At 51.4% G+C, this 115,343-nt stretch carries 104 protein-coding genes, 6 tRNA genes and 1 riboswitch (1 of these 111 running past the window's edge); of the genes, 19 read left to right on the top strand and 91 right to left on the bottom strand.

Going from position 1 to position 115,343, the window contains the following annotated elements; translation table 11 throughout:
- Positions 1–1,108 carry the 5' portion of a hypothetical protein gene (locus ABID13_RS16055; protein WP_048929726.1) on the bottom strand. Its footprint begins 182 nt before the window's first position, so the window shows 1,108 of its 1,290 coding nt (coding positions 1–1,108); it begins with the start codon at positions 1,106–1,108; its stop codon lies off the left edge, out of view.
- A 263-nt stretch (positions 1,109–1,371) separates the two neighbouring features.
- Here ABID13_RS16055 and ABID13_RS16050 point away from each other — a divergent pair, with 263 nt between their 5' ends.
- Positions 1,372–2,055, top strand: a complete 684-nt coding sequence (locus tag ABID13_RS16050; RefSeq protein ID WP_007861055.1) for a GntR family transcriptional regulator — start codon at positions 1,372–1,374, stop codon at positions 2,053–2,055.
- Positions 2,056–2,250: 195 nt separating this feature from the next.
- Here the strand turns inward: ABID13_RS16050 and ABID13_RS16045 are convergent, their stop codons facing one another.
- The 3 genes from ABID13_RS16045 to ABID13_RS16035 all read right to left on the bottom strand — a co-directional run bounded on the left by ABID13_RS16045 (position 2,251) and on the right by ABID13_RS16035 (position 3,673).
- The gene (locus tag ABID13_RS16045) at positions 2,251–2,448 is read right to left on the bottom strand and encodes a hypothetical protein (protein ID WP_007861057.1); all 198 of its coding nucleotides are present in this window, start codon (positions 2,446–2,448) and stop codon (positions 2,251–2,253) included.
- Entirely contained in the window at positions 2,445–2,840 is a 396-nt protein-coding gene (locus ABID13_RS16040) for a hypothetical protein (protein WP_007861060.1), read from the bottom strand. The genes ABID13_RS16045 and ABID13_RS16040 overlap by 4 nt, the downstream gene beginning before the upstream one ends.
- 191 nt (positions 2,841–3,031) lie before the next feature.
- Complete coding sequence (locus ABID13_RS16035) at positions 3,032–3,673, bottom strand: endonuclease III domain-containing protein (protein ID WP_007861062.1); 642 nt, start codon at positions 3,671–3,673, stop codon at positions 3,032–3,034.
- A 168-nt stretch (positions 3,674–3,841) separates the two neighbouring features.
- Here ABID13_RS16035 and ABID13_RS16030 point away from each other — a divergent pair, with 168 nt between their 5' ends.
- Positions 3,842–4,846 (top strand): linear amide C-N hydrolase, encoded by a 1,005-nt coding sequence (locus ABID13_RS16030; protein WP_007861063.1) that lies wholly within the window; start codon positions 3,842–3,844, stop codon positions 4,844–4,846.
- Positions 4,847–4,874: 28 nt separating this feature from the next.
- On the opposite strand, the gene ABID13_RS16025 is transcribed toward ABID13_RS16030, so the two are convergent.
- Positions 4,875–5,321, bottom strand: coding sequence for a MarR family winged helix-turn-helix transcriptional regulator (locus ABID13_RS16025; protein ID WP_007861064.1), 447 nt, complete (start codon positions 5,319–5,321; stop codon positions 4,875–4,877).
- A gap of 246 nt (positions 5,322–5,567) precedes the next feature.
- Between ABID13_RS16025 and ABID13_RS16020 the strand changes: the two genes are divergently transcribed.
- Entirely contained in the window at positions 5,568–7,310 is a 1,743-nt protein-coding gene (locus tag ABID13_RS16020; protein ID WP_045092797.1) for an FUSC family protein, read from the top strand.
- A gap of 66 nt (positions 7,311–7,376) precedes the next feature.
- Here the strand turns inward: ABID13_RS16020 and ABID13_RS16015 are convergent, their stop codons facing one another.
- Positions 7,377–8,279: an AraC family transcriptional regulator gene (locus ABID13_RS16015; protein WP_048929724.1), complete on the bottom strand. Its 903-nt coding sequence runs from the start codon at positions 8,277–8,279 to the stop codon at positions 7,377–7,379.
- Between the two features lie 180 nt (positions 8,280–8,459).
- On the opposite strand from ABID13_RS16015, the gene ABID13_RS16010 reads away from it, so the two are divergent.
- Entirely contained in the window at positions 8,460–9,632 is a 1,173-nt protein-coding gene (locus ABID13_RS16010) for a YgeY family selenium metabolism-linked hydrolase (RefSeq protein WP_007861068.1), read from the top strand.
- A gap of 115 nt (positions 9,633–9,747) precedes the next feature.
- Here ABID13_RS16010 and ABID13_RS16005 read toward each other — a convergent pair whose 3' ends face one another.
- The 20 genes from ABID13_RS16005 to ABID13_RS15910 all read right to left on the bottom strand — a co-directional run bounded on the left by ABID13_RS16005 (position 9,748) and on the right by ABID13_RS15910 (position 33,146).
- Positions 9,748–11,829 carry a methyl-accepting chemotaxis protein gene (locus ABID13_RS16005; protein WP_048929723.1) on the bottom strand — a complete coding sequence of 694 codons (2,082 nt, stop codon included), beginning with the start codon at positions 11,827–11,829 and terminating at the stop codon, positions 9,748–9,750.
- Positions 11,830–11,985: 156 nt separating this feature from the next.
- Entirely contained in the window at positions 11,986–12,981 is a 996-nt protein-coding gene (add, locus tag ABID13_RS16000; RefSeq protein WP_048929722.1) for an adenosine deaminase, read from the bottom strand.
- 451 nt (positions 12,982–13,432) lie between these two features.
- Complete coding sequence (locus tag ABID13_RS15995) at positions 13,433–14,545, bottom strand: ABC transporter substrate-binding protein (RefSeq protein WP_007861073.1); 1,113 nt, start codon at positions 14,543–14,545, stop codon at positions 13,433–13,435.
- Positions 14,546–14,760: 215 nt separating this feature from the next.
- Complete coding sequence (locus ABID13_RS15990) at positions 14,761–15,825, bottom strand: ABC transporter permease (RefSeq protein ID WP_007861074.1); 1,065 nt, start codon at positions 15,823–15,825, stop codon at positions 14,761–14,763.
- Between the two features lie 2 nt (positions 15,826–15,827).
- Positions 15,828–17,372, bottom strand: a complete 1,545-nt coding sequence (locus ABID13_RS15985; protein ID WP_007861075.1) for a sugar ABC transporter ATP-binding protein — start codon at positions 17,370–17,372, stop codon at positions 15,828–15,830.
- A gap of 272 nt (positions 17,373–17,644) precedes the next feature.
- Positions 17,645–18,547, bottom strand: a complete 903-nt coding sequence (locus ABID13_RS15980; protein WP_048929721.1) for a response regulator transcription factor — start codon at positions 18,545–18,547, stop codon at positions 17,645–17,647.
- A gap of 9 nt (positions 18,548–18,556) precedes the next feature.
- Entirely contained in the window at positions 18,557–20,047 is a 1,491-nt protein-coding gene (locus tag ABID13_RS15975) for a sensor histidine kinase (RefSeq protein ID WP_007861077.1), read from the bottom strand.
- A gap of 116 nt (positions 20,048–20,163) precedes the next feature.
- Complete coding sequence (locus ABID13_RS15970; protein ID WP_045092791.1) at positions 20,164–20,898, bottom strand: ABC transporter permease; 735 nt, start codon at positions 20,896–20,898, stop codon at positions 20,164–20,166.
- On the bottom strand, positions 20,889–21,734 hold the full coding sequence (locus ABID13_RS15965) for an ABC transporter ATP-binding protein (protein WP_048929720.1): 846 nt from the start codon (positions 21,732–21,734) through the stop codon (positions 20,889–20,891). Before ABID13_RS15965 ends, ABID13_RS15970 begins: the two co-directional genes overlap by 10 nt.
- Before the next feature lie 4 nt (positions 21,735–21,738).
- Positions 21,739–22,446 (bottom strand): precorrin-2 C(20)-methyltransferase, encoded by a 708-nt coding sequence (gene cobI, locus ABID13_RS15960; RefSeq protein ID WP_048929719.1) that lies wholly within the window; start codon positions 22,444–22,446, stop codon positions 21,739–21,741.
- Between the two features lie 93 nt (positions 22,447–22,539).
- Entirely contained in the window at positions 22,540–22,866 is a 327-nt protein-coding gene (locus tag ABID13_RS15955) for a hypothetical protein (protein ID WP_048929718.1), read from the bottom strand.
- A gap of 104 nt (positions 22,867–22,970) precedes the next feature.
- Positions 22,971–23,531, bottom strand: coding sequence for a DUF3795 domain-containing protein (locus ABID13_RS15950; protein WP_007861082.1), 561 nt, complete (start codon positions 23,529–23,531; stop codon positions 22,971–22,973).
- On the bottom strand, positions 23,518–24,129 hold the full coding sequence (locus tag ABID13_RS15945; protein WP_156200061.1) for an NUDIX hydrolase: 612 nt from the start codon (positions 24,127–24,129) through the stop codon (positions 23,518–23,520). The genes ABID13_RS15950 and ABID13_RS15945 overlap by 14 nt, the downstream gene beginning before the upstream one ends.
- Positions 24,130–24,210: 81 nt before the next feature.
- Positions 24,211–25,716, bottom strand: coding sequence for a ribosomal protection-like ABC-F family protein (gene abc-f, locus ABID13_RS15940; protein WP_048929716.1), 1,506 nt, complete (start codon positions 25,714–25,716; stop codon positions 24,211–24,213).
- A gap of 604 nt (positions 25,717–26,320) precedes the next feature.
- On the bottom strand, positions 26,321–28,027 hold the full coding sequence (locus ABID13_RS15935) for an ABC transporter substrate-binding protein (protein ID WP_048929715.1): 1,707 nt from the start codon (positions 28,025–28,027) through the stop codon (positions 26,321–26,323).
- A gap of 125 nt (positions 28,028–28,152) precedes the next feature.
- Complete coding sequence (locus ABID13_RS15930; protein WP_048929714.1) at positions 28,153–29,274, bottom strand: aminopeptidase; 1,122 nt, start codon at positions 29,272–29,274, stop codon at positions 28,153–28,155.
- A 24-nt stretch (positions 29,275–29,298) separates the two neighbouring features.
- Positions 29,299–30,309, bottom strand: coding sequence for an ABC transporter ATP-binding protein (locus ABID13_RS15925; protein WP_045092785.1), 1,011 nt, complete (start codon positions 30,307–30,309; stop codon positions 29,299–29,301).
- A complete protein-coding gene (locus ABID13_RS15920) occupies positions 30,290–31,285 on the bottom strand; it encodes an ABC transporter ATP-binding protein (protein WP_007861091.1) in 996 nt (331 codons plus the stop codon). The genes ABID13_RS15925 and ABID13_RS15920 overlap by 20 nt, the downstream gene beginning before the upstream one ends.
- Complete coding sequence (gene opp4C, locus ABID13_RS15915) at positions 31,285–32,169, bottom strand: oligopeptide ABC transporter permease (RefSeq protein WP_227161842.1); 885 nt, start codon at positions 32,167–32,169, stop codon at positions 31,285–31,287. Before opp4C ends, ABID13_RS15920 begins: the two co-directional genes overlap by 1 nt.
- A gap of 2 nt (positions 32,170–32,171) precedes the next feature.
- Positions 32,172–33,146, bottom strand: a complete 975-nt coding sequence (locus ABID13_RS15910; protein WP_007861095.1) for an ABC transporter permease — start codon at positions 33,144–33,146, stop codon at positions 32,172–32,174.
- A gap of 367 nt (positions 33,147–33,513) precedes the next feature.
- Positions 33,514–33,618: riboswitch (TPP riboswitch) on the top strand.
- Between the two features lie 236 nt (positions 33,619–33,854).
- Between ABID13_RS15910 and thiS the strand changes: the two genes are divergently transcribed.
- The 5 genes from thiS (at position 33,855) to ABID13_RS15885 (ending at position 37,451) form a co-directional block, all read left to right on the top strand.
- A complete protein-coding gene (gene thiS, locus ABID13_RS15905) occupies positions 33,855–34,052 on the top strand; it encodes a sulfur carrier protein ThiS (RefSeq protein WP_007861096.1) in 198 nt (65 codons plus the stop codon).
- Between the two features lie 2 nt (positions 34,053–34,054).
- Positions 34,055–34,696, top strand: coding sequence for a sulfur carrier protein ThiS adenylyltransferase ThiF (gene thiF, locus ABID13_RS15900; protein ID WP_007861098.1), 642 nt, complete (start codon positions 34,055–34,057; stop codon positions 34,694–34,696).
- Positions 34,697–34,784: 88 nt separating this feature from the next.
- A complete protein-coding gene (locus tag ABID13_RS15895) occupies positions 34,785–35,591 on the top strand; it encodes a thiazole synthase (RefSeq protein ID WP_048929896.1) in 807 nt (268 codons plus the stop codon).
- Between the two features lie 32 nt (positions 35,592–35,623).
- On the top strand, positions 35,624–36,853 hold the full coding sequence (gene thiH / locus ABID13_RS15890) for a 2-iminoacetate synthase ThiH (RefSeq protein WP_048929713.1): 1,230 nt from the start codon (positions 35,624–35,626) through the stop codon (positions 36,851–36,853).
- Positions 36,846–37,451: a thiamine phosphate synthase gene (locus tag ABID13_RS15885; RefSeq protein ID WP_040415218.1), complete on the top strand. Its 606-nt coding sequence runs from the start codon at positions 36,846–36,848 to the stop codon at positions 37,449–37,451. The genes thiH and ABID13_RS15885 overlap by 8 nt, the downstream gene beginning before the upstream one ends.
- 10 nt (positions 37,452–37,461) lie before the next feature.
- Here ABID13_RS15885 and recJ read toward each other — a convergent pair whose 3' ends face one another.
- The 3 genes from recJ to ABID13_RS15870 form a co-directional block, all read right to left on the bottom strand.
- Positions 37,462–39,201, bottom strand: a complete 1,740-nt coding sequence (gene recJ, locus ABID13_RS15880) for a single-stranded-DNA-specific exonuclease RecJ (RefSeq protein ID WP_048929895.1) — start codon at positions 39,199–39,201, stop codon at positions 37,462–37,464.
- Between the two features lie 38 nt (positions 39,202–39,239).
- On the bottom strand, positions 39,240–40,595 hold the full coding sequence (gene brnQ / locus ABID13_RS15875) for a branched-chain amino acid transport system II carrier protein (RefSeq protein WP_048929712.1): 1,356 nt from the start codon (positions 40,593–40,595) through the stop codon (positions 39,240–39,242).
- A gap of 144 nt (positions 40,596–40,739) precedes the next feature.
- Positions 40,740–41,636: a LysR family transcriptional regulator gene (locus tag ABID13_RS15870; protein ID WP_040415815.1), complete on the bottom strand. Its 897-nt coding sequence runs from the start codon at positions 41,634–41,636 to the stop codon at positions 40,740–40,742.
- 190 nt (positions 41,637–41,826) lie between these two features.
- Between ABID13_RS15870 and ABID13_RS15865 the strand changes: the two genes are divergently transcribed.
- Positions 41,827–43,170 carry an enolase C-terminal domain-like protein gene (locus ABID13_RS15865; RefSeq protein ID WP_048929711.1) on the top strand — a complete coding sequence of 448 codons (1,344 nt, stop codon included), beginning with the start codon at positions 41,827–41,829 and terminating at the stop codon, positions 43,168–43,170.
- Positions 43,171–43,202: 32 nt separating this feature from the next.
- Positions 43,203–44,504 (top strand): SLC13 family permease, encoded by a 1,302-nt coding sequence (locus ABID13_RS15860; protein WP_007861117.1) that lies wholly within the window; start codon positions 43,203–43,205, stop codon positions 44,502–44,504.
- A 35-nt stretch (positions 44,505–44,539) separates the two neighbouring features.
- Here the strand turns inward: ABID13_RS15860 and ABID13_RS15855 are convergent, their stop codons facing one another.
- From ABID13_RS15855 to ABID13_RS15835, 5 genes are all read right to left on the bottom strand, one after another.
- The gene (locus ABID13_RS15855; RefSeq protein WP_048929710.1) at positions 44,540–45,514 is read right to left on the bottom strand and encodes an ABC transporter ATP-binding protein; all 975 of its coding nucleotides are present in this window, start codon (positions 45,512–45,514) and stop codon (positions 44,540–44,542) included.
- Complete coding sequence (locus ABID13_RS15850; RefSeq protein WP_007861127.1) at positions 45,504–46,529, bottom strand: ABC transporter ATP-binding protein; 1,026 nt, start codon at positions 46,527–46,529, stop codon at positions 45,504–45,506. Before ABID13_RS15850 ends, ABID13_RS15855 begins: the two co-directional genes overlap by 11 nt.
- Positions 46,530–46,539: 10 nt before the next feature.
- Positions 46,540–47,442 carry an ABC transporter permease gene (locus tag ABID13_RS15845; RefSeq protein ID WP_007861129.1) on the bottom strand — a complete coding sequence of 301 codons (903 nt, stop codon included), beginning with the start codon at positions 47,440–47,442 and terminating at the stop codon, positions 46,540–46,542.
- On the bottom strand, positions 47,442–48,365 hold the full coding sequence (locus ABID13_RS15840) for an ABC transporter permease (RefSeq protein ID WP_007861131.1): 924 nt from the start codon (positions 48,363–48,365) through the stop codon (positions 47,442–47,444). Before ABID13_RS15840 ends, ABID13_RS15845 begins: the two co-directional genes overlap by 1 nt.
- Positions 48,366–48,556: 191 nt before the next feature.
- Positions 48,557–50,248, bottom strand: coding sequence for an ABC transporter substrate-binding protein (locus ABID13_RS15835; RefSeq protein ID WP_048929894.1), 1,692 nt, complete (start codon positions 50,246–50,248; stop codon positions 48,557–48,559).
- 222 nt (positions 50,249–50,470) lie between these two features.
- Between ABID13_RS15835 and ABID13_RS15830 the strand changes: the two genes are divergently transcribed.
- A tRNA-Arg gene (locus ABID13_RS15830) sits at positions 50,471–50,544 on the top strand.
- Between the two features lie 90 nt (positions 50,545–50,634).
- On the opposite strand, the gene ABID13_RS15825 is transcribed toward ABID13_RS15830, so the two are convergent.
- The 32 genes from ABID13_RS15825 to ABID13_RS15670 form a co-directional block, all read right to left on the bottom strand.
- Positions 50,635–50,778, bottom strand: coding sequence for a hypothetical protein (locus tag ABID13_RS15825; protein ID WP_156200059.1), 144 nt, complete (start codon positions 50,776–50,778; stop codon positions 50,635–50,637).
- A gap of 96 nt (positions 50,779–50,874) precedes the next feature.
- Entirely contained in the window at positions 50,875–51,186 is a 312-nt protein-coding gene (locus ABID13_RS15820) for a hypothetical protein (RefSeq protein WP_007861254.1), read from the bottom strand.
- A gap of 151 nt (positions 51,187–51,337) precedes the next feature.
- Positions 51,338–52,624, bottom strand: a complete 1,287-nt coding sequence (locus ABID13_RS15815; RefSeq protein ID WP_007861260.1) for a dicarboxylate/amino acid:cation symporter — start codon at positions 52,622–52,624, stop codon at positions 51,338–51,340.
- The gene (rfbD, locus tag ABID13_RS15810; RefSeq protein WP_007861262.1) at positions 52,621–53,514 is read right to left on the bottom strand and encodes a dTDP-4-dehydrorhamnose reductase; all 894 of its coding nucleotides are present in this window, start codon (positions 53,512–53,514) and stop codon (positions 52,621–52,623) included. Before rfbD ends, ABID13_RS15815 begins: the two co-directional genes overlap by 4 nt.
- Before the next feature lie 112 nt (positions 53,515–53,626).
- Positions 53,627–54,223, bottom strand: coding sequence for a GTP pyrophosphokinase (locus tag ABID13_RS15805; protein WP_007861263.1), 597 nt, complete (start codon positions 54,221–54,223; stop codon positions 53,627–53,629).
- Positions 54,224–54,439: 216 nt separating this feature from the next.
- A tRNA-Gln gene (locus ABID13_RS15800) sits at positions 54,440–54,511 on the bottom strand.
- A gap of 48 nt (positions 54,512–54,559) precedes the next feature.
- Positions 54,560–54,635 (bottom strand) — tRNA-His (locus ABID13_RS15795).
- A 34-nt stretch (positions 54,636–54,669) separates the two neighbouring features.
- Positions 54,670–54,743, bottom strand: a tRNA-Arg gene (locus tag ABID13_RS15790).
- A gap of 190 nt (positions 54,744–54,933) precedes the next feature.
- The gene (locus tag ABID13_RS15785; RefSeq protein ID WP_048929709.1) at positions 54,934–55,344 is read right to left on the bottom strand and encodes a PTS sugar transporter subunit IIA; all 411 of its coding nucleotides are present in this window, start codon (positions 55,342–55,344) and stop codon (positions 54,934–54,936) included.
- A 65-nt stretch (positions 55,345–55,409) separates the two neighbouring features.
- A complete protein-coding gene (locus tag ABID13_RS15780; protein ID WP_048929708.1) occupies positions 55,410–56,279 on the bottom strand; it encodes a PTS system mannose/fructose/sorbose family transporter subunit IID in 870 nt (289 codons plus the stop codon).
- Positions 56,276–57,061, bottom strand: a complete 786-nt coding sequence (locus ABID13_RS15775; protein ID WP_007861270.1) for a PTS mannose/fructose/sorbose/N-acetylgalactosamine transporter subunit IIC — start codon at positions 57,059–57,061, stop codon at positions 56,276–56,278. The genes ABID13_RS15780 and ABID13_RS15775 overlap by 4 nt, the downstream gene beginning before the upstream one ends.
- Before the next feature lie 18 nt (positions 57,062–57,079).
- Positions 57,080–57,568, bottom strand: a complete 489-nt coding sequence (locus ABID13_RS15770; RefSeq protein WP_045092779.1) for a PTS sugar transporter subunit IIB — start codon at positions 57,566–57,568, stop codon at positions 57,080–57,082.
- A gap of 14 nt (positions 57,569–57,582) precedes the next feature.
- Positions 57,583–58,515 (bottom strand): N-acetylmuramic acid 6-phosphate etherase, encoded by a 933-nt coding sequence (gene murQ, locus ABID13_RS15765; RefSeq protein WP_007861272.1) that lies wholly within the window; start codon positions 58,513–58,515, stop codon positions 57,583–57,585.
- Positions 58,509–59,189 (bottom strand): PIG-L deacetylase family protein, encoded by a 681-nt coding sequence (locus ABID13_RS15760; RefSeq protein ID WP_007861274.1) that lies wholly within the window; start codon positions 59,187–59,189, stop codon positions 58,509–58,511. The genes murQ and ABID13_RS15760 overlap by 7 nt, the downstream gene beginning before the upstream one ends.
- Before the next feature lie 15 nt (positions 59,190–59,204).
- Positions 59,205–60,143, bottom strand: coding sequence for a GNAT family N-acetyltransferase (locus tag ABID13_RS15755; protein WP_048929707.1), 939 nt, complete (start codon positions 60,141–60,143; stop codon positions 59,205–59,207).
- 61 nt (positions 60,144–60,204) lie between these two features.
- Entirely contained in the window at positions 60,205–61,053 is an 849-nt protein-coding gene (locus tag ABID13_RS15750; protein WP_117450772.1) for a MurR/RpiR family transcriptional regulator, read from the bottom strand.
- Positions 61,054–61,289: 236 nt separating this feature from the next.
- Positions 61,290–61,360, bottom strand: a tRNA-Gly gene (locus tag ABID13_RS15745).
- 26 nt (positions 61,361–61,386) lie between these two features.
- A tRNA-Pro gene (locus ABID13_RS15740) sits at positions 61,387–61,461 on the bottom strand.
- A gap of 111 nt (positions 61,462–61,572) precedes the next feature.
- Positions 61,573–62,073, bottom strand: coding sequence for a metallophosphoesterase family protein (locus ABID13_RS15735; RefSeq protein WP_007861280.1), 501 nt, complete (start codon positions 62,071–62,073; stop codon positions 61,573–61,575).
- Positions 62,051–62,692, bottom strand: coding sequence for an RdgB/HAM1 family non-canonical purine NTP pyrophosphatase (gene rdgB / locus ABID13_RS15730; RefSeq protein ID WP_007861282.1), 642 nt, complete (start codon positions 62,690–62,692; stop codon positions 62,051–62,053). Before rdgB ends, ABID13_RS15735 begins: the two co-directional genes overlap by 23 nt.
- Positions 62,693–62,721: 29 nt before the next feature.
- Positions 62,722–64,242 carry a lectin like domain-containing protein gene (locus tag ABID13_RS15725; RefSeq protein WP_007861284.1) on the bottom strand — a complete coding sequence of 507 codons (1,521 nt, stop codon included), beginning with the start codon at positions 64,240–64,242 and terminating at the stop codon, positions 62,722–62,724.
- Positions 64,239–65,402, bottom strand: coding sequence for a THUMP domain-containing class I SAM-dependent RNA methyltransferase (locus tag ABID13_RS15720; RefSeq protein ID WP_048929706.1), 1,164 nt, complete (start codon positions 65,400–65,402; stop codon positions 64,239–64,241). The genes ABID13_RS15725 and ABID13_RS15720 overlap by 4 nt, the downstream gene beginning before the upstream one ends.
- 20 nt (positions 65,403–65,422) lie before the next feature.
- Complete coding sequence (gene yfcE / locus ABID13_RS15715; RefSeq protein WP_048929705.1) at positions 65,423–65,980, bottom strand: phosphodiesterase; 558 nt, start codon at positions 65,978–65,980, stop codon at positions 65,423–65,425.
- A 47-nt stretch (positions 65,981–66,027) separates the two neighbouring features.
- Positions 66,028–66,360, bottom strand: coding sequence for a rhodanese-like domain-containing protein (locus ABID13_RS15710; protein ID WP_007861289.1), 333 nt, complete (start codon positions 66,358–66,360; stop codon positions 66,028–66,030).
- A 306-nt stretch (positions 66,361–66,666) separates the two neighbouring features.
- Complete coding sequence (locus ABID13_RS15705; RefSeq protein ID WP_007861291.1) at positions 66,667–69,849, bottom strand: alpha-mannosidase; 3,183 nt, start codon at positions 69,847–69,849, stop codon at positions 66,667–66,669.
- A gap of 26 nt (positions 69,850–69,875) precedes the next feature.
- Positions 69,876–70,697, bottom strand: a complete 822-nt coding sequence (locus ABID13_RS15700) for a carbohydrate ABC transporter permease (RefSeq protein WP_007861292.1) — start codon at positions 70,695–70,697, stop codon at positions 69,876–69,878.
- 13 nt (positions 70,698–70,710) lie between these two features.
- A complete protein-coding gene (locus ABID13_RS15695; RefSeq protein ID WP_048929704.1) occupies positions 70,711–71,595 on the bottom strand; it encodes a carbohydrate ABC transporter permease in 885 nt (294 codons plus the stop codon).
- 173 nt (positions 71,596–71,768) lie between these two features.
- Positions 71,769–73,172 (bottom strand): extracellular solute-binding protein, encoded by a 1,404-nt coding sequence (locus tag ABID13_RS15690; RefSeq protein ID WP_048929703.1) that lies wholly within the window; start codon positions 73,170–73,172, stop codon positions 71,769–71,771.
- Positions 73,173–73,285: 113 nt separating this feature from the next.
- Entirely contained in the window at positions 73,286–74,533 is a 1,248-nt protein-coding gene (locus tag ABID13_RS15685; RefSeq protein ID WP_048929702.1) for an ABC transporter substrate-binding protein, read from the bottom strand.
- Positions 74,530–76,047 (bottom strand): response regulator transcription factor, encoded by a 1,518-nt coding sequence (locus ABID13_RS15680; protein ID WP_007861296.1) that lies wholly within the window; start codon positions 76,045–76,047, stop codon positions 74,530–74,532. Before ABID13_RS15680 ends, ABID13_RS15685 begins: the two co-directional genes overlap by 4 nt.
- 14 nt (positions 76,048–76,061) lie before the next feature.
- Positions 76,062–77,897, bottom strand: coding sequence for a sensor histidine kinase (locus ABID13_RS15675; RefSeq protein ID WP_048929701.1), 1,836 nt, complete (start codon positions 77,895–77,897; stop codon positions 76,062–76,064).
- A 1,081-nt stretch (positions 77,898–78,978) separates the two neighbouring features.
- Positions 78,979–79,224 (bottom strand): hypothetical protein, encoded by a 246-nt coding sequence (locus ABID13_RS15670; RefSeq protein ID WP_007861299.1) that lies wholly within the window; start codon positions 79,222–79,224, stop codon positions 78,979–78,981.
- A gap of 778 nt (positions 79,225–80,002) precedes the next feature.
- On the opposite strand from ABID13_RS15670, the gene ABID13_RS15665 reads away from it, so the two are divergent.
- Entirely contained in the window at positions 80,003–80,206 is a 204-nt protein-coding gene (locus tag ABID13_RS15665) for a cold-shock protein (RefSeq protein ID WP_007861303.1), read from the top strand.
- A gap of 180 nt (positions 80,207–80,386) precedes the next feature.
- On the opposite strand, the gene ABID13_RS15660 is transcribed toward ABID13_RS15665, so the two are convergent.
- From ABID13_RS15660 to ABID13_RS15645, 4 genes are all read right to left on the bottom strand, one after another.
- Positions 80,387–81,109, bottom strand: coding sequence for an NlpC/P60 family protein (locus tag ABID13_RS15660; protein ID WP_007861305.1), 723 nt, complete (start codon positions 81,107–81,109; stop codon positions 80,387–80,389).
- Positions 81,110–81,335: 226 nt separating this feature from the next.
- A complete protein-coding gene (locus ABID13_RS15655; protein WP_007861307.1) occupies positions 81,336–82,055 on the bottom strand; it encodes a C40 family peptidase in 720 nt (239 codons plus the stop codon).
- A gap of 166 nt (positions 82,056–82,221) precedes the next feature.
- Positions 82,222–82,728 (bottom strand): HAAS signaling domain-containing protein, encoded by a 507-nt coding sequence (locus ABID13_RS15650; RefSeq protein WP_007861308.1) that lies wholly within the window; start codon positions 82,726–82,728, stop codon positions 82,222–82,224.
- Positions 82,728–84,665, bottom strand: a complete 1,938-nt coding sequence (locus ABID13_RS15645) for a fructose-bisphosphatase class III (RefSeq protein WP_007861309.1) — start codon at positions 84,663–84,665, stop codon at positions 82,728–82,730. The genes ABID13_RS15650 and ABID13_RS15645 overlap by 1 nt, the downstream gene beginning before the upstream one ends.
- Before the next feature lie 143 nt (positions 84,666–84,808).
- Between ABID13_RS15645 and ABID13_RS15640 the strand changes: the two genes are divergently transcribed.
- Positions 84,809–85,612, top strand: a complete 804-nt coding sequence (locus ABID13_RS15640; RefSeq protein ID WP_048929700.1) for an MBL fold metallo-hydrolase — start codon at positions 84,809–84,811, stop codon at positions 85,610–85,612.
- A 54-nt stretch (positions 85,613–85,666) separates the two neighbouring features.
- The gene (locus ABID13_RS15635; RefSeq protein ID WP_048929699.1) at positions 85,667–86,509 is read left to right on the top strand and encodes a LysM peptidoglycan-binding domain-containing protein; all 843 of its coding nucleotides are present in this window, start codon (positions 85,667–85,669) and stop codon (positions 86,507–86,509) included.
- Between the two features lie 76 nt (positions 86,510–86,585).
- Here the strand turns inward: ABID13_RS15635 and ABID13_RS15630 are convergent, their stop codons facing one another.
- The 6 genes from ABID13_RS15630 to ABID13_RS15605 form a co-directional block, all read right to left on the bottom strand.
- The gene (locus ABID13_RS15630) at positions 86,586–87,770 is read right to left on the bottom strand and encodes an iron-containing alcohol dehydrogenase (RefSeq protein ID WP_048929698.1); all 1,185 of its coding nucleotides are present in this window, start codon (positions 87,768–87,770) and stop codon (positions 86,586–86,588) included.
- Positions 87,771–87,874: 104 nt separating this feature from the next.
- Positions 87,875–88,759: a carbohydrate ABC transporter permease gene (locus tag ABID13_RS15625; protein WP_045092769.1), complete on the bottom strand. Its 885-nt coding sequence runs from the start codon at positions 88,757–88,759 to the stop codon at positions 87,875–87,877.
- A 13-nt stretch (positions 88,760–88,772) separates the two neighbouring features.
- Positions 88,773–89,723: a carbohydrate ABC transporter permease gene (locus ABID13_RS15620; protein ID WP_048929697.1), complete on the bottom strand. Its 951-nt coding sequence runs from the start codon at positions 89,721–89,723 to the stop codon at positions 88,773–88,775.
- A gap of 140 nt (positions 89,724–89,863) precedes the next feature.
- Positions 89,864–91,198, bottom strand: coding sequence for an ABC transporter substrate-binding protein (locus ABID13_RS15615; protein ID WP_007861319.1), 1,335 nt, complete (start codon positions 91,196–91,198; stop codon positions 89,864–89,866).
- Between the two features lie 112 nt (positions 91,199–91,310).
- Positions 91,311–92,168: a MurR/RpiR family transcriptional regulator gene (locus ABID13_RS15610; RefSeq protein ID WP_007861328.1), complete on the bottom strand. Its 858-nt coding sequence runs from the start codon at positions 92,166–92,168 to the stop codon at positions 91,311–91,313.
- A gap of 75 nt (positions 92,169–92,243) precedes the next feature.
- Positions 92,244–92,927, bottom strand: a complete 684-nt coding sequence (locus ABID13_RS15605) for an N-acetylmannosamine-6-phosphate 2-epimerase (RefSeq protein ID WP_007861330.1) — start codon at positions 92,925–92,927, stop codon at positions 92,244–92,246.
- Positions 92,928–93,135: 208 nt separating this feature from the next.
- Here ABID13_RS15605 and ABID13_RS15600 point away from each other — a divergent pair, with 208 nt between their 5' ends.
- Positions 93,136–94,053, top strand: coding sequence for a dihydrodipicolinate synthase family protein (locus ABID13_RS15600; protein ID WP_048929696.1), 918 nt, complete (start codon positions 93,136–93,138; stop codon positions 94,051–94,053).
- Positions 94,054–94,070: 17 nt separating this feature from the next.
- Positions 94,071–94,724 carry a GDSL-type esterase/lipase family protein gene (locus ABID13_RS15595; RefSeq protein WP_048929695.1) on the top strand — a complete coding sequence of 218 codons (654 nt, stop codon included), beginning with the start codon at positions 94,071–94,073 and terminating at the stop codon, positions 94,722–94,724.
- A gap of 146 nt (positions 94,725–94,870) precedes the next feature.
- On the opposite strand, the gene ABID13_RS15590 is transcribed toward ABID13_RS15595, so the two are convergent.
- From ABID13_RS15590 to ABID13_RS15550, 9 genes are all read right to left on the bottom strand, one after another.
- A complete protein-coding gene (locus tag ABID13_RS15590) occupies positions 94,871–96,061 on the bottom strand; it encodes a BMP family ABC transporter substrate-binding protein (RefSeq protein WP_007861335.1) in 1,191 nt (396 codons plus the stop codon).
- Positions 96,061–96,648, bottom strand: coding sequence for an AAA family ATPase (locus tag ABID13_RS15585; protein ID WP_048929694.1), 588 nt, complete (start codon positions 96,646–96,648; stop codon positions 96,061–96,063). Before ABID13_RS15585 ends, ABID13_RS15590 begins: the two co-directional genes overlap by 1 nt.
- A gap of 70 nt (positions 96,649–96,718) precedes the next feature.
- Complete coding sequence (locus ABID13_RS15580; protein ID WP_007861337.1) at positions 96,719–97,675, bottom strand: ABC transporter permease; 957 nt, start codon at positions 97,673–97,675, stop codon at positions 96,719–96,721.
- On the bottom strand, positions 97,672–98,775 hold the full coding sequence (locus tag ABID13_RS15575; protein ID WP_007861338.1) for an ABC transporter permease: 1,104 nt from the start codon (positions 98,773–98,775) through the stop codon (positions 97,672–97,674). Before ABID13_RS15575 ends, ABID13_RS15580 begins: the two co-directional genes overlap by 4 nt.
- Before the next feature lie 3 nt (positions 98,776–98,778).
- A complete protein-coding gene (locus ABID13_RS15570) occupies positions 98,779–100,302 on the bottom strand; it encodes an ABC transporter ATP-binding protein (protein ID WP_048929693.1) in 1,524 nt (507 codons plus the stop codon).
- Complete coding sequence (locus ABID13_RS15565) at positions 100,302–100,784, bottom strand: nucleoside 2-deoxyribosyltransferase (protein WP_007861340.1); 483 nt, start codon at positions 100,782–100,784, stop codon at positions 100,302–100,304. Before ABID13_RS15565 ends, ABID13_RS15570 begins: the two co-directional genes overlap by 1 nt.
- A gap of 68 nt (positions 100,785–100,852) precedes the next feature.
- A complete protein-coding gene (locus tag ABID13_RS15560; RefSeq protein WP_048929692.1) occupies positions 100,853–101,827 on the bottom strand; it encodes a nucleoside hydrolase in 975 nt (324 codons plus the stop codon).
- A 20-nt stretch (positions 101,828–101,847) separates the two neighbouring features.
- Complete coding sequence (locus ABID13_RS15555) at positions 101,848–103,353, bottom strand: YjjI family glycine radical enzyme (protein WP_007861342.1); 1,506 nt, start codon at positions 103,351–103,353, stop codon at positions 101,848–101,850.
- An 11-nt stretch (positions 103,354–103,364) separates the two neighbouring features.
- Positions 103,365–104,396 (bottom strand): LacI family DNA-binding transcriptional regulator, encoded by a 1,032-nt coding sequence (locus ABID13_RS15550; RefSeq protein WP_045092762.1) that lies wholly within the window; start codon positions 104,394–104,396, stop codon positions 103,365–103,367.
- Between the two features lie 501 nt (positions 104,397–104,897).
- On the opposite strand from ABID13_RS15550, the gene ABID13_RS15545 reads away from it, so the two are divergent.
- Positions 104,898–106,124 (top strand): M23 family metallopeptidase, encoded by a 1,227-nt coding sequence (locus ABID13_RS15545; protein WP_045092761.1) that lies wholly within the window; start codon positions 104,898–104,900, stop codon positions 106,122–106,124.
- An 18-nt stretch (positions 106,125–106,142) separates the two neighbouring features.
- On the opposite strand, the gene ABID13_RS15540 is transcribed toward ABID13_RS15545, so the two are convergent.
- From ABID13_RS15540 to ABID13_RS15520, 5 genes are read right to left on the bottom strand one after another with little or no spacing between them, the layout of a single operon-like run.
- Positions 106,143–107,570, bottom strand: coding sequence for a four-carbon acid sugar kinase family protein (locus ABID13_RS15540; RefSeq protein ID WP_048929691.1), 1,428 nt, complete (start codon positions 107,568–107,570; stop codon positions 106,143–106,145).
- An 11-nt stretch (positions 107,571–107,581) separates the two neighbouring features.
- Positions 107,582–109,081 carry a tripartite tricarboxylate transporter permease gene (locus ABID13_RS15535; protein WP_007861346.1) on the bottom strand — a complete coding sequence of 500 codons (1,500 nt, stop codon included), beginning with the start codon at positions 109,079–109,081 and terminating at the stop codon, positions 107,582–107,584.
- 11 nt (positions 109,082–109,092) lie between these two features.
- The gene (locus ABID13_RS15530; protein WP_007861347.1) at positions 109,093–109,569 is read right to left on the bottom strand and encodes a tripartite tricarboxylate transporter TctB family protein; all 477 of its coding nucleotides are present in this window, start codon (positions 109,567–109,569) and stop codon (positions 109,093–109,095) included.
- A gap of 18 nt (positions 109,570–109,587) precedes the next feature.
- Entirely contained in the window at positions 109,588–110,739 is a 1,152-nt protein-coding gene (locus ABID13_RS15525; protein ID WP_048929690.1) for a tripartite tricarboxylate transporter substrate binding protein, read from the bottom strand.
- A gap of 42 nt (positions 110,740–110,781) precedes the next feature.
- A complete protein-coding gene (locus ABID13_RS15520) occupies positions 110,782–111,576 on the bottom strand; it encodes an HpcH/HpaI aldolase family protein (protein ID WP_048929689.1) in 795 nt (264 codons plus the stop codon).
- Positions 111,577–111,893: 317 nt separating this feature from the next.
- Between ABID13_RS15520 and ABID13_RS15515 the strand changes: the two genes are divergently transcribed.
- A complete protein-coding gene (locus ABID13_RS15515) occupies positions 111,894–113,852 on the top strand; it encodes a sigma 54-interacting transcriptional regulator (RefSeq protein WP_048929688.1) in 1,959 nt (652 codons plus the stop codon).
- Positions 113,853–113,969: 117 nt separating this feature from the next.
- Here the strand turns inward: ABID13_RS15515 and ABID13_RS15510 are convergent, their stop codons facing one another.
- Positions 113,970–115,208: a DUF1015 domain-containing protein gene (locus ABID13_RS15510; protein WP_007861357.1), complete on the bottom strand. Its 1,239-nt coding sequence runs from the start codon at positions 115,206–115,208 to the stop codon at positions 113,970–113,972.
- Positions 115,209–115,343 lie beyond the last annotated feature (135 nt).

Genomic DNA, 115,343 nt, shown 5'->3' with positions numbered 1-115,343 from the left:
CTGCAATGGAACCTAAGCCAAGAGCAAATGCCATCGGCGTGCTCATCCCAAGCTTCTTTCCAAGAGGGATAGCGAAAACTGCAATGCCAATGGTTGAAAGCACGATCAAAATTGCAAAATCCTTGATCAGCTGAACCACTGTATCCGGCGTACAGCTGCTGAGCTGTGAGAATACAAACATCATGATGATCGTGTAAACAAAACCCATACTACGGGAACGAACCAAAACATTCTTCTCTGTAAAGCCAAAGGCTGTTGCAAATACTCCAAGGATCAGCGCCCATACGAACTTGGAAATATATCCACCGCTTAACTTATCCAGATAACCGGACATCACGGTAAGGATTACCATTGTAAACAGATATGTAAAGTCGCTCTTATACTTGCCGGGCAGCTGAGGGAAAAGAACATGTTTGTTTTCCTCTGCAGCCGCCGTCTTCTGTACTGCTGCTGTCTGCCAGGTTCCTTTTCTATACTGGTTCAGTACAGAATATCCTTCCTTCTTCAGACAGATGCTGGTCAGAGGATATCCCACAAAACCCTGCAGTACGTATACCGCCATTGCAAGGATTGCAAGATGCTCTGTAGGCGCAACGGACTGCATCATCATAGCTGCCACAAAACCGCCTGTCAGAGGAGGAGCTGCAACCGCCGCTGTCTCCTTGCCCAGGACCAGGGTTCCCACGGTCAGGATAACCACCAGAATGCCCAGCATACCCGCCAGAGTGACAACAATCGTTTTCCACTGATCGATCAGTTCCTGGATATCCAGCATGGTTCCCAGGTGCACAACCATCATCATAACCAGAAATGTGGGTAAATTTGCGGCAACTCCCCCCTGCTGAAGGATGTCTGCCGGCAGGAAGGTCCAGAATCCGATTACAAATAACACTGCCGTAATAAACATGGATGGTACAAATGCTTTCGTAGCGGTAGAAATGACCTCTCCAATAATGACCAGAATCAGCATGGTCAAAAATGCGGTCTGTACATCCCACTGCGCCTCTCCGATGGCAATCTTATAAATGCCAAAATACAGATAGGCAACAGCCATGAGAGCAAGCAATCCATAACCGATCCACTTTTTGGAATTCTTTTGTTCGCTCATACTCAAGCCCTTCTTTCTTTTGTTTTTCTCCCTCTTGGAGCTTCTGTAATCATATCACAGATTTTTTCCATTCACAATATATATTGTGATTTTTGTCATTATATACAATATATTTTAATAATATTTGTAGCTTTTCAACAATTTTTATTAAAATCTTCCCCTGCTTTTTATTTTTGTGATATGATTCAAAAACATAAGGTGTTTTTTGGATTTTTATGATATGATTTAATGTAAGAAATTACGTTGAAAGGACTGTGCTGTATATGGAACAAAAAGAGACGAAAACAATTATGAACCAGGTATACAATGCAATATTTTCCGATATTATCCACAATGAATTTGATTTTGATGAATACCTTACCGAAAAAGCCCTGATGGAAAAATACAATGTCAGCCGGGCGCCTGTAAGAGAGGCCCTGATGCAGCTGCGCAGCGACCATTTTATCGTCTGCATTCCCCGTCACGGATACCGCATACGCAGGCCGGACCAGCAGGAGCTGCGCGATATTGTAAACTTCCGCGCTGTGTTGGAATGCAGTTTCCTGGAACAGTATTATTACTCCATTACCCCCGAACATATCCAGTCACTGCGGGAAATCTGCCGGCAATACGCCGACAAACAGGACAAGAACTTTATTAACTACTGGAAATTAAACCGTGACTTTCATGCAAAGCTTTTTTCCTGTTATGGGAATGATTTCGCCCTCCATACATTGCTGGAATCCATGGACCGTCAAGTTATTTACTTTGTGGAGATCATGAAAAACTATTATCTGGCGGCAGACCTTCACTTTGCCATGCTGGACTACATTGAAAAAGGCGATATTAAAACAGCCATGACCCTTCTCCGGGCGGATATTGAGAAAATACCTACCAACGATGCCCTTCAGCGCGTTAAGCAAAATCACCCTATCAATGCTGAGGTCCCTACCTACAGCCTGTGCTAGATACCACATGCCTAAAGGAGTCCGCAATGGCTTTGATGTCCGGGATATTATTCCTGCTTACAAAAAGGCTGCACTATTTGACCAATTACGAAAGATAGCGGGATAGGGGCGAATCCATATCCGTCATTCTTTCTTTATCATCAAATAGTGCAGCCTAAACTGCTTTTAAATTAAAACCCACAGCACACCGGCATTCTATCCAATGTCCTCCAACAGTTCCTCCATCATGTCCGGGTCTGCCAGTTTCATATCCTCCTTAAACACCCCGGGATAAGGAAATGCCATATCACCATACAGCTTGCCAAAGGCAACGTAAACCTTTTTGCCCTTTAAAGCAAAAACAGTGCCCGCACCGTAACGTCTGTGTTCCACCCTCTGATTGATGATTTTCATTTGACCTGCCCCTCCACTGATATCATTCCCCCATGTTCCGCCATTGCCTTTTCCCGCGGCATTTTTTCCCGTACTGCCTTTTCCCGCGCCGCCTTCCTGCGTCTTTTAAGAAGCTCCGACTGTTCCCTTTTCCGCTGTGCCTCATATACTTTATATCGGAACAGCCGCATGGCTTCCTCTTCCTTCTTCTTCGCTCCGGCAGCCGCAAGGGCAGACAGCGCCTCCTCCTGAAGGCCCTGGGATTCAAAACTCAGAAACCGTTCAAAGGCATCCGGATATAAAAACAGCTTTGTCCCGGCTTCCCCTGAAAAAGAAACCCATATATGGTTCTGATCCACCTCCGCCACTTTACCCAATCCGTATTTGATGTGCCTCACAGTCTCATTCAGCATTTTCTCACCTTCCTGAAAACAATATCAACCTTTTGCTTCCTTCCTATTTTACCATTTTTTGTTTTGAAAATGCAAATGTAAACTTTTATTTACTGTAAAGTTTGTGAATTTTTCTCAATGGAAAGAGGGCCGTTCCTGGACATTTTTTCTGCAGGAGCCAAGTGGTTCAGGGGTCGGCCAAGTCTTATATCTCACTCCGTCACCCCGGCTTTTGCACATATATCTTCCAGACAACACTTCTCACAATGGGGCTTGGTCCGCGCCGTGCACACATCCCTTCCATGATAAACCAGCCTGTGGCAGAAATCGCTCCCCTCCTGGGCAGGTATCAGCTTCCACAGCGCCATCTCCACCTTTTTCGGATCCTTGATGCCGTCTACCAGGCCCATGCGGTTTACAAGACGGATGCAGTGGGTATCCGTTACAATGGCCGGCTTGCCGAATACATCCCCCATGATCAGGTTCGCGCTCTTGCGTCCCACCCCCGGAAGCTTCAGCAGCGCGTCAAAATCGTCCGGCACATTACCGCCATATTCCTCATGCAGGATCTTCATACAGGCACTGATATCCCTGGCCTTGCTGTGTCCCAGACCGCAGGGCTTAACAATACGCTCAATATCCGCCGCATCCGCTGCTGCCAGTGAGGCAACATCGGGATATTGGGAGTACAGGTCCTGTACCACCACGTTCACCCGGGCATCCGTACACTGGGCGGCCAGGCGCACGCTGACCAGCAGCTTCCATGCCTGATTGTAATCCAGGGTACACCCCGCATCCGGGTATTCCTTTTTTAAACGGTCCACGATCTCCAGGGCCAATTCTTCTTTTGTCATTCCATGCTCCTCCTTTGTACTGTAGTGTACTTCCGGAGACTCCGGGAGTACACTGTATGCTGCTATTCTATCGCAATTATATTTTGCGGGCAAGGACGAATGTTTTTCCCTGCGCCGGAATATACATAGCCTGATATGAATATCTTTGTAAATTCAGGAGGTTTTTGGATGTGTACAGCAATTACAATGCAGACCATGCAGGGGGATATTTATTTTGGGCGTACCATGGATTTTTCATTTCCCCTGGATCCGGAACTTTATATTTCGCCCAGAGGCTATGAGTGGAACAATATGCTCAAAACCCATAAGATCACCAACCGCTACCGCTTTATAGGCATTGGACAGGATATCTCACCCCTTGTTTTTGTGGACGGGGTCAACGAGATGGGGTTCGCCGCAGCTGTCCTGTATTTTCCCGGTTTTGCCAGCTATGATCCGGCCCCGGACCGGACTCAGGGGCCGGGAGTGATCTCGGTTGCCTCCCTTGAACTTGTTAATTTTCTTCTGGGAATCTGCAAAAACGTCAATCAGGCAGTCACCGTGCTGGACTCGATCCGCATTGTGGGGGAGGAGGACAGCATCACCAACACCGTGGCTCCTCTTCACTGGATCCTTACGGATCAGACCGGGGCCTGCCTGGTTGTGGAGAAGACGGTAGACGGCCTGTACCTGCTGGATAACCCCATTGGCGTACTTACCAACAGCCCGGGCTTTCAATGGCATATGACCAATCTGCGCAATTACATGAACGTATCGCCTTACCAGGAAAAGGAAGCTGTCTGGGACTCAGTGAGCCTTACCCCCTTTGGCCAGGGAGCCGGTACACTGGGACTGCCGGGAGATTTTGCGCCGCCCTCCCGCTTTGTGCGGGCCGCTTATCTGAAAAGCCATGTATCCGTTCCCTCCGGCCGGGAGGCGGCTGTCATAACAGGCTTTCACATCCTGAACAATGTCTCCATTCCCAAGGGGGCTGTGATGACTGACCTGGAAATTCCCAGTTATACCCAGTACACCGCGTTCATGAGCCTCTCAGATCAGGAATATTTTTTCAACACATACAATAACAGCCAGATCGAATCCGCAAAGCTGGTCCCCGATCACGACAGCGGCTCAGAGATCGTATCATTGGGAAAACTGAACCGGCCGGTTACCTTTGAATGCCGCAACTGCTGAGACACAAGCAGCTGTACCGTACGTTCTTTTATTTTAATTTAGGCAGGATATCCCCCAGGATCTCCATGGCATGATTCAGATCGGAAAGTTCTTCCTGTGTCAGCTTTTCCTCCATCATCCCGATAAATGCCGTGTTTTTCAGATAATACTCATCCAGGTAGGAAACCGCTTTGGGGGTCAGGCGTATCCACGTGACCCTGCGGTCCTCCTGGTTATGCACCCGCTCCACAAACTGGTTTTCACTCAGCCTGTCGACCAGTTTTGTGGCCTGCTGCTTCGGTACCTTCAACTGGCGGGCCAGTTCGGTCATGGTGGCTGTCCCGCGCATCTTCACTGTTTCCAAACAATAATACGTCTCCAGGCTCATCTCCCCGTTCAGGGTATCCTTAAACGGACGCACCAGTTTAGAATGCCAGACCGGCATTGCGATTAACAGATTTTGAACAAACTTCTCAGAAATTTTTCCTGCTCCCATTCCATCCTCCCCATTTGGGAAATCCCTTTTAAATACCCCATTCGGGAAATCCCTTCTGAATATTGACATTCTTTTACGGACATGATATTCTTATTAATTAGTAATCAAAGTATGACAATCATATTTAAATGACTTTTCTTTCCGATTATATAAATATATGAGTTCAAAGTCAATCCCTCCCCAAAACTCACCGCAGTGAACGGGGCATCCAAACACAGGACAACCAAAAAGGAGATACAGCCATTTATGAGCAGCCAATTAAAACTGCCCGGAATGATCCGGGAAAAATTCCGTTCCAGCACTCTCAATTTTATCTTTATCCTGGCTTATGTGCATCTGTTTTCATACATATTCGGCCCTGAGAACACCATTGTGGGCGTTATATTTACCATTATGATGTCCGCCTCCATGGTACGCGACCTGACCGCCACACCGCTGCGGCATCTGGTTACCCAGGCCCTGGTACTGGTCTGGATGGCCCTGGCCGCTTACTGGGTCAATGCCCTTCCCGCTCCCCTGTCCGTTTTTGTCCATTTTATCACACTGCTGGGTATTTTGTATGCATATACTTATGAATATTCCAGCCATATGTATTTTCCTTATATATTATCCTACCTGTTCCTTATCTTTATCTCTCCGGTCAGCGCAGACCAGCTTCCGGGCAGGATTGCCGGCATGTTGACCGGCGCCCTGTCCATTATCCTGTACCAATTGTTTATGGGAAGGAATCGCGTTCAGGAGACTGCCAGGGATGTGCTCAGTGAAATGATAGACAGCATCAGACTTTCCATTGCCTGCCGTCTGGCAGGAACTCCCAACCGGCCGGATCCCGCCGCCATGAGGAGCAAGCTGTGCCAGTTAAGCCGGATCGTGTACCAGCGCAGAAAAAAGGTGCTGTGTGTGTCCGATGCCAGCTTTTATATGATAGACGCAGGCCGCGGCCTGGAACACCTTCTGATCCTGGTCCATGAACTTCCCTCACAATTGTCCCTTAAGGACAGGGAGATGCTCCAGAATCTTTCGGACCGCCTTCAGACATTTTGCGCCTTTCTTCACCAGGATATCACCCTGATACCGGAACCGGACGCCAAGGATTTCTTTGGCCTTCTGGATGACAAGAGGGCGGGCCTGTTTTTTCACAGCCTGGAATACATCCGCGACAGGCTCCTCCATATGACGGATCCCCAGAACAGACAGCACTACCGCCCCACGGCCCTGTCCTTAAAGATGCAGCTGAGGACCGCTCTGGATCTCAGCCCTGTGCGTGCGGTATACGCCCTTCGCACAGCCCTGATCCTGGCCTGCGCCACCTTTCTGGTTCGGGTTCTGTCCCTTCCCCACGGCAAATGGCTCTTATTTACCCTGGCATCCGTATCCCTGCCATACGCTGATGATGTGCCTGTGAAGATCAAAAAACGTGTGCTGGCAACCATAACCGGAGGTTTGGTCTCCGTGGTCATCTACGCTCTGATTCCCTCCCCCCTGGGACGTACCGCTGCCATGATGCTGTCAGGTTACATTTCCTTTTATTTTTCAGATTACGCCCAGACGTTTGCCTGCTCCACCGTGGGCGCCCTGGGAGGCGCAGTGTTTATGGATGCCTTTGGATTTCAGGCAGTGGGCAGCATCTTCCTCATACGCCTTGGCTATATATTGGCCGGGGCCGCTGCCGGATATATCCTCAACTGCCTGATCACTCCCTACCGCCGTGACAAGGCCACCAGGCAGCTTTTTCAAAAATACAGGGCCGTCACCCAGCTTTTGACCCGCGTCTGCCGTTCCCCGGAAGTAGACACCCAGCTGTATTATAACCTGGTCATCCAGGCCCATCTCCAGGAAGATAAACTGGTGCAGAATGCCCATCTGGAAAAATGGTCCGGCTTTTCCGATATTCTTGCCGGCTGCAGGGAGCAGGTTCGCAGTGCCCACCGGTCCCGGATCACGGAACGTGAAAATGCCCCGGTATTTGAACCCGGGCATCTGTCATAGGACCCCTGGGATCCGCACCGCAATTGATAAAACAGAATTCTCACAGCCGGTCATCTCCCTACCGTCTCACCGCCTGCCGCTCCTGTATTCCCCGGGAGTGGCATTTCTCTTTCTGCGGAACTGTTCAATATAATAACTGGCAGTATGGAAACCGCAGCTGGAGGCAACCATACTCACCGGCCAGTCGGTTGCCAGCAGCAGTTCCGTGCTTTTCAGGATCCGGTAATCCATGAGATAAGTGAAAATGGAGCATCCCATATACCTTTTAAAAAATCGGCAGCATTCATTCCTGCTGACATTGACCTGTCCGGCAATCTGTTCCAAAGTGATCTTTTCTGAAAAATGCTCATGTATGTAGGAGAGAATCTGCTTGATACGCTCATTGTCACGCCCTGTCATCACCGGGTCCGCGTCCGTGCCGGCCGTCTCCCTTATTCTCAGGTACAGCTCCTTCCACAGGGAAAGCAGCGCTATGGTTATGTCCATCTCATACCCCTCCCCTTTCTTTCTGTACAGGTCGTAAACCGTTTTCATGGATGCCACGGCCTCCCTCTCCCACCCGTCCTTTCCCCAAAGGTACAGACAGGGCCTGTTCTTATTCTCCAGCACGGGATTTACATAGCGCCTGGCTATGACGCTGCCCCCAAAGCCTCTTAGCAGCGCGGGATCCACATCCATGCACACATAAACTCCGCCCTTTCCGTCTGCCGGCGTTGCCATGTGCAGGATATTGGAGGAAATAAAGATCCCCTGATCCTTTTCCAGAACCACCTTCTGATGGTTTATGTGAAAGCACACCCTTTCGCTGACCACATAACAAAACTGGATCTCCTCATGCCAATGCCATGGGACATAACCCAGAACATTTTTCTCCAGATCCGTTTCATAGACCGCAATGGGAAATTCGCTGGTGCCATGATGAGTGATCTCCCTCTGGTCACTGTTGATGGGAATGCTGTAGACCTGCATGGCATTTCACCTCCCTGTTTCAAATACTGTCTATCAGTTAAACTTCATTATATGACTCGGTCCATTACTCCGTCAATATAGTTATATTTTATCCATATATTATGACACAAAAAGCAATAAAATCTTAATATAATGAAATCATCAAGGACTTCTGACTTAAACCGTGTAAAGGAGGAAACTATGGAAACTAATCTGAACGTACCGGAAAATATGGAACAGGATCTGGTGGGATTGATCGCAGAATCCATACGGACCAGAAGCTATTCGGATGAGGAGGGGAATCTGGCACATCTGATCAGGAAACACATGGAAGGCCTGGGCTATGACCTGGCAGAGATCGATTCTGTTGGAAACGTAGTGGGGCGGATTGGAAACGGAAAAACCATCATACACTTTGACGGCCATATGGACACGGTCCAGGTCAATGACGCCGACCAGTGGCAGGTGCCGCCTTTCTCAGGAGAAATCGTGGACAACGCCATCTGGGGAAGAGGATCGGTGGATATGAAATCCGCTCTGTGCGCCGCCCTGTACGGCGCTGCCCTTGCAAAGAAAATGGGATATCTGGAAGACAAAACCGTCTACGTCACGGGAACTGTGTGCGAAGAATACTGTGACGGCGAGAACCTGAAACATTTTTACAGGGAATATGACCTGAAACCTGATTACTGCATTATCTGCGAACCCTGTGACAATGTGATCACCTTAGGCCATAAGGGCAAAGCCCAGATCCGCATCATCACCCATGGCATATCCGCCCACGGGTCAGCTCCGGAAAAAGGAAAGAACGCAGTCTATGAAATGGCGGAGATCATCAGCCGCGTGGACCGGCTGAACCAGGAGCTGTCCCGCAGGGAAGGCCCTCACGGGACCATTGTGCTCTCCGACATATCCTGTGTCAGTGCATCCCTGAACGCTGTCCCCAGCCAGTGCAGCATTTACCTGGACCGAAGGCTTGCCTGGGGAGAGACACTGGACCAGGTGAGAAAAGAAATGGACGGGCTGATAAAGGGCAAGGACGCCCACTGGGAAGTGGGGACCCTGCACCACACCTCCTGGAACGGAGGCCAGCTGGACTATGAACCCATGCACGATCCATGGAAAATAGACAAGGACAGCCATCTGGCCCTGGCCCTGCGCAGGGCATATACCTGCATTTACGGCAGGGACCCGGATTCCTATGACTTCTGGGATTTTGGCACCAATGCCATCACCCCCGTTGCAATGGGCATTCCCACCATTGGATTCGGCCCGGGAGAATATAAGCTGGCACATATGAGGGATGAACACTGCGATTTACAAAAGATCAAGGACGCGTTCCGCATCTACACACAGTTGATCCGGGAACTTTGATCCGTCTCTTTACGTTCCTTATATATCAAAGACGGCCGTCCCTGCCAATGCACAGGAACGGCCGCCTCTCTTTTTATGATTCTTGGCATCCTCTATCATATGATAACCTGGCAGATCAGTCGGCAAGCTCACTTTCATCTGATGTATTTCCCCTGAGCTGAAACCTTTCAATCAATTCCCTTAAAAGCATTGCCTGTGCGGAAAGTTCCTCACTGGCCGCCGCGCTTTCCTCTGCCGTAGCTGAATTGACCTGGACCACATTTGATATCTGCTCAATGCCCTGGGATAACTGGGTCACGGATTCAGCCTGTCTGCTGGTGGAAACAGATATTCCCTCCACTGCGCCCACCACTATCCTGACTCCCTCCTCCACATTCTGCATGGATCTGGCAGTATGGTCTGCGATCCTGGTTCCGTTTTCCACGGCTCTCATGGAGCCGTTGATCAGATCCGCCGTATTCCTGGACGCCTCGGCGCTTTTGGTGGCCAGATTTCTCACTTCCCCTGCCACCACAGCAAATCCCTTGCCTGCCTCCCCCACACGCGCTGCTTCCACAGCCGCATTAAGCGCCAGGATATTGGTCTGGAACGCAATGTCCTCAATGGTCTTTATGATCTTGGATATCTCACGGGAACCGGAACGGATCTCCTGCATGGCTGCAAGCATGTCCTGCATCCTGCGGTTGCTCTCCGCCGCTTCCCTGCCCACAGCCTCTGCTCTCTGGCTGGCATCCGCGGCGCTGTCCGCATTGGCAGTGATCTGCCTGGATATCTCCCCTATGCTGACCGCCAGCTCCTCCACTGTGCCCGCCTGCTCCGCCGCCCCCTGGGCCAGGGCCTGGGCGCCTGCCGCCACCTGCTCGGAACCATTGCTTACCTGCTCCGCAGAAATGCCGATCTGCCCCAGTGTTTCGTTCAGGGACTGCACAATCCGTTCCAGGGCTTCCTTTATAAACCTGAAGTCGCCGATGTATGTTCCTTTTACCCTAAGGTCCAGGTTTCCGCCGGATATCTCCTCCAGTATATGAGAAATATCCCCGATCATATCCTTTAATGACCGGGTGGATGAACGGATGCTGTCTGCCAGACGCCCGATCTCGTCCTTTCCCCATACTTGGATATCCCCCTGCAGATCACCCCGGGAAAAGTCCTGCATCCTGCCGCTTATATCGGCAAGAGGCCTTGTTATCCTGCGGATCATGCTGATGATCAGCACGACCAGGGCCGCCAGTATAAGGATAGATAAAAAGGCCATAACAGCGATCAGCTGGTTGCGGGTTGCATTGATCTCAGACACGGGAAGGGTTGCCAGCGCCAGCCAGTTTGTGGTCCTGCTGTTTCTGAACATGGCCGTGTATCTGATTTTTCCATAGCTGAAATCCGTTACGCCGTTGTAATTGGCCTGGACTTTATTCTTATAGTCGTCTGATATATCCAGCTCCGTTACATTCCGTCCCATTGCAGTGGGATCCTCGCTGTATATGTAGTCGGAACGATTAGAGATCAGTTCCAGATACCCCCGTTCCCCTACCTTTATCCCGGACAGCAGTTCGGACAGATTGCTCACATACACGTCAACCCCCATGAATCCGGCCGCTTCCTGTCCATTGTCAAAAAACACAGGAGCCACCACGGAAACGATCTGTTCTCCCGTGGCCGGATCCCTGTATGGATCTGATATAAAAGGCTCTCTGCCGGACAGAACAGGCTCATACCATACGGTATCCTTAAGCCCTGCCTCCACCACCTCACCGCCGGAAAGCAGATACCGGTCCGTCCTGGCATCGGCTGCCCAGGCCTCCGCCACCATCTCATCCCCCATCTTTTCCAGGACCATGGACAGGAGTTCCTGTATCTTTTCCCTGTCCTCGTACCCCTCTATATCCTGAGGCACGGATACCGCCTGAAAATATGCCTGAAGGTCATCATTGTTCTCAAACATGCTGACAACCGCCAGCTTGCTGCTGAAAAAATCGTCCACAATGGACACCGCATAGTCGGTCTGGACATCCAAAAGCTTGTCATTCAGAGATGAAATGCTTCGGACGGACAGAATACACGAGACAACGATCAGGAGGACCAAAAATGGAATCAACACCACCGTGACCCGCAGGCTGATCCTGAATCCAAGGGACTCCTCCCACCGCCTTACCGCCCTTTCTTTTACTGTCGCCGGCTGCTTTAAATCATTCCCCATATCATTAACCCCACTATCCTGTCAACTGTTAAGAACTCATAAACACATTATATCATTATTCCAATAAAAGGCAATGATAATGGGAAAGTCAGCCTATCACCACACCCGGTATTCCTCCAGGCTTTCATCCAGGCATTCATCCAAGTTATCCCTTTCCTACTTCCATATACCGGACTGTTCCCTCATCCGTCTCAAAATCCCCTCTCTCACTTCAGCCCCGGCAAATCCTGCTTCCACAGCCATCTCGTTCATCCGGATCAGATCCTTCTGGGTCAGCCCCATCCGGCCGGTGATCAGGGCTGCTTCCCGCTCCAGATCCGTATCCGACACCATCATATCATCCGTGTTATAGGTCACCCTGATCCCCCTGGCGTAAAACTCCTTCAGGGGATGGGCCTCAATACTCTCCGCCGCCTTTGTCTGAAGGTTGCTGACAATACACATCTCCAGGGTGATATTCTCCCGTTTCAGCAGGTCCATACACGCCTCAGAGCGGATGGCCGCGCAGCCGTGACCGATGCGCCGGGCCCCGTAGGACACTGCCAGCGCTACATTTTCGTAATCCCCACATTCTCCCGCATGGATGGTAAACGGTACGTCCGCCTGATAGATCCGTCTGAACATCCCTTCAAAATGCTTCATGGGCACCAGCCCTTCAGGCCCTGCGATATCGGCGCCCACAACACCCTTTCCCAAATACGCTCTGGAAAGCTCCAGTGTCTCCTCATTGTCCCCATCGCTGCCGTTTACCATGGCGCAGAGCAGGACCCCTGCGTACATACCGCTCTCCCGGCTGCCTGCCTGTACCCCTCTGACAACGGCCTCCACCGCCTGCTCCTGGGTCAGCCCCTTCTGTCTGTGGAGCTGCGGGGCAAACCTGATCTCCGCATACACCAGCCCCTGGGCGGCCAGGCGCTTTACCAGGTCGCAGGAGGCCAGTTCCAGGGCATCCTCCGTCTGAAGAAGGATGCCCGGCAGATCAAAGCAGCTTAAATACTCAGCCAGGCTGGCGCAGTCATCTCCCACACACAACAGCTTCTTTAAATCCTTTCCCTCCAGGTCATATCCGATCCTCTCTGCCAGGGTCCTCACCACATCCATGGACAGGGAGCCGTCCAAGTGGAGATGTAAATCTGTTTCCATTCGTCTCATTTTGTGTACCTCTCTCATGCTTCTGTTCTATCACATTTTTCTCTGCTATACCAATGATCCATACAGCATATTTAAGAATCGTTCTGATTCTAATCATAGCATAGCGAAAAGTGGGGGGCAACAAAAAAATTACTCATTCCTGGCTTCGATGAATGTCTCCCTGTTGCTTCGCCCCCTCCCCCCATACCCGGCCAGACTGACGCCCGGCATCCAACAGGGCATCCGGTTGTTCCAGATTATGAAAGATATAGTTCTATACTGTCCCCAGTTCATTGATCCGTCCCGCCAGTGGCGCCAGGAAAACAAACCGGCTCCGGCCTCCTAGAGCCAAGGGGCGGCAGAGGACAGCCCTCCCCAGGATCAAGAAAAAAGACAGCCGCCTCTACGATCACTCAATCGCAAAGGCGGCTGCCTCCATTTAGTTTCAAACTTCCAATTGTCATGGGATCATTTATGGATGGATGATCCCCTGGACCTCATCAGAGTCCACATTCTTGCTGTCCACCAGTACAACACCGGTATCAATGGTCTTATCCTCCACAGTCTGGCCGTTTGCCAGCTCCACTGCTGTCTTTACTCCGTCATACCCCATAAAATACTGTCTCTGGACAACAGAAGCAACATCATATTCATTGCTGCGGATCATGGTTTCGATCTCTGCGGAGAAGTCAAATCCTACCATGGTGATATCCGTGCGCTTGGATTCTGTCAGCCCTGTTACAAAACCAACCGTGGAACCGTTGTTTGGACCAAATACCCCCTTCAGATCAGGGTAGGTGGTGATAAAGTCCTGGCAGAAACCAACCGCCTTGCTGATATCGCCTTCATTTACCTTGATGTCGTCATTGAGAACCACCCATTTTTCAGGGGCATTGGCTTCCCAGTACTCGTTAAAGCCCTTTACCCTGTCGTTGATGGTCTGGGAGCCGGTGGAGCCTACCTGGATGGCGATCTGTGCTGTCTCATCCTCGGAAAGGCCCTTTGCCTTTAATCTTCGGATCATTTCCTCCGCTGCAGTTTTCCCAGCCTCCACATTGTTGGTCAGAAGGGCTGCACTGTAGTTATCGCTCTTTGTAACCGTGTCCACCAGCACAACCGGAGTGCCTGAATTGTATGCCTCTGTGATAGGCGCATCCAGGGAAACACTGTCCAGAGGCGCTATGACGATCCCTGCCGCCTGGGCGGATACCGCGTTCTGGAGAAGGGTCAGCTGGCCTTCAATATCAGACTCCAAAGCGGTTCCCACAACCACCACCTTGCATCCCAGGTCCTTGCCGGCCTGCTCTGCACCGGCCTGGAGGATACTCCAGTACTGGTTTCCCAACACCTTAACGATCACATAAATAGTCTTTTCACTGTTATCCGTTATCGGGGTTTCACTGCTTCCCGCCTCTGACTGTGCCCCCTGCGCCCCTGACTGAGCTCCCTGCGCCTTTGTGTTTTCCTTATCCGCAGGGGCTGCCGTGGTATCTGCCTGGGTGTTGGAGGCCGTACTGCTCCCGCACCCTGCCAGTGTTGATGCTGCCAATGCTCCTGCCATTAAAACCGCTGCTAATTTTCTCATTATGATCCTCCTGCTATTCTTGTGCACTCTCGGAGTCTCCCCGGCACCCATCTTTGCGGCTGATTTCCCGCCAGCCGCATACAAATTTATTCAATATACACACCGCGTACACCTCATAATTTTATGCGCAACTGACAAAAAATCATCTCGCAAATCTGAGTACCAAAAGATCCGAATAGTACACTCTTATTTTTGTTTTGTCTATCTCTACGGTTTTATTTGCTCAAACCGAAAAAGCGCTTGATGGAATTCAGGTTCCCGCCTTTATTTGCTGTCTGTGACGCAACAGCAATAAGGAGTATGAAGCCTACGATCACCTGCTGCCAGAAGGAATTGACTCCATTCAGGTTCAGGCCGTTTCGGATCACGCCCATCATCAGAGCTCCGATCACCGTGTTCAGGATCGTGCCCTCGCCTCCCAGGATGGAGATCCCTCCCAGAACCGATGCCGCGATCGCCTCCATCTCATATCCGTTTCCGGCAGTGGGCTGGGCGCTGGAGAGACGTGAGGCAACCAGAATACCGCAGATGGCTGCTGACAATCCGGAGATGCAATATGCAAACATACGCGTCTTTACCGCATTAATGCCTGACAGTTTTGCCGCCTCCAGGTTGGAGCCGCAGGCATAGATCTGACGCCCGATGCGCATCTTTGCCAGGACGATCCCCAGTATGACGGCATATACCAGGGTTATGATCACGCTGTAGGGAAGGCCGTCCCCTCCGATCCTTCCGCCTCCCAGCACATAGAACTGCTTTTGGACCGCCTCAGACGGAATATTGGTGGTGTAAAGAGGAGCGCCGTTCACCAGTACATTGGCCATGCCCCTGTACACCCACTGGGTTGCAAGGGTTGCCACAAACGGCACCACACCCAGGATCTCAATAAAAAATCCGTTCATGATCCCGGTACAAACTCCCATGGCCAGACAGAGGACGATACATACCCCCAGCGGCAGCCCCTGGGTCAGCAGGCTTACCATGATGATGCCGGACAATGCCATGGATGCACCGGCGGACAGATCATTTCCCCCGCAGACCAGACAGAAGGTTAGTCCGCACCCGATAATGGTGTATGTAACGATCTGCTGCAGCAGATTTTGAAGATTGGCCGGGGCCAGGAACTTATCCACCTGGAGCACGGAGAATAATAGGAACAGCCCTGCAAGAATGCCAAAGGAATAGATCGCCCTTCTGGTGGCAGCATTTAATTTGCCAAAGGACCCGCTGCCTTTTTTGCCCTTTGCCTCATTTTCCTGTTTTACTTTTAAATCCGCCATACTTACGCTCCCTTTCCCTCTGCCCCTGCTGATAATGTGGGGGCTGGTTTTCCTTCTAATTTGTTATATCCGGCTGCCAGGTACAGGATCTGTTCCTGGGTGGCCGTCTTTGCATCCAGCTCGCCGTTGATCTCTCCCTGATGGATGACCAGTATCCTGTCACTCATCCCAAGGATCTCAGGCAATTCCGATGAAATCATGATGATCGCCACTCCCTGGTCGCTGAGCCTGTTAAAAAGCTCGTATACCTCGTATTTTGCTCCCACATCGATTCCCCTTGTGGGTTCATCCACGATCAGGACCTTTACATCATTGCACAGCCATTTGGCAAGCACCACCTTTTGCTGGTTACCTCCTGAAAGGTTTTGGCACAGCTGATGGATACTGGGCGTCTTGGTGCGCAGCAGATCCACATATTTTTCCGCGTTCACGGTTCCCGCCTTGTCATCTATAAACCCAAAATGGGTGATGCTGGGAAGATGAGCCATATTGGTGTTATATTTTACATCCAGGCCAAGAGCCAGCCCGTCCCTCTTTCTGTCCTCTGTCGCATAACCGATCCCATGTTTTATGGCCTGGATCACGGAATTGATCTTCACCGGCTTTCCTTCCAGGCTCAGTTCCATATGGTCTGCCCTGTCAGCTCCGAAAATACACCGCATCAGTTCGGTACGCCCTGCTCCCACCAGACCGGAAATGCCCAGTATCTCCCCTTTTCTCACATAGAAATAACCGGCGTTTACCTTGTTCCCCCTGCGCACATTCCTGGCCTCCAGCGCCACCTCCCCCAGGGTCCGCACGTATTTGGGGTATTTGTCCTCCAGGGAGCGTCCCACGATCATGTTCACCAGCTCATCCATGGTGATATCAGCCAGGTTCCTGGTCCCTATGTACTGGCCATCGCGGATAATGGTGACCCGCTCACAGATCTGATTCAGCTCAGCCATCCGGTGGGAGATGTAGACCATGCCCACTCCCTTTTCCTTCAGCCTGCGTATAATCCCAAACAGCTGCTCAATTTCCCTCTCTGTCAGTGTGGCCGTGGGCTCATCCAGCACCAGTATCTTCGAGTGGAAACTGATGGCCTTTGCGATCTCCACCATCTGCTGTTTTGCAATGCTCAGACTACCCACATGGGCGTAGGTATTCAGATCAATACCCAGGTCATCCAGTATTTTTTGGGCTTCCTCATGCATTCTCTTATCATCGATAAAAAGTCCCTTTTTGTGGGCTCTTCCAATAAAAATGTTGTCCGCCACGCTCAGATGCCCGCACATGTTCAGCTCCTGCATGATAATGCTGACTCCCAGCTCATGGGCCTTTGCCACGGAGTCGATCACCACCTTCTGGCCCTCAATGTAGATGTCCCCCTCATCTGCCCGGTACACCCCTGAGAGTATCTTCATCAGCGTTGACTTTCCGGCGCCGTTCTCACCTACAAGCCCAAGGACCTCCCCCTTATTTACAGTGAGGGATACCCGGTCCAGAGCCTTGACCCCGGGGAAGCTTTTGCTGATCCCCTCCATGCGAAACAGCTCCTGTTCCATATCCCGTTCTCCTTTCATCTTTCCTTCTGCTTTTCTTCCGCCTGAGGCTCCCGCCTCTTTTGGCAGTGTGTCATAACAGTCATTCTTTCCTGCACAGTGTTGTGTTTCATAACTCAATTATAGCCCCGCTTGTTTTCCATTTATATCGTATCTTTTTATCATCCGTAGTAATTTTTTAGCTTTTTATTATGTATTATATATAAAAAAAACAACTAATAAATAAATTTATTAGTTGTTTTTAACACCATCTTAACGCATATTCATTTTTCTTATCAGAGTTTCTGAAGCAGCTCCATCCTGTAATCCGAAGGGTTCATACCGGCCAGCCGCCTGAATACCTTGGTGAAATAGTTGTTGTCCGGATACCCCACGCGGATGCCCACATCCTTCACATTCACATTGGGCTGGCAGAGCAGCTTTTTGGCTTCATTGATCCGGTACTCCGCCAGATAGGATGTGAAGTTCTGGCCAAACTGCTGTTTGAACATCTTGCAGAAATAGGGATCGGAATAATTCACTGCCTTTGCCGCATCATGCATGGATATCTCATACATATAATGGGTTCGTATATACTCCTCCACCATGGAAACCATCAGGGACAGGCGGGTACACGACTCATCATTTTCCTTTTCCTGATCCGGTTCGTCCACCAGACGCAGAGTGAAGGGCAGGATCTCACCAGACGCAGTTTCACCAGCCCCAGTCCCACCGGCCCCATCCTTTCCGGCCGCTGCTTCTGCTCCGGTTCCACCGGCTCTATCCCCATCGGCTCCATCTTTCCCGGCCCTCCATGTCCGGTACCGGTCCGCAAGGTGCAGGGCTTCCCCTGTCACGTGAATGATCTCCCTGCTGGAATATGGCTTTAAAAGGTATTCCATGGCCCCCACGGAAATGGCACTCCTGGCATACTCAAAGCGGTCATAGGCGGTAAGGAAAATGATGCAGCATTCCGGGTGCTCCCTGCGTATGATCTTTGCTGCCTGGATCCCGTTCATCCCCGGCATACCGATGTCCAGGATGATCACCTGGATCTCTTCCCGCCTGGCTAACTCCACTGCCTCATGACCGTTCTGGGCCTCATAGATGGTACACTGTTCCCCAAACTTTTTCTGGAGCATTTTCTTAAGAACCATACGCTCGATCAGCTCATCCTCTGCAATCATTAAACCGGCCATTCCCCAATCCTATTCCTTCCTTTTTCCAAATTCCATCTGGACCACGGTGCCGCAGCCCTCCCTGCTGTCAAGCAGGATCCTGCCCTTATCATAATAAGCGGTGATCCTGCGGTAAATATTGCCCAGTCCGATTCCCAGCCGCTTTCCCCTCAATGTAGATGCCTCCTGCAGTTCCCTCAAGTGCTTTCCGGGAATCCCCGCTCCCGTGTCCGCCACCGAGATCCACAGCAGTTCTCCTTTTTCCCGGATCCGTATATAGATGGCGCCGCCCTCCTCCTGATCCGCTATGCCGTGGATCACTGCGTTCTCCACCAGGGGCTGGAGCAGGAACACGGGCACCTCCCTTTCACAAAGATCCCGGCTGCAGTCCACGCTCCAGCGTATCCTGCTTCCAAAGCGCATACGCTGTATGTACATGTAATCCTCCACCACCTTAAGTTCCTGTCCCAATGGCGTAAAGGCATTGGTGGTTCTCAGGCTGTACCGCAAAAGATTGCTCATGGCCACCAGCATTTCTTCGGTAACAGGCGCATCCTCCGCCTGGGACATGCGGGTGATCATGTTCAGTGTGTTAAAAAGAAAATGGGGATTGAGCTGGCTCTTGATCAGCTGGAGCTGAGCCAGTGAAAAACGCTGTTCCAGCTGTGTACGTTCAAGCTCCTGACAATGCAGCTGTTCCTCCATCTTTCTTTTTTCCTCTGCCGCGGCAAAATAACGCTCCGTGGAATGCTTCATCTTGTTAAATGCACTGACCAGCTGTCCGATCTCATCCCTTCCGGCCCAGACCACATCAGCGCCTGAAAAATCATTGCGCTCTATTTTCCCGGATGAGGACGCCAGGTGTACCAATACCTTTACAATGCTTCCCGTAATAAAGCGCAGCATGGCCACTAATGCGATGAATGCCGTAATGCTGATCAGCACCAGCACAAGAGGCATCCGTCTAAGGGACGGCACCTGGGCCTCATAGTAGCTGTTTCCTTCTGTGAGGACTGCCCTTGTAAGCCTCGATGCGTAAGTGTTCAGATACCCCTGCATGCTGTACACCTTGTATAGCTCCCTGATATACCCATCCTCATCCGCTTCCATGGCAATGACTTTTTTCTTCTGCTTCTCATATTCGCCATAGCTGTTGCGGATGCTCCATGTGATGGCGTACCTGTCCCTTCCCACCTGGTTATAGTCAAAGGGCAGTTGTTCCAAATACGCCAACGCACGCACGCCGGAATCCTTATAAGCCTGTTCGCTCTCCAGATTTCTCTCCCCGATCAGCCTGGCAAAACAGGCGGCTTCCTCCTCCAGGGCATCCTGGAACTTATAGCAGGACAGATTGTCATCCATGATCTCCTGTCCATGATCCACAAAATAATACACTACTATCAGGTTAATATAAATGGAAGCCGCCATCATCACAGCCACGCTTGCAATGATTACAGACAGCTTCCTTCTCAGGGTCATATGATACCAGATATCCACGACCCGGCTTATGGTCTTCCCCACCCTGTCCGCTCCTTTTCACCTGAATCAGCCCTGATCCATCAACAGGCTCTCAGGTTACTATAAGAAAAAGGCGGAACTGTGTCAATAAGCCTTCCTAAATCTGAACGGAATCTTAACTACTCCGCCTCCCTGTAACAGATCCACACACAGCATCCTGTGAGCACGGCCGCAAACAGTGCGGAGACTGCCATGGACGTCCAGTTAACGCTGCCTCCAAAGGAAAGCCCCCGTATCAGCCGGGTGGTATGGGTCAGGGGCATGACATTTACAAGCCGCTTCAGGGCCTGGGGAATCCCCTCCAGAGAAAAGAAGGTTCCGCACAGAAAGGACATGGGGGTAATTACAACATTTGTAAAGTTATTCATATCATAGTGGCTCCGGATCACCATGGCTGCCAGGAATCCCAACGCTGAAAAGATCCAGGCGTTCAGGACCACCGCTGCCAGGAGCCAGCCATTATATACAAGACCCGCCCTGGATACCAGGCCAAGCAGCAGGATAAACACCCCTGAGTACATTCCCCTCAAGGCCCCTGCCAGAATATGCCCAATAGCAAGGAGATACATCCGCGTGGGGGAATAGAAGTAACACTCAAAGCTTTTTTCATGGAGACGCATGACGCTGATGCGCGTGGAAACAGAGGTGTAGCTGTTGCGCATGGTGGTCATGGCCAGAAGCCCGGGGATCAAATAATGGAGGTAGGGCTGTCCGTCCACATTCACCATGCCCCCCAGCCCCATTCCAAAGGTGACAAAATACAGCAGCGGGGAGACCATCTGTGAAAATGTCACCCGCCAGAACCTCCGCTTTAAGAACAGCCACTCTCTCCAGAGGATCGTTGTTATTTCCATCCCTCCACCTCCTTGCTGGTGTAATGGAAAAACACATCCTCCAGCGTGGAGGGAAGCACGCTGCAGGGAACATCCAGCTTTCCGGCCCGGGCCTTTGCCCCTGACAGGTCGGTAAAAAACTCGGCCTCCATCCGTTCCCCGGTGTCATATTCCACCTTGAACCTGCCGATCTGCGCGATCAGCGCCTCCGGCGTATCCTCCCTAAAGATCCTGCCCCCGTCAATGAGCATCACCTTATCACACAGGTGCTGTGCCTCCTCTATATAATGGGTGGTGAGCACAATGGTCTTTCCCTCCTTGTGCTGCACATGGAGAAAATCCCAGATATCCCGGCGGGCCTTGGGATCGATTCCCACCGTGGGCTCATCTAAGAACAGATACCGGGGATCGTGGATCAGGGCTTTTGCGATCATCAGCTTGCGCTTCATCCCTCCGGACAGTCCCTGAACTACCCGTCCCCTGACACTGTCCAGTCCCAGGAACGCCAGAAGCCGGTCCGCGGCAGCCGCAATCTCATTCCTTCTCATGCGGTAAAGGCGCCCCGCAAACTCCATGTTCTCCTCCACGGTCAGCTCCTTGTCCAGATTTACATGCTGGCTGGTGACGCCGATCACCTGTTTCACCCCTATGGCATTCCTGTCCATAAGCCTGCTGTCAAACTCCACCGTGCCCGTATCCGGCGCCAGAAGTCCGGTCATCATGCGCATCAGCGTTGTCTTCCCCGCTCCGTTAGGTCCCAAAAGCCCCAGAAATGTTCCGTCCGGCACCTGGAAGGAGATTCCATCCACTGCCTTCACATCCCCAAACCCCTTATGCAGATCATTGCATACGATCATTGACTCACCTTCCCTGACGCTTGATAATGACCGTGGACAGGTATGGGATCTCATACTGCTCCAGTTCTGCAAAATCCGTCACCAGACGCTCCTCACCCGTACCAGATTTGGTCACCAGTACAAAGTGGTCTTCCAGATGATTCTCCCGGATCGCCTGAAGCAGCGCCTGCTGGTTGGCGGAAGGCTTCATCAGCACCACATTGTCATGTTCTCTCAGGATCCTTCCAAGATCTTCGCTGCTGTTTTCCCGTACCGGAGCCACCACCAGATCCTCATCCCAGGCCACCAAAGGCATCTTCATGGAATCAGCCACCGCACAAAAAGAGGTGATGCCCGGCACCACCTCCACATCCACACCGGCCTGTTCTATATAGGGCAGTGTATACATGAATGTGCTGTAAACAGCCGGATCTCCCAGGGTGATAAAAGCCCCAATCCTGTTCCCGCTGAGACATTCGGCGATCTGCGCGGCATTCTCCTTCCACATTTCCTGCAGCCGGTCCCCATGGTAATGCATGGGATACACAAGATTAACGATCTCCGCCCCGGCGTCTTTCAGCAGTCCTTTAATGATATCGTAGGCAAAACTGCCCGCGCCTTTTTTCTTTTCCGGGCAGAAGATCACATCCGCCTCACCCAGGATCCGATGGGCCTTTAATGTCAGCAGCTCAGGATCTCCCGGCCCCACGCCGATTCCGTATAATTTTCCCATTCTTAAGTCCCCTTTCCGTTTTTCATACCATGACATGGTATCATATCCGCCATGAAAGCGCAATTGGTTCCGGCCGGATCAATGGGATACCTGTCATCCGGTCTCTTCCACCATCCTCCATCCCAGGTAACGGGAAAGACTGCCCAGAAATGCATCCCGTTCAGGGGAGGCTTCATGGGATGTGACAATATCAATATGATTTGATCTCCTGCTGTCATAATCATTGCTGCTCCAGCCATCCCAATCCTTTACACGCATGATCTGCAGGGCGCAGAAAAAGTTCCGCCCATGGTACGCCCCTGCAGATAACCTGGAAAAGAGCCCGGAATTTTCTATGTAAGCCTCAACATCATCAGTGGGCCATGTATTGGAGTAACAATCTGTGCGTATTGAAAAGTAGCGGTAACATGCAGACTCCATATTGCACCCTCTTTCACAAACTGATCAGATAAAACAGAACCTGTTTACAACCTAATTATATGATAATGGGCACACAATAATAGAGGGTATTTTATTAAGAATCTTTACTTTTTCTTTCCGGGCTTTCTTCTCAGCTTCAGTTCCAGGCCCCGCTCTGCGGCCCGCTCCTGGAACAGTTTCACCGCGTACACCGCCTTTTCCCTGACGGTCTCATCTTCCGCCGCCTCATGGCTTTCAAGATGGCCCATGATCTCCCGCAGATCCTGCAGTTTTAGGAGGTTGACCGCCACACAGAAAAATGATTTGCGCCTGCCGTCATTGTAACCGGCCAAAAGTTGTTTTAATATTTGTTCCTTTTCCTCCTGCTCCTCCCCATAGGCATCCCGGCCGATCTGAAGCACCTTTTCCAGATCCCTCCTTTTATTACGGTGGGTTATAAAGGAATCGTACTCCTCCGCCTGCTCATACCTGGCGCAGGGAAATTCTCCGCACTGGGAGCAGAACGTGACTCCCCCATGTGACAGGCTGCATCTTGCAATGGCGCAGGACTGGTTCCCCTCCCCGCCTCCGCAGCCCGGACAATACTGATCCATATACAGGGTGCACAGCCTGCAATTCAGTCCACAGAGGGACAGCCATGGATAATCCCGGTCAAATCCCTTCATCAGCAGCCTCCTTGATCCCCGCCGCTCCCTGAAGACCTCCGTATGCAGCCATCTTTGCATTTAATTTGCTGTAGATCCGCTCCCGCATCCACGGCTCCGAGGAGGCGCTGACCGCCTCCTCCGCGGGGAACCAGGCAACGCCGCTGTTCTCATCCTCCTTTGTGTGCAGAATTCCATGGTCATCCGCCTCCAGAAGATAGGTGACGTTCAGGTGCAGATGGGAGGCAACATATGCCCCCCGCTTTACATGTCCGTCCACGGTCAGCACCTCTATGGAATAGATGGAATCCGTCACAGGCCGTATATCCGAAAGCCCGCTTTCCTCCACGGCCTCCCGGACAGCCACCCGCAGCAGATCCCGGTCCCCGTCCGCATGGCCTCCCAGCCAGGACCAGGAATCATAGATATTGTGATATGCCATCAGCACCCGGGTACGGTCCTGATTCACCACCCAGGCCGATGCGGTCATATGGGCCAGGCTGTTCTTTCGTGTAAATATATCCTCATCCTGTCTCAGACATTTGAGGATCAGCTTTTGGTCCATTTCCTCCTGCTCGTTAAAGGGATGATATGCTTCCATTTGTTCCAATAGGTCCATTTCCTCAACCTTCTTTCCACTCTTTTTGTATTTTCTGCCTTCCGGCATTGGTCTGGAATTATTGTAACACAAATCCTGTGATCAGGCCATGTCATTCAGACTGATCCCCTTTGTTGCCACCTTTTCCCTGAACGCCTGGTCATGCTCCACAAATATCATGGTCAGTCCATGGCTCATAATCAGCTCCTCTATCTGCATTCTGGAAAATACATCAATAAAATTCAGCGGCTCATCCCAGATATAAAGATGCGCCTGTTCGCAAAGGCTTTTTGCCAGCAGGACCTTCTTTTTCTGCCCTTCACTGTAAAACTGCATTTCCTTTGAAAAATGGTCCCTGGAAAAATCCAGCTTTCTCAGGATTGCCCGGAACAAGGTGGCGTCCAGTCCGTATTGCTCCGTGAACCTGCTGACACTCCCTGAAAGCCAGGAGGTATCCTGTGACACGTAGGATATGACAAGGCCTGACGCCGTGTGGATTCTCCCTGATAATACAAGGGGGTCTCCATCCCCTCCCACAATGGCTTTGATCACCGTGGATTTACCGGAGCCGTTTCTTCCGTCCAGGACAGCACGGTCTCCCTCCCTGATCTCCATGGTCAGATGTTCCAGGACCGGACCTTTTTCCAAGGCGTACCCAAGGGATACATCCTCCATGGACACAAGGACCTGTTTATGGTGGCGGAGTGGAATGATCTTCAGGCTTTCTGCTGTTTCCACATCCTTCAGCAGCTTTTCCTTGTCCTCCGCTGCTTTCTCCATCCGGCTCTCCGTTGATTTGGAGCGTTTCATCATCTTTGCCGCCTTATGTCCCACATACCCCCGGTCCGGTTTCAGCCCGCCGGTCTTGGTCCCTTTTTTTGTTTTCTCCACTGCGTCAGACCAGCGCTCCGTCTGCCTGGCCGACACCCTCAGCCTCCCGATCTCCTTTTTCAGCTTTTCGTTCTCCTGAGCTTCCCATTCATCCCTTTGTCTCTTGTTATCCCACCACGTGGTAAAATTCCCCTGCACCACTTCAATGGTACTCTTATTCAGGGAAAGCACATGGTCAACACACTCATCCATAAACCTGCGGTCGTGGGATACCAGGATAAACCCCGATTTTTTGTTCAGGTACCGGCTCACAGCCTGCCTCGCCTCTGCATCCAGATGATTGGTAGGCTCATCGATCAAAAGGAAGCTGTGCTCTTTGGTAAATAATACCGCCAGCATGATCCTGGTGCGCTCTCCATTGCTCAGGGTGTCATATGGCCGGTAAAGCAGCTCCGGTTCCATTTCCATCAGGTTTATTTCCCTTAGCAGTTTCCACAGTTCATAACCGGGATCCATCTCCTCCACTATGTCAATGGTCATCCTGGACTTATCCTTAACCTGAAAGGGAAAATATTCAAAATGGACCGGAGCCGAAATGCTTCCTCTGTACTCATATTTTCCCATGAGCAGGTTGAGAAAGGTGGTCTTTCCCCTTCCGTTCCTGCCCACAAATCCCAATTTCCAATCCGTGTCTATGGCAAAGGAAACATCGCTAAACAATTCCTCGTAGTTTCCCTCATAATAAAATGTCAAATGATTTACCTGTATCTGCGCCATTCTTTTCATCCCTCCATTTCGATTTTCTCCAAGCAAAAAGGATGCAAGAATATTCCTGCATCCCTTACATAAGCTCCGAAGTCCGTCCCGGGTCCCATGATCTCAACCCGGATCCTGAAAAAACATGACAGCGGACCGCACATTCCCACCGGCAACACTTCTCCCGGCAGCACTGTGCGCCTGTATTATAAAGATAAAAGGATATATATTCCTGCATCGCATGGAAAAGCACCTTTGGGGCACGGCAGCCAGCGCCCCGTCCCCTGTAAAAGGAAGAAACATCTGCTGCACCATCTCCATGCTGTCTATGAAATTCATTATCTGCAAGAATACATTCTCATCCTTTCATCTCCCATCTTCTTATAATTGATCACAATTGTAACTATAACAGCACACCGAGCCGATGTCAACACCAAAAATACCTGGGATATTGCCGCCCGAGTTATTGGCGGCTAAGTTTTGCCCCTTTATCCATACCACCGCAGGACCGCTCCGGAAACGAAAAACAGCAAAAAGGAGCGGATGCTCCTGTAGATGATCTACGGTAGATGATCTGCGGTAGATGGTCTACGTTTGCAGCAGCCCCTTTTTATCAGGTGGTCAATTAGTTTTCAAAATACCAGGTCTCAACATTGTAGAACCACTCATCAGGAGCTACCACATAGTTGACCAGTTTTGGATTGTAGGCATAACCCTGGTTATAGAAGTACAGGACGAACTGAGGAGTCATCTCATTATCGTACTCACACCATGCCCCGTAATTGGCAGCAGCCTCTTCCATATTCTTGGAGGCAGCAGCCGCATTCAGCAGTTCAACCTCTTTGGGATCTTTATCCCAGCGGGACATCCAGGAGTTGGAACCGCCGTAACCCATGTTGGCACGGTAGGTAGCTCCCATGATCGCCATATCAAACTCAGCGGTAGAATCCTTAAGAGTTGCCAGAACCGTGTTGAAGTCCTGACCCACCAAGTCTACCTGGATCCCGGCAGCCTTTGCAAAATTCTGGATAACCTGAACCAGCTCATCGTTGCTTCCGGTGCTGTACTGCAGGGTCAGAGCCAGGTTCTTGCCGTCCTTGTCAACAATGCCGTCACCATTGGTATCCTCATATCCGGCTTCCTTCAGCAGTTCCTGAGCCTTCTCAATGCTGTAATCATAGGTGTTCAGCGTGTCGGGATACACAGACAGGGATGGCTTCATCAAAGCGTTAGACAGGGACCCGTGACCGGCAACCAGTCCATCCACCATGGCCTGACGGTTCATAGCGTAAATGATGGCCTGACGGATCCTTACATCGCTGAGAATAGGATCAGTGGTGTCAAACACCAGGTAGGTGGCGTTGGTGTCAAGCTGCTCTGCAATAGGGATGTTGTTGTCCAGGAAGGTCTGGATACCATCAGGACGCCATGTTCTGACCTCGGTGACGTCAATGTCCCCGTTTACCAGCTCAGCCTGGCAGGTGTCTTTGTTGGAAACCTTAAAAATAAAGTTCTTGATCAGGGGCTCGCCCTTAAAGTAGTCAGGGTTGGCAACCAGCTTGACATACTGGTCGGGAACAAACTCCACAAATTTATAGGGGCCGGTACCCACAGGGTTCTGGAGCAGCTCGGTGGCATCGCCCCACTTTCCCACAGGGGTGCCTTCCCAAATGTGCTTTGCCAGTACAGGCTTGTCAATAAATTTCACCAGAGCATCCAGGTAAGGCGCCTTGAAGGTGAAGCTGACCGTGTAGTCATCAATGACCTTGATGCCTTCCACATGGTCGGCAGTGCCGTCATGGTAAGCGTCAGCGCCCAGCAGAGCGGCGGAAAACTCATCATAGCCCTTGCCAAAATCGGGATGGCAGGTGGTCTCATAGGTGAACGCCACATCCTCAGCAGTAAAAGCCTCACCATCATGCCACTTGATGTCTTTCTTCAGGTTGAAGGTGTACACAGTGGCGTCCTCGTTGATCTCATAGGACTCGCACAGGCTCTCAACATAATTGTCGTCAACATCTTTGGTCAGAAGACGGTCATAGACCAGGAAAACAACTTCGCGGTCATAGTTGGAGTACTGGAGGGTGGGGTGGAAAACGCCGGATGCCCCGGCCTTGGAGCCCCAAACCAGAGTATCCTTGGCAGAAACAGTTTCATCCGTAACCTCGGCAACCTTGCCGGTGTCGGTACCGACAACTGCAGCTGCGCTGCTGGAGGGGCTGGTGGCGGCTGGTGTGTCGCCGGCAGGCTTTTTGCTGCCGCAGGCAGCCATGCTCAGAACCATGGTAAGAGCCAGTCCAGTAGAAAGAACTTTTGTGATCTTCTTTTTCATAATCTTCCCTACTTTCAAAAATTTTTCTGAAGCCTTTGCGGATTAAGGAATCCGCCTATCGCTACTCTCCCGGGCTTTTCCCAAAGAGATGCTTCCAAAGGTTATTGCCGCATCAGCGGCATTTATCAATCCTGGGCAAAATAAACGTCCGGGTTCAGTACGCGCAGATCCTCAGGCAGGTAGATGCCGTCCTTGCGCACCAGCTCGCCATCGATCCACACCTCACCGCCGCCGTGTTCAGGCCGGTGGCTCTGGATCAGATCCCAGTGAATGCTGGACCGGTTGCCGTTGTCACGGCCCGGGAAATTGTAGCAGGCGCCCAGGGCCATATGCATGGATCCGCCCATCTTCTCGTCAAAAAGAGTCTCGTGTACAACACGCTGCACATAGGGGCTGGTCCCCATAGAAAACTCGCCTATGTAGCGGCAGCCCTCATCCAGGGAGATCTCCTTTAAGAAACGCTCTGTGTCATTGGCGGAAGCCTCCACCACCTTGCCGTCCTTAAAGGTCAGGCGCACATCGGTAAAGAGAAAGCCATTGTGCATGGAGGGAACATTGAAGCTGATGGTGCCGTTAACAGAACAGCGGTCAGGGGTTGAAGCAATCTCCCCATCGGGCAGATTGTGCTCGCCGGCAGCGATAAGAGCGGTAAAGCCCTTCAGGGACACGGTCAGATCCGTACCCGGTGCCACAATGCGTACCTGGTCCGCGGCCCTCATACGCAGGGCCATGGGCAGGGAAGCCTTCTCCAGCTTGTCATAATCCATGGTCATAAGATCAAAATAATAGTCGGAGAATTCGCTGAGGCTCATGCCCGCATTCTGGGCCATCCCATGGTTGGGATAAGTCAGGGACACCCAGCGCAGCTTGCTTTTGGCACGGCTGATCAAGCTTTTACAATACTTCGTGTACATGGTCTGCTTTTCCTGAGAGATCAGGCAAAACTCGCAACTGTTATAGGGAGCGGAGATGGTAACATGGCAGTCCATCTCATCCATAAGAACCACGCTGGGCTTAGCCATCAGCTCCAGCTGTTCTGCGGTGGCCCCCCTTAGGATGGCACGGCGGATGGTGGTCTGCTCCAAACTGACAAAGGGCACGGCGCCACAGGCATATGCCTCCTCCACCAGAGCTTCTGCCAGCTTGTCTCCATCGTCCACGGCTGAGATCATCACCTTCTCACCTGGCTGGATCTTTAAACTGTGGCACATAACGGTAGAAGCGATCTTTTTAAATCTGGGATCCATAATCTTTCTACTTCCTTTCCTGCTTTACTTATGATTGATCTCCTGCCAATGATGGCAGGCCACAAAATGGGTTCCGCCCGTGCAAGCCAGCTGAGGCTCGGTGCTCTTGCACTTGTCAGTGGCGTACGGACAGCGGGTGTGAAACTTACAGCCTGATGGCATATTGGTAGCACTGGGGATCTCGCCTATCAGCTTGATCCGCTCAGGGTTATCATCAGCGGTGGGATCCTCGGGAGGGATAGCGGAAAACAGGGCCTTGGTATAGGGATGGAGGGGCTCTGTCATTGTCTCCTCCGTGGTGCCGGTCTCAAAAAGGGTGCCCAGGTACAGAACCCCGACCTTATCACAGAAATACTCCACGGTCTTCAGATCGTGGGAAATATACAGATAAGTCAGGCCCAGTTTCTCTTTCAGCTCGCTCATCAGGTTCAGAACCTGGGACTGGATGGAGACATCCAATGCGGACAACGGCTCGTCAGCCACCACAAAACGGGGCTTCACAGCCAGAGCCCGCGCAATACCGATGCGCTGCTTCTGTCCGCCGGAGAACTGGCTGGGATAACGGTTGGCCATGGAGCGGTCCAAGCCGCACAACTCCAGATAATAGGCGGCCAGGTCGCTTGCCTCCTTGCCGGTGGCGATCTTGTGTTTCTTGATTCCTTCTTCCACGATCTGGCCCACGGTCATGCGGGGATCCAGACTGGCATTGGGATCCTGGAAGATGATCTGCATCTCCTTCCGGTACTCCATCATCTCTTTGCGGTTCAGGGCAATGCCCTTCTCCTCATCAAAGATGGGTTTGCCGTCAAAATATACTTTTCCGCTGGTGGGGCACAGCAGGTTCAGGACACAACGGCCCGTGGTGGATTTGCCCGAACCGGACTCACCCACCAGGCCAAAGCACTCGCCCTCATTGATCTGGAACGACACATTGTCAACAGCTTTGACCACGCGGCCGCTCTTCTTGCTAAAAGGGTTCTTTCCCAGAGGGAAATATTTTTTCAGATTTTCAACTTCAATCAGTGGCTTCGACATGGTTAGTCACCTCCCAGCAGCGTACTTTATGGCCAGGCTCTACCTCCACCAAAGGAGGGATCTCGCAGGCGCACTGGCCGCCTGCCTTGAGGCAGCGAGGGGCAAAGGGACATCCCGCCGGCATATTCTCGGCGCTGGGCACCATTCCGGGGATGCTGTAAAGCTTACCCTTGTTTTTCAGGCTGCGTCCCATACGGGAACTCATCAGGCCGAAGGTATAAGGATGCAGAGGATTGCGGAACAAGGTCTTGGTATCACATTCCTCCATCACATAACCGGCATACAAGACAGCAATGTTGTCGCTGATCTCACCAATCACCCCCAGGTCATGGGATATAAAGATGATGGTGGTGTTCAGCTTCTTCTGCAATTCTTTGAACAGATCGATAATCTGCGCCTGGGTCGTTACATCCAGGGCCGTAGTTGGCTCATCGGCAATGACCAGCTCGGGATCGCAGGCCAGGGCCATAGCGATCATCACACGCTGGCGCATGCCGCCGGAGAGCTTAAACGGGTAATAGTCATATACACTGGCAGGATCAGGGATCGATACCAGGTTCAAAAGTTCCAGGCACTTGGCCTTGTTGGCCTGTCCGGTCATGTTCAGGTGCTGTTCCAGCACTTCGCTGAGCTGCTGGCCCACGGTGAACACAGGGTTAAGGCTGGTCATAGGCTCCTGGAACACCATGGAGATACGCTTTCCGCGGATCTTCTGGAATTCCTTGTCAGGCAGTCCGTTCAGCTCCTGTCCATCAAAGAGGACATTGCCGGTGACTTCGCAGTTATTTTTGGGCAAAAGGCCCATGGAGGAAAGCATGGTGACGCTCTTGCCGCAGCCTGACTCACCCACCAGCCCCAGCACCTTGCCGCGCTCGATATTCAGGTTGATCCCCTTGACAACAGGATAGCTTTTGCCCGCGGGGCCAAACTTGATCCAAAGATCTTTTAATTGAAAGAATATATCATGTTCCGCCATTAGTCAGCACCCCTTCCTTTTTTCTTAGGATCCAGGATCTCGGACAGGCCGTCACCCAGGAAGTTGATAGCCAGAACGGTGCTCAGGACCAGGATACCTGCGGGAATCCACATCCACCAGCAGTCCTGAAGGATCTGCATGTTCTGGGCAGTGGACAGGATCGTGCCCCAACTGGACTGTGGCATAGCGATACCCAGACCCAGGAAACTTAAGGACGCCTCCATCAGGATGGCGTTAGCCACGCTCAGGGTGGTATAGACGATAATAGGACCGCTGGCATTGGGCAGGATGTGACGGAAGATGATCTCCATCTGGTTTAAGCCCAGGGAGCGGGCTGCATCCACATACTCAACATTTTTCAGGCTCAGCACCTGACTGCGCACGATACGGCACACACCGGGCCAGCCCAGAATACCAATGATAAAAATCGTGTTATGGAAGCTGGGACCGGTGATGGCAGCGATGCACAGGGCAATGACAAAAAAGGGGAAGCACATAATAATATCCACGATACGCATAATGACACTTTCCACAATCCCGCCGTACAGACCTGCAATACAGCCCAGCAGCACACCGATACACAGCTTAAAAAGCGTTGCGATCAAGCCCACGCTGATGGATACACGGCCTCCTTCAGCCAGACGGGTGAACATATCCCTGCCTAATTCATCCGTGCCCAGCAAATGCGTATCGCTGGGGCCGGTAAGCATATTCAGCAGGTCAATGGAATCAGATTCATATCCTGTGAACATGGGGCCAAAGATAGAAAACAAGATCAGGATCACCAGCACGATCAGACTGACCAAACACAGCTTGTTGGATAAAATTTTCTTCAGACTTTCTTGGAAAGGAGTCTGGATCTTTTCTTTTTTTATTTCCATCATCCTCATCCTTTCTCCTCGTGCAGAACCCGGGGATCAATGAGAGCATAAGAGATATCGGCGATCAGGTTGGCAATCAGCGTAAAACTGGCCAAAATCAGCACGATGCCCATGATCAGCGGGTAATCGCGGTGGTTAACAGCTTCAAAGTTCAAACGGCCAACGCCGGGCCACAGAAACACCGTCTCTGTCAAAAGAGAACCGGACAGCAGACTGGGAATCTGCTGGCTGAGGATCGTGATGATCTGGCTCAGGGCGTTTTTCAGACCGTGCTTATAGATGACCTTGCGCTCAGGCAGGCCCTTGGCACGGGCAGTTCGTATGTAGTCCATGGACTGGATATCCACCATACTGGCACGGGTATAGCGCATCATGGTAGCCGCATTCATCAGACCCAGGACAATGGTAGGCAATATCATATGCTTGGCCACATCCAGGACATAGGCCGGGCCTGTGACAGGATTGGCCGATACCGTAACCATTCCGGAAATCGGCAGCAGCTTTAAGTTGACGCCGAAGATCTTGATCAGCACCATGCCGAAGAAGAAGCTGGGAATGGAAATGGCTGCAAAAGCCAGGATGGACGAGGTATTATCCACGATTCCCTTTTTATGCCTTGCCGAATAAATACCAACAGTAATACCCAACAGGGTACTCAGTGCAATGGCTGCACATGCCAGCAGCGCGGTGTTTCCCAGTCTGTCCAGGATGATGCCGATGACGGGGGTCTTGTACCAGATAGAATAACCAAAGTCACCTGTCACCACACGGCCCAGCCACTTTACATATTGTACGGGCCAGGGGTCATTGGCACCCAGCTCCTCCAATTTTGCTGCGATCTGTTCAGGTGGGATATCCGGCGAGTACATGCCGGAATAAGGGTCGCCGGGGATGCTCATGACCAGGAAGAAAACAATCACCGACACACCGAACAGAATGACCACTGAAGTCAGCAGTCTTTTCCCAATATACTTTCCCATTCGTGTTCCTCCATACTTTCCTCTTTTTGTCTTGTAAGGGTCCGGTACAGGCTTCCTGCAGCACGCAGCCACCCCTGCGCCCTCCCAAAAGGCGCATGTCTTGGTGATTTTGCTTTTATATGTATGTATTAACCCGCATATACCATGCAATATGTAAGACCATACCGAATTACAATGACAATGTAAATTAACTTATTATACAAAATTCGTCAAAATTTGTCAATATGATTTATCTACATATCTACTTATCCAATTTTAACAAACAATGGATTCATACAGATGTATCCAAATGAGGTATCCAATTCCCCTCCCCCTGTTTTTAAAAACAGTATTGACAAACCCGCTCCCGTGTCCTATACTGGATTTTGTAAAAAACGGGGAGCTTATGAATAGGCTGAGAGGAAGTTTTAAACTTCGACCCATGAACCTGATTTGGATAATGCCAACGTAGGGACCGATCATGAAACTTCTTAGCGGGAATACTTTGGTATTCCCGTATTTTGTTGTTCTCTCCACCATACGGGACCAGATCCGGTCCGCAATCCACAATTAAATACAGGCAGACAGAGTGAATCTATGTTCATGAAGGGGTGCACCACCGCGGGTGTATTGCTTTGTGAACATTTTTTTATTCTGCAATGTACGCCGGAAGCTTTCCTGCCGCCAGGAGCTTCCCAGCGCCCACTGCCGGAAAAGGAGGTGTAACAAATGCCCATGATCAATGGCAGGCAAACGCAGCTGTCACAGCCGGTCACAGTAGAGGAGTATCTGCTGGAACAGGGATACCGTCTGGACAGGATTGCAGTGGAATTTGGAGGTTCCATATTGCCCAAAGGAAGCTATGGCACTACCCGGCTTGGGGATGATGATGTACTGGAGATCGTAAGTTTTGTAGGAGGAGGCTGAATATGGACACTGTCTTAAACAAAGAGCAGCTTCACCGTGCCCTGACCGAACGGCACACGGCCCAGGTCCAGGAAAAACTGGACCATGCCCGGGTGGCTGTGGCAGGGCTGGGAGGCCTGGGCTCTAATGTGGCGTTTGCACTGGCCAGGATCGGCGTGGGCCACCTGCATCTCATTGATTTTGATGTTGTGGACATAACCAACCTGAACCGCCAGCAATATACGGCGCGCCACCTGGGCATGTACAAAACCCTTGCGCTGGCCCATGAATTAAAGGAGATCAATCCTTTCCTGGATATATATACCCATTGTGTCAGGGTCACTGAATCCAACATCCAGTCCCTGTTTGAACATGAGACCATCATATGCGAAGCCTTTGACCGCCCTGAGGCAAAAGCCATGCTGGCCAATGGGATCCTGGAACAGTTTCCGGACAAGTTCCTGGTATCCGCGTCCGGAATGGCGGGTTTCGGGAGCGGCAACAGTATCTGTACCAAAAGAGCCGGGAGGCATTTTTATGTGTGCGGAGACGGCACCTCCCTTCCCGGGCCGGGAAACGGCCTTATGGCGCCCAGGGTCATGCTCTGCGCCGCCCACCAGGCCAATATGATCACACGGCTGATCCTTGGAGAGGAGACCGTCTGAGAGACAGCCGCTGCACAGTTTAAAAGCAAAGGAGAATTGAAACATGGAACAAAAAGAAAGAGAGCAGACAAAGATGGAACAAACAAAAATGGAACAACAAAACACGGAGCAGACAGCCCTAAGCTCCTGCAGCGACCCTCTTATCATCGGAGGCCACACCTTTACCTCACGTTTTATTCTGGGATCGGGAAAGTATTCCCTGGATCTGATCCAGGCAGCCGTAAAACAGGCAGAAGCCCAGATCATCACCCTTGCCCTGCGGCGGGCAAATGAAGGCGGCATCGCCAATATCCTGGACTACATACCCAGCCACGTCACCCTCCTTCCCAACACCTCCGGCGCCAGGAACGCACAGGAGGCCGTCCGGATCGCCCGTCTCTCCAGGGAGGCCGGGTGCGGGGATTTTGTAAAAATAGAGGTGATACGCGATGCAAAATATCTGCTGCCCGACAACACAGAAACCATCAAAGCCACGGAAATCCTTGCCAAGGAAGGCTTTGTGGTCATGCCCTACATGTACCCGGACCTGAACACGGCCAGGGATCTGGCCAGTGCAGGAGCCGCCTGCATCATGCCTTTGGCCGCTCCCATCGGAACCAACCGGGGACTGTGCACCAGGGAATTCATTCAGATCCTTATCAATGAAATAGATCTTCCCATTATTGTTGACGCGGGGATCGGACGCCCCTCACAGGCCTGTGAGGCCATGGAAATGGGCGCCGCCGCCATCATGGCCAACACAGCCATCGCAACAGCAGGCAGCGTACCGGCAATGGCCGGGGCATTTAAGCTGGCCATTGAAGCCGGAAGGCAGGCATACCTGGCAGGTCTTGGAAGGACACTGGACAAGGAAGCCAGTGCCTCCTCCCCCCTGACCGGATTTCTCCACGACTAACCACAAACCCTATGATAAAAAGAGGTGACACCATGTCTCAAAATGAAAAGAACAATGAACCCATGAATGAAAGTATCCTGAACCCCCAGATCAGCCAGGACCTGAAAAAGGAACGCACTGACCACATGGCCTATCTTCCCGATATGGAGGTACTGGATTCACAAATCGGCAGGCAGGTCCTGTCCCTTATGAACGCCTATGATCCGTCAGCGTACACGGCCGCGGATGTCAAAGCAGCCCTGGCCCATGAAACACGCACCCTGGAGGACTTCGCCGCCCTGCTCTCCCCTTCCGCACAGCCTCTGCTGGAAGACATTGCAAAGGCTGCCCAGGTAGAAACCAGAAAACATTTCGGCAACTCCATCTACATGTTTACCCCTATCTATATTGCGAATTATTGTGAAAACTACTGTATTTACTGCGGCTTCAACTGCAAGAACAAGATAAGGCGTGCACAGCTTGAACCGGAACAGATCGAGGAGGAAATGAAATCCATTGCCCGCACAGGGCTGAAGGAGATCCTGATCCTTACCGGTGAAAGCCGGGCAAAGTCCACTGTCTCTTATATTGGAGAAGCCTGTAAGATCGCCCGCAGGTATTTTAAGGTGATCGGCCTGGAGATCTATCCCCTGAACTCTGATGAGTACGCTTACCTGCACAGCTGCGGAGTGGATTACGTAACCATATTCCAGGAGACCTATAACCCGGACAAATATGAGACCCTGCACCTGTCCGGCCACAAGCGCTGTTTTCCGTACCGCCTCAATGCCCAGGAACGCGCACTGAAGGGCGGAATGAGGGGCGTGGGTCTGGGAGCCCTTTTAGGACTGTCGGACTTCCGCAAGGACGCATTTGCAACCGGATGCCACGCCTGGCTGCTTCAAAAGAAATATCCCCACGGGGAGATCGCGTTTTCCTGCCCGCGCCTCAGACCCATTATCAACAATGACAAGATCAATCCCATGGATGTCCATGAGACACAGCTTCTTCAGGTGGTCACAGCTTACCGTCTCCTTATGCCTTGGGCCAGCATCACCGTGTCCACCAGGGAATGCGCCAGGGTCAGGGATCATCTGGCATCCATTGCGGCCACCAAGGTATCTGCCGGGGTAAGCACCGGGATCGGAGGACATTCAGAGGAAATAGAAGAGGAAGGAGACAGCCAGTTTGAGATTTCCGACAACCGCAGCGTGGATCAGGTGTTCCGCGACCTGCTGAGCAGGAATCTCCAGCCGGTGATGAGTGATTATATCTATGTGTAATATACAAGAACAAACAATACCAAAGGAAATAAGGGACCGCATCATGGCCGTATCCAACCGCAGTCTCTGCACCCGGCCATTTATGGACCAGGTCCGCCGGATATGCTGTTTTCATCCGGCAGCCCTGGTCCTGAGGGAAAAGGACATGGATGAGGCAGACTATGAATCCATGGCACGGGAGGTCTTAAAACTGTGTGCATCCTATCAGGTTCCCTGCATCCTCCACACCTTTACAGAGGCCGCCCACATTCTGGGTGCTGATGGAATCCATCTGCCGCTGTGGAAATTAAGGGAGGCGGCCGAAAAAAAACAGCTGGACGGATTCACCACCATCGGTGTATCGGTCCATGCCGCCAATGAGGCCCTGGAGGCCCAGTCCCTGGGAGCCACCTATCTGACAGCCGGCCACATCTATGCCACTGACTGTAAAAAGGGACTGCCCCCGCGGGGAACTGCTTTTTTAAGGGAGATATGCCAAACCGTTTCCATACCGGTCTATGCCATAGGAGGCATCCGCCTGGAGGCGGCCCAGATCCGGGAAGTCATGTCATGTGGGGCCGTTGGCGGATGTATCATGTCGGGGATGATGGCGCTTTAAAGCGCTGTCATCAATGGAACTTCCAGTCCTTTACCACGATCTGCAGGTTCCTGTTCCCATTGTATTCATTAATGCCTGGATAATAGATCACATCCATGAGGCGGCTGTTTCCCTTCTCCTCCATGAACAGGTCCCCATCTGTAAATACCACGCCGTCCATGGATACTCCCCGCTCATTGACCAGACTCAGCCGTACCACATTCCGGTTTCGCCCCATCACATGGGCACTGCGGATCACCATGCTTTTCTGGGCAAACTGCGGCTTCTCATTCCCCTGCCCATATGGCTCCAAAAGTTCCAGTTCCCTGACAAACGGCTCCGTTATGTATTCAAAGGGCATTGCAACATCGATCCACACCCTGGGGATAAAGTCCTCCTCCGTCAAACGCTCCCTGGCATTCTCATTCAGGCGTCTCCGGAACTCGTCCACGTCCTTTTCCTCCAGGGAAAACCCCGCTGCCATGGGATGGCCCCCAAACTTCAGCAGCAGGTCCTTCACCTCCACCAGGGCATGGAACATGTGGTAGGCCTCTATGGAACGCCCGGAGCCTTTGGCGCAGCCCTCTGCCCGGGTCAGCACAAAGGAGGGCTTGTTATATCTCTCCCTGAGCCTTCCCGCCACGATCCCGGCCAGTGATTCATGGCAGTCGGGCAGGAACACTACCAGGACCTTATCATCCCCATACCGTTCCTCCACCATGGCTGCGGCCTGGTCAATCCCGGCCTGGGTCATATCCTTTCTCTGGTCATTGAGTTCCTTTAACTCCATGGCCATGCGGTCGGCTTCCTCCTCATCCTCGCAGAGCAGCAGGGACAATGCGATCTTAGCTGTCTGAAGGCGTCCGCTGGCATTCAGGCAGGGGCCGATCACAAACCCGATATGATAGGCAGTAATGGAGCCCGGTACCAGATTATTCTTTTCGATCAGTTTCTTCAGCCCCAGATTGGAGGTATGGCCCAGACAGCGCAGGCCTTCCTTTACAATGATACGGTTTTCCCCCTGGAGCTTCATCACATCCCCCACCGTGGCAATGGCCGCGATCTCCAGCATGTCAAGCCACTCCTGCGCCAAAACTCCCGACTCCTCAAAGAGCACCTGCACCAGTTTAAACGCCACCATTCCGCCGCAGATACCGGTGAACGGGTACGCGCATCCCCTGAGCTTGGGATTCACGATCGCATCGGCCGGAGGAAGCACTTCCCTCCCCCCCTCAGGCAGGTCTTCCTCATTTTCCTCCACCAGTATATCGTGGTGGTCCGTGACAATGACCGTCATCCCCAGTTTTTTTGCCCTGGCGATCTGGCTGACGGCAGCGATCCCATTGTCACATGTAAGTATGGTATCAATGCCGTCTGATGCAGCTGCCTCGATGATCATCTCATTGATTCCATATCCGTCCTTAATACGGTCAGGTATCTCATAATCCACCCTGGCCCCGATCCGCTTTAAAGCCCGGTAAAGCAGATAGGTGGAGCACACTCCGTCAATATCATAATCACCCACAATACGGATGGTCTTTCCCTCCGCCGCCTTCCGCCTCAGTATGCCCACCGCCTTTTCCATGTCCGGAAGAAGACGCGGGTCATGGAGATCTTCGATTGAGCCATGGAGGTAATGCCGGATGGACTCCATGTCCTCAATCCCCCGGTTGCGTATGATCCTTGCTGTCACGGGACTTATCCCAAAGTTCTCTGCTATCTTATTAAAATCCGCCTTTTTGGCGTGCAGCATCCATTTTGTCTGTGTCATCTCTCTTATATCCTTTTTCTTTATAGCATTGCCTTCCGTCACCAGCCGCTTTCCATTGCGGAGGACACGGCCACACCGGCCGCCATTCCGGCCAGGGCAGGTACGATCCAGCCCAGTCCGGCCCCATAACCAGGCAGGAAGGTGGTTGCCTGGCTCAGGAACGGTATGACCACCTTGCTCTGCTCCAGCGCATAAACCACACTGACGATCCCTGTGAACAATATACTGCATGGAAACATGGCCGGCCATCTTTTTGTCAGAGGATCCATAAATGCCAGCACAATGAGCACAATGGCCACGGGATAAATGGCGCTGAGCACAGGAACCGAAACCGCCAGGATCCGGTTCAGACCCGCGCTGGAGATCACCAGGCTGATGACCGCAAACACAGCCACCCACATTTTGTATCCGATCAGTGGAATGATGGTGGTAAAATACTGGCTGCAGCAGCTGAGCAGTCCCACACAGGTGTTAAAGCAGGCAATGAGGAAGATCATTCCCAATATCATCATCCCCGCTTGTCCAAACAGGCTTCCCGCAACATAGGTAAGGATCCTGGCTCCATTTTCCGTATCAGCCGTAACAGTGCCTGCCGGCGCCCCGATATGGGCCAGGGCTCCGTAGATGAGGGCCAGCAGTATTCCTGCGATCACCCCCGCCTTGATGGTCTCCCGCACAATGGCGCCCTCCTGCTCCACCCCCTTTGCCCGGATATTCAGGGCAATGACAATTCCGAAATTAAGGGCGGCAATGGTATCCATGGTCTGATATCCCTCCAGAAATCCCTTAATCACAGGTCCTGATGAAAAAGACTGGGACGGCGTCCCGTAAGGTCCCATGGGCCATACCAGGCACCCGGTAAATATGACGCCGATCAGGACCAAAAGCGCCGGGCACAAAACCTTTCCCAGCCGGTCTGTCAGCTTCTCGGGCCTGAAAGCCACTATCATGGCCACAATAAAAAACAGGGCCGAATAGGCAAACTGTGAAAGTGTCTGGAGGGTAAACCCGGTTTGGCCCACCACGCCTTGCATATTCAGATTCATGCCGGTGAGGGCAGGGAGCACCGTCATCTCAAAGGAGGTGCTGGCAGTCCTTGGTATGGCCAGGCATGGTCCGATGGAAAGATATATCAGCAGCGTAAACAGAAAGGCAAACCAGGGATGCACCCTTCCTGCCAGATTGGTCAGTCCACCGGACAGCGCAACTGCCGCCACCCCCATCACAGGGAGGCCCACCGCGCTGATCAGGAATCCTCCCATGGCCTGCCATGTAAGGCTGCCTGCCTGAGCGCCCAGAAAAGGCGGGAAGATCAAATTTCCCGCGCCAAAAAACATGGAAAATAATGTAAATCCAACAAGCAGCAGATTGTGCTTTGATAGTTTCTGTCTCATATGTATATATCCCCGCTCAGTACAAAATAAGAGATAAGAGTTTATCCCCCGATTTCTCTTATCTCTTTCTTTGATAATGATATCACAAAAGTCCCCATGTTTCAACATTAACCGGGGAATGCGCCTTCCCGGCGCCTCTGGTTCCTACTCTTTGAAATAGTCATATATATACTGAAACAATACCCTTTCCGGCCGGTTCTGTATCAGATTTTTTCTGAGCACCAGCACATTGTACCGGTAAAGTTTGGGATCCAATGAATAGTAAGCTACATTTTCCCGGTCGCTGACGCAGGAGCTGGCAATAAAAGTAACCCCTATACCCTTTGCCACCATGGCCCGTGTGGCAATGATGCTGTTGGTCTCACACATGGTGCTGGGCTGAAAGTCACAGGCTGTAAAGATCCGGTCCGCCAGCACCCGCAGGGTAGAACCCTTCTTGGAAAGCATGAAATTGTCTTTACCGAACTCTCTCACCAGTTCCTCCTGGGTCATGGCACTGTCCTGATTGCGCTTCCTGTACTCATGGGATGCCGGTATGGCGAAAAGCACTTCCTCCTCCCGCAATACGGAAACCTGCTCCCTGGAAAAGGCATCCGTACCATTAAGGGCCATAATGGCGCAGTCGATCCCCTCATCCAGCAGCATCCTTGTAAGGGCGGGCACATTGGATTCCGAGATCTCAATGGTCACCTGGGGAAACTCCTTTTTGTACGCGGGTATGATCTCCGTCAGCATCCTCAGGCCAAACTGGGACGTGACCCCAATGGTGATATGGCTTTTATTGTTCAGGCTGCGTATGTCCTGATAAAGGTCCTTCTGGATCCGTATCACCTTCCTGGCAGCCTCCACATACAGTTCCCCTGCCGGGGTCAGCAAAAGCTCCCCTTTTGCCCGTATGAACAGAGGATCCCCGATCTCCTGCTCCAGCCTGGACAAATACTGGCTCAAGGAGGACTGGGACACATACAGTTCCTCCGCAGCCTTTGTCATGTTTTTTCTTCTTGCAATGGTTAAAATATAGTTTAAATATTTTGTATCCAATATAATCCCCCCGTGTGCATATGGGCAGACCCGCTGCGGACCTGTCTTTGCAGGCCTGTTTTTATTCACATTCACCATTAGTAAAAGTGATTGCCCCGATTATTTTTACATATTGGCCTGATTTTCCTAACTGTATTATAATAAAAACAGTCAAAAAAGCAAGGCATTTGTATATAGGAGGAAATAAAACATGTCAGCAAACACACCTATTGTCACTGAGATGCAGGTAATTCCTGTAGCAGGTTACGACAGCATGGAAATGACACTCAGCGGAGCCCATGCTCCCTATTTTACACGGAATCTGGTCATTATAAAGGACAGCTCCGGCCATACAGGCATTGGAGAGATCCACGGAGGGGATTATACATATGAATGCCTTACCAGCTGTATTCCCCTGGTCGTGGGACAGGAAGTAGGCAAATACCGTTCCATTCTGGGATGTATCCACAGAGGCGGCAAACAGGCTGCGGGTGATGACGGGGAAGGCATTCAGACCCTGGACATCAGCAAACTGAAGTTTGTGGTAAAGGCAGAATGGGCCATTGAATGCGCCCTCTTGGATCTTCTCGGACAGCACCTGGGCATTCCTGTGTGCGAACTTCTGGCAGAGGGAAAGCAGCGGGATCAGGTGGAAGTACTTGGTTATCTGTTCTATGTATCGGATAAGAACAAAACCGACCTTCCCTACCTGGATGAATCCCAGAGCCGTGATCCATGGTTCAGGATGAGACGCCAGGAAATGATCAGCCATGAACAGATCGTGGAACAGGCCTGCTGCCTTCAGGACAAATACGGCTACCGCAACTTCAAGCTCAAGGGCGGCGTTTTCTCAGGGGATTACGAAATGGACACGGTAAGGGCTCTCAAAAAGCAGTTTCCCCAGGGCCGCATCAACATAGACCCCAACGGCGCATGGAGTCTGGAGGAAGCCATCCGCCTGTGCCGGGGCATGGGCAGCATCCTGTCCTATATTGAGGATCCCTGCGGCCCCGAGGCAGGATTCTCCAGCCGTGAGATCATGGCGGAATTCAAAAATGCCACCGGACTTTTGGTTGCCACCAACATGATTGCCACAAACTGGAGGCAGTTCTACCATGCCGCTGCCTTAAAAGCAGTGGACATTGTTCTGGCGGACCCGCATTTCTGGGGTCTGGAGGGAAGCCTGCGCATGGCCGCGCTCCTCAATGACTGGGGACTTACCTGGGGCAGCCATTCCAATAACCACTTTGACATAACCCTTACCACCTTCGCCCATGTGGCCGCAGCTGCCCCGGGCAGTCCCACGGCCCTGGATACCCACTGGATCTGGCAGGACGGCCAGAACCTGTTAAAGGATACCCCGGTCATAAAGAACGGTTACCTGGAAGTTCCGGACCGTCCCGGACTTGGTGTCACACTGGACATGGATCAGGTAATGGAGGCCAACAAGCTTTACAACCGTATGCCCAGCCATGACAGGGATGACGCCATGGCCATGCAGTACCTGATCCCGGGATGGATCTATGATTCCAAAAAGCCATGTCTTGTGAGATAGGAAACGCTATAAATAAAGGGAGGGAATAAAACGTGAGTTATACAGCCATCGTGGGCTTTGGGATGATGATACTCATCACCACACTGCTCCTGAAAAAGAAAGTAAGCACCCTGTTTGCATTTACCATCATTCCCATAATCGGGGCCCTGCTGGTGGGTGCCAGCATTACGGAAGTATGTGATTATATTAATGTGGGACTTGGGAAGACCAGGGATCTGATGTTCATCATATTCTTCTCACTGCCCTATTTCTCAGTCATGTCGGAAGCAGGACTTTTTGATATCATGGTGGAGTTCCTGCTAAAGCACACAAAACTGAGTGTCACGGTGATCTGCATCATCACCGTGCTGGTATCTCTGATCACGGAAATAGACGGAAGCGTCACCTCCACCTATCTGGTGACCATACCCATGATGCTTCCTCTGTACAAAAAGTTAAAAATCGATCCAAAAGTACTGCTGCTTTTATGTTCCGCAACCATGTGCGCCCTGTTCGTAACGCCCTGGAACGGCCGTACCCTGAGGGCAGCCACTCTGCTGGAGGGCATTGAAAATCCCCAGAACTACATTTTCTCAAAGATGCTGCCCATGATGCTCATCTATATTGTACTGTGTGTCTGCCTTGCTGTCATCCTGGCCAGAATCCAGATGAAAAAAGGAGCCGGCCAGATGGATGAACAGGTGGACACGGCTGTAACCATGGAGTCCTCAGAGCTTAAACGCCCCAGGCTGTTCTGGTTCAACTTGATCTGGACCATACTGCTGATCATCGGTCTGAGCGCGGTTCCCTGCCCTGACTATTTTGTATTTGCCATCGGACTGATCGTGGCTCTGTGCGTCAACTACCCTGACCTGAAACTTCAGGGCAGCCTGTTAAAGAAATATTCCCAGGAAATGTACTCCACTGCATGCGCCGTGTTCCTGTCCGGCGTGGTGGTAGGCGTCCTTTCCGAGAGCGGTATGATGGATGCCATGGTGGATTTCCTGATCCGCATCATCCCGGGTGCCATGGGTCCATGGGTCTACCTGATCATCGCCCTGTTCAGCACTCCGCTCATGCTTATCTTTACCAATGATATCTGGCAATACGCCCTGGTGCCCATTGTAGCCGGCGTCAGCAGCAAATTCGGCATTCCCGGCGAGGTGGTCATCCTGACCCTTCTCATGAACATGGGCGCCATGGTTTCCCCTGTGGCCCAGCCCCAGATATACCTGGCCTGTGATCTGGCCGATGGCACGGAACTGGCCGATTACGTTAAATTCTCATTCGTGCCCCTGTGGATTCTCTCCGTGCTGTGGGTTGTCATAGGGTACTGCATCGGGATCTTCCGTTAGAGGATCCAGCTCTGTAAAGGATCCACCCCTCGGTCTCATGTTAACGGAAAATGACAAAACACCTGTCTCTCCCCAACCATAGTCCCCTCCGGAACCTTCTGGCTGCATACCTCCTTTGCATAAGGACACCTGGTATGGAACCGGCAGCCCGAGGGGGGATTGACCGGACTTGGGATCTCCCCTGTAAGCAGCTCCTGCTCATCGCTCCTAAGCCTGGGATCGGCCTTGGGTATGGCGTTGAGAAGAAAACGCGTGTAGGGATGCAGTGGGTGGTTGTACAATTCATGTGTATCCCCCACCTCACAGACCATTCCCAGAAACATCACACACACTCTGTCGGAGATAAATTTTACCACCCCAAGGTCATGTGAGATGAACAGATACGTCAGCTGGTACTGTTCCTGCAGATCCTTTAGCAGGTTCAATACCTGTGACTGGATGGACACATCCAAAGCAGACACAGGCTCGTCACAGATGATCAGCCTTGGGTGAAGGGCGATCGCCCTGGCGATCCCGATCCTCTGCCTCTGTCCGCCTGAAAACTGGTGGGGGTAACGGTTGATGAATTCCCTGGGAATCCCCACCTCATCCATCAGCGCCTGGACCTGGCTCTCTACCTCTGCCCTGTTTTTTGCCAGACCGTAAGTGGTCAGGGGCTCGGAAATGATCTCTTTTACATTCATTCTTGGATTCAGGGATGCATAGGGATCCTGGAAAATGATCTGCATCTGCCGCCTGATCCCGGCAAATTCCTTATCCTTCATCCCCATAATATCCATTCCGTCAAATTCTATGGTGCCTGACGTGGCATCCAAAAGCCTGATCAGGGTCCGGCCCAGGGTGCTCTTGCCGCATCCGGACTCCCCCACCAGGGCCAGTGTCTCTCCCTCATAGATCTTCAGGTTCACGCCGGAAACTGCGTGAACCACATTCTTTCCCTTTTTTCCGCCCTCCAGGGCAAATTCCTTTACAAGATCCCTGGCTTCCAGGAGTATTTTCTTATCTGCCATGTTCCGCCTCCCGACTGCCCTCCGCGCTTCTGTCATCATACAGGAAGCACCTCACCTTGTGGCTCATTCCGTTCTCATCCGTCCCCGTATCATACAGCTGCGGTTTTTCCTCCAGGCATCGTGCCGCCGCCTTTGTACATCTGTTGCAGAAATTACATCCCCGGGGCAGGTGCAGCATGTTGGGCACCACGCCTTCTATGGTATACAGGCGCTCCTCATTGCTGTCCAGCTTGGGAATAGACCTCAGCAGACCCTGGGTATAGGGATGCTTTGTGTTGGCAAACAGATCAAAGACCTCCGCCTGCTCCATCACTTTTCCCGCATACATTACATACACATAATCACAGACTTCCGCAACCACTCCCATATTATGGGTAATCAGGATAATGGAGGTTCCCTGCTCATCCCTCAGGCGCTTCATCAGCCGCAGGATCTGGGCCTCAATGGTCACATCCAGGGCAGTGGTCGGCTCATCAGCGATCATGACCTTGGGCTTGCAGACCATGGCCATGCCTATCATCACACGCTGGCGGAGGCCGCCGGAAAGCTGGTGCGGATAAGAATTGTACCGCTTCTCCGGCTCCGGGATCCCCACCTCCCTGAAGATCTCGATCACCTGCCTTTTTGCTTCCTCCCTGGACACCTTCTGGTGCAGGAGAATGGCTTCCTGTACCTGTCTTCCCACCTGGTACACGGGGTTTAAGGAGGTCATGGGTTCCTGGAAAATCATGGATATCTCATTTCCCCTTACACCTGCCCTTTCCTTTGGCCCGAGATGGGTGATATCCCTTCCGTCCAGGAGGATCCTGCCCCCCACCACCTTGCCGGGATGGCGCAAAAGCCCCATCACAGACATGGCTGTCATACTTTTTCCGCAGCCCGACTCTCCCACCAGACCAATGATCTTCCCGGCCGGCACCTCAATGGTCACATCATCCACCGCCGGTACGGTTCCCTTGGCAGTAAAGAAATAGGACTGCAGGTTCTCTATGGTCAATACATGTTCTTCCTTCATCCGCGGCCTCCTACTGTTCTTTCAAATACGGGTCAAGCACATCCCGAAGTCCATCCCCCAGGAAGTTAAACGCCATCACCACGATCATGATTGCCACGCTGGGCGCAATGGAAAGCCATGGTTCTGAAAACAGGTATTTCTTTCCCCTTACCACCGCAAGGCCCCAGCTGGCGGACGGCGGCTGAAGTCCCGCTCCCAGAAAGCTTAGGGAGGACTCTGTCAGGATAGCCGCCGGAATGTTCAGTGTAAACAGAACGATCAGGGAAGGCAGGCAGTTGGGAAGGATGTGCCGGAACATGATTTTCCATTTTTTTACTCCTATGGAGCGGGCCGCCTCCACATACTCCGCCTCCTTTAACGAAAGGGTCTGGGATCTGACGATCCGGGCCGTCCCTGCCCAGTTCACCAGGATCAGGGCCATAAAAATACTCACCAGTCCTCCGCCGATGGTATAGGTGATGACCATTGCAAGAAGCAGGGAAGGGAAAGCCAGCATCACATCCGCCAGGCGCATGATGGCAAAATCTGTCTTGCCACCGTAAAATCCTGCCAAAAGGCCCAGGATCGTCCCAATGGCCATAGAGATCACAGTGGGGACCAACCCTACCATCAGAGATACCCTTGCCCCATAGATGATCCGGCTGAACACATCCCTCCCCAGCTCATCCGTGCCCAGGATATGGGCTGCGCTGGGCGCCTGGAGCCTGTCGGTCAGGGTCTGCGCATATGGGTCGTACGGAGCTGCCAAAGGCGCAAATATGGCCGCCAGGGCAATGACCGCAATCACCACCGCTGCCAGGGCCGCCAGTTTATTTTGGCGCACCATGGTCCTTATCTGGTCCAGCAGTGTTTCCGACTCCCCAATCTGTGATTCCATATCTATGGAATTGATCGTTATTTTCTCCTCGCTCATCATGCACCCTCCCTGATTCTCGGATCCAGCACCGAATACAGCATATCCGCCACCAGGTTTCCTGCAATTACAAGAATTGTGGTAAAAATAACCGTGCCCTGCAAAAGCGGCATGTCCCTTGTCTCAATGGCATTGACTGCCAGACGTCCGATTCCCGGGATTCCGAACACGCTCTCGGTAAGCACTGCACCGGAAAGCATACTGGATACCTGGAGAGCCATCATGGTGACCACCGGCAGCATGGCGTTCTTAAGGGCGTGATGCACAATGACGCCCCACTCCCTCAGCCCCTTTGCCCTGGCCGTCCGTATGTAATCTCCCTGCATGGCCTCCACCAGGTTGGACCGGGTCATTCTTGCAATGCTTCCGGCTGAATTCCATCCCAGCACAATGGCGGGCAGCACCATACAGATAAGCGAATCATACCCGGACACGGGAAACAGCTTAAGCTTAAAGGCAAACACGTACTGAAGCACCAGGGCTGTCATAAATACAGGCATGGAAACACCCATCAGCGCACAGCCCATAAACAGACGGTCCAGAAGTTTATTCTGTTTGACCGCCGCCACGATACCGGCTGTGATCCCGATCACCCAGGCAACCACGGCCGCGCACACGGACAGCTTCACCGTATTAGGAAACGCTTCCAGGATGATCTTGGTCACATTGCGGTTCAGCCTATAGGAGGTTCCGAAATCCCCCTTAAGGGCATTGCCCACATACCGGAAAAACTGTATGTACAGGGGCTGGTCCAGACCCATCTCCCTGCTGACCTTATCGATAACAGCCTGGTTTACATGTTCCCCCAGCATGGTAGTCACAGGGTTGCCCGGAATGATCCTGAGCATAACGAATATGATCAGGACAACACCTATGAGGACCGGAATGGATATGACGATACGTTTTAAACATTTCTTCAGCACAGGATTACCCCCTTTTCGTAATGGGAGTACTCTCAGAAACCACCTTGCCATAAGGGACTGTGAAAATGCGCTGGAACAAAGAGGTTTCTGAGGGCACTCCGCATATCTGCCAAAGGTGCCGCAGTTCATGCGGCACCCCGGGCAGTCCCGGCTCCCACCGGAGCCGGGGCGTACTTACACTTATTCTTATTTTATTCAGTGATGGACAACGGATAAAAATCATTGTCGCTGAGACCATTCCAGGCAACCCTGAAATTCTGGACTCTCTTAGATACTGCAAAGACATGAAGTCTGGAGAACATGGGCACCCATGCCGCATCTTCGGAAATGATCTTCTCCTCCAGTGCATTGTATTCCTTCATACGCTCATCGTTATCCAGAATGGTCCTGGCCTTTGCCACACGGTCCATCACAGCAGTATCCGGATAATTCAGGGAACGGGCCGTGGTCTTTTCCCCATTGCCGAAAAAGGTGTAGATAAAGTTGTCGGGATCATTGTAATCCGCAGTCCATGTGGACATGAAGGAACCCAGCTCCCCTGACTTTCTGGTCTCCAGCCATGTGGATTCATCATAGTTCTTGATCTCAGCATTGATCCCCACCTGGGCCAGCTGCTCCTTGATGATCTCCAGGGCCATGGTCACGGTATCGGATGCAGACATGTCGGCTGCAATCTCCATGGTAAACCCATCCGGATATCCTGCCTCTGCCAAAAGGGCCTTTGCCCCCTCTGGATCATATTTGATCTCCGGCATGTTGGCGTTAAATCCAATGAGGCCGTGGGGGAAGATGCCGTTTTCCAGCTGGCCCCTGCCGCCCCACAGGGTATCCAGGATCACCTGACGGTCAATGGCCATCTGAACGGCTTTTCTTACCTGCAGGTTGTTAAATGGCTCCAGCTTCTGATTCATGGTGAAATAGGTGGTTCCCAGACGCGGGCCTGATACCAGCTGGTCCGGATAAGACTGCTGGAAGCGGTCGATCTGCTCTGTCACATAATCCATGTCCAGAAGATCCAGCTGGCCGCTCTCAAACATCATGGTCTGCGTCTCCGTATCAGGCACGATCTTGATCACAACGCCGGGAAGCTGGCTTGCACCCTGGAAATAGTCATCGTTCCTCACCAGTACAAGCTGGTCATTGTAGGTCCAGCTAGCAAACTTAAATGGACCGGTCCCCACTGTAAGGGCCGGGTCAAGGCCGAACTGGTCCCCCGCCTCCTCGGTGGCTTTCTCATTATAAATGGAAACAGCCGGGGTTGAGATACATGCCAGGAAACCGGAATAGGGCTCCTCCAATATCAGCTTGAAGGTATAATCGTCCACAAGCTCAAATCCCTCCAATTCAGTGGCTGTGCCCTCAAAAAGCGCGCCCGCCCCCTTGATCTGGTCCAGGAACTCAGAGTTGGTCCCTCCCTGCACTGTAAGCATACGCTCAAATGTATATTTGACATCGCTGGCCTTCAGTTCCTCTCCGTTGTGGAACTTGACGCCCTTTCTCAGATAAAAGGTATATTCCATGCCGTCATCGCTGATATCCCACTTCTCCGCCAGACATGGCTGGATGGAGGAAGTGCCGTCATCCGCCACCTTGATCTCACAAAGGCTGTCATAAATATTAATGGGGATCTGATAATCCTTGGATGTCTTCTGCATATCTGCTGTCTGGATATCCGCATTTAATGCCACATTAAGAAAACCTGTGGTATCAATGCTGGTATCCCCCACGCTGCCGGATGTCCCCTGGCCGTCTGCAGCGCTGCTCTCAGCCGGCGCGCCGGACTCCGCCTTGGATGCTTCCCCTCCCTTGCCGCTTCCGCAGCCGGACAGCGCCAGGCTGGCTGCCATCATCAGTGAAAGAACCAGGCTCAATTTTCTTTTCATAGATTCTCCTCCTTTTTGTTCGGCCTCATACACAAAAAGACGCAGTACACCTGTTTTCTGCGCCAATGCATCCTCATCCGAAAAATTAACTTTATGAAAGTAATGATACCATAGGCAAAATCTGTTTTCAATACTTTTAATTTTTTTCAAAAAACCATTGACATTTCTGTCCAACTCATATATACTAGTTTTTGCGCTGTTGAGGAAACAAAACAGCAGCATGCGTCAGTAGCTCAGCTGGATAGAGCATACGGCTACGGACCGTAGTGTCGGGAGTTCGAATCTTCTCTGGCGCATGAATAAAACCCCGCAGGTATGATATCTGCGGGGTTTTTGTATATATAAATTATATGTACAAATTATATGAATAAATTTAGGATAAAACCTCAGCTGTCCTCTGTCACCTTCAGCTTACTCTTAAGACTTGCCGCCATCTTAAGGTCAGGGAATCTGGACTGATAGATGGTGATGGCCTCATCTGCTTTTTTCTCATCCAGCATTTCCCTGCTCACAGTTTCATGGCTGTCCAAAAGATCCGCACTGCTTTTATATGGTCCTTACCCAGCATGAAGGAGAGGATCCACCCACACCCGGAAACCGTACGTTCAGCACTGTCGTCTTTGTCCTCATGAATTTTCATCCATAACAGCCCTTACCACTGACAGCATCTCAGGCGTTGCCTTTAGAATGCGCTGTTTCTTGGATATCCTGGCCGCCGCATCCTCAAAGCACATCCCATCCCTGCCCGTCATGGCATCCCGCAGCAGGATATAATAGAGCATCAGTCCTTTGCCGTCCAGGCCGGGCAGCCTGGATGTCAGTTCTTTTTCCACCCGGTCCTTCTGCTCATTCCCTCCAGGGAAAATGCGGTACAGGTACTCCTGTTCCTCCCGCTCCCTCTCTTCCCTGCTTTTAAACTCCATCCCAAATACGTTCATGACATCCTCCTGCCTTTTCTCCGTGTACTCTCGGAATCTCCTGGTACCAGTATAAAATCCGCAGCAGGGAACGTCAAGAAATTTCTCCCCGGTCCGTTCCTTTCTCCCCGGTCCGCTCCCTTTCTCCCCAGACCGCTCCTGACTCCCGGATTCACTCCTCCATTCCCGCCCCGGCCTCCGGGTCATTGAACACCTCCCGGTCAACCGCCCCGTCCTGGCTGGCCACAATGGTAGTGCACACCGCGTCCCCCGTAATATTCACCGCAGTCCGGCTCATATCCAGGATTCGGTCAATGCCCATGATCAGCGCAATAGCCTCCACAGGAAGCCCCACAGAGGCAAATACCATAGACAGGGTGATCAGTCCCACCCCGGGCACTCCGGCCGTGCCTATGGACGCCAGGGTGGCTGTGAGGATGACTGTAAGGTAATCAGCCATGGCCAGGTGAATGCCGAACGCCTGTGAGGCAAACACCACGGCCACGCCCTGCATAATGGCCGTGCCGTCCATATTAATGGTGGCTCCCAGAGGAATGGTAAAGGAGGATACCCGTTTGGCAACTCCCATTTTTCTGTGAAGCGTGTCAATGGACATGGGTATGGTGGCATTGGAGGTGGCTGTGGAAAAGGCAAATCCCATTACAGGCAGGAACTTTTTTAAGAATTTACCCGGACTAAGGCCTGTAAATACCCTTAGGATCACCATATAGACCACCAGGCACTGAATAGCCAGGGCGATCATGACTCCGGCCATATATTTGAGCAATGGCACAAAGGCATCAAAGCCAATGCCGGAAAAGGTCCTGGCCGTAAGGCAGAACACGCCGTAAGGGGCCAGCTTCATGACCATTACGGTCATCTGCATCATCACATCATTAAACTGGCTGAAAAAATTCCCCACAGTCTCCCCGCTCTCCCCCAGGCCTGCCAGGATCACACCAACGAACAGAGCAAACAGGATGATGGACAGCATGTCACCGCTTGCCAGGGCATGGAGGGGATTGGTGGGGATGATAGCAAGAAGGGTATCCGCCAGATTGGCGCGCTCCCCAATGGCCACGTCCGCTGTCTCAATGGAGGTCATGTCAAGCCCTTTGCCGGGATCGATCACATTGGCGGTCAGAATGGCCGCAGTGATGGCCAGGGCTGTTGTCACAAGATAGAATCCCAGTGTCTTTACCCCGATTCTCCCCAGCTTTTTTGTATCCCCCATGGCCATACTGCCGCACACCAGGGAGCAGAATACCAGTGGGACCACCAGCATCTGCATCAGGCGCAGGAAACCGTTTCCCACCACATAAAAAATACCGTCTATAACCACGCTGTCCCGGACCGGTCCGGCGGGGACCACATAATGAAGCAGAATCCCCGTGACAGCGCCCAGTATCAGCCCGATAAAAATAGCTGTTGTAAGACCTATTTTCCTCTTTTCTTTCATTTGACCAGCCGTCCCTCCCGCCTCTTTTTCCGGCGCTCCATAAACGCCTCCAGCATAACCTGCCATTCCGGCAGCTGCTCAATGCCCGATATGCGGAGCATCATGTTATCCAGAGCACTGTATGACGGCCTCATGGCGCTGAGCCTGTCCTCAGGCGAGTTTACCTCCACCACACGGGCACCGGTCCGAATACCGGTCTGGGTATCAAGTTCCAAAAGGCTTACCGCAGCCTTGGCAAACTCATAGCGGCTGCAGATCCCCCTGCCAGTCACATGGTAAAGGCCGTCTTCCCCGTGATACATCAGTTCCACGGCCTTTTCAGCCAGTTCCTTTGCCCCTGTGGGAGACGCGAACTGGTCCCCTGCCGCCTGTATGGTCTTGCCCCTCTGAGCCATATCCAGTATGGTCTCCAGATAGGGGCTTCCTTCCCCAAAGATCCATGAACTTCTGATAATGATATGGCGGCTGCAGAATTCCCTTACAAAATTTTCTCCCGCCAGCTTGGATTTTCCATACACGGTCAGAGGCGCCGGAGTGTCAAACTCCGTATAGGGGATCCGGCTGTTACCGTCAAACACATCATCTGTGGAAAACTGCACCAGCCTGGCCTTCCCCATCCTGGCCGCTATGCTCAGGTTCCTGGCTCCCAGGGCATTGACCTTAAAGGCCTCCTCTTTGTTCTGCCCGCATTGGCCCAGGTCCGTCATTCCCGCGCAGTTTACAATAAAATGGGGCCTGTTAATATTGGCATATTCCATCACATCCCTGGAAACCGTGATGTCCAGGTCATCCATATCTGTTAAAAGCAGTTCCACCGGCTGGGACTTTAAGATCTTCGTCATCTTTCTGCCCACCCGCCCGTTGGCCCCGCATATCCATATTTTCTGCATAACTGTTACCTCCATATCCTTTATCATGGAAATCCTTACCCATTATTATGTACAAAAGCGGGAAAAAAACGGCATCCGGGGAAAAATCCCTGAATGCCGGTTATAAAGCACTTTATTTTCTTTCATTATGGATTTCAAATTCGCTCTCTATCTCTTTAAGGATTCGGGCATAACGGCAGAATTCCTGCTCCAGCCACTCCTTGTTTTCCGGTTTCTTTTTATAGCACACCCGGTGCTCCATGCTGGCCCAGAAATCCATGGCCATGGTCCGAAACTGCACCTCCACCGGAAAATACTCCATGGTGTCCAGACAGTATACTGGAATGCCCAGGACCAGATGGTAACTCCGATAACCATTAGGCTTTGGAACCCGTATATAATCCTTTTCCTTGATCAGGACCAGATCGGTCTGTCGTTTGAGGATATGCACCATGTTATAAATGTCATTTACAAAATAGCAGATAACGCGGATTCCCGCAATATCCTGGAGTTCATTCCTGGCATTGTTCATACTGTCCGTAAACCCCAAACGCCTGAGTTTTTCCTCAATGCTCCGCTTTTCCTTGATCCGGCTCTGGATGTTGTGTATGGGGCCGGAAACGGACCGTTCCTTATACAGGGTGTGGTTTAACACCTCCATGCGGGTGTTCAGAACGCGCCTGGCATCCTCATAAGGCTTGATAAAATCGTAATACTGCTCATTTGTCATCCTGCGGACCCTACCTCCCTGTTTCTCTCAAGATTTCCACATTTAACCAGCATACCTGGAATTTGTGAGTATTCTGTGATGGCTTTCTGTATAATCCATAAAATTTATATTCCTTTCTTCTCGGCGGAACAAATTTTTAGAAACAAAAAAGCAGACATACCTTTACCGGTACATCTGCTGGTCAGGGCAGAACAGCTGCCCTGTCAATTATGTTAACTGGGCCGGCGGGATTCGAACCCTCGAGTGCAGGAGTCAAAGTCCTGTGCCTTACCGCTTGGCGACGGCCCAAAAATCTCAGATAAAATATCCAGATAAAAAAAAATTCCCATAAGGGAAAGGTGAGTAGAGGGATTCGAACCCTCGGCCTCCAGAGCCACAATCTGGCGCGATAACCAACTTCGCCATACCCACCATACATAATTATTCAATTCAGAGCTTGCGCTCAATGAGCCTGAAGGGATTCGAACCCCCGACCCACGGCTTAGAAGGCCGTTGCTCTATCCAACTGAGCTACAGACTCACACTCGCTGACAACTTACCATGATGTCACACTTTGTCCGTCTACCGTTGTCAACGAGAGATAGTTTACCATAGGTTTCTGAAGATTGCAAGCACTTTTTTATATTTTTTTTGAAGACCCTTTTTGAACCTCTTTAAAGAGAACTGCTAAAGCATCTTCCGGCATTTCTTATAAGGCGCATGGAGTCCCTCTACACGGCTCCTTCCATCATAGCCGACACATCCACGATTCCCTCTCTGCCCGCCTGGATCACCTGGCCCGGAAGCTGCTCAAAGGGAACATTTTCCCGCATGAACATGGCCTGGACAATGGATGCCATGTTTGCTCCCGCCACCACCTTGAGATTTTTTCCAACCGGTTCCGCCAGCAGCTGCACCGCCACATTAAAGGGCGATCCGCCCAGGATATCGGTCATAAGAAGCACATCATCCGATTCCAGGTCACGAATCGCCTGCACCATATGGGACTTCAGTTCCTCTATGCCCTCCCCTTTTACAAAATTAACCACCTGTACCTGTTCCGGTACACCGGCCACCAGCTCGATGGCGCTCATCACTCCCTGCGCATACTGCCCGTGGCCTGTCACTACAAGTCCTGTCACTTAAGCTCCTCCTGGTTTCTATTGTTTACTCCCCTTTTTAAGACAGCTGCCCTGAGGGCGGCCGGCTATGCGTAGAACCCGCTCATATACCCAATACCGGTCAGTATGGCTGCCAGGACCAGTATCAGCCCCATCAGCTTAAGGGGCGACCACTTTTTCTTGGCGTACAGCCAGTATACGCCCAGGGTCAGCCCCAAAGGCACCAGCCTTGGGAAAATGTTGTTGATTGTGGCGTCTGCGTTAAATATCACCTGTCCTGCCAGCACCTCCCCGGTAGCCGCGTCAAATACATCCTTTACAATCTGGAACGGGATGGAGCAGCTGACAAAGGACGCGGTCAGGGCGCCTACTACCAAAAGTCCCATGAAATTCATGGAGTTGGTGAGAATATCCATTTTACCGGTTGCCATAAATCCGGACATGCCCTCCAGACCTGACTTGTACCCAAAGTAAAACAATTTCCTGGACAGGATGCAGGTCAGGACCGGATAAGCCAGCAGATAGATGACAGCCCCCACCAATGCCATGGAACTGTCAAGCCCCTGTGAAATGGACATGCATATGGTCAGGAGAATGGGGATAATGGTGGCCACCCAAAGTGAATCGCCAATGGCGGATGTGGGGCCTATCAGAGCCACCTTTACGGTGTTGATCACATCCGGCGTGCACTGTCCATTGGCATTGGCTTCCTCCATGCCGCATACAATGCCGTTGCAGATGGATCCCACCTGTGCCTCTGTGTTAAAGAGGGTCACGTGGCGTTTCAAAGCCTGGGCCTTTTCCTCCTTGGTGTCATACAGTTCCTCCACAACAGGAGCCATGGACTGGCCAAAGGCCATGCCCAGCATACTCTCCGCCTGCTGGGAGCAGCCGTTCCAGAAAAACCAGTTCCAGAATGATTGATCCAATGTTTTTTTGCTTAACTGCCTGCTCATGCCCTTGCCTCCTTTTGCTCAATCTGAAACACATAGTAGATCACTGCCAGCAGGGTTGCGATCACAGCCACCGCCATGGTGTTTAAGTTAAAATAAGTTACAAGTACAAAGCCCAGCAGGAAAATGCATATCTGCCACTGCTTTTTTAACAGGAACGAGATGATGATCCCCATTCCAAGAGCCGCCATCATGCCGCCAAAGGTGCTGAGCAGGGTTGTGAGCCAGCCCGGTATCATGGACGCAAAATCCGCCTGCGCCGATGCGGCTGTCATGGTGGTCAGAAGGATCACTGCCGGAATAAAACGGCAGGCCAGACCGATCAGCTGCCCGCATACGACATTGGGAATATACATCTTTCCGGTCTCACCAGCCTCTGCGTACTTGTTGGCAAGGCGGTTTAAAGGCAGGTTCAGGGCATAGGACAGGTTCCATACCATCTGTCCCACCAGTCCGCCGATTCCCGCAAACACCACGGCCAGGCCGATGACCTGTGTGCTTTCCATGCCGGTTCCAAATACCAGGGCGCCGGCCGTACCAATGTAGGTGGCATAGGACAAGTCCCAGGCCACGGCGCCGCCGGGAGTCACATTGCCCATGTACATGATCTGCAGGGCAATGCCCACGATCATGGCTGTCTGCAGATCCCCCATGATCACGCCCACCACAAAGGAAGCCACCAGGGGTCTTCCCAGGGTGTACCACCCTATGGTATTTCCCACAATGGAGCCAATGGAACCCAGATACACAAACAGTGAAATCGCTATAATCTGTATGACACTCATTTCTTCCCCTCCTATACGCTAAATTGTTTTCTTAAACGCTTCCCACGTGGTCCTGGCTGAAGTTGGCAGCTGATGGAAAAATACATCCAGTCCGCCAGCAGCAAATCCATCCAGGATCTCCACATCCCGGTCACTGAGATAAAAGATTCCCGTGGCTCCGTCCAGTTTGTGCCTGGAGTCCTCCTTTTTAGCCAGGTTTCCCAGCATAACCGCCTTGGCTCCTGCGATCTCCTCCTTCAGCGCGGTCAGGACTTCAGGCTGTTTTACGATCATCAGCCGGTTGCCGCTTCCCGGTTTTTTCAATATCTCCCTGGCTTCTTCTGTTGTAACAATATGCGTTTTGTACGTGCCCGGAACCCCCATGGTCATAATGGTCTTAAGCATGGGATTCTTGGCGCTCACATCATCCACCGCCACGATCTCCTTGATCTGCAGAGTGGGGCACCACGCCACGATGGTCTGTCCATGTATCAGCCTGTCGTCAATCCTTACATACAAATCTGCCATTGCAGTTCCTCCTTTCAGTCACGGCCGTGTGTACCATCCAAACATTTCCTCACAAATCCCTTATGAATCTCCAGGCGTTCCTTTGCCTCTTTTGCCGTTATCCCTGTCAGAATCATGACGATCGCTGCCTTGATCCCTCCATCCGCCAGTTCAAGGGCTGCCTGTGCTGTCTCCTCCGTGCAGCCGCAGGCCATGGACACGATCCGTTTGGCCCGCTCCACCAGTTTCAGGTTGGTGGCCCGCATATCCACCATAAGATTTCCATATACTTTCCCGATCCCCACCATGGCCGCGGTAGAGATCATGTTCAGGATCATTTTCTCAGCCGTACCCGCCTTCAGCCTGGTAGACCCTGTGAGGATCTCAGGACCGGCGTCCACCTCAATGGCGATATCCGAATAATCCGTAAGTTCTGCCGGCCGGTTGCAGGAAAGCCCCACGCAGCATGCGCCTGCTTCCCTTGCACATTCCAATGCGCCGATACAGTATGGGGTGCGCCCGGAAGCAGAAAGGGCCACCACCACATCCCGCTCATCCACCTTTAAATGCTCCAGGTCTTTTCTGCCCTCCTCTTTGGAATCCTCCACCCCCTCCTGGGCGTGGACAAAGGCTTTCTCACCTCCTGCCATGATCCCCACCACCTCGTCCGTGGTGGAAAATGTGGGCAGGCACTCCACCGCGTCCAGGATCCCCAGCCTTCCGCTGGTTCCGGCTCCGGCGTAGATCAGCCTCCCCCCCTTGTTCAGCGCACAGATGACCGCTTCCACGGTTTCCTGGATCTGCGGCAGCGCCTGTTTTACCGCCTCAATGACATTTTTATCCTCTTCATTCATCACGGTCAGGAGTTCCCCCACACTCATCAGGTCCAGGTCCAGTGTCCTGGGGTTCCTGCTCTCTGTCTTTAAACCGGATAATACTTCCTTATCTTTTCCCTTCAACCCTACCATAAGCGTTCCTCTATCTGGCTTGCATACATATAGCCCACTGTATTGCAGTCATTTCCTGATTCAATTCCCCTTACCTTGAGATTGGTGGTATAATAAGGAATATATGGGAAATCATTGATCTCCCCCTTAAATACCTGGTACTCCTTAAGGGCCCTGAACCACTGGTCCGTCTCCTCCTCACTGAGGCTGTAATATGCCTGGGGGATAAAGCCCTGGAGATCCTCAAAGGTCTCCCCGTACACAAGACGGATGGGGTTTCCTTTTTTCCTTAAATGCTTCACTGCCAATGTCACTGCGTCATGGGTATTGATATGTCTTGGATGCATGGAACCGCGCCAGTGCGTGATGACCAGTTCCACTTTCTCCTCCTCAAAATATTCTTCCAAGCGTCCGGCAAAGTCTTCCAGGGAGGGCATGCTGCTGGACACATATCCCAGCCAGATGGTATCCCCGCCCAGAGCCTTGGCCGCCCTCTGGTTTTGGTCCAGAAGCGACTTCAGATACGCCTGCTTTTCCTCTTCTGCCGCATTGGGATCCTCCAGCCTGCCCTGTGTCACATGAATCAGGGTGCAGCGGCTGCCCTGCTTTGCATATTTTATGACCAAAGGCCCTCCCAGCAGTTCAGCATCCAATGAATGGGCTCCAATACTCACCACGCGTTTTGCAATTTCCATATCCTGTTCCCTCCCCTATAGATTTTTCCGGTAATCTTTAAATGTCCTGAACACATGAACTCCATGGCGTTCATAGAACCTGCGCCCCGGTTCATCCGTGGATACAAAATACAGGTGATAGATCCCCCGCTTTTCCATCTCCAGCTGAGCCAGGTCAAAAAGGATGCTGCCAAGCCCCTGATTCCTCACACGCTCCGCTGTCCCAATGGGACCAAAGCGCATGGGATTCTCATCGATCATCCTGGTACAGAATCCGCATATTTGATCCTGCTGGTCCAGGACCAGCAGGATACAGTCCTCTGCCCGGTCATGCTGCATGGTCAGCAGGCAGTTGCGTTTCCATCCCCCGCCAAATTCATCCCGGGCAAAATTCAGCAGGTCCACCGCGTACTGGTAAGTGAACATCTTAAAACAAAAACCTGCCTCATTTGCCTTTTTTAACCGTTTCTTTGTCTCATCCGACAGGCGGTAGCCGTGCAGGTCTTTGCACATGGAGTAGCTGGTCTTTCCCTGTACATAGCCATGCTTTTCAAAAAATGAAGCGCCCCCAGGGTAATTCTCAGTATCCACACCCGGGAAAAAGTAACTGGGACTATAGGCTACCAGGGTGATGTTCTTTGCTCCCCTTGCCTTTAGATCCCCCTCAGCCCTCACAAGGAGTTCAGTGCCAATCCCTTTTCCCTGGTATTCCCCTGCCACAAACATCACATTGATCCATCCCCGCTCCGGCTCTGTGCCGCGTTCCAGATAAGGAAATTTACGTTTGGTGGCCAGCAGGAATCCCACTGTCTTTTCATCCTCCCTGGCCACATAGCACAGATCCGAATCAAAGTTGTCGTCCAACAGTGCCTGCCGGCGGAATTTATGTACGGTTATGGGGTCGGCGAAAAGCTCCTGGTTCCAGAGTTCCACCACCTGGGCTTCATATGCCTGGTTATAGGTTAAGAGTTCCATGATCGTCCTTCCTTCCTTAAAATATACGTAACTGTTCAGGACATCCGATGTGAAAATGAACTTATATAATGTCCTTTGTTATCACATTGCTTTTGAGCCTGGCAATATTTCTTTCGTAATTATTCTTCACATATGCGGTAAACAGGATATCGATGATATTCAGCTGGGATATCCTGGATGCGGTTGCCGCTGTCCTCACCAGCAGTTCCTTGGCAGACACATACAGTTTGCAGTCAGCCAGACGTGTCAGATCATTTTCCGCAAACCGGGTCACGGTGATAATGGGAACGTTTTGTTCCTTCAGCACCCTGGCGCAGGTCAGCATTTCCCTGGTAAGGCCTGAGTAGCTGAATATGACAGCCACATCCTCCTTTGTCAGGTTCCTGGCGCACACCAGCTGGGAATGCCAGTCATCATTGCAGATACAGGGCTTGTTAAGCCTGAGGAACTTAAGATACATATCCCTGGCTGCCAGCAGAGAGGATCCGATCCCAAACAGCCCTGCGGTCTTAGCCTTCTCAATGATGTCCACACAGTTCTGCAGTTCGTCCAGGTCCACTAATTTGCGAGTGTCCTCCAACGCCTGTATGCTTCTGTAAGTAACCTTATCCACAATGTCCTTCAGTCCGTCATCCCGGCTGATTTCCGTGCTGATGTCCTTACGCGCTTCACTGCGCAGTGCAAGCTCGTAATTCAGGGAACTGTTAAATTCCTTGTAGCCGCTGAATCCCAGCTTTTTGCACAGCCGGATGATCGTGGCCGCCGAGGTATAGGTCTTCTCAGCCAGAACATGGATGCTGAGTTTGGATGCTTCCTCCGGCTTTTCCAGCAGATACCGGACCAGGTCCTTCTCCGCTCCGTTGGCCTGTACCCTGTACTCCTGCAGTCTTACCAATACATTTTTCATCATATCCCGTCCTCACTTTTAATTATAAGAAATGAAACTAAATTGTCAATAAATCCATTGTATAACGAAACTTTATTTCAATCAATGTAATAATTACTCCTTTTAAAATAAATTGTTTGAAACTTGTTAACAATTTCCTCCTTATCTCTGCTACTTTGTTCACAAACATTTCCGGATCCCATCATGCCAACACTGTTTTATAATACAAAAAAAGAAGCCCTGTAAGGCTTCTCTCTCAGAGCAGGTGATGGGAATCGAACCCACGTATCTAGCTTGGAAGGCTAGTGTTCTACCATTGAACTACACCTGCATATATGCAATTTATTGAGTTGAAAATCGGGGTGACAGGATTTGAACCTGCGACCTCCTGGTCCCAAACCAGGCGCTCTAGCCAAGCTGAGCCACACCCCGGCACCGGCATAATATACCCGTCATTCTCTCCCGTCTTTAAGACGCAAGAGTTATTATATACTATGCCTATGAGAATGTCAATAAGTATTTTATCTTTTCTTCTGCCCGAATTTACAGGAAATTCAGGGAAAAATGGGCTTCCCCTTCCTTATCGATCTCCATCAGCATATAGGACGGCTTGTGTCCGTCCTGGCGCGGATAGGAGAGGCTGCCAGGATTCAGCACGATCAGATCCTTATCCCCGGGCTTTCTGTCCACCTCATAGAACGGCCTGTGGGTATGGCCGAACATGGCTATGTCAAAGCCCCTGGCCCTGGCTTCCTCTGCAAGGTACTCGGCGCCCACCGATACATTGTAATAATGTCCATGGGTCAGAAGGGTCCTGTAACCACCGATCATAATGTCCTTTTCCCGTTCCAGATTGGAAAAAAAATCATTGTTGCCCAGGATCATCTGAAGGTCGCAGTCCTCATTGACCCAGGACGCGATCATATGCTCGCTGCCCTCCGCGTCTCCCAGATGGATCAGCATATCCAGATGTCCTGTCCGGGCAATGACCTGTTTCAGGTTTCCGTCTTTTCTATGAGTATCACTGACAATTAATATTTTCATCCTGCGTCCTCTCCATCTCTCTTTTAAGCACTTTCTCAAGAGCCGCTTTCATTGCCCTTAAGGCTTTCCCCCTGTGGCTGATCTTATTCTTCTCCTCCATGGTGATCTCAGCCGATGTCAGACCATACTCGGGCAGGAAAAGAATGGGATCATACCCAAACCCTCCGCTTCCGGCAGGTTCTTCTGCTATCATTCCCTCCATGGTCTCCTCCGTATGAAGGACCCGTCCGTCCGGCAGCACGGCCGCTATGTTGCACACAAACCGGGCGCTGCGGGACCTGCCCCCGGCATCCTTCAGCCGGTCAATGATATTCCTGTTCTTTATCTCATAGGAGGTATCCTCCCCCATATATCTTGCGGAGTATATCCCCGGTTCGCCGCCGATGTAATCCACCGCCAGACCGGAATCATCTGCCAGCACAATATCGCCTGTCACCTTCCAGACCGCTTTGGCCTTGATCTCAGCGTTCTCCCCAAAGGTGGTTCCGTCCTCCACGATGTCCAGGTCCACACCTGCCTCCTTCATGGACAGCACAGGCAGCCCCAGATCTCCCAAGAGGGCTCTGATCTCCCTCATCTTTCCTTCATTGCCAGTGGCAAAAATGATTCTGTGTCCCATTTTTCCGATCCTCATCTGTTATACTTCAATTATTTATACTTGGTGTAAACCTTCAGGCAGATATTGCAGCCCTGGGTTTCCTCCACATGTTCCCAGACATTGCCGTCATGGCTTAGATAACCCTCCCCGTCCTTTAGGTCCACCAAAGCGATCCCGTCCCCGGCATCATATTCTATGGCAACCGGATGGACGGTCCCGGGTGTTATTATTTTAACTATTATAGCAAATTTTTCATCATCATCCAATAGTATTTTTTCTTCCAGGGGAATTGTATAAAACCCCGCATTGGCCAGCTTACCCCGTGCCAGAAGTGTGCGGCTGTTCAGCGCCTTTTCAAGTTCCGGATCCCCGGCCTCAGGCAGATGTCTGGCCACATAAAGCTCATACTGGGTATCACTGTCCGTTGCATAGAATCCGGCGGCTGCCAGCATTTCCCCGGAACCGGCCCTGTACGCATTGGAAAACCATGCCTCGTCCTGGCCGTATCCGATCTGGCCCACCCAGCCGCACAGATCGCTCTGGTGGATCCTATCGTAATTATTTACCTGCTCCACGCCTGTGTAGACAATATTATGAACCCCGATATTGGTGTCGTAGTAGGATACGTAAAAATATCCCTGGTCCCCAAAATCCTCACCCCAGCTGTTGGTACAGATAAACGCCCCATCCCCCTCCAGGTCCATATTAAAATTCTCCCTGGAATAATTGTCATCCCATCCAACAATCACGGAATCATGGTTCGGCTTTTCGCTGCCCATATAACAGTAGGAATTGGTTTCCCGGTTATAGTACACGGACTCGCTCTGGTAATCCCTCATGGAGGTATACAGAGAACTCTGCACCCCTCCTTCCAGGTATACGGCCCGTTTAACGGCATCATAATCCTTGGCCTTCAGGACCTGGATCTCCTGCACATGCTTCCTGGGCATTAGACCATCCGGCGAATAACCGTCCCCGTAAGGGTCCTCGGATTCCAGCACAGGCCCCTGCCATGCCAGAAGATAGGCCATGGACATGGTGTACTCCCCACCCTCATCCTGGCTTAAAAGAAAGTTGTTGTGCATGGACATGTGGTCCACTGCAAATGTCATCCTCTGCCCAGGCAGCAGGGAAGACTCCAGAGCGGTGAGGGATGCAAAGGCCCAGCACGTTCCCAGGGATCCCTGGTTGCCGATCTGGGGCGCCCTTCCCTCTGTCCTGTAGTCATAGGCAGCCGGCAGCTTTACCTGCGGTCCGTAACCCCGGTTCCATATATATGGTTTATACTCATCCTTTGTCTCTTTTTCCTGTGTATCCTTTTCCTTCGTTTCTTTTTCCCGTTCTTCTTCCTTTCCCGTCTCTCCCCCGTCAGTCCGGCCGGCCGTATGGCCGGCGCTGTTCTCCTGCGTGCCTGATAAGCTCTCCTGCGTCTCCTGCTGCATCTCCTGCCGGGGATTTCCCGCCCCAAGACTGCCGCAACCGGAAACAGACCCCGCCAGCAAAACGCCGGCCAGGGCCAATATCAGCCACTTCTGGCCTGTATATGAAATAAAGGTATTGCTGTTTCTCAATTCTCTCTGCTCTCCTGACTGCGTCTGGGAGGCTTTGGTCCCATGAACTGGTAAAAGTATGTCTTCATCATACCATTGTAGATCTTCCTGTTCTTGTCCGCCTTGCGCCCAATGTACTGCTCCGCGTCCTCGTAGGAAGTAATCAGGTACATGGACCATGCATCCAGGGCAGCATAGCGCTCCCCGATCTCCCTGTACAGGGCTGGAAGGTTGGATTTCTCCTCAAGCCGCTCGCCGTACGGCGGGTTGGATATAATAAATCCATATTTCTTGGGATGGCTTAAAGCGCTGACAGGCCTTTGCTGGAAATGGATCATATGGTCCACTCCGGCAGACTCTGCATTGGCCCTGGCCGCCTTTACAATATCACCGTCAATGTCATACCCCTGAATGTCCGCCTTCACATCCCTGTCCACCAGTTCATTGGCCTCATCCATGGCCTCATACCAGCATTTACGCTTGATCAAATTCTTCCAGTCCTCAGACAGGAAGGAGCGGTTCATACCCGGCGCCATATTGGCCGCCATCATGGCCGCTTCAATGGGAAATGTCCCGCTTCCGCAAAAGGGATCCACCAGTATGCGTTCTTTGTTCCACGGGGTCAGCATAATCAGTGCGGCTGCCAGGGTTTCTGTAATGGGCGCCTTGCTGGTCAGTGTCCTGTATCCGCGTTTGTGGAGTGAATCGCCGCTGGTGTCTATACCCACTGTCACCACATCCTTATACAGAAATACGCGCAGGGGATAGCTGGCTCCATTTTCAGGGAACCATGATACGCCATAATGCTTTTTCATCCGCTCCACCATTGCCTTTTTCATGATGGATTGTATATCAGAGGGGCTGAACAGCTTGCTCTTGATGGAGGAAGCCTTTGCAACCCAGAATTTTCCATCCTCCGGCACATATTCCTCCCAGGCAATGGCTTTTGTACCCTGAAACAGTTCCTCAAATGTCTCTGCCTTAAAACTCCCTGCCTTTAAAAGCACACGCTCCGCGGTGCGCAGGAATATATTGGCGCGGCAGATCGCTTCATCATCACCGATAAAGGTAACACGGCCATCCTCCACAAGGGATATCTCATATCCCAGATCCAGTATCTCTTTTTTCAGCACCGCTTCCAGTCCAAAATGGCAGGGTGCGATCAGTTCATATGTCTTCAATCAATTATCCTCTCCGCATATTACAGCTTCATTTCTTTTACCAGGTCCCCGTCCAGGGTGAGGATCCGGAATACCCCGTCCACAAGCATGGCATAGGTATGGGGATTCCCTCCCTTGGGTATGGAAACAGACCCTGGGTTGAGCACAGTGATGCGTCCGCAGGGTGTATTGTCAACTGTCTCCGCTTTCAGAAGGTGGGTGTGTCCATGAACAAGGATATCGCCTTCCTTCATGGGAGGAAGATGGTCCTGGTCAAACACATGTCCATGGGTGGCATAAAAGGTTTTGCCCTCGATCACAAACAGTCCGTAATCCGCCATGATGGGGAAATCAAGCACCATCTGGTCCACCTCTGTATCACAGTTTCCCCGAACCGCATAAATTTCATTCTTCATGGGATTTAACATGGCAATGACTTCCTTGGGCGCATAATCCCTTGGCAGGTCATTGCGGGGACCGTGGTACAGAATATCTCCCAGCAAAACCAGGCGCTCTGCTCCGGTCCCTTCATATATATCCAACATCCTCCTGCAATAGTACGCAGAACCGTGTATATCCGATGCAAACATTATCTTCATGGGTTTATCCTCCTGAAAACAGCTTTTATCACTCAAACTTACGGTTTCTATTCTATAGCTGAAACCGGGCTTCTGTCAATGTATTTCCCCCGGTAATTCAACATTCCTCCAGCCAGATCCACTGCATCATAGCCCAATCTCCACAGGTCCCGGCAGACCACCATGCTTTTCGCCCCCCGGTCACAATAGAACACCACGGTACCGTCCCTTCTAATAAGATCCATGTTACACTCCAGCTCCTCGTAGGGAATGTTCATACTTCCCCACAAGCGGTCATGCTCATACATCCACGGTTCCCGCAGATCCACCAGCTGGGCCACTTTTCCCTGCTCCAGCCATTCGTCAAATTGTCTATATGATATCATTGGAAATGTCGTCATTTCCTACTCACCTGCCCTTTCCTTTACGGCCGGCCGGCAAAAAAGCCTGTCAGACGTGTCCTATTATCAATATATGCGGTGTGGTCCATGGGGTGAAGGATCAAACCGGGATTGTGGGGACTTTGGGGCGGGCCTGATCCCGGGGCTTCTGGCCGTGGACACCACCAAAAGGCCGGCGTACTTGGTTGCACGCCGGCTCTTTAGCCGTTCCGTTATTCTATTGTTCTATGATTATCGGTTTTTACTGACCCGCCTGTTACGGCGTCTTCATTTCCCGTGCTGTATTTGCGCACTTTCCCCTGCTCTCTATGGGCTTTGAAGCATAAGTTTCACGGTCTTGATCTCAAAGGGCATAAATGAGAGCCTGGTTCCCTCCTTTGCCACATCCAGCGTCCTCTCCTCTGCCTCCAGCATATCACATTCCGCAGCCCCCTTTACCGGAAGCCTCCATGTGAGGCGCGTGTCCGTGCGCTGGTTAAAGCACTCATACATTCGCAGGATCACATCCCGGCTGTCCTCCGCCTGTTTCACCACTTCGATCACAATATTATCCGCATCCACGGATACCAGGGAATACTGTGGCGGGAGGGTGCGGTCAGATCCGTTTTTCACAGCTGCCATCAGGGGATTATTAAACAGATACGCCTGTTTCACCGTGCCGGCTTCCCTCCAGTCCCCCTTGTGGGGATAAATGGAATACCAAAACTCGTGTTTTTCCTTGTCCGCATCCGGATTGGGATACAGAGGGGACTTTAACATGGTCAGCCCCACCACTCCGTCCTTTACGCTGCAGCCGTATTTGCAGTCGTTGAGAAAGCTGACCCCGTACCCGTACTCGGACACATCCAGCCACTTATGGACACATACCTCAAATTTTGCAAAATCCCATGAGGTGTTGGAATGGGTGGGCCGTTTTACATTGCCGTACTGGATCTCAAAGGACGCTTCATCCGTATGGACATCCAGCGGGAATATATCCTTCAGCATAATCAGGTGCTCGTTCCAGTCCACCTTGGTCCGTATATCGATCCTGGGGGTATGGCCATACAGGTAAATAGTCTGGGAAATGGTTGAATCCAGGTACTGCCGGTCGATCTGCACCGCGGCGCGCACCGGCCCCATCTCCGTAACCTGAACAGATGAGACCTGATCCACTTCCCAGCTTTTCTCCGTATAGTAGTTATTGATATCCCACGCATCATAGTTGTGGGGACGGTCCTCGTAGCTCATGATCACATTGCCGGCCCGGCCCGGCTTCAGGACCTCACGCTTATTCTCCTTATCATAAATGCGTGAAAACTGGCCCTTTTCGTTAAATTCCAGGATAAAGTACCGGTTCTCCATTCCCCTCTCGCTGACAGTCAGTTCCGAAGGCATGGCGTTCTCCTCCCCATACCCGTAGGTACGGTACCCCCTTGAGGGCACTCCCAGGGCCTCAAAGATGCAGCGGCCCTCCGCTGTCTGCTGGACCGGAATCTTTCCTGAGCCGTCCCGAAGCCCGGTTACCTCTTTCCCCTTCCCTGGTGAAAATTCCGCAATCCCTTCTCCCAAAGCGCCGTAAGGATTAAACACCACCACATCCCCGGCCCCGGCATCCACATGATCCGCCAGCCTCTGAAGCTGTTCCCTGATCTGCTGCCCGGCACGTTCCAGCAATTCTTCATACTCTGCCTTGGAATCTTCATATACCTCTTTGATGGATGAACCGGGCAGTATATCGTGGAACTGATTCTTCATCACGGTCTCCCAGCTCTCCTTTAGCAGCCGGGCCGGATACTTCCCTCCCGGATGCCCTCCGCCAGGCAGGTCTTCCTCCCCCAGCAGGCATTCCTCCATCACTCCCAGCCACTCCATGTTCTGGCAGGCAAACTCCGATTTCCTGTTATAACGTTTATTCCGTGCCATGGTGGTATAAGTGCCCCTGTGGTATTCCAGGTACAGTTCGCCGCTCCACACAGGCAGATAGGGGTTTTGGCATATATCCTGTTCCAGCTTTTCAAAGAACTCCGTTACATGGGACATTCTGGTGTTGGGGCAGCCCGGGATCCCCTTGGACAGCCGCCTCTGGTTTTCCAGCATTTCCCTGGTGGTCCCTCCGCCGCCGTCCCCGTAGCCGCAGGCCATCAGAGTCTCCTGGTTCAGGTATTTCTGGCTGTACCGTTTCCAGGATCCCTTAACCTGGGACGGATTGATAAAGCCGTTATAAGTGGTGAAAAAGTTGGTCCTGTTGGCATTGTCCGCCGTGTCCTTATAATCCCTGGTGGGCATAAAATGCGTCAGGATCTCCGTGCCATCGATCCCCCTCCACATGAACGTATCATAGGGCATGCGGTTGAATTCATTCCAATTGATCTTAGTGGTCATGAAATACCGGATCCCTGTCTTTTTCATGATCTGGGGCAGGGCCGCTGAGTAGCCGAACACATCCGGCAGCCATACGACCACATTGTCCTTTCCAAATTCTTCCTTGAAAAAACGCTTGCCGTACAGGATCTGACGCACCAGTGATTCCCCTGATGAGAGGTTGCAGTCCGCCTCCACAAACATGGCCCCCTCTGTCTCCCACCGCCCTTCACGGACCCGTTCCCTGATCTCCTCATAGATCTCAGGGGCGTTCTTTTTCACAAATTGGTACAAAAGGGGCTGGCTGGACATGAACTTATACTCCGGATACTGCCGCATAAGTTCCAGCACCGTGGAAAAGCTGCGCACAGCCTTGTCCTGCGTGACCCTCAGGGTCCACAGCCAGGCACAGTCAATATGGGTGTGGCCTACACAGCAGATGGTCGGCCTGTCCTTGGTGCCGCACCGTTTTTCATAAAATTCCTCTGTTATGTATTGCTGCGCCCTGGCAAGGCTTTCATAATATTCAGGCGACCCCTCCTTGCGGAAATCCAGAAGATTGACGGACTGGTTGATGATATTGATGATGGTTATATAATCCCGGTCCTCCTCGTCCAGCAGGCAGGCCGTATGATATGGCACGGAAATATCATAATAGTATTGTTCGGTCAGGCGGTCCAGCACCTTCAGGGAAGCCTTGAGTTTTAAGTTAAAATTCTGGTCCCCTGTGAACGCAGAGAGAACGATCCGGTACTCCTGCCCCGGCGCAGCATGTTCGGAAAGGACCACCTCCCGGTGATTGACATCCAATCCCTGGCGCAGCACGCCGTCCACATAACAGGAGAACTGCGGGTTGGTTGCGTCCCATCCCCCTTCCTTTCCGGTGAGGATCTCAAGGCAGACACATTTTCCCTCAAAGCATTCCGGTACCGTTGCCTTAAGGTCGAACCAGTAATACTCTCTGTGGCCTCCCCATATCCCCCCGCTGCCAAAGGGCTTCCATTCCGAAGCATTCAGATCCATTCTGCCCCTGTAGTTTTCCTCCGACTTGATAAAGCGTATATCCGTTACCTCCCGGGTCAGGGGGTAAATCTGTTGTTCCAGATAAGAAAGGAACTTTCCTATCCGCTGGCGAAGCATGATCATTTCTAACCTCCTTAAATCTTGAAACTCTACCCTTTTGCGGCTCCTGATAAACTGAATCCTTTGGACATATAATTCTGGGACAATATGTACAGCAGGATGGAGGGCAGCGTGTAGATGATGGAATAAGCTGCCAGAGGACCGTAGTCAATAAGTCCATACTGGCCGAAAAACTGATACAGCTTCACGGAAGCCGGCATCTTGGACGCTGAGCTGAGAAGGATATACGGAACAAAAAAGTTGCCCCAGCTCTTGGAAAACGTGTAGATAAACACGGTGCAGATTCCCGGAAACATTAACGGCAGCACAACCCCTGTAATGGATTTCATAGTGGTGGCCCCGTCTACCCAGGCAGCCTCCTCCAGTTCCTGGGGAACCGCGTCCATAAAATTCTTCATCAGCCACAGCCCGTAGGGAAGGGATGAGGCCGAGAGGTACAGGATCACTCCCCAGATTTTGTCCAAAAGCCCCAGACTCAGGTACATTTTATAAACCGGGACGATCACGGCGATCATGGGCAGGGCGGTCATAAATAATATGATGTTCATAAATGCCTTTTTGTAGCTTAATTTGTATCTGGACAGCGGATATGCGGCCAGGCAGGACAGCAGGACCACTGCCAGTGATTCCACAAATGATATCACAAAGCCCACCCAGTAAGCCCGCAGATTGCTTTTTTCCGTCAGCACACTGACAAAGTTGCCCATGGTCCAGGCCGCAGGGGTCTTAAGGGCATCGCTGGCATTGGGGTCCAGTGACGCCGCCACCAGCCACACCAGGGGCAAAAGGAATGTAAGCGCCATAAAACTCAATACAATATAATGCAGATAATTGACCTGTTTGTTATTCATGCTGCGCTCCTCCCTAATCCTTTGATTTTAAGATCCTGGCATATATCAGGCTGCATATGATGCCCACCAGAAGGATCAGCATTCCGATGGCAGTTCCAAATCCCAGCTGCATTCCCTTAAGTCCCTGATTGTACATGTAAATGGGCAGGGTGGTGGTCTTATTGGCAGGACCTCCTCCTGTCATGGCGTAGATCAGTCCGTATACCCCCAGTGTGGACAGGGTGTTTAACATCACATTGGTGGCAATGCTGTCCTTGATGCAGGGTACAATGATACGGATCAGAACCTGGAGCCGGTTGGCGCCGTCCACACGGGCTGCCTCCTCTATCTCCCCGGATACGTTATCCAGGGCGGACTGGAAATTCAGCATGGAAAATGCGGTCCCGTGCCACACGTTGGCTATGATCACCGAGAGCATGGGATGTTCATAAAGCCAGGCAATGCCCTTTATCCCCACAGCGCCCAGAAGCACGTTTAAGGTTCCGTTTTCCTTAAAAAAGGCCATAAAGCATAATGCCACCACAATCTCCGGCATCACCCAGCCCACCAGGAAACAGGGGCCCACCACACTGCGGAAAGCCCTGGTCTTCTGTTTCATAAAATAGGCGATTGCAAACCCCAGGATGGTCTGTCCTGCCAGGCTGCCCGCCAAAAATACCAGGGTATTCCTGATAGCCGTGATGGTGCTGGGGTCTGTCAGCATTCTTTGGTAATTCTCCAGGCCAATGAACTTCAAATTCCTGGCATTGGAACCGCTGAGCGCCATATTTGTAAACGAGTAATACACGGTCAATACAATGGGGACGATGAAAAAGCACAGTAAGACTGCCACTGCCGGGAGCAGAAGCACGGATTTTCTCATCTCCTCCCGCCAACTATATACCTGTCTGTTTGTCATTGGACAACTCTTCCTTTCATAAAAATGTGGAGGGTAATCCGTCTGATCGCCGCTCCACAATTCAGGTACGCCTGAACGTACTTGTGTAAGTCGCCTCATGCTTTGCATGACATGATAGGTATGTGCGCCTTACACGATCCGCCGCAGGCTTTATCTTTCCGGGAAAGATGAACTTATTTCTCCACTACATTGTCATCCCCCACCACGCGGGCCACATCCATGGCATACTGGTTCATGGCATCCTCCGGCGTACTGCCGGATACAACCGCCTCCACCATGGTCTGGATATTATTGGTCACAACTGAATACTGCTCGTTCTGTGGTCTGAAGAAGGCTCCCTCCAGCAGGTCGGTTGCTTCCGTGCGGAAGGGAAGGGAGGTATATGCCTCATCCGCAGCCGCATCCGTCCTGGTGACAATACTTCCCTGGGCGATCACGGATTCGGTGTACAGAGGCGGTTCCATTAATTTCTTAATAAAGGCAAACGCCTCATCTTTCATATCGGAATTTTCAGGAATGGAAACAGACCAGCCTCCTGACATGGTGATCACACCGCCGCCGTTCTGTGTGGGCATGGCTGCAAATCCCATGATCTCCTGGTATTCAGGCCATGGGGAAGCGCCTGTCTCCTCCCAGTTTGCACAGATCCAGGCTCCGTCCATGGACATTGCCAGTTTCTGCTGGGGCAGATATTCGCGCCTGGCCGTGTTGGTGGCCTGCCCGTTAAGTACCAGGGACAGGGAGGGTCCGTAGCCATTGGTATAAATGTCACTGATAAACTGCAGGGTGTCCTCAATGGCCCGGCTCTTTACGATCCATTTTCCATTCTCATCCAGAAGCTGCTCACCTGTTCCGTACAGCAGCATTTCATAGGTCTGCATGGAGGTAGCCTCACCGGTTGCCACACCGGAATTACACCAGAATGGGATCACATCCGGAACATTGGCCTTGATGGCAGCGCACGCGTCCAAAATATCCTGCCAGTTCTCCGGCTGCCACTCCTGGGGAAGACCTGCCTGCTTAAAGATCTCCTTGTTGTACCAGATCCCTCTGGCATCCGTGGAATAAGGGATACCGTAGACAGAGCCGTCCTCTGCAACAGAACCTGCCTTCAGAGAATCATAATATGTCCCATCGGACCATTCCGGGTAACCGGCCACATAAGAGTCCAGATTAGTCAGGTATCCGGCGCTTACATCACTTGGAAGCTGGAAGGTATCCTCGATCACAATGTCCGGGCAGGTATTCTTGTCCGCCAGCTGCAGGGCAACTTTGGTATAATAATCCCCCTCAGAGGATGTGATGGGGGCAAGTTCCAGATCGATCCCATCCTTTTGGTCCCATTCCTCATAGCTTTTCTTAAGCCATACATACCACGGATGGTTTTCTCCCTGGCCATCATCCTTAAATGTAACGGTCAGAGTCTTCTTTTCCCCTGATGACGCCCCGGTCTCCTCCTTCCCGCTCTGCTGCTCAGACGGGGCTGCGGTGGCGGATGCAGACCCGGAGGCCCCGCATGCAGCCAGGCTGGAAACCATAACAGCGGCCAATGCCGCGCTGATCAATTTTCTTTTCATTTTTCCCTCTCCTTTATTTTTCTTTGTACACTGATGGTATCATTTCAAACAGCCAAAGTATATTCCACTTTTTTGAAAAAAGGGTAAAATTTTAACCACTGACGCAAAAAGCATCAGTGGTTCATGATCGCAACCCTCACCTCATCCTGGAGGTTCCTTGCAGTTTCGGGCACATCTATGTTTTTCTTTGTAAGCAGGCTGCAAACATATTCGGAAAGGATGCTGGATACCTCAAACCAGGAATTGTAACTCTTTAACAAAATCCCCTGGTTGACAAACCCCTTTTTCAGCTGCAGCATATCCCTGTCATTTCCGCCTTCTCCTGCTTCTGCCTGAAACAGGGGAAGGGTGCCTGTGGCATTTAAGAAACGCGTCCTGACCTCCGGCTGGTACAGATACCCCATAAATGCAAGGGCGCCTCTGTCCCCGTTTTTCAGGATCCCTATATTGTCCCCTGACAGGACATACCCCTCCCTAACCTCCCCGGGCACCGCAGTGATCCTGTAGGATATACCGCTCTTTAGCTGGTCCAGATAGGTTTTTACGCTGATGGGGGCAATGATCATGGCTGCCTTTTCATCTGCAAATTCCCGCGCAATATCTGTCTGTGTATAATTGATCACATTTTTATCCACATAGCCCCACCGCTTCAGGGTGTCGAATAGTTCCAGGGACCTGATCCCCGGACTGCTGTCCAGACTGTAGTAGTTTCCGCCGCATATGTAAAGCACGCTGCTGTAAAGCCGCGCTCCATCCCCTGTGCGCCGCACGCCGAATCCAAGGCCGTAAATCCCGCTGCTGTCAATGCTGTTGCACACTTCAAATACCTGATTCCAGTTATCCGGCACATCCAGAGCCTTTTTCTCAAAATATCCGGTATTGGAAAACAGTACATAGGGATCGCAGCTAAAGGGGATCCCATAGTATTTCCCATCATCCATAACAGCCTGCCACATATCCGGCCATATGACGCTGGCCCTCCGCTCCTTGGTAATGTAGGGGGTGATGTCTTCCAGCACATCCATGTCAAGAAGTCCGGCCATCTCCAGGCTGTCGCAGATAACCATGTCCGCCTTATCTCCCCGTTCCTCCCTCAGGCATATGTCCTTTTTCAGGTTTTCCTTGTCAATAAATTCCATCTCCACCCGCAGGCCTGGATTTTGTTCATTAAACTCATCCGCAAACTGCCTTAATATCTCCTGCTGCCCCATGATCTCATAGCAGGACAGGACTTTGATGACCGCGGTTTGGTCCTGTGCAGACTTATCCTCCGGGATATCCTTTTGGAACTGGACATATACAATCAGGATGGAGATCATAAGTGTTCCTATTACAACAGGCATAACCCTTTTTATGCTCATAACCTGGATTCCTTCCTATACTCTGACGGAGTCACCCCGCAGAGTTTTTTAAATACCTTAATAAAATACTTCTGGTCATGAAAGCCAACGGCCTCAGCCACCTCATAGATCTTATAATTGCCGGTCATCAGCATCCGCTTGGCAGCGCTGATCCTGAAATTTTGTAAAAAAGCGCTGAAATTAATCCCTGTTTCCCGGTAAAAAATCCTGCTCAGGTATTCCGGCGTCACCCTGCATATCCTGGCCACATCCGTCAGTGTGATGTCCTCTTTATAGTTGGTGCGTATATAGGAAACCGCGTTCATGACCATGCCGTTCTCCGTGGGCATTTCTTCCCCCGGCTCTTTGGAGATCATATGTATGAATTTTTCCAGTTGGTAATGGACCTCGCTTCTGCTTTCACTCAATACGACCATTTCAATAAAATATTGAATGTTCTCTTCCTGGTTAAAATACTCCTTCATCTCCCTGGCCACATTGAACACATTGGCGATCAGGCGTACGGCGCACTCCCGTATCTCTTCCGGTCTGCCATTGCTGTCCGCAACCTCCCTGATAAATTTATTTCCGTATTCCTCCAGTTTCTTCTTGTTGCCATTGCGAAGTTCGCGGATCATGGACTTCTCCAAATGCTCAGGATATTCCAATGGCCCGTAGCGCACCTGTGCAACCGTCTCCTCATCGATCATCCTGTCAGGATCAAGGGAAAACGCATAGGGCAGCCAGCCTGTCATCTGTTCCACCCCGGGCCACAGATTTTCAATTCCCCAGACCCGGTGGCAGACACAGGTACAGGCCCCTATCTCCTCCAGCTCCGGCAGGACCTTTATGGCAAACCGGTTCTTAAACCCCCTGTTTCTCTCCGTGCCGGCCGCAATGACCAGGATGCGCTTTTCCCCGGGCACGGAGATGACACAGGAATTTTCAATGCAGAGTGATTCCAGCAGTTCCTTTGTACAGTTCATAAACTCCGCCACCCGGTCCACAAACATCCTTCCCGGGGATAATAAAAACAAGGTCAGTTCTGTCTTGTCATTCATGTGAAGCATCTCCTGGAGCACCAGGCGCACTGAGTCCTTTTGCTCTTCCTGGCACTCCTTGTAATTAATAAGCAGCTGTTCCACGGAAACCTGTTGGATCCTCGTATTACAGATCCTTGTCTCCACGGCGCTTAGATTCTTTAAAAAATCCTCCACGTCCAACGGTTTCAGGAGATAGTCCACCACCTGAAGCTGGAGGGCCTTCCTTGCATATTCAAAGTCCGAGTACCCGGTGAGAAGAATTGCATTGAACCTGACCTTTTCATCAAACAGCTTCTGGAGCATTTCCAGGCCGCCCATGACCGGCATCCTGATATCGCTGATAATCAGGTCCGGCTGCTTCTCTTTCACCAGTTCATATCCTTCCTGCCCATTTTCCCCAACCCCCACCACCTCATGGGCGGTAAACTGCTTTATCATATTCAGAATGCCATTCCTGGTTTTATGTTCATCCTCCACCAGAACGATCCTCATCCCATCACCCCTTCCTAATGTACTTCCGGAATCACAATGCGCACCGTGGTCCCTGTCAAGTCTGAGTCAAAACGGATATCCCCTTTGTCCCCATAATACAGTTTGATCCTGGTGATCACGTTCCTGACTCCAATGGTTTTGCCCAGGGTGTCAGCCCTGCCGTCATATGAGTTCAGCTGCCGCACCAGATCAGGGCTCATGCCCACGCCGTTATCTTTGATCTCTATGGAAATATTTCCCTCTTCTGTGTACTGTATGGATATGTCTATCTCCCCCGGCCTCCCGCTGTCCGGAAATCCATGGATAATGGTATTTTCCACCAGTGGCTGCAGCAGGAGTTTGTGGATGCAGCACTCCTCCACCTTTTCATCCGCATCAATGGAGCACTGGAATGAGTAGTCAAAGCGCTGCTGCTGTAAATAGATATACTTTTTCAAAAATTCCAGCTCGGTCCGGATCGTCACGATCTCATTGCTGTTGTGGATACTGTAGCGCAGGATCTGGGCCAGCTTTGTGATCATCTGGCTGATGGAGAACTGCTGCTGTTCAATTGCCTGCCAGTTGATGGTATCCAGTGTATTGTAAAGGAAATGTGGATTGATCTGGGCTTCCAGGGACCGTATCTCTGCATTTTTCTCCCGGACCATGGACTCCCGCTCCTGCTGGTTCGCCTTCTTGATCTCTGCCAGCATATCATTAAAGTGCTCGGAGATCCTGGCAAACTCGTCATTTCCTTCCACCACCGCCTTGCTGTCCAGGTTTCCTCTATTGGCCTCGTTCATGGCCTTTAGTATCTTCTTCACGGACCGGTCCGTATCCTGTGATATGTAATACACAATTAGGAAACAGACTGCTCCCACCAGCCCTGCCACCAGACAGATCATGATCAGGAGATAGCGCAGCTTAGACAGGGAGTAGTTCAGATCCTGGATATTCACAATAAAGAATTCCCCGTTCAGAATGCTGAGGGCATTGACAGACAGGTTTCCGGCACGAAAGTAATGGATCTTGCTGATAAAATCATAGGACGCCTTTTTAAGGACATCCATATCCTCCTCTCCTATCATCACCCCGTACCGCCCTGGAAACAGGTTGGTATCATGGTATCCCTGCTGGGGAAATGATACCATGTTGCCGTAACAATCCACCAGAAAAGAAATGTTGGACTCCTCGCCTCCCTGGCTGTAAACCCTGCGGAACCGGCTCTCATCAATACACAGAATCACACAGCCCTCGGCTCCCCTTTTGTAATTGTTAAAATCAGCAAGGGGGTGGGCTATGAAAAAGTAGGAGTGGCTTCCATATTCCTCATCGTTCTTACTGGTCAGGGGAGAATAAATACTGCCCTTCTGCTTCATGGCATCCTTTACTAGCGGATCATTCTTCAGGTTGGGAGGGAAACAATACGGCTTCCGGCTTGACAAGGTCACGCTGTCATAAAAGCACTCATCCCCATATTTCCCCACAATGGCGATCCCCATGATCTCCTCGTTCATATATATGATATCCCGCAGCTTGTCCTCCAGGGAATGCTTAGACCGGTAATAATCCTCCCCGTCCCAGGAATTGATGATCTTCAGGTCGTCAATATAGTCCGGGTTGGTATAGATCTCCTGTATCACGCTGTTAAAGCGTTCAAATGTTGCCCTTATATTCCCCGCACTCTGTTCCAGACTCTCGCTGATCAGTTCCTGTGTCTGTTCCGTTATAATGGCGGAGCTTAAGTGGTAGGATATCATCAGAATAATTCCGATCTGCAAAAGGGACACGGACAAAAGGATAACCAGGATCTTTTTTCCCAATTCCATGGACCGGTATTTTGCAGTCAGTCGACCTCTCATATTTATCATGGCTGGTCACCTTTCATCAGAAGATTTTATTCGCTGCATCTTCCCATATTCTAGCATGATTTTCGCCCCAGTCCAAGTGCCTGCAACCACAAAATCCCCATGCAGAGAGCATCCCAGCGTTCCTTTGAGCGGAGAGGGCATTTGGTAAGCAGATAAGCCCCTTACGGGGCTTACCCCTTTCAGAACCGAACGTGCGGCTTTCCCGCATTCGGCTCCCTGTAAAGCTTATACATCGACTGCTATCTGTATATACTGACATAAATACGTGGCTGGGCAAGCGGAAACTGCTTCATCAGTTCTTTGTACCCTTCCTTTGTATAGCTTTTTTGCTGGCTTCTTCTATTCAGCCAGTAGTACAGCCTGTATCGCACGATATTATAAAACGAGTTCAGGCTTGCTGATGTCCTATGGACGTAAACACCATGTCTGGATTTTCGCTCGACAGCTGTGATATTCTCGCCAATTTCGTTTCCATAGTTCCTCCCGTCTCTGTGTACAGACTATGTTTCCTCTTTGGTATGACTTTACATGACAGACCTGCGAGGACAGGTGCGAGGACAGGTTCTTCTCGACTTCCACAACTTTATTTCTTCTGTGTACTATTCGGCCATCCGACTTCTGCTGGGTATTTTGTGGTTCTCCCTTCTTCAGTTGTTCCACATACCAGATGTACGCAACTCCTCCGGATCCAGACAGACCTCCCCGGTTGACTTAAAATCCTTCCTTGCATGACCAACCTAAAAAAACCGGGGAAGCGGCTGTATTCTCGCCATTATCGTTTACAGCCGTATTGCTTTCAGTGAATAGGAGCACCTCTTCCTTCCCAATTACATTTTGATATCAAGGCTATATATAGTTATGCCCTGCAAGTTTCGCTGTCTACGCTTAGCAGTCAGTATCTCTACTACCCACCCAAGACTCGCTAGCTGCGGTACGGCTTATACCTTACAGCGTGGGACTTTCACCCACCGAACTTCAAGCCCTTTACTGGGCGCACCCTATGATACAAAAAAGACCGCCGTTTATCACGGCGGCGGCCTTCTTTTTTACTCCGGATCGATCTGCACAACAAACTGCCAGATTAGAAATTAGACTCATTTCTGCTGCTGTTGCGGCTGCTGTTCTGGGAATAATTCTGAGAATTGTTCTGAGAGCTGTTCTGAGAGCTGTTCTGAGAACTATTCTGGGACTTGTTCTGAGAACTGTTCTGAGAGCTGTTCTTGGAACTGTTCTGAGAATTGTTCTGGCTGTTATTCTGCTGATCCATGTTCTTGCAATTTCTTGAGCTGTTTTCCATGTCGTTGTTGTAGTTATTCTTATTAGACATCTTCACTACCTCCTAAAAACACGTTTTTTTAGTTACAGCCTTAGTATGGCATAAATGCAGTCCTCTTATTCCAGAGAAAACAAAAAAATAAACAGAACGTCTGTCTGTTCTTATTCTAAAATTAAACAGGGTTCATTTTTCCATCTCTGGCAATTTTCATGAATTTTTTAATATGTCCACACACCATCTAACAGTAAAGTCCCTGTCCGCTTGTGACTTTGCCACGATAATTCCATGTCATTCCGGTCAAAAACCATCTCTTTTGCCCGCAAAAATGAGGAGCAAAAAAGACACCGTAGTGAAAATACAATAAAACCAAGGGATTGTTCACCGCTTTAAACATCCATATCGTCAAAATAAGGTTGCTTTTTTCCTGAAAATATATTATAAATAATATGAGGAAAAATGGTTTCCCTTAAACCATGACCTCATCCTTATTAATTATTTATACTCCCCTTGAGTAAACACCGGATAGCTCCCCTATCCGGTGTTTCTCCGTATGGGACATCTGGCGGTGGGACTTTTAACCGTAACTTTTGGCGTTGGAATCTCTGGCGTTGGAATCTCTGGCGTTGGAATCTCTGGCGTTGGAATCGCTGGCTGTCGATAAATTTCCCTCTTGACAAATCCCCTCCCCTATGATATATTAAAAAAGTATTTTTGATTAATTCTGATTTCACATATTTTTGTAAGTCATGAACGAGTTGATGATTTACAAAAATATGTGATTTTTATTTTTATTCAAGAAACACATATTATATTACAGGAGGTATCTTTCATGAACAAAGGTACAGTTAAGTGGTTTAACTCACAAAAAGGATTTGGCTTTATCACAAACGCAGAGAATGGCGAGGACATCTTCGTTCATTATTCAGGAATCGCTTCCAATGGTTTCAAGTCATTAGAGGATGGACAGTCCGTTACTTTTGACATTACCAATGGCAATCGTGGCTTACAGGCTGTTAATGTGTGCGTAGCTTAAGCATATACGTTTCGTGACAGATCAAAGGGGCACCGCAGGACCGGGAGTTTTGCAGGCTCCTTTTTTGCTGCCCGGACACAGGCCCGGCTGTCCTGGGAAGACATATTTAACAATTTCAGCGCAAAAGAACGCGCCCCGAGACTTTCGTCCCAGGGCGCGTCTTTTATTATATTTGAAAATCTATCCTAACACATTAATGATCTTAACCGGATTCCTGTAATTCCAGTTAGATATGGTAATACCCGTGCGCTCCGTGGAAGCATGTACAATCTGTCCGTTTCCAATATACATGGCCACGTGATTGATACCCCTTGTGCTGCCGTAAAACAGCAGATCTCCCGGCTGCATCTGGTCGGCTCCAATGGCCACACCCTGCTGGGCTTGTCCACCGGAAGAGCGGTTCATGCTGATGCCTGCGGAGTTCTGGAGCACGTATCTTGTAAATCCGGAACAATCCACACCTGTGCGGGGATCGCTGCCGCCGTATCTGTATCTTCCCCCTACAAACTGCATGGCATAATTAACCACCTGCTGCCTTTTGTAACTGTTGGAAGACTCCAGTGCATCCTGCTGCACTTCCGCCATCTCATCCGCCGCCACCTCTTCTACCGTAGCATTACCGGATACCGGAAGATATCCTTCGGTGTCGTTCACACGGATCTTCATCCATCCGTTTCCTAAATCCTCTAATACCTCGTATGTATTCCCTACCTGGGCTGTCATCAGTACTTCTTCGCTGTCTTGGCTTTTGTTGATATTCACACTCTCTGATGTAATGGTCGCTACATATGTACCTGCTGTAAATCCTGGTCCGATGGCTGCCAGGGATGTAAACGGATTCATTACCATCAGCATTCCGCACACAGCGCCTGTTCTTAAAAGTTGACTTAACATACGTTTCATTAAAAGGAAATCTCCCATCCTGTTTTAATGGTGAATGCAACCCTGTTCTTGATTTGTTACATAAGTGTTACATTCATTACGAATTTATTATATCACATTTTCATATTTCGTCAACATCTTTAGACATTTTTAATAATTTAAATATCATTTTTAACAATTTCAGTGCAAGATATAACATATCAGGCGGATTAGAAGCGCGTCTCTGCAAAGCAAAAAACCTGCTGTCCTAAGACAGCAGGCTGACGATCTTAACCGGCTCCCGGTAATCGTATGGGGATGTTTTAATTCCCGTCTTTTCAGTGGAGGCGTGGACGATCTTGCCGTCTCCTATATACAAGGCCACATGGTTGATACCGCCTGAGCCGCTGTAGAACAACAGATCCCCGGGCTGCATCTCCTCCACGGTCACCTGCTTCCCATAGGAAGACTGTCCCTTGGAAGAATGGGGCAGGGCGATGGAAGCTGAATTGGACAGCACATACCGCGTAAAACCGGAGCAGTCCACCCCACGGTTGGGGTCAACTCCGCCGTACACATATCTGCCTCCCACAAACTGCATGGCATATTCCACTACCTGACGGCGCTTTTTAACGTTCTCATCAACGGTTTCATGGGCTTTTTCCACCACGGATGCATTGCCCGTGGTCCGGATATACCCTTCCCGTCCTCCGGTGCGGATCTTTACCCATCCCTGGCCGGCGCCGGACAACGCCTCGTAGGTCTGGCCTCTCATGACCTGGCCCTGCTTTTCTGAACGCTCGCTTGCGTATGTATATACATCCACGGCCGGGGCTTCAATCTTCACCACATAGGATGACCGCGTCTTAACCTCTGCCTGCCTTGCAGCTGCCTGGCTGTCCTGGGGACATGCAATGGACAGACCTGCCACCAGGCACAGAACTCCCGATATCTTCAGTAACCCGTTCCAAAAATCACGTTTATTCAAACCTGTTTCCTGCCTTATATCCTTTTATTTCGATTACAATATGTTACGTAATTATTACATTTGTTAAAATAAAGTATATAATTATTTTACATATTTGTCAACTATAAGAGGATATTATTACAGCAGGATATCTCTGCCAGGGCTGTCCTTTTTCCAGAACAGCCCCTTATCTGCGGGGTCCCCTGAACATCCACACCACCATCATAACCAGGAGTATGGGCCAGATATAGGACAGGATCCAGCCTGCCAGGCCCATGATCCCAAAGAACACGGTCATGATCAGGAGAATAAAAAGGAATACCACCAGGCCTGCAATCAGCCTGACGTACCATTTACTGAAATCCACATAGTGGAATTTGGGGTCCTTATGGTAGGGATCCTGGCTCTCTCTCTGGGTGTATCCTCCCCCTGTCCCCTCATCATAAGCAGCGCCTGAGCCGTAAGTGTCAAACCCGTCCGGACGGTCTTCCGTATCCAGAGCGGCATCCACAATGGTCCTGGCAATGATCTTGGGACCGCCCAGCCCTTCAATGACCTCCTCCTCGGTATGTCCTTTGGCAGCCTCCTCCGTAATATAGGAATCATAATATCTCAGATTCTCCTGTATGATGGAATGGGGTACACGCCCTTCCAGCTCAGCTTTTAATCCCTGTAAAAATTCTAACTTACTCATTACTCAACCCTTTCTTTTATGGTACCTTCTCTGTAAGCCGCCACCAGCTCTTTTAAATCAGCGATTTGCCCCTTTAATTCCCGGCCTTTATCCGTGTCCGCCACCATGACCCTGGTTTTTACCTTTTCCACCACCGATACCTTAGGCGTGCTCTCTTTTTTGGGGTCAAAGGGCATGTGCTCCGCCAGGGCCAGGTGATGGGAATTATAGATCAGGGTATATCCCGCGATCCCCGTGGTGCTCTGATATGCCTTGGACAGCCCTCCGTCAATGATAAACAGCTTACCGCCTGCCTTCATGGGCTTTTCCCCGTCCTTTAACTTCACCGGCACATGACCGTTGATGATATGGGATCCCTCCACGGGAAGGCCAAATTCCTCCAATAAACGGTTGCAGAATTCTTCCTTCACACTCAGCTGGTAATATGGATTCATGACCTCCTTGTGGGTCGCCTTATCCTCCACAAAATAGTGCTCAAATGTGGTCATTTTGTCCTTTCCGAACACCGGTGACTTGGCTCCGCACCAGAGATACCACATCAGGTCCATGGCAGTCTCTTTCCCCGCAGTCCCCTCAGGCATAAAATATGCGTTCTGCATCTGCCGGTCAAAATAATCCATCAGCGCCTTTCCCTTGTAATCGACTCCGTCAATGGTGATGGTATCAAAGGTTCCGTCCTTTTTCATGGGTATGCAGCCATGGTACAGAAGATTGGAGTTGTAGCACTTATACATACCTCCGTGGGAATAGAGGAATTTAACGTGTTTGTGCAGAAGATCGCTGTGCTTAAAGGATGCCTGCAGGGTGCGCAGAAGTTCCTTTTCCCCCCTGGTCAGCTCCAGCGGATTCCCCGGATTCACAGTGGGCAGGTTCATATCCATCATGGGATATGGCCTTCCGTCAATGGACACGGTCCCCTGTTCAAAATCAATATTGTCAAGAAGGACCCGGTTCTCCATCCCGTACTCAGGATGGCGCTTCATCATGGCCCCCTCCACTTTAAACTGGATAATGGCAATGGCCTTATGCATCTTGGCAGCCAGGCCGGGGTCCACTGCATCATAGATATTCTCATCCAGTATCTTGGGCATAAACCGCACGCAGGCGTCATCCTGGTACACCCTGGCCGCAAACATGGAAAGGGGGCGAAGGTTGATGCCGTACCCGTCCTCCAGCACATCAAAGCTGTTATAGCTGATGGCAATGCGCAGCACATTGCAGATACAGGCCAGGTTGCCGGTTGCCGCCCCCATCCAGGAAATATCATGATTGCCCCACTGTACATCCACATCATGGAAATTCATCAGCTCATTCATGATAATGTCCGCCCTCGGCCCCCTGTCATAGATATCCCCTATAATATGAAGGTTATCAATGGTCAGGTTCTGGATCAAATGGCACAGCGCTATGATGAACTTGTCCGCAATGTTGTTGTCAATGATGGAGTGGATGATCTCATTGTAGTACAGCTTTTTGTTGTCATCATTGTAATCCACATGGAGCAGCTCATCAATAATGTAGGCAAACTCCCTGGGCATCTTCTTTCGCACCTTGGAGCGGGTGTACTTGGAGGATACCTCCTTGCAGCTCTGCACCAGCCGGTAGATGGTAATTTTCTGCCAATCCTCCGTAAAATGTCCCTGCTTTATCATTCTGCCCAGATTCCGCTCAGGATAGTAGATCAGATTTGCCAGCTGCACCTGTTCATCCTCAGGTATCAGGTGGCCGAAGGTGTCTTTGATCTTCTCTCTGGTAATACCGGAGGATGAGCGCAAAAGATGAATAAACGCTTCATATTCCCCATGGAGATCGCTGAAAAAGTATTCCGTTCCCTTTGGAAGGCTGCAGATTGCCATGAGATTGACGATTTCACTGGTCGCCGCCTTAACCGTGGGGTATTCTTTTGCCAGAAGCCGCAGATATGCCAAATCCCTCATTGTCATATTCTCCCCAATCACAATTGCATTTTGTTTAAAGTTATAGTAACATATTCTTAAGTAAATGAAAAGTTTTTCCAGCTGAACAAAGAGTTAATATTGATTAAGATTATCTAAAATTTTTTCTAAGGAGACGGAAATATATGGAAAATTTATATGTGTTTGGAACAGGAAATGCCCAGGCAACCCATTGCTATAACACCTGTTTCGCCCTCAGGGACGGGGATGAATACTTTATGGTGGATGCGGGCGGCGGCAACGGCATCCTGCGTATTCTGGAGGATATGGATGTAGACATATGCCATATCCACAACATCTTTGTGACCCATGAACACACGGATCATATCCTGGGAATCGTATGGATGGTGAGAATGATTGCAACCGCTATGAGAAAGAGCGCCTACGAGGGCGAACTGCAGATCTACTGCCACCAGGACCTGGTGGAAACCATTTCCACCATCTGCCGCCTGACCATGCAGGGCAAATTTTATAAGATGATCGGAAGCCGCATCTTCCTGGTTCCTGTGGAGGACGGGGAAACCGTCCATATCCTGGATTATGACGTGACATTTTTTGACATCCTTTCCACCAAAGCCAAGCAGTTTGGTTTTACCACCACCTTAAAGAACGGGCTTAAATTCACCTGTGCTGGAGATGAACCATACAATCCCGACTGCCGCGCCTATGTGGAGGGAAGTGACTGGCTTCTCCACGAGGCATTCTGCCTGTACCGGGACCGCGAAATATTTGCCCCCTATGAAAAGCACCACAGCACTGTCAAGGAGGCCTGTGAACTGGCCGGGGAGCTGAACATCCCAAACCTTGTGCTGTGGCACACGGAGGACAAACAGCTGGCCCAGCGCAAAGCACTGTACACAGAGGAAGGCAGGGAGTACTATCACGGCAATCTGCTGGTGCCTGAGGACAGGGAGATCATATCTCTCTAAGGAGCGGCCGCACTGCCATCTGAAAAGCCGCCGTATAAGAAAAGGAGGACCGGAATGACAAGATCAATGAGCAGGACAGGAAGGGTGATATTTTCTGCCCTCCTATTATTTGGTTCCATCTGCCTTTGTTCCGCTCTCTTTTTTCAGGCAGAATCCCGGGCGGAGACCTCCGGCCCCGTGGGGCTGATGGAAGGAGTAAGCGACAGCAAGGGCAATCCTGTCCTGTATCCGCCCACGGATATTGAATTCAGTACCTCAGACCAGGGGTTTAATTTTAGCGGAGGGATCCACTGGTCCCATGAGCAAAACGCATATTCCGACCAGTTCATGCACGATCCGGTGAATCACTGGGATTCTGCTTTTCAATACACCTACTTCAGCCTGGACACGGATGTCTCCTATTTCAGCGAAGTGGAGATGGATGGAAAAACAGAACGGATCGAGGGCGCTTCTATTGAGCCCATGGCCATCTCCTCCGTGGAGGCCGTGAACGGAGCTCCCACATCCGTATACCGGGCCAATCCCGATGCGGAGCCGGACCGCTGGTTCTCCCTGCTTCCTGACAAATACAAAGCCTATAAAGGGAAGGGAAAAACCATAAAAGTAACCCTGTATTTCCGCGTTCTGGATAAAGACGGGGTGGAACATACCATGCCTTTGGGCACCCACTTCTTCATGGACCGGCAGCCCGCCTATTACCAAGTCAACAGTGACGGATGGGGACACGAATACATGGTCCGGAAAGGAGACTGCCTTTCCAGCTTGGCAAACCTGTGGTACCACGACCCATCCCTTTGGCGGGAAATATATGAATGCAACCGTGATACCATTACAGACCCTGATGTGATCATTGCAGGGCAGATGATCCATATGCCGGAGCGGTTTGTGGTGAAATGATTTCTGCCCTGTATGAACATACGGGCCAGCGGTTCTCATCAACCGCTGGCCCGTATGTTCATTTCTTCTCTGTTTTTTATTCCCCCATGGCCATGCCATAGATCTCTATCATTTCTTCCTTGCCCAGTTCAACAATTCCTGACAATTTGCGCTGGCCCATATTGGTGCACTTTTCAGCCATCTCCTCAATACGGTCCCGCTCCACGCCCAGTTCCTTTAAGGTCACGGGCATGCCCAGGCTCTTGTAGAAATCCTCGGTGGCCTGTATTCCGGCCAGAGCCGTGTTCATGGGGTTTTCAAAATCCATGTCAATATTCCACACATTCACCCCATACCTGGCAAACCGGCTCACATCATGGGAACACACATATCTTGCCCAGGACGGCCACAGGGCAGAAAGGCCCGCGCCGTGGGCGATCTGCGGATACATGCCGGAAAGTTCATGCTCCATCTGATGCACCTGCATCAGAAAGCTTCTGCCCGCGCTGGTCAGTCCGTTGTGTGAAAGGCTTCCCGCCCACATAAGGGTCGCACGCGCCTCATAATTGTCCGGCTCCCTGTCCGCGATCCTTCCCGCCTCAATGGTGGACTTCAGGATTCCCTCCGCAATGCGGTCCGTAAGCATGGTGTCCCTGGTCCGGGTAAAGTACCGCTCCAGGGTGTGCATCGTAATATCCACCGTGCCGCAGCCGGTCTGATATCTGCTCACGCTGTACGTCAGCTCAGGGTTGCAAATGGAAAACAGGGGGCGGTGGGTAGGACTGTTAAAGCCTCTTTTAAATCCGTTTTCCTCATTAGTGATCACGCAGGACGCGCTCATCTCACTGCCGGAAGCCGAAAGGGTAAGGATGGTGCCCACAGGCAGCGCTGTACGTGGAACCGCCTCATGGCGGAAGTAGCTCCACACATCCACTCCCGGATTGCCTGCTCCGTCCGCAATACACTTGGCCGAATCGATCACGCTTCCGCCTCCCACTGCCAGCACAAAGTCCACATGTTCCTTAAGGCACAGTTCGATCCCCTGCCTTACCATGGATAACGTAGGGTTGGCCTGCACTCCGCCCAGGGTCACACAGCCGATCCCCTCAGCTTTAAGGGCGTCCAGGACCGCATCCAAAAGCCCTGTCTTTTTGGCACTGGCTCCGCCAAAATGCACCAATACCCTGTGAAAACCATATTCTTTTACAATTTTTCCCACTTGCAAATGGGTTTCCTTTCCAAATATCACCCGGGTGGGTATAAAAAACTCAAAATTTTCCATGATGATCCGTTCTCCTCTCCACATGTAAAATAGAACCTAATGGTATTCTATCACGAACCATCTCATGCTTCAAGTGCCGGGCCGCCAAGGGCCGGGCTCTGCTCTTATCCCTTAACAGCACCCATGGTAATGCCCTGGGTGAAATACTTCTGGAAGCAAAGGAACACAATAATGATAGGAACAGAAGCCAGGGCAGCTCCTGCCATAATAAGCCCAAAGTCATTGGACATCTCGCTCAGCTTGCTGGCAATACCCAGGGCAATGGTCTTGGACTCATTCTGGGTCAGCATGACCAGCTGCAGAGGATACTCGTTCCAGGAATTGATAAAGGTAAAGATCGCCAGGGCGCCGAATCCCGGTCTGATGATGGGGAACGCCACATTGATAAAGGTTGTCAGTTCACCGGCGCCGTCAATACGGGCAGCTTCCAGCAGGGAAACAGGGATATTTTCAGAAAACTGTTTCATCATGAACACGCCAAAGGGCCAGCCCACCACGGGACAGATCACTGCAAACATGGAGCCCCACACGGAGTGGATCAATCCCAGATCCGACATTTCCTTCATCAATGGAATAAGGATAACCTGTTTGGGAAGCGCCATGGCGCACACAAAAAGGCTGAATATCAGTCTTTTACCCCAGAAGCGTTTCTTTGCCAGGACATAGCCTGCCAGGGATGCGGTGATACAGGTAAGTATCATGGCTGTCGCCGAGATAAACACGCTGTTGAACAGCCACCGGATCGCCATGGGCATACCTATGCCAAACAGTTCTGTCTTGCTCTTAAACAGCCTTGCAAAGTTGTCCCAGGAAACAGTGGTGGGGATCCATTTGACCATCTCACCCGACTTGATGATGATATCGCTCTTTTCCTTTACAGATCCGGTGACGATCCAATAAAGGGGAAAGAGGAAAAATACAGCCAGGAACACAAGGATGATAACCGTGACCACATAATAAGGAGATAATATTTTCTTTTTGCCTGTCATATGTTTTGTCCTCCTATTCTGTTGTTCCGCCGTTCATGACCTTAAACTGCAGGGCGCTGAACAGGGCGATCACGATTGCCAGGACGACACCCATTGCATCGGCATAGCCAAACTCCTTGGTTGTCTTGAACGCAATCTCATATAATAGGTACATAACCGTGCTGGTGCTGTAATTAGGCCCGCCTGAAGTCAGCAGCTGGATCAGGGCAAAGCACTGGAAGCTGTTGATGGTAGTGATGACGGCAACATACAGCGTGGTGGGCATGATGGATGGCCACTTGATGCGCCAGAATACCTGGAAGCTGTTGGCGCCGTCAACCTTGGCAGCCTCCTCCAGGGAACTGTCCACATTGCCCAGGGCAGCTACATAGAGGACAATGGGCTGGCCAATGGAGGTAGTGAACAGGATCAGGATGATACACCACAAAGCCATGGATTCGCTGGCGGTCCAGGGAAGAGGCTGGCCCCCAAAACTCCTGATCACATAATTGAGAAGACCGTCATATTTGTCAAACATCCACTTCCAGACCACAACAACCGCTACCGAACCGGTGACTACCGGCAGGTAAAAGACGCAGCGGAAAAATGAACGGATACCGGAACGCATTCTGTAGATAGCGGAGCCTACCCATAGGGAGAATGCGGTAACGGCGGGAACTGAGACTGCCACAATGATCACGGTGTTGACAGCCGATTTCAGGAATATCTTATCCTTAAAAAGACGGATGTAATTCTCCAAACCCACGAACGTTCCTTTGGGATCCGCAAAGCTGGCGTTGGTAAAGCTGGTAATAACACCCATTGCCATAGGAGTGATGACAAATCCCACAAAGAAACACAATGCCGGAAGCAGGAACAGATATGAGACCATGGTCTCCCTGCGCTGAAGGACCATGCTGCGCGCCGGCGCCTTTTTCTTCCCGGGCCTTCTCTCCTTTTGCTTGGAAACAGTTGTTTTTTCCATATTCTTTCATTCCTCTCTAAAGATTGGTTCAAAATATCCGTTCTGAACGGATGCAGGAAACATCCCATCCAAACATGTTCTGAAAGCAGACTCCCTCCCCCCGCACCCGGCAGAGGAAGGGAGTCCATGGTATATTTCAGTTAGTTGCTGTTTGCAGATGCGTTAAACTCATCTGCTGCCGCCTGTGGGTCGGTACCGTTAAATACCTGCTGCAGCATGTTGAACCACAGAGGACGCATAGCGGCAAATCCGGCGCGTGTGTTGTAATAAGGGCCATAGTACTGGCTCCAGGAAGCCAGCATAGCTTTGTGCTCGTCTCCGGGATATAAATCGCCAAAGGAGGTGCGGACCGGGAATGCATTGGTCTTAACCACGCTCTTTGGTCCCCATTCAGGATCGTCACAGATAAATTTAATAAACTCTTTGGATGCGGCTGCGCGGGCATCTGACTTATTATCAAATACACAGAAACCGTTTACCAGGTATTCCAGAGAAGGCTTGCCGTCCTCAGATGGGAATGGCACTGCGATCTGGGTATAATCTTCAGATGCGTAGGTGATCTCTGCGGATGTGCCAAAGCAGAAGGTCATGGCGCAGGTCTCCTGCTGGAACTTCTGCAGTTCATCAGCAGCAGCCATATCAAATCCAGCGTCAATGGACTTGTTATCGTACATTTCCTTTAAAAGTGTAAGGGCCTTAACACCGTTTGCGTCAATGTTCCACGTTCCGTCAGAACCCACGATGGAAGAACCGTATAAGTTGTTCACCAGTGCGCGGGTGCCCTGGTCGCCGCCCTGTCCGCCGCAGTATACAATACCCGGAACCTGAGTGGGAGCTGCATCCCGAAGGGCTTCACACATCTTAACAAAGTTTTCCGTTGTCCAGGTACGGTCCCCTTCCAGGTTCACGTACTGAAGCGCATCTGCTTTCTCCAGCGCTTCCTTGTTCAGACCCATATAGAATGGAGAGGAAGAAATCGGATACATCCAGGCTGTGCCGTCCGCGCCCACGCAGGTTTCCACAAGTGACTGGCTGGTAAGGTCGCTCTTAAGGTCACCCAGTATATCATCCAGGGAAACCAGGTATCCCGCCTCGCCAAACTCAATGATACGGCCCGGGGCGTCAAAAAGGATATCAGGTGCAGTGCCTGAGGTAAGGGCTGCCGTCAGTTTATCCGGTCCGGATGTAAAGTCTATGTACTCAACCTTAACCTTTATGTCGGAATGAGCGGCGTTAAATGCGTCAACCACCTCCTGCTCATAACCGGTATCCACACCAAATGTGGGGAATGCCCACCAGGTGATCTCCGTCACTTCCGAAGCAGATCCTGCTGTTGTCTCAGCGTCCGCCCCCGCTGCGGTAGTCTGCGCTGCTGCAGGCGCTGCAGTGGTCTCTGCCGGTTTGCCTCCGCCACAGCCAGACAGGGCTCCAACCGCTAATGCTGTTGCCAAACCAAGAGATAAAACTTTTTTCATGATTTCTCCTCCTTGAAATATTTGATAAACTCATTATATATAAGAAAAATAATTTTGTCAATAAATTATAAAAAAAAATATTTTTTTCTATTTTATTCGACAGTTTTTCCACCTAGCAAAGTTTTTCCAGGACAGAGGCCGAAGTTTTTTCGTTATTTTTACTACAAACATCAAAATAACGCCTGTAATATTCTGAGTACATTAAGTCGATCAAAAACAGCTGGCTGATCTCCGCAGAGGTGGAGCCGCCCTGAAGCGGTCCCTCATTTGCCCCGCACAAAAGCACCAGGTCCGCGTAGGAGGTCAAAGGTGATTTTACAAATCTGGTAACGCAGATGATCTTCGCCCCTGCCTTTTTTGCCACCTCCGCCACATGAATGGTATCCTTGGTGGCGCCGGAATAGGAAAACAGGACCGCCACATCCTCCTTTTTCATCATGGACGCCACCATGGCCTGCATGTGGGAATCCTGCATACAATACACCTTGGGTTCGATGCGAAGGAACTTATTGGTTGCCTTAAGGGCGGTCAGAAGACTGGCGCCCACCCCGAAAAAGCAGATTCTGTCCGCCTGTCCAAGATAGTCGATGGCTTTCAGGAAATGCTCCGTATTCAGAAGGGAAAATGTCTCAGTCAGGGCATTGATATTAGTATTGAGCACCTTTTGCGACAGTTCCTCAAAAGAGTCCTCCAGGCTGATATTGCCGGCAAGCCGCTCCATGTCCTTGCCGTCCCCCTCGTGAAGGCTCAGGGACAACATCATCTTAAACTCCTGATACCCCTTCAGATTCATGGTCTTACAGAAACGGAACACACTGGTGTCCCCCACATCACAGGCCTCGGCCAGGTCCGTGATGGACATAAACAGCACATCCTTGGGATGCTGCAGGATATAATCCGCCACCTTCTTTTCCGCTTTTGTAAACTGATTATATACCGCCCTTACTTTTATCAAAAAGTCTCCTTGCATAGTAACCTCCTGTCTGTCTTAAATCTTCCGTCTTAAATCCTCTGTCTTAAATCCTGTCATAAAATAAATCCCTGCCTAGCGGATGGCGGACACAAACCTCTTTGTGATCTCCATGGGCCTGGTGATGGCTCCTCCGATAACCGCTGCCAGCACCCCTGCGTCCAGGGCGGCCTTTAACTGCTCCGGAAGCCAGATCCCGCCCTCTGCGATCACCGGTTTGCCGCAGTCTTTCACCAGGCGTTTCATCAGATCGATATTAGGCAGCTGTGCTCCCAGCGTATAACTGGTATATCCATTCATAGTGGTGCCGATCAGATCAAAGCCGATCTCCGCCGCACGGATCCCCTCCTCATAGTTTGAGCAGTCAGCCATAAACAGCTGGTCGGGGTATTTCTCCCGTACCTCAATGAAAAATTCTTCCAATGTCCGGCCATCCGGGCGCTGCCTGCAGGTCGCGTCTGTGGCAATGATCTCCACACCACAGGCGGCAAGGGCATCGATCTCCTTCATCGTTGGTGTGATGTATACGTCACAGTCTCCATATACTTCCTTGATGATTCCGATAATAGGGAGATCCACTGTCTTTTTTATTTCCTCAATATCCACAACCGTATTGGCCCGGATCCCAACCGCCCCGCCCAGCATGGCTGCATATGCCATCCGCGACATGATATAGGAACTGTAAAGCGGTTCCTCTTTTAATGCCTGGCAGGAAACAATCAGGCCTCCTTTGATTTGTTCCAGCACACTTTCACACATATTTGTTCTCCTCCTGCTTTTTTTTATGCATTTTTTCTATATTAACTCAACTATAGCATGTATAAAAAATTTTTTCAACATAAAATATAAACAAAAAAAAGTTTCTGCTTTTTATTGATTTTTTGTCTTCTCAATGGTATGATTCAACTATGATACCCTCGGTAGACAAGGGCACCAATGAATCTTTTATAAAAGGCGGGGAAATATTATGTCAAAGTATGATGTCAACAAATTCAAACAGGTCACCGTTGCTCTTAACACTCCCTTTCAGCCGGACGGCAGTGTGGATCTAAAGGCTGTCAGGGCCGTGGTCAATTATTTTTACAACAAGGGGATACGGCAGATGTACGTGTGCGGAAGTACGGGGGAAGGCTTTCTGCTGGATACGCAGGAGCGGATGGCGGTGACGGAAACCGTGTTGGAGGAAGCGGCCGGAAGGATGAACATCATTGTTCACGTGGGCTGCCCGGATACCAGGCATTCCGAAGAACTGGCAAGGCACGCAGAAAAAGCCGGCGCCAATGCCACCTCTGCTGTTCCATGTGTATACTACCGCATGGGCGAAGAAAGCGTGTTCCAGCACTGGACCAGGATCACAGAGGCAGCGGATCTCCCATTTTTCATCTATAACATCCCCCAGCTCACAGGCTTCAACCTTTCCATGGACCTGTTCAGGCGTATGCTGGAGAATGAAAAAGTAGCCGGCATCAAATGCTCTTCCGACCCGGCCCAGGACATCCTGCGCTTTAAGCTGGCCGGCGGAAAGGATTTCCTTGTATTCAACGGACCGGACGAGCAGTTTATCGCGGGCCGTCTCATGGGCGCTGACGCAGGGATCGGCGGCACCTACGGCGCCATGCCTGAATTATATTTAAAGATGGACGATCTGGTTAACCGGGGCGAATGGGAGAAGGCACAGATGGTACAGAACCTGGTGACGCCTCTGATCTACCGTCTCTGCTCCTTTGCATCCATGCACGGTGCTGTAAAGGGGATCATTTCCCTGGACGGCTGTCCCATGGGTGACCCACGGCTTCCATTCCTGCCCGTGGCCCTTGACGATCCACAGCTGGCGGCCCTGTACCATGACATCAGGCAGGCTGTTAAAGATACAAAGGACCTGTAGATCCAGGAGGCGCGCTGATGGAAAAAAGACATATTGTATGCTTCGGCGATTCCAACACCCACGGCTACCGCGCTTCGGATGACGGCCGCTATGATGAGCAGGAGCGCTGGACCTGCCTTTTGCAGAAACAGCTGGGGGATGATTATCTGATCATAGAGGAAGGGCTGTCCGGACGGACCACCTGCTTTTCAGACCCCATCCACGAGGGGCTGTCCGGCCTGGACTACATCTATCCCTGTCTCATGAGCCACGAGCCGGTGGACCTGCTGGTCATCATGCTGGGGACCAATGATACAAAGGAGCGTTTCGGCGCCTCCGCCGCGTGCATTGCCCTGGGCCTAAAGCGCCTGATTGCCAAGGCTGCTTCCACTTTTGACGCCTGGAGAACAGGCAGGGCCAACATCCTGGTGGTCACGCCCAAGTCCATTGACAAGCGCTATGAGGCCACACAGGTTGGCAAGACCATGGGTATGGGCTGCGCTGAGAAATCAGAAGGCCTGGCCCAAGAATTTGAAGGGATCGCATCCCAGATGGGGTGCCATTATCTGGACGCCAATACCGTGGTAACGGAACAGAACCATTATGACTTTATGCATCTGACAAAAGAGGGGCATCAGGAACTGGCTGATGCATTGGCGGAAGTGATATCTTCCTTATTTAACTCACAATAAGAAATGAAATAAAGAGGCAAACCACACGATAGCCCCAAGGCACAAACTCTTCTGTGCTTTGGGGCCATCGCGCGGTTTACCTCTTTTTTATCTTATCTTTCTTTTTTCCAATCTTCCAGCATTCCAATCAGCTGCCTTTTCTTCCCTTACTGGCAATTCTCATTAATAAATGCCTTTACCTCATCCTGTCCCTTGCCGATGGCGCTCTTAACTTCAATGGAGCCATCCGCGATTCCGGCCTTTGCTTCCTCTAACTTCGCTTTGCCCTCATCGGACAGTGCTCCGTTTAACTGGTCGCCTTCCACAATGCCTACAGCGCCGTCAGACAGTCCAAGGACCTCATACTCTCCATATGGCAGAGTGCCGTTGTCCAGGTATTCCCCGATCACGTTGTAAACAGCATTGCCCACTTCCTTCACAACAGAGGTCAGGAACTTCTCCTGGATCGCCTTGTCATCCTCATAAAGCTGGGACTGGTCGCTGTCCACACCGATCACGAACTTCTGGGCCTCCTCCGCCGCATTGTGGACGCCGTTGCCGGATCCGCCTGCACACGCAAAGATCACGTCCGCACCTGCATCGTTGTACTGGGTCATGGCCTGGGTCTTGGCTGTGTCGGGATCATTCCATGCGCCTACATAGTTGTATACGATCTTGATGTCAGGGTTGTAGTACTGGGCGCCCTGGATATAACCCCACAGGAATTCCTGGATGACCAGGGACTCGTCCATGCCGCCGATAAAGCCGATCACATTGGTGGGATCCATGCCCTCTGCGCCGTTGGCTGCAACATCAGCCGCAGCAATACCGCCCAGGAACGCTGCCTGGCTTGTGGCAAAGTCCACGCCGTATGCATTGTTGTTCTCACACTGGTCGATCACATCCTCACTGATAATGGTAAAGGCAATGTCAGGATACTCATTGGCAACCTCCACCAGGTTGTCCTTAAAGTCGGAAGCAGTGATGATCAGGTCAGCACCTTTATCAGCGGCTTCATACATGGCCTGCAGGTTTGCCTGAAGGTCAGCCGTTGTCTCCACCACATGCACGTCCGCCCTGTCTGCGTAATCTGCCACGGCGCGGTCGCCGCCTGCTGCCATGCTGTCCCAGTAGGACAAGTCGCCCCTGTCGCGGATGAACACATATACCTGCTTTTTCTCGCCGCTGTCAGCTGCTTCACCTGCATCCTTACCCGCCTGTGCGCCGGCCTCTGCCTTTGGCTCATTGCCCTTGGCCGCCTCTGTGGTTTTGCCTCCGCCGCCACAGCCTGTGAGCATTGCGCCCGCCATTACGGCTGACATTGCCAGTGCTGCAATCCTTTTCCAGTTCTTCATCATTACTTGTCCTCCTTTTTCTGTTCTGCTTCTTTTTTACACATTTCATAAAGCTTTAAACGGTAGGAATCATCATACTCATCCCAGAGCGGCTGTACCTTGCTGGCCTCATCCAGGAAATAGAAGACGTCCCTTCCCATTGCCCTTCCCTTAATGGTATGCATGTCGATTGCATATTCCGGGATCTCAGGAACATATCCCGCCTCAAATTCCTTCATGATGATATTCTTGATATGGTCTGTTGAGCGCTCTTTCTGGCATCTGCACATATAGCGGATCGCATGCATGAAGAAAATAGGCCTGTCCCCGTCCATATATGGGTATTCCTTGTGAAGGTCGTACATGGTCTTTACAAAAACAGGCGCCTGGGTATCCCCAAAGCCCACATCCTCCACAGAGATCACCAACAGACGGTTCCACATTTTCTCCTCATGGAATGTGGATGTGATGTAAAGCTCATATGCCATGCGCAGGGCCGTTTCCTCCTCCGCCCTTCTGATGCACTTTTGCATTGCAGAGATGACCAGATCTGCCTCCAGACCATTTTTTGTTCTTGTGTTTGACCATGGATCATAATATTCCTGTGCCATTTTTTATTGTCCTCCTCTTTGTTATTGTGTATTCCCCAAGTCTCAGGAAACTATGAGAGTACACTGTTTATCATGCTGCCTGTTGGGAGCGTAATTGCTCCAGGCTTGCAAGCTTTTCTTTTCTGCGCGCTACCATTTTCCGGATGGACTGGATAATGACCAGCACCAGGATGATAAACAGATATGGGAACGCTTCAATGAGTTTCAGGTCGATCTTGCTGTAAAGCTGCAGGTAAACGGTGATGGTATCGGAAAATCCGTAAAGCAAAGAGCTTAAACACCCCACAATGGGATTGCCCTGGCTCATGGCATCCATTGCAAGGGACATGTAACCCCTGCCCGCCACCATTCCTGTTGTAAATGATTTAAGAGCGCCCATGGAAAGATACATGCCTCCAAAGGCACAGGATATCCCACAGATGGCAAGGGCTGCAAACTGGTGCTTTAGCACGCTGAGCCCAGCTGCCTTTGCCGCTGCCGGATTCTCTCCCACGGCCCGGATATTGATGCCCAGTTTTGTCTTATAGAGCATCCATGCGGTCACCGCCACGATCCCCCACGCTATGTAGGTCACAAGGTTTTGTCCGGAAAATATGGTTCCCAGGACCGGTATATCCTTTATGACCGGTATGTTCACAACAGGGAAGGTAAGGCTTTTCAGCGCGCTGGAGTTGGCCTTGCTGCCCGTGAGCATAACCAGCACAAACACGGTCCCGCCGGTTGCGATAAGGTTCACGGCAACGCCGCAGGCATTCATGGCCCCTTTCATGACCAGGGCAAAATAGCCGAATACAAACGAGATGAACACTCCCATGACCACGGCCGTCAGGCAGCCGACCCACAGGTTCTGCGTAAAGGCGCTGGCAATCACGCCTGTGAGCGCGCAGATCAGCATGGTTCCCTCAATGGCCAGGTTGAATATCCCTGATTTTGTCATCATATTAGCTGCAAGGGTTGCAAGCATAACCGGTGTTGTACTTGCCAGCACTGTTTTCCAGAATGTGGGTGATAAAAAGAACTCCATCATGCTGCTGCACCTCCTTCTTCTGCTTCTGCCTGTTTAAGGGACATCTTCTGGTCATGGCGCTGCTTCAAAAAGTACAGGAATCTCTGGGATGCAACCAGAAGGATGATGATCCCCTGTAAAAATGTCACGATCTCCGGATCCAGATCCGTTGACCTGGACATGATTTCCGCACCCACTCTCAGGTATGCGATAAAGAATGCAGTCAGTGGAATAAAGGTGGGGTTGCCGTTGGCAAGCATATAGATCAGAAGTCCGTCCCACACGTAAGCGGTCTGGGACTGCCACTGGAAACGCTTGTACACTCCCACGATCTCAATGGCCCCTCCCATGCCGGCAATGGCTCCGCCGATAAACTGGGCCATCAGGATCACAAACCCGGTCTTAATGCCTGAAGCCTTTGCAAAGGCCGGATTGCTTCCCGTCACCCGCACCTTGTATCCAAAGGAGGTCTTGTTCATCAGGAAGATCACAAACAGGGTCACCGCAATGACAATGACAAAACCGTAGTGCAGGGTGGTCCCCTTGATCATGGTCCCCAGCTTTGCGTGGTCCGGAAACTTGTAGCTTCCCCAGCTTCCGCTTTTCTCCAGGAAAAAGGAACTGATAATGGACAGCCCGAAATAATAGAAAATGGAATTGGCCATAATGGCCAGCACCACCGGGTTTACCTTGGTGTACTTATTTACAATGACAGGCAGCATGGAGATCACACCGCCCACCACGGCTGCCGCCAGGATCAGCGCCAGCTGGTGCAGGCCGTTTGGAAGGGGGCATGCAATGGCAATGGCGGTGGCAACAACTGCGCCCATGTAAAAGGATGCGTCTGAACTGATATTGAAAATACCGCTCTTTAAGCACAGGGTCAGCCCCAGACCGGTGAATACCAGAGGAATGGCCCTTACCACAACATTAAAGAAGCTTCTCTTGGTCTCCAGGGGTCCCAGCATCAGCTTTTGGATAGCCAGCCCAGGTGTCTGGCTGACAAAAAAGATGATGACAAAGACAAGGAGGATGGAGAGCAGCAGAGCTGCCGCGATCCGCATGACACTGAAATAATCCATGATATCAAATGGCTTTTTATTCTGATTCTTATTCTCCATGATTTATCCCAACCCTTCCTGTTTTTTAAGACCCAGCATATAAAGCCCCAGCTCCTGCTCGGTCACCTTCGGCGTGTTGCTAAGGGCTCCCACGATCTTCCCCTTGTGCATCACAAGGATACGGTCGCTGAGTGAGATCAGCTCATTCAGATCCGCTGAAGACAGCAGGATGGCTTTGTTATGGCTCCTCATCTCAAGGATTTTTGAATGGATAAAGGAAATCGCCCCCACGTCCACGCCCCTGGTGGGCTGGTTTAACACAAGCAGGTCGCTTGGCGCCATAAACTCCCTGGCCACAATGGCTTTCTGGATATTGCCTCCTGAAAGGCTGCCGATGGACTGGTTTTCATCCTTTGCCTTGACCATGAACTCATGGATCTGCTCCCTGCAGTGTTCCTTTACCTTGGCATTCTCCACCATGCCGAACTTATTGGCAAAGGTGTCAATGTTGGATACGATCAGGTTTTCCTGCAGGCTCATCTCAGGAGCACAGCCCTCGATCATACGGTCCTCAGGCACATGGGACATGCCGATCTTTCGGATATTGGTAACGGATTCATTGGTAATATCCTGTCCATTGAGGAAGATCCTTCCCTCCAGGGCCCGCATGTTGCCTGTGATAATGGAGATCAGCTCACTCTGCCCATTTCCCTCAACACCTGCAATACCTACGATCTCGCCTTTCCTTACCTCCATGCTTACCCCGGAAAGCTTGGGGATCTTAAACTTGTCCACGTACGTAAGGTTCTGGGCCTTCAGCACCACTTCCCCTGCCTCCACCCGGGCCTTATCATACTCAAAGGAGATTTCCCTTCCCACCATCAGGTTGGAGATATCCTCCTCGGACACATCCTTTGTAAGATACGTCCCCTTGGTGACGCCGCCCTTTAAAACAGTGATCCTGTCGCTGATGCGCTTCACTTCATTCAGCTTGTGGGATATGAAGATAATGGTCATCCCCCGCTCCTTAAGCTCCATCAGCCGCTCAAACAGCTCCTCTGTTTCCTGGGGTGTGAGCACGGCCGTGGGCTCATCCAGGATGATCAGCTTGGCACTGCGGTAGAGGATCTTAAGGATCTCCAGCTTCTGCTTCATTCCAACGCTCATGTCCCTGACTCTCCTGGAAGCGTCAATTTCAAAATTATATTTTTTGGCCACCTCGTCCGTGATCAGGATGTCCCGTTTTTTGTTGGACACAAAACCGGTCTTTTCCAGCCCCAGCATCATGTTCTCCGCCCCTGTCAGGGAATCCACCAGCATAAAATGCTGGTGCACCATACCGATTCCGTGTTCAATGGCCTCCTTGCTGGACTGCAGCTTCAGCTCCTTGCCGTTTAAGTAGATGTGGCCTGAGGTAATGCCCTCCAGACCGTACAGCATTTTCATCAGCGTGCTCTTGCCTGCTCCGTTCTCCCCCACCAGTGCATGGATCTCACCCTCATCCACTGTAAAGTTCACATTGTGGTTGGCCAGCACGCCGCCTTCATAGATCTTTGTTACATCCTTTACTTCCAGCAAATGTCCCATCAGACTCTCCTTTCCGCCTGCTCCCGCTCCCGGATCTGCTCCAGGCAATGCTCCAGGTCTCCCGGAATGACCGTCATGCTGCATCCCAGCATCAGGTTCACCGGCATGTCAAAATCCTCCACCGTAAAACCCTGCTCATCTGTCCCGGCCCCGGTCTTCTCCATCATGGTCCGGCCATCCTCCAGATAGCCGTATATCTTTTTCCCAAGGGCATAGGCATATCCGATCTCAAAACAGGTTCCGCTGTCCGGCTCCCTGCCCCTGAAGGGATTCAGGTTGGCAACCACGTAATCGCTGCTGTCAATATAGTGGATATTCTTCAGGAAAACCTTCTCCCCAAGGGTCCTCCCCTCATTGGGGGCAGCCTTCTGCGCCTGCATCTCGAAGTCATACTTCCTGCACAGTTCCTGGTACTCAAAATACCGTTTTCCTTTCCAGTCCGGATAAAACACGTCAAACCCCGCCACATAGATACGGTCCATATGCACCTCCATCTGTCTGCTTTATTGTTTCGTCACCTTAATGTTCCGTCACTTTCACATTCCGCACCTTAATGTTCCCGGAGCAGTTCCTCCACTTTTCCAAAAAACTCCTTTGAAAATGCATCCACATCCACAAACACGGCCGCCTTCATCTCATAATCCCTGTCATTGCACCGCAGCACATTCTCTGTCGTTTTCCCTGCCTGGGGCCCCTGGGTAAAGCACATCATGTGCATGGGTATGGTGGTCAGGATCTCCGGATGGACGGCTGCCACGGCTGCCAGGGGATCGTGAAGCCCGCAGCCTCCCAGGTATGGGTGGAACTTCTCATATGCTCCCAGATAGTGTTTCAGGGCCTCGTAAAGGAACAGGGCGCTCCTGGTGCCGATCTGATGCCAGCGCTCATGGTCTTCAAAGCTTAACAGCGTCTTTCTGGTCACATCCAGTCCCACCAGCACCACCGGCAGCTTGGAATCCAGTACCTGGGCCGTGGCCGGGATATCCAGCCTGACGTTTGCCTCCACCAGCGCCTCCGTGTATGGACCCGTATTCCCGGGGGAAGCAATGGCCCCTCCCATGATATAGACAGCCCCTGCCTTTTCAGCTGTTTCCCGGTCCTTATCCAGCACCCTGGCAATATCCGTCAGGGGGCCGCTTGTGACCCAGTACAGTTCCTTCCCGTATGTCCTTATCATCTGAAGGATAAAGTCGGTGGCCTCCTCCGGTTTCGCCCCCGCATAATCCTCAGGAGAGCTGGGTCCCAGGATCCCTCCAAGGCCCTCGCACCCGTGGAACCGGCTTCCTCCGCTGTAGTCATTGGGGATTCCGCTTAAAGGGGTGTCGCTTCCCATCGCCACCGGAATATCCTCCCTGTCAAACAGCTTCAGCACGGCTTTTGTATTCCTGTACACATTTCCCACATGTCCCATGCCGTATGAGACAGTGATGCCCACTACCTCACACTCCTTTTGTGCCAAAAGGTAAGCAATAGCCAGGGCGTCATCGATCCCCGTGTCGCAGCTGTATAAAATCTTCTTTCCCATATCGTATACCCGGCTTTCTGTTAGTCTTTTTCCTGCGGTACCTGTCTCACGCTCCGCTCAAAAATGTGAAGTCCCCTGCTGGCTCCGCTTCCCAGCACCGTGGAATTGCCAAGGCAGGCCTCTCCTGCGTCAAACCGCTCTATATCCGAGCGCTTTACCAGATAACCGGTGACACGCACCACATCCGAACTGCTGGAGTAAAAGGAGAAATAGCGCATTCCCTCCCCAAAAGCCCCCTTGATAATGTCCAGTACCGCCATAGGGTTCTTCTTGGCTGTCTCCTCAAAGGGAAACAGCTCCCCAATCCCTGCCGCAAAATGCTTCTGGGTCAGGGCCGTGAATAAAAGCTGGTCATGGAGAGGCGGCTCCTCCCCCACAGGTATCCTGGTATTGGGGGTGACCCCAGTATCTGTTGCGATCCCCACCTGTCCATGCATTTCAAAGCGTCCGTACTTGGGCTTATATGCTTTGATCTGCTCATGCATCCGGTCCAGGATCAAAAGGGCAAATTCCTGCGCTTCCCTGCCATGCCCATACCGTTCCTCCGGTTTTTCGAGCTTCAGCACCGTGTTCACACACTCCGCCAGGCCTACCATTCCGAACATGCCCACAAACTTATCCCTGTGGATCAATCCCTCGGAGCAAAGGAAGGTATTTTCCAGGAATCTTCCCTGCTCCAAAATATATGTATCCCTTTTATCCATCTGCTCACACTGCGCTGCCACTGCGGCCGGAAGCAGGTGGTCCAGGAAATGTTCCCTGCTCTCAGCCACGTCCCCCAGCTTCTTCATGTTCAGCCGTCCAAGGGTCAGCCCCCCTCCCCCGATGGGCAGGGCGTTATAGCAGCTCACAATGGCATATTCCCTCCCCCAGTCCGCTGTGTACATGGCATCGTTCACAAAGCTGGGCTTTGCCGTAACCAGGCCGGTTTCAATGGCCTTGCAGGCAAATTCATCCGTGGTATGCTCATTGTAGATCAGGGACATATTGGGAACCGGGCGCTGCATCTGTGCCGACAGCTCCAGGATGATCCTGCCAGCCTTTGTGTCATAAGGCCCTATGTCCGCGTGGCAGAAGGAATCGCTGATGGTGCGGTCCACATGGGTCAGGAAGATCCTGATGGCATGGCGCGCCTCCTCCTCATCCTTTACAAAGGGATCCAGAAGCCTGTCGATATGGCCGATGTACACAGGCCCCGCGATCACCGAGGGCACATGGCGGTAAAGGATCAGCAGATTTGACACCGCATCCCATATATCCCCGGGCGGATCCAGCATCAGGAACCTGCTTCCCTGCCTCATAAACTTATCATAGTCAGGGAGCACATATCTGGGACGGTACGGTGCATTTCCCTCTCCCATATCAAACACAATATCCCTGTCCGCAAACCACTGGGCCTCCCTGCTAAGAGGCACGGGATCCGGCGTGTTCTCAGCCGCTCCGGCCAGGGCGGTCAGCCTCTGAGGGTACGTCAGCTTTGGATCTGCCAAAATTCCTTTGATGATCTCTTCGATTCCCTGTGTCATAAATATTCCTCCTATGAGACGGCCTGCACATCCTGCAGCTTCTCACTGCCGCGGATGATCAGCCGGGTCTGCAGCAGGATCTCCCTGCGGCGCCTTTTTGTGTCGGGACTTGCCATGCGTTCTGTGAGAAGGTCGTATGCGATCTCCCCCATCTCCTTCATGGGCCTGTCCATCACTGTAATTTCATATCCAAGGGTGCCCAGAAGGGAAATGTCATCAAATCCCACCAATCCTATATCCCTTCCCATCTGCAGGCTGTGCTCATTCAGATACCGGATGCAGCCCAGGGTGGCGGAACTGCAGGTGACCAGCACCGCTGTGGGAGGATCGGGAAGTCCCAGCAGATTTTCACATGCCTGATATCCGCTCTTCTCATCAAAATCCCCGGGATAAATATATTCATCCTCCATCTCCATGCCGTAATCCTTCAGGCACTGGACATAACCGTCCAGCCTTGTCTTTCCTTTTTTCACCACTTCGGGACAGGTGACGATCCCGATCTTTCTGTGGCCTGATTCGATCAGGAGTTTGACTCCCTCGTACACTACCTTCTTATTATCAATGAGTACGATATCCAGATCACTATTATGTAAATCCCTGTCAATGAGCACCACCGGTATCCCCGAATCCTCCGCTCCTGCAAGCAGCTCCTCCGTCCGCTCGTCCGGATCCAGAACGGGCAGAAGCAGGATCCCCATGACACGGTGCTCAATGGCCTGGGCAATGGCTTTACACTCCTTGTCCCTGTCCTCCGAGGTGTTATAAAACAGGATGCTGTATCCCTGCTGCTCGGCCCGGGATTCTATGGCATCCAGGACATTGGCGAAAAACGGATTGAGCCTGTTGGACATGATCACGGCGATCATGGATGTATTGCTGCGGGTCAGGCTTCTTGCCACAGCATTGGGACGGTAACCATTCTCCTGGATCAGATTCTCTATCTTCTGTCTGGTCTCTTCCTTTACATAGCCTTTGTTGTTCAGCACACGTGAAACCGTTGCAACAGAAACACCTGCCAGTTTTGCAATATCAGATATTGTCATATCAGCCTCTACCCCCTTTTTTAATAATCCAAACTATATTAGCGGTTATATATGTTACCGGTTACATATTTTATATCTTACAGCTTCCCCGCAAAACCTGAAGCCGGTTTTCCGCAAGGAAAAATATTCCCCCTCCTTCAAATAACAATGATATTTCGTTATTCTTGTTGAAATCCCAAACATGCCCCTCCCACGCGGACAAACACGGTTTTACTGTATTTCCCCAATGGGTTTTGCTGTATTTTCCATACTTTTCTTTGAATTTAGGTAATCGGTTACATGTTTTTCACCATGATTTTAGCATATTCTATCTATCAAATCAATAGCATTTATGCATTTTGCACACTTTTTTACTGTAATCGGGACTTTTTTTCATCTTATGTTCATCTTCCCCCGCACTCCCAAAGAATTGATGCGCGGAATCATAATCCGGCCCGGACAAACATAAGATTAACATAGAGCCCCAATATTCCGGGAACCCTTGTCAGGAGGCGGTATATCATGAAACTTATCCATATGCTCAGGAAGCATTTGCATATCAGTACAAAAACGGTGATTTACGGTGAAATGCTGGCCTTAAGCCTGCTGTGTCTGAGTATCTTCCTTTACAGGACAGACTCCGGCCAGGCAGTGATGAGCCAGGCGGCCAGATTGGCCAGAACCGTCAATCCCCTGGAAGACACCAACGGCCCGGGCCAGGAGAAACAGGAGGAAAAGAAAAAAGAATATATCAAATGGGTGGATTTTGCCGTAACCTCGGAAGCCATGAACCAGGCGTTCCGCTATGATGTGGACACCTGCCAGGCTGAAATCCATTTAAACTGGGTGGATCTGCTTGCCTACCTGGGTGCAAGATACGGGGGTGACTTCAGCAAATATAAGCCGGAGCACATGAAGACCGTGGCGGAAAAGCTGAAAACCGGCGAGACCACCATGGCGGACCTGACAAAAGACATGAAATATTATACATATTACAGGGATGCCTACGGCGCGGTGCTGGACGGGATGGTGGGCCAGTTCCAGGCCGAGATCCCTGCCAGCGAAGCGCCTGCCGCCTATCTTCCCTCCGGCGTGGCCGGGGGAGCTCCCGGCGATCCTGCCACCGTATGGGTGACCAAATATGGGCTGAAAGCATTTTCCCCTATTGCCAAAGGATTTCCTTACAGTGATTTTGATGACTTTGGGGTGGCCAGAAGCTACGGCTTCAAGCGCCAGCACCTGGGCCACGATATGATGGGACAGGTGGGAACTCCCGTCATCGCAGTGGAATCAGGTTATGTGGAGGCCATCGGATGGAACCAGTACGGCGGCTGGCGGCTGGGCATCCGCAGTTTTGACCACAAGCGGTACTATTATTACGCCCACCTCCGTAAAAACTATCCCTATCAGTCCGGTCTGAAGGAAGGGTCCGTGGTGCAGGCCGGGGATGTGGTTGGTTACCTGGGCCGCACCGGCTACAGCCGCACGGAAAACACCAACAATATCAATGAGCCCCATCTTCATTTTGGCCTGGAACTGATCTTTGACGAATCCCAGAAGGAGAGCAACAACGAAATCTGGGTCAGCTGCTATGAGCTGGTAAAATTCCTGAACATGAACCGGTGTGAGACGGTGAAGGTGGAAGGGACCAAGGAATGGAAACGCATCTACCAGACCAAGGACCCCACTGTTCCGGCCACGCCGTCAGAGGCAGCGCCTCCGGCTCCATCCGCCCCGCCCCAGGAGTAGGGTTCCTACCTCCCCTCATCAGGACCAGGGCTCCATCAGAACCTGAAGAACGTCCCGCAGCGTATGATCCTCCCCCACATTTCCCGGAAAGATGACATAGGGAATGTGGGGGAACCTGCTTTCCGGACCGGTCCTCCACACCGGGATTCCGGGGCGGACCTGTCCCTGCACCCAGGCCCTTTTTACTCCCAGGGCTTTGGTGCCGATATCGCTGGATGTGATCCCTCCTTTTGCCACAATAAAAGCCGGTGGTTCCTGAACACGCCCCACCAGCTGCTGTACCGCTTCTGAAATCTTAACAGACCGCTCCAGGGCCTGTTCTCCCGTATCCCCTTTTACGGACAGCAGACGCCGCTTTGTATACACGACAGCGGTGATCCCCTGTCTGATACATGCTTCCTCCCGCCTTACCACGGACGCGATCTCCTCCTCCATGGCGGCCGGGTCCAGCACTTGATCCGAATCAAACTCCATCAGGCGGATATTTGGCAGTTCCCTCAGACATTCCAGCTGGGCTGTGGTTTTGCGGGTATGGGAGCCGACCACCACCAGACCTCCCCCCATCCTCCCCTTAGGGACCAGTTCCCGGCCGGTGAGAAATTCTCTGTCCTCCACTGCTGCAAACTCCTTTACAAATCCCGCGGCGGTGCTGAACAGGAAACGCTTTCCCTTTGCCATTGCGCGGTACAGTGCAATACAGAACACCTTGATCTCCAGGGAGGTCAGTGCGTTTACCACCACCTTGTCAAATCCCCCGGCATTCATAAGCATCTGCTCCACGCCGTCTATATCCACGGACCGCAGCTGCTGCGCGGATATGCATATCACATCCTCTTTCTTATCGGTTCCCCCGGTCTTTTCTTCTATATATTCCCTCAGATCCGAAGAACGGTAGCCAAAGGTCTTATCGTTTGCAAATTCCGTTTCACCCGCAGGAACCAGCCATTCCCCCTCTTTTACATAGTGGACATTGTCCATGGTAAATCTGCCTCCCTCGGCAAAAAAGGGGCAGATCACTTCCCCGTGTATCTCCTCTCCCATCTGCTCCCCAAGGGTCTCCCTCAATGTTTGGGTTTCCAGGGGAAAATGGCCCCGCAAAGTCGAATCACCCCTGTTTACAACGGCAAACGCAATACCCAGCTCCTTTGACACCGCTGCCAGCCTGCGCCCGATCTCACCGTGGGCCCGTATGGTCTGGGGTCTGGAAAAACTTCGTGAATTTGTCAGGATAAAAAACATCTTCCCCGGTTCCAGGAATCCCTGCCGGATACTCTCATAACTCCAGTCCGTGTATACCGGCACATCATGGACGGTCTGGATTCCGGTTGGATCGTCATCCAGGACCACGATCTTATGACCGTCCTTTTCCGCCTCCTCCTTTAGGAGAAGTTGGATGGCCCGTGGATCCAGGCCATCCTTCCATTGCAGATCACTATATTTTAGCATCCGGTCCTCCTCTATACAGTTGATGTCTCACGCTGCTTTTTCCTGTCCTTTATCTCGCTTCTCACAGACAGGACCACCATGACCGCGGTAAGGATAAAAAATACCAGAGCTATGGGTGATGTCAGGATGGGAAGGAAACTGCCTTCCGTGCGCATCAGGGACCGCCTTACATTTTCCTCCAAAAGAGGCGCCAGTATGAATCCCACCACCATGGGAGCCAGCGGATACTCCCATCGCTTGAGCACATACCCCACAAGCCCGAATATCACCATGACCAGTATATCAAATACACGGTTGTTTGCAGAGAATGAACCCACAAAGCAGCAGGCGATCACCACGGGCAGCAGATAAGAGCCGGGAATGCTGAGGACCTTTGCAAACAGCGGAAGCCCCAAAAGTTCAGACACCATCATCACAATGTTTGCTATGATAAATGCCGCAAACAGTGCATATACCAGGTCCGCGCTGGTCTTAAACAACAGGGGCCCTGGTGTGATGCTGTGTATCTGGAAACCCGCAAGCACCATGGATGTGGCGTTATCCCCCGGGATCCCCAGGGTCAGAAGAACGATCAGCGCGCCTCCGATGGTGGCATTGTTAGCCGTCTCCGAAGCCACGATCCCGTCCATGACCCCTGTCCCGAACTTTTCCGGGTACTTGGACCGCTTTTTGCAAAAAGCATAGGCCAGAAGGTTGGAAGCATTTCCCCCGATTCCGGGAAGGATTCCCACAGACAATCCGATAAAAGCAGCAGGAATGGCATTTCTCAGCTGGTACACAAATTCCTTCAGGCTCAGTCCAAATCCCTTTACCCTGGCGGATGGCGCGCGCTGAATGGACGATGGCCCCTTGGCGGCGGTTTCAATGATCTGGGACACTGCAAAGGTACCGATCAAAAGCGGGACCAGGTTAAACCCTGCCGCCAGGCTGGAGATCCCTCCCGTGTACCTGGTGTAGGAGCTGAGACGGTCAATTCCCACAAAGGAAAAGGCAATGCCCAGAAGACAGGATAAAAGCCCTTTGTTGATATTTCCCGCGGAAAGGCCCGACACAGTGGTCAGGGCAAAGAGTATGACCGCAAAATACTCATAGGGTCCGAATTTTAATGCCACCCCCGCAATCACCGGCCCCAGATAGGTCAGTATAAGGGCGCTGAATATCCCTCCCACAAAGGAGAAAACAATCGCAGTGCCCAGGGCCTTGCCGGCCTCCCCTCTCTGTGCCATGGGATAGCCGTCAAAACAGGTGGCAATGGATGAGGGCGTGCCCGGTATTCCCAGCAGAATGGCTGAGATCAAGCCTCCTGAAAGCCCTCCCACATAGATAGATATAAGAAAAGCAATACCGTTGACCGGCTCCATGCCAAAGGTGATGGGCAAAAACAGGGCCAGGGCCGTAAAGGCCGAGAGTCCCGGAATGGCGCCGAAAACGATACCGGCAACCACTCCCCCGATAATAAGAGACAGAGTAACAGGATGGAACACTGCCATAAAACCTTGAATAAGCTGCATTTTCCTCCTCCTTATCCTAATAATCCAGTGGGAAGGAATATACTGAATGCACGGTAGAACAGCTCGTAGATCAATATGGGCGTGACAACCGAGACTGCTGCGGTGACCAGTATACCTTTCCCGGATCTCAGACGTTTCTCAGGCAGAAGCAGAAGGATCTGCGCCAGGAGGTAGACCGCTGTCATGATGATAAAGCCTACCGTCTGAACCAATAGTGCGTATGCAAAGAGGATCCCTATGGTGGCAGCGGCCCTTATGTTAAAGCCGCTCCTTTCCCCTGATCCCTGTTCCTTCCTTTCCTTTTTCAGGCCGGATGCCACCTGAGCCACTGCCAGAATCCCCATACATATGGCAACGGTTCTTGGAAAGAACTGGGGACCCATGGCATCGTTTGTGGTGACCACAATGGCGTAAGAGCCTGCATACAGAGCAACTGCAATGAGAAAAAATATCACGCCTGATCCTATTTCCTTTTTGTTATGTGACATTTTACCCCCTTCTCCACCTTACTTGCTGCTGGTGGATAAAAATTCGTCCTTATATGGCACCAGTGTATCCTGGTAGAACTGGTCGGCGTAATCCTGGGCGTCCTTTTTGGCAATGTATCTGACGGTCAGGTAATTATCCTCCATGGTCTTTACAAATTCAGGATCCTCTGTCACCTGCTCCAAGGCGTCTGACAGGATATCCACCACCTCATCCGGGGTATCGGGGTGTACCCCCAGCCAGAACCACTTACTGCAATCAATGTCCTTTAATCCGTATTCGGAAGGCAGGGGCACATCTGCAAGCAGTTCATTCTTTTCACTTCCCAGCAGGCAAAGGGCCTGGAATTCCCCTGTTGCAAAATAATCCTTTGCAAGGGCATAGGCAAGAACGGCCGTATCGGTCTGCTGTCCCAGCAGCGCTGTCATCTTGGCCGCATTGTTTCCAATATCCATTGGTTTGAACTGCGCTCCCCACTCCTGATTCATGGCGATTCCGTATACCTGGTTTGCCGCGCCGATCTTCATGCCGTACTCAATAGTACCCGGGGCTGCCTGGGTGCGTTCCACCACATCCTTTATACTCTCATAACCGGACGCCTTATTGGCTACCAGAACCGTGGTATTGTCAAACAGCGGAATGCCTACTGTCTTAAAACTGTCAATGGTAATGTCTGTTGTGCCCATCATATTGGGGATATAAGCGTCCAGACCATTGATCACCATGGTATACCCATCCGGCTCCCCGTCCAGGACCTGCTGCATTCCCAGAATGGTGGCCCCTCCTTCCACATTGGTGACAACCACATTCACATCCAGGTATTTTGAAAGGTACTGCGCGATCACACGTGTGTTATAATCCGTATCCCCTCCCGCCTTCACAGGGCAGATGATCTGAATGGGCTTTTTAGGAAAATCCGTCTGTCCTTTGTCCTCCGCGCCTTCCTTGACCGCACCTGCATCATCCGCCTTCCCGGCTCCGGCTGCCTCCGTCCCCGCAGCATCCTTGTCCGCCGTATCCTTGTCCGCCGTATCCGCTTTTTGGGACGAACCTTCATTGGACGCGGCCTTTGTTTCAGCCGCCTTTGTGCCGGCAGGCTTGCTTCCCGCACACCCTGCCATGGATACTGCCATTACTGCTGCCAATGTAACTGCCATGATTCTTTTTTTCATATTCCCAATCTCCTTCTCCTTGTGTTTTACCTACGGTCACGGTCATCTCTGGGGATACATTTCTTTGAACTGCTCCACCTGATCCAGGGCAACCTTTCCCAGCGTGGTGGTGTCTGACATCATGATCACCATACTGTATCCCTTTTCATACAGCTTCTTTGCCTCCTCAAAACTCCCTGCCACGGTTGCCAGGAATTTATCGGATCCCAGGACCACTGCCTCCACTTTGCGGATCGCCTCCTGAACCTCCTCATCCTTGGGATTGCAGAAATGTCCAAAGGAAGTGGCCAGGTCCATGGGACCGATAAAGATCCCATCCAGTCCATTGGTCTTAACAATTTCCTCAATGTGGTCCACCGCCGTCTTTGTCTCCACCGCCACCAGCACATCCAGCTCCTCATTGGCATAATCCAGATAATCCCTCTGGTTCATCCCATATCCTCCGGCCCTGGGACTGGGAGCAATGCCCCTGATCCCCTCCAGCGGGTACTTGCAGGCGCTTACCGCCCTGGCTGCTTCCTCAGCGCTGTTGACATAAGGGACCAGAATCCCGCTGACGCCGGCATCCAGGATCCGCTTAATGGTTACAAAATCATTCCAGGGCACCCTTACAAAGGGTACCACATCATAATGGGATACGGCCTGCAGCTGGCCGATCAGATCCATGATCCCCCCGGGCCCGTGCTCCATGTCCACCATCAGTATGTCAAATCCGGCCTTAGCCATGATCTCAGCCGTTATGGGGCTGGCTGCCTGCAGCCAGGCGGCTGACAGCTTTTTCTTTTCCGCCAAAAGGCGCTTGGCCCTGTTGCGGAATACCTCTCCTCTTCTCAGCATTGATATCCTCCTTATGATTCCTTCTGCCGGGTACGTGCAGCAGTCCTTGTCCCGGCATTTTATACTGATTATAAAAGCAAATTCCATGCCAAGATGCTGATCTCTCCGAAAGCCCGGATTTTTTGTGGATCTTATCTAAAAATACTTAATTATTTTTAGCACTAATACCAGCTGTTACCTCCCCCTCCTTTTGTCCTCATTTCCACTACGTTTTATTTTGATGCACCATTTTGTTTCTTATAAAACATATTGTTCTATTTTTCTCCGGGTTATGGTACCATTAGGGTATGCCTGACAAGAAAGAAGGAAGATGATCCATGGTAAAGATAGCCCTTGTAGTACCCTGTGAAAATTTTATCGCCCACGCCTCCCAAATCCTCAGCCAGCACAACCGTTTCCATGAACAGGAGGATTCGGAAACCTATGTCATGAACGAGATCATTATGAATAACTCCAATGCCGGACATACAAAGATCGATGCCGACATCATCCTCACCCGGGGGCTTTTGGCCCAGATTCTGGCCAACCTTCCCGGTGACATCCCTGTGGTCCAGATCTCCGTTCCCACCGCGGATATCCTGAGGACGATCCGCAAATGCACCCGGCTCTACGGTCAGAAGCAGATCGGCATTATTGCCGCAGGCAATATGCTGGCAGGGATCACCGGCCTGTCCGACCTGTGCGATGTCCCCATTAAAACCTACCTCCTCTCCCCCAACTGGAACAACGAAGCCCTGGCAGACCAGGCGATCCGGGAGGGCTGCCAGGTGATCCTGGGAGGGCTTAACACCTGCCGATACGCGCAGATGATCCACGTGCCCAACATGCTCATAGAAACCAGCGAGGAGGCATTTTGGGACGCCCTTTCCTCGGCCAAGCGCGCTTTGCATATATTCCGCAAGGAGCAGGAAAAGTCCATGCGCCTTCAGACCATACTGGATATTTCCCATGACGGGATCATTTTCATAGACCCTTCCAGGCGGGTCACCACTGCAAACAAAAAAGCCCAGTCCATCTTCGGGCTGGACAAGGACTGCCTGGGAAAACGCATCATTGACATCCCCTTCCCTTTGGAGCTTAAAAACCTGCTGTCCGACAACAATGAATACGCCAACAAGATCCTGCAGTACAACCGCACCCTGCTGAGCATCAGTAAAACATTTGTAAAAACCCAGACATTTTTGTCAGGGTCCATTGTGAACATCCAGCTGGTCAATGAGATCCAGTGGCTGGAAGGTGATATCCGCAAGCAGCTCCATCAAAAGGGCCTTGTGGCAAAGCTCACCTTCTCCGATATGATCGGGTCCTCTCCGTCCATGGCCTCTGTTATAAAGACCGCAAAAAAATACAGCCGCACCAACTCCAATATCCTTCTCATCGGAGAGAGCGGCACCGGAAAGGAGGTGCTGGCCCAGAGCATCCACAACGCCAGCCCCCGCAGCCTCTGCCCCTTTGTGGCGGTCAACTGCGCCGCCATTCCCGATACCCTGCTGGAAAGCGAGCTTTTTGGCTATGTTCCCGGGGCATTTACCGGCGCACAAAAAAGCGGCAAGACCGGTCTCTTTGAGCTGGCCCATACCGGCACCATTTTCCTGGATGAGATCGGTGAGATTCCTCTCCCCCTTCAGGCCAAGCTTCTAAGGGTACTTCAGGAGAGGGAGATCATGCGGGTGGGCGGCGATTCCGTGATCCATGTGGATATCCGCATCATTGCCGCCACCAACAAAAATCTGGAAAACCTGGTCAAGGACCACCTGTTCCGTGAGGATCTGTTCTACCGTCTGGACGTGCTGAGGATCACCATACCGCCCTTAAACCAGCGCCGGGAGGACATCCCCTTGCTGGCAGCTGATTACATGGGAAAAAATTTCCCCGGTATCCGGATGGCGCCGGAGGTGGTGCAGTTCCTCTCACAGGCTGACTGGACCGGCAATGTCCGGCATCTGTTTAACATCTGCGAGCGCATGGCTGTCCTGTGCAGCGATTATTATGTGGACCTGGAATGCGCCAAACTGGCATTTCCCGAATGCCACTCCGCATCCGGGCCATCCGCGCCGGATCTATCCGCACTATCCGCCGGGTCCTCCATCACCGGGCCTTCCACCGCCGGGCCTTCCACCGCCGGGACCTCCAGCGCCGCCCACCGGGCAGAGGAGAGCCGGATCCTTGAAGCCCTGGCCTTCTGCCGTTTCAACAAGGGACAGGCAGCTTCCATGCTGGGAATGAGCCGCTCCACCCTGTGGAGAAAGATGAAGGAATACCATATAGAAGGATAAACAGCAGAAAAATCCCCTTCTGAGGCAGGCCCGTCTCAATGCGCCCGCCTGTCAGAAGGGGATTTTTCCAGCATAACAGTTCATTTATGCAAACTCATATGCAGTTTTGTTCCAGTCTCATGACAGTCTGTGGATAAACAGCCCGCTCCTTAGCTTCGGCTCAAACCAGGTCGACTTGGGAGGCATAAGAAGCCCTGCGTCCGCAACACTGAGTAGTTCGCTGATGGAGGTGGGATACATGGAAAATGCCACCTTCATATCCTCATGGCACCTGCGCTCCAGTTCCCCCAGCCCCCTGATGCCTCCGATAAAGTCCACGCGCTTATCCGTGCGCGGATCGCCTATGCCCAAAACAGGTTCCAGCAGCTGGTTCTGGAGAATGGACACGTCCAGCCCCTCCACGGGATCACTGCTTAAGCCCTGGGGCCTGACCTTAAGGGAGTACCAGGAATCCTCCAGGAACATTCCAAAGACACCCTTTTCTTTTGGGGCAAATGCCTCTGCACCCAGTTCCTTTACCTCAAACCGCTCAGCCACGGCCTTTAAAAAGCCGTTCCGGTCCATTCCATTCAGATCTTTTACCACACGGTTATAAGGCAGTATCATCAGTTCCTCATCCGGGAACAGCACGGTCAGGAAATAGTTAAAGGGCTCCTCCCCCGTATACCCGGGATCTGCTTCCCGCCTTTTAAGCCCTACCTTCACAGCGGAAGCAGCCCTGTGGTGCCCGTCCGCAATGTAAGTGGCAGGGATCTGCTCAAACGCGCGTCCCACGGCTGCAACCTGCTCCCTGTCCCCGATGATCCATACCCGGTGCCCGATCCCATCCTCTGTCACAAAATCATAGACAGGCTGCTCTTTTTTTACCCCTTCCACAATCCCCTTAACCGTATTATCCTGTCTGTAAGCCAGGAAAATAGGGCCTGTGTGGGCATTGGTGGTATCCACATGGCGGATGCGGTCGATCTCTTTATCCTCCCGTGTATTTTCGTGCTTTTTGATGACGCCCTTTAAATAATCATCAATGGAACAGCAGGCCACCACTCCGGTCTGGCTGCGGCCATCCATGGTCAGCTCATACAGATAATAATTTTCCTGGGGATCCGTCACATAGACCCCCTCTTCGATCTGCCTGTCCAGGATCTCCCTGGCCTTGTCATACACCCTGTCGTCATATGTATCCACATCATCAGGAAACTGGGTCTCGGCCCTGTCAATATTTAAAAAAGAAAGGGGGTTCCCCTTTACCGCTTCCAGGGCCTCTTTCCTGTTATACACATCATAGGGCAGGGCCGCCACCCTGTCAGCCTTGCCCGCCTGGGGCCTGACACACACAAACGGTCTCACAATCGCCATATTCTCTCTCCTTCTCTTAAGCTCATCCGCTTCACAGACCAGTCAAGACCACCGGCTTAGCCGGTGGCTTGTTCTGCCCCTATAAGGGGCTGTTACCTGCTTGCGCCCGGAAGGCGCACTGAAAAGTCTGCCTGC

This window comes from Enterocloster citroniae (assembly GCF_040545455.1).
Lineage (GTDB): Bacteria > Bacillota > Clostridia > Lachnospirales > Lachnospiraceae > Enterocloster > Enterocloster citroniae.
The sequence above is the reverse complement of the archived record's forward strand: the minus strand, read 5'-3'. Positions and strand labels throughout refer to the sequence as shown.

What these genes read in the sequence shown, in the direction of transcription:
- ABID13_RS16050 (WP_007861055.1), top strand. Translation starts at nt 1,372, where the DNA reads ATGGAACAAAAAGAGACGAAAACAATTATGAACCAGGTATACAATGCA.
- ABID13_RS16045 (WP_007861057.1), bottom strand. Translation starts at nt 2,448, where the DNA reads ATGAAAATCATCAATCAGAGGGTGGAACACAGACGTTACGGTGCGGGC.
- ABID13_RS16040 (WP_007861060.1), bottom strand. Translation starts at nt 2,840, where the DNA reads ATGCTGAATGAGACTGTGAGGCACATCAAATACGGATTGGGTAAAGTG.
- ABID13_RS16035 (WP_007861062.1), bottom strand. Translation starts at nt 3,673, where the DNA reads ATGACAAAAGAAGAATTGGCCCTGGAGATCGTGGACCGTTTAAAAAAG.
- ABID13_RS16030 (WP_007861063.1), top strand. Translation starts at nt 3,842, where the DNA reads ATGTGTACAGCAATTACAATGCAGACCATGCAGGGGGATATTTATTTT.
- ABID13_RS16025 (WP_007861064.1), bottom strand. Translation starts at nt 5,321, where the DNA reads ATGGGAGCAGGAAAAATTTCTGAGAAGTTTGTTCAAAATCTGTTAATC.
- ABID13_RS16020 (WP_045092797.1), top strand. Translation starts at nt 5,568, where the DNA reads ATGAGCAGCCAATTAAAACTGCCCGGAATGATCCGGGAAAAATTCCGT.
- ABID13_RS16015 (WP_048929724.1), bottom strand. Translation starts at nt 8,279, where the DNA reads ATGCAGGTCTACAGCATTCCCATCAACAGTGACCAGAGGGAGATCACT.
- ABID13_RS16010 (WP_007861068.1), top strand. Translation starts at nt 8,460, where the DNA reads ATGGAAACTAATCTGAACGTACCGGAAAATATGGAACAGGATCTGGTG.
- ABID13_RS16005 (WP_048929723.1), bottom strand. Translation starts at nt 11,829, where the DNA reads ATGGGGAATGATTTAAAGCAGCCGGCGACAGTAAAAGAAAGGGCGGTA.
- add (WP_048929722.1), bottom strand. Translation starts at nt 12,981, where the DNA reads ATGAGACGAATGGAAACAGATTTACATCTCCACTTGGACGGCTCCCTG.
- ABID13_RS15995 (WP_007861073.1), bottom strand. Translation starts at nt 14,545, where the DNA reads ATGAGAAAATTAGCAGCGGTTTTAATGGCAGGAGCATTGGCAGCATCA.
- ABID13_RS15990 (WP_007861074.1), bottom strand. Translation starts at nt 15,825, where the DNA reads ATGGCGGATTTAAAAGTAAAACAGGAAAATGAGGCAAAGGGCAAAAAA.
- ABID13_RS15985 (WP_007861075.1), bottom strand. Translation starts at nt 17,372, where the DNA reads ATGGAACAGGAGCTGTTTCGCATGGAGGGGATCAGCAAAAGCTTCCCC.
- ABID13_RS15980 (WP_048929721.1), bottom strand. Translation starts at nt 18,547, where the DNA reads ATGGCCGGTTTAATGATTGCAGAGGATGAGCTGATCGAGCGTATGGTT.
- ABID13_RS15970 (WP_045092791.1), bottom strand. Translation starts at nt 20,898, where the DNA reads ATGGAAATAACAACGATCCTCTGGAGAGAGTGGCTGTTCTTAAAGCGG.
- ABID13_RS15965 (WP_048929720.1), bottom strand. Translation starts at nt 21,734, where the DNA reads ATGATCGTATGCAATGATCTGCATAAGGGGTTTGGGGATGTGAAGGCA.
- cobI (WP_048929719.1), bottom strand. Translation starts at nt 22,446, where the DNA reads ATGGGAAAATTATACGGAATCGGCGTGGGGCCGGGAGATCCTGAGCTG.
- ABID13_RS15955 (WP_048929718.1), bottom strand. Translation starts at nt 22,866, where the DNA reads ATGGAGTCTGCATGTTACCGCTACTTTTCAATACGCACAGATTGTTAC.
- ABID13_RS15950 (WP_007861082.1), bottom strand. Translation starts at nt 23,531, where the DNA reads ATGAAGGGATTTGACCGGGATTATCCATGGCTGTCCCTCTGTGGACTG.
- ABID13_RS15945 (WP_156200061.1), bottom strand. Translation starts at nt 24,129, where the DNA reads ATGGACCTATTGGAACAAATGGAAGCATATCATCCCTTTAACGAGCAG.
- abc-f (WP_048929716.1), bottom strand. Translation starts at nt 25,716, where the DNA reads ATGGCGCAGATACAGGTAAATCATTTGACATTTTATTATGAGGGAAAC.
- ABID13_RS15935 (WP_048929715.1), bottom strand. Translation starts at nt 28,027, where the DNA reads ATGAAAAAGAAGATCACAAAAGTTCTTTCTACTGGACTGGCTCTTACC.
- ABID13_RS15930 (WP_048929714.1), bottom strand. Translation starts at nt 29,274, where the DNA reads ATGGATCCCAGATTTAAAAAGATCGCTTCTACCGTTATGTGCCACAGT.
- ABID13_RS15925 (WP_045092785.1), bottom strand. Translation starts at nt 30,309, where the DNA reads ATGTCGAAGCCACTGATTGAAGTTGAAAATCTGAAAAAATATTTCCCT.
- ABID13_RS15920 (WP_007861091.1), bottom strand. Translation starts at nt 31,285, where the DNA reads ATGGCGGAACATGATATATTCTTTCAATTAAAAGATCTTTGGATCAAG.
- opp4C (WP_227161842.1), bottom strand. Translation starts at nt 32,169, where the DNA reads ATGATGGAAATAAAAAAAGAAAAGATCCAGACTCCTTTCCAAGAAAGT.
- ABID13_RS15910 (WP_007861095.1), bottom strand. Translation starts at nt 33,146, where the DNA reads ATGGGAAAGTATATTGGGAAAAGACTGCTGACTTCAGTGGTCATTCTG.
- thiS (WP_007861096.1), top strand. Translation starts at nt 33,855, where the DNA reads ATGCCCATGATCAATGGCAGGCAAACGCAGCTGTCACAGCCGGTCACA.
- thiF (WP_007861098.1), top strand. Translation starts at nt 34,055, where the DNA reads ATGGACACTGTCTTAAACAAAGAGCAGCTTCACCGTGCCCTGACCGAA.
- ABID13_RS15895 (WP_048929896.1), top strand. Translation starts at nt 34,785, where the DNA reads ATGGAACAACAAAACACGGAGCAGACAGCCCTAAGCTCCTGCAGCGAC.
- thiH (WP_048929713.1), top strand. Translation starts at nt 35,624, where the DNA reads ATGTCTCAAAATGAAAAGAACAATGAACCCATGAATGAAAGTATCCTG.
- ABID13_RS15885 (WP_040415218.1), top strand. Translation starts at nt 36,846, where the DNA reads ATGTGTAATATACAAGAACAAACAATACCAAAGGAAATAAGGGACCGC.
- recJ (WP_048929895.1), bottom strand. Translation starts at nt 39,201, where the DNA reads ATGACACAGACAAAATGGATGCTGCACGCCAAAAAGGCGGATTTTAAT.
- brnQ (WP_048929712.1), bottom strand. Translation starts at nt 40,595, where the DNA reads ATGAGACAGAAACTATCAAAGCACAATCTGCTGCTTGTTGGATTTACA.
- ABID13_RS15865 (WP_048929711.1), top strand. Translation starts at nt 41,827, where the DNA reads ATGTCAGCAAACACACCTATTGTCACTGAGATGCAGGTAATTCCTGTA.
- ABID13_RS15855 (WP_048929710.1), bottom strand. Translation starts at nt 45,514, where the DNA reads ATGGCAGATAAGAAAATACTCCTGGAAGCCAGGGATCTTGTAAAGGAA.
- ABID13_RS15850 (WP_007861127.1), bottom strand. Translation starts at nt 46,529, where the DNA reads ATGAAGGAAGAACATGTATTGACCATAGAGAACCTGCAGTCCTATTTC.
- ABID13_RS15845 (WP_007861129.1), bottom strand. Translation starts at nt 47,442, where the DNA reads ATGAGCGAGGAGAAAATAACGATCAATTCCATAGATATGGAATCACAG.
- ABID13_RS15835 (WP_048929894.1), bottom strand. Translation starts at nt 50,248, where the DNA reads ATGAAAAGAAAATTGAGCCTGGTTCTTTCACTGATGATGGCAGCCAGC.
- ABID13_RS15820 (WP_007861254.1), bottom strand. Translation starts at nt 51,186, where the DNA reads ATGAACGTATTTGGGATGGAGTTTAAAAGCAGGGAAGAGAGGGAGCGG.
- ABID13_RS15815 (WP_007861260.1), bottom strand. Translation starts at nt 52,624, where the DNA reads ATGAAAGAAAAGAGGAAAATAGGTCTTACAACAGCTATTTTTATCGGG.
- rfbD (WP_007861262.1), bottom strand. Translation starts at nt 53,514, where the DNA reads ATGCAGAAAATATGGATATGCGGGGCCAACGGGCGGGTGGGCAGAAAG.
- ABID13_RS15805 (WP_007861263.1), bottom strand. Translation starts at nt 54,223, where the DNA reads ATGACAAATGAGCAGTATTACGATTTTATCAAGCCTTATGAGGATGCC.
- ABID13_RS15780 (WP_048929708.1), bottom strand. Translation starts at nt 56,279, where the DNA reads ATGAGCAGGCAGTTAAGCAAAAAAACATTGGATCAATCATTCTGGAAC.
- ABID13_RS15775 (WP_007861270.1), bottom strand. Translation starts at nt 57,061, where the DNA reads ATGAGTGTCATACAGATTATAGCGATTTCACTGTTTGTGTATCTGGGT.
- ABID13_RS15770 (WP_045092779.1), bottom strand. Translation starts at nt 57,568, where the DNA reads ATGGCAGATTTGTATGTAAGGATTGACGACAGGCTGATACATGGACAG.
- murQ (WP_007861272.1), bottom strand. Translation starts at nt 58,515, where the DNA reads ATGGTAGGGTTGAAGGGAAAAGATAAGGAAGTATTATCCGGTTTAAAG.
- ABID13_RS15760 (WP_007861274.1), bottom strand. Translation starts at nt 59,189, where the DNA reads ATGGAAATTGCAAAACGCGTGGTGAGTATTGGAGCCCATTCATTGGAT.
- ABID13_RS15755 (WP_048929707.1), bottom strand. Translation starts at nt 60,143, where the DNA reads ATGGAACTCTTAACCTATAACCAGGCATATGAAGCCCAGGTGGTGGAA.
- ABID13_RS15750 (WP_117450772.1), bottom strand. Translation starts at nt 61,053, where the DNA reads ATGATGAAAAATGTATTGGTAAGACTGCAGGAGTACAGGGTACAGGCC.
- ABID13_RS15735 (WP_007861280.1), bottom strand. Translation starts at nt 62,073, where the DNA reads ATGAAAATATTAATTGTCAGTGATACTCATAGAAAAGACGGAAACCTG.
- rdgB (WP_007861282.1), bottom strand. Translation starts at nt 62,692, where the DNA reads ATGGGACACAGAATCATTTTTGCCACTGGCAATGAAGGAAAGATGAGG.
- yfcE (WP_048929705.1), bottom strand. Translation starts at nt 65,980, where the DNA reads ATGAAGATAATGTTTGCATCGGATATACACGGTTCTGCGTACTATTGC.
- ABID13_RS15710 (WP_007861289.1), bottom strand. Translation starts at nt 66,360, where the DNA reads ATGACGACATTTCCAATGATATCATATAGACAATTTGACGAATGGCTG.
- ABID13_RS15705 (WP_007861291.1), bottom strand. Translation starts at nt 69,849, where the DNA reads ATGATCATGCTTCGCCAGCGGATAGGAAAGTTCCTTTCTTATCTGGAA.
- ABID13_RS15700 (WP_007861292.1), bottom strand. Translation starts at nt 70,697, where the DNA reads ATGAATAACAAACAGGTCAATTATCTGCATTATATTGTATTGAGTTTT.
- ABID13_RS15695 (WP_048929704.1), bottom strand. Translation starts at nt 71,595, where the DNA reads ATGACAAACAGACAGGTATATAGTTGGCGGGAGGAGATGAGAAAATCC.
- ABID13_RS15690 (WP_048929703.1), bottom strand. Translation starts at nt 73,172, where the DNA reads ATGAAAAGAAAATTGATCAGCGCGGCATTGGCCGCTGTTATGGTTTCC.
- ABID13_RS15685 (WP_048929702.1), bottom strand. Translation starts at nt 74,533, where the DNA reads ATGAGCATAAAAAGGGTTATGCCTGTTGTAATAGGAACACTTATGATC.
- ABID13_RS15680 (WP_007861296.1), bottom strand. Translation starts at nt 76,047, where the DNA reads ATGAGGATCGTTCTGGTGGAGGATGAACATAAAACCAGGAATGGCATT.
- ABID13_RS15675 (WP_048929701.1), bottom strand. Translation starts at nt 77,897, where the DNA reads ATGATAAATATGAGAGGTCGACTGACTGCAAAATACCGGTCCATGGAA.
- ABID13_RS15670 (WP_007861299.1), bottom strand. Translation starts at nt 79,224, where the DNA reads ATGTCTAATAAGAATAACTACAACAACGACATGGAAAACAGCTCAAGA.
- ABID13_RS15665 (WP_007861303.1), top strand. Translation starts at nt 80,003, where the DNA reads ATGAACAAAGGTACAGTTAAGTGGTTTAACTCACAAAAAGGATTTGGC.
- ABID13_RS15660 (WP_007861305.1), bottom strand. Translation starts at nt 81,109, where the DNA reads ATGAAACGTATGTTAAGTCAACTTTTAAGAACAGGCGCTGTGTGCGGA.
- ABID13_RS15650 (WP_007861308.1), bottom strand. Translation starts at nt 82,728, where the DNA reads ATGAGTAAGTTAGAATTTTTACAGGGATTAAAAGCTGAGCTGGAAGGG.
- ABID13_RS15645 (WP_007861309.1), bottom strand. Translation starts at nt 84,665, where the DNA reads ATGAGGGATTTGGCATATCTGCGGCTTCTGGCAAAAGAATACCCCACG.
- ABID13_RS15640 (WP_048929700.1), top strand. Translation starts at nt 84,809, where the DNA reads ATGGAAAATTTATATGTGTTTGGAACAGGAAATGCCCAGGCAACCCAT.
- ABID13_RS15635 (WP_048929699.1), top strand. Translation starts at nt 85,667, where the DNA reads ATGACAAGATCAATGAGCAGGACAGGAAGGGTGATATTTTCTGCCCTC.
- ABID13_RS15630 (WP_048929698.1), bottom strand. Translation starts at nt 87,770, where the DNA reads ATGGAAAATTTTGAGTTTTTTATACCCACCCGGGTGATATTTGGAAAG.
- ABID13_RS15625 (WP_045092769.1), bottom strand. Translation starts at nt 88,759, where the DNA reads ATGACAGGCAAAAAGAAAATATTATCTCCTTATTATGTGGTCACGGTT.
- ABID13_RS15620 (WP_048929697.1), bottom strand. Translation starts at nt 89,723, where the DNA reads ATGGAAAAAACAACTGTTTCCAAGCAAAAGGAGAGAAGGCCCGGGAAG.
- ABID13_RS15615 (WP_007861319.1), bottom strand. Translation starts at nt 91,198, where the DNA reads ATGAAAAAAGTTTTATCTCTTGGTTTGGCAACAGCATTAGCGGTTGGA.
- ABID13_RS15610 (WP_007861328.1), bottom strand. Translation starts at nt 92,168, where the DNA reads ATGCAAGGAGACTTTTTGATAAAAGTAAGGGCGGTATATAATCAGTTT.
- ABID13_RS15605 (WP_007861330.1), bottom strand. Translation starts at nt 92,927, where the DNA reads ATGTGTGAAAGTGTGCTGGAACAAATCAAAGGAGGCCTGATTGTTTCC.
- ABID13_RS15600 (WP_048929696.1), top strand. Translation starts at nt 93,136, where the DNA reads ATGTCAAAGTATGATGTCAACAAATTCAAACAGGTCACCGTTGCTCTT.
- ABID13_RS15595 (WP_048929695.1), top strand. Translation starts at nt 94,071, where the DNA reads ATGGAAAAAAGACATATTGTATGCTTCGGCGATTCCAACACCCACGGC.
- ABID13_RS15590 (WP_007861335.1), bottom strand. Translation starts at nt 96,061, where the DNA reads ATGATGAAGAACTGGAAAAGGATTGCAGCACTGGCAATGTCAGCCGTA.
- ABID13_RS15585 (WP_048929694.1), bottom strand. Translation starts at nt 96,648, where the DNA reads ATGGCACAGGAATATTATGATCCATGGTCAAACACAAGAACAAAAAAT.
- ABID13_RS15580 (WP_007861337.1), bottom strand. Translation starts at nt 97,675, where the DNA reads ATGATGGAGTTCTTTTTATCACCCACATTCTGGAAAACAGTGCTGGCA.
- ABID13_RS15575 (WP_007861338.1), bottom strand. Translation starts at nt 98,775, where the DNA reads ATGGAGAATAAGAATCAGAATAAAAAGCCATTTGATATCATGGATTAT.
- ABID13_RS15570 (WP_048929693.1), bottom strand. Translation starts at nt 100,302, where the DNA reads ATGGGACATTTGCTGGAAGTAAAGGATGTAACAAAGATCTATGAAGGC.
- ABID13_RS15565 (WP_007861340.1), bottom strand. Translation starts at nt 100,784, where the DNA reads ATGGACCGTATCTATGTGGCGGGGTTTGACGTGTTTTATCCGGACTGG.
- ABID13_RS15560 (WP_048929692.1), bottom strand. Translation starts at nt 101,827, where the DNA reads ATGGGAAAGAAGATTTTATACAGCTGCGACACGGGGATCGATGACGCC.
- ABID13_RS15555 (WP_007861342.1), bottom strand. Translation starts at nt 103,353, where the DNA reads ATGACACAGGGAATCGAAGAGATCATCAAAGGAATTTTGGCAGATCCA.
- ABID13_RS15550 (WP_045092762.1), bottom strand. Translation starts at nt 104,396, where the DNA reads ATGACAATATCTGATATTGCAAAACTGGCAGGTGTTTCTGTTGCAACG.
- ABID13_RS15545 (WP_045092761.1), top strand. Translation starts at nt 104,898, where the DNA reads ATGAAACTTATCCATATGCTCAGGAAGCATTTGCATATCAGTACAAAA.
- ABID13_RS15540 (WP_048929691.1), bottom strand. Translation starts at nt 107,570, where the DNA reads ATGCTAAAATATAGTGATCTGCAATGGAAGGATGGCCTGGATCCACGG.
- ABID13_RS15535 (WP_007861346.1), bottom strand. Translation starts at nt 109,081, where the DNA reads ATGCAGCTTATTCAAGGTTTTATGGCAGTGTTCCATCCTGTTACTCTG.
- ABID13_RS15530 (WP_007861347.1), bottom strand. Translation starts at nt 109,569, where the DNA reads ATGTCACATAACAAAAAGGAAATAGGATCAGGCGTGATATTTTTTCTC.
- ABID13_RS15525 (WP_048929690.1), bottom strand. Translation starts at nt 110,739, where the DNA reads ATGAAAAAAAGAATCATGGCAGTTACATTGGCAGCAGTAATGGCAGTA.
- ABID13_RS15520 (WP_048929689.1), bottom strand. Translation starts at nt 111,576, where the DNA reads ATGCTGAGAAGAGGAGAGGTATTCCGCAACAGGGCCAAGCGCCTTTTG.
- ABID13_RS15515 (WP_048929688.1), top strand. Translation starts at nt 111,894, where the DNA reads ATGGTAAAGATAGCCCTTGTAGTACCCTGTGAAAATTTTATCGCCCAC.
- ABID13_RS15510 (WP_007861357.1), bottom strand. Translation starts at nt 115,208, where the DNA reads ATGGCGATTGTGAGACCGTTTGTGTGTGTCAGGCCCCAGGCGGGCAAG.